The sequence below is a fragment of the Streptosporangium nanhuense genome (genome assembly GCF_059358815.1).
In genome coordinates this window covers 113,119-200,434 of the sequence record NZ_JCADBG010000019.1, presented here as the reverse complement: position 1 = coordinate 200,434, position 87,316 = coordinate 113,119, and the positions used below count along the sequence as shown (strand labels likewise).

At 72.8% G+C, this 87,316-nt stretch carries 87 protein-coding genes and 2 pseudogenes (1 of these 89 cut by a window edge); 52 read left to right on the top strand and 37 right to left on the bottom strand.

What is annotated here, in order from left to right; all coding sequences use genetic code 11:
• Positions 1-141: 141 nt before the first annotated feature.
• Positions 142-507: an iron chaperone gene (locus AC5L38_RS31925; protein WP_495246521.1), complete on the top strand. Its 366-nt coding sequence runs from the start codon at positions 142-144 to the stop codon at positions 505-507.
• Between the two features lie 129 nt (positions 508-636).
• Here the strand turns inward: AC5L38_RS31925 and AC5L38_RS31920 are convergent, their stop codons facing one another.
• The 4 genes from AC5L38_RS31920 to AC5L38_RS31905 form a co-directional block, all read right to left on the bottom strand.
• Entirely contained in the window at positions 637-1,800 is a 1,164-nt protein-coding gene (locus tag AC5L38_RS31920; protein WP_495246520.1) for a glycoside hydrolase family 68 protein, read from the bottom strand.
• A gap of 298 nt (positions 1,801-2,098) precedes the next feature.
• Positions 2,099-2,923, bottom strand: coding sequence for a carbohydrate ABC transporter permease (locus AC5L38_RS31915; protein ID WP_495246519.1), 825 nt, complete (start codon positions 2,921-2,923; stop codon positions 2,099-2,101).
• Positions 2,920-3,846: a carbohydrate ABC transporter permease gene (locus tag AC5L38_RS31910; protein ID WP_495246518.1), complete on the bottom strand. Its 927-nt coding sequence runs from the start codon at positions 3,844-3,846 to the stop codon at positions 2,920-2,922. The genes AC5L38_RS31915 and AC5L38_RS31910 overlap by 4 nt, the downstream gene beginning before the upstream one ends.
• Before the next feature lie 8 nt (positions 3,847-3,854).
• Positions 3,855-5,213, bottom strand: a complete 1,359-nt coding sequence (locus AC5L38_RS31905) for an ABC transporter substrate-binding protein (RefSeq protein ID WP_495246517.1) — start codon at positions 5,211-5,213, stop codon at positions 3,855-3,857.
• Between the two features lie 146 nt (positions 5,214-5,359).
• Between AC5L38_RS31905 and AC5L38_RS31900 the strand changes: the two genes are divergently transcribed.
• A complete protein-coding gene (locus AC5L38_RS31900; RefSeq protein ID WP_495246516.1) occupies positions 5,360-6,433 on the top strand; it encodes a LacI family DNA-binding transcriptional regulator in 1,074 nt (357 codons plus the stop codon).
• A gap of 429 nt (positions 6,434-6,862) precedes the next feature.
• Positions 6,863-7,030, top strand: coding sequence for a hypothetical protein (locus tag AC5L38_RS31895; RefSeq protein ID WP_495246515.1), 168 nt, complete (start codon positions 6,863-6,865; stop codon positions 7,028-7,030).
• Positions 7,031-7,114: 84 nt separating this feature from the next.
• Here the strand turns inward: AC5L38_RS31895 and AC5L38_RS31890 are convergent, their stop codons facing one another.
• From AC5L38_RS31890 to AC5L38_RS31865, 6 genes are all read right to left on the bottom strand, one after another.
• Entirely contained in the window at positions 7,115-8,605 is a 1,491-nt protein-coding gene (locus AC5L38_RS31890; RefSeq protein ID WP_495246514.1) for a cation:proton antiporter, read from the bottom strand.
• Positions 8,606-8,688: 83 nt separating this feature from the next.
• Positions 8,689-9,912 (bottom strand): MFS transporter, encoded by a 1,224-nt coding sequence (locus AC5L38_RS31885; protein WP_495246513.1) that lies wholly within the window; start codon positions 9,910-9,912, stop codon positions 8,689-8,691.
• A gap of 59 nt (positions 9,913-9,971) precedes the next feature.
• Positions 9,972-10,367, bottom strand: coding sequence for a hypothetical protein (locus AC5L38_RS31880; RefSeq protein WP_495246512.1), 396 nt, complete (start codon positions 10,365-10,367; stop codon positions 9,972-9,974).
• A 59-nt stretch (positions 10,368-10,426) separates the two neighbouring features.
• A complete protein-coding gene (gene hisG, locus AC5L38_RS31875; protein ID WP_495246511.1) occupies positions 10,427-11,317 on the bottom strand; it encodes an ATP phosphoribosyltransferase in 891 nt (296 codons plus the stop codon).
• A gap of 29 nt (positions 11,318-11,346) precedes the next feature.
• On the bottom strand, positions 11,347-12,051 hold the full coding sequence (locus AC5L38_RS31870) for an SDR family oxidoreductase (protein ID WP_495246510.1): 705 nt from the start codon (positions 12,049-12,051) through the stop codon (positions 11,347-11,349).
• Positions 12,038-12,718, bottom strand: coding sequence for a phosphoribosylaminoimidazolesuccinocarboxamide synthase (locus AC5L38_RS31865; RefSeq protein ID WP_495246509.1), 681 nt, complete (start codon positions 12,716-12,718; stop codon positions 12,038-12,040). Before AC5L38_RS31865 ends, AC5L38_RS31870 begins: the two co-directional genes overlap by 14 nt.
• Before the next feature lie 223 nt (positions 12,719-12,941).
• On the opposite strand from AC5L38_RS31865, the gene AC5L38_RS31860 reads away from it, so the two are divergent.
• The 19 genes from AC5L38_RS31860 to AC5L38_RS31770 all read left to right on the top strand — a co-directional run bounded on the left by AC5L38_RS31860 (position 12,942) and on the right by AC5L38_RS31770 (position 34,188).
• A complete protein-coding gene (locus AC5L38_RS31860) occupies positions 12,942-14,204 on the top strand; it encodes an aminotransferase class III-fold pyridoxal phosphate-dependent enzyme (protein ID WP_495246508.1) in 1,263 nt (420 codons plus the stop codon).
• Positions 14,197-15,228 carry a Gfo/Idh/MocA family protein gene (locus AC5L38_RS31855; RefSeq protein ID WP_495246507.1) on the top strand — a complete coding sequence of 344 codons (1,032 nt, stop codon included), beginning with the start codon at positions 14,197-14,199 and terminating at the stop codon, positions 15,226-15,228. Before AC5L38_RS31860 ends, AC5L38_RS31855 begins: the two co-directional genes overlap by 8 nt.
• A gap of 28 nt (positions 15,229-15,256) precedes the next feature.
• On the top strand, positions 15,257-17,011 hold the full coding sequence (locus tag AC5L38_RS31850) for an ABC transporter ATP-binding protein (protein WP_495246506.1): 1,755 nt from the start codon (positions 15,257-15,259) through the stop codon (positions 17,009-17,011).
• A complete protein-coding gene (locus tag AC5L38_RS31845; RefSeq protein ID WP_495246505.1) occupies positions 17,004-18,782 on the top strand; it encodes an ABC transporter ATP-binding protein in 1,779 nt (592 codons plus the stop codon). Before AC5L38_RS31850 ends, AC5L38_RS31845 begins: the two co-directional genes overlap by 8 nt.
• Positions 18,779-19,312: an NUDIX hydrolase gene (locus AC5L38_RS31840; RefSeq protein WP_495246504.1), complete on the top strand. Its 534-nt coding sequence runs from the start codon at positions 18,779-18,781 to the stop codon at positions 19,310-19,312. Before AC5L38_RS31845 ends, AC5L38_RS31840 begins: the two co-directional genes overlap by 4 nt.
• A 4-nt stretch (positions 19,313-19,316) precedes the next feature.
• Positions 19,317-20,204: an ATP phosphoribosyltransferase gene (gene hisG, locus AC5L38_RS31835; protein ID WP_495246503.1), complete on the top strand. Its 888-nt coding sequence runs from the start codon at positions 19,317-19,319 to the stop codon at positions 20,202-20,204.
• Between the two features lie 134 nt (positions 20,205-20,338).
• Complete coding sequence (locus AC5L38_RS31830) at positions 20,339-21,157, top strand: HAD family hydrolase (RefSeq protein WP_495246502.1); 819 nt, start codon at positions 20,339-20,341, stop codon at positions 21,155-21,157.
• A 53-nt stretch (positions 21,158-21,210) separates the two neighbouring features.
• A complete protein-coding gene (locus AC5L38_RS31825; protein ID WP_495246501.1) occupies positions 21,211-22,254 on the top strand; it encodes a BMP family lipoprotein in 1,044 nt (347 codons plus the stop codon).
• Positions 22,251-23,762 (top strand): ABC transporter ATP-binding protein, encoded by a 1,512-nt coding sequence (locus AC5L38_RS31820; protein ID WP_495246500.1) that lies wholly within the window; start codon positions 22,251-22,253, stop codon positions 23,760-23,762. The genes AC5L38_RS31825 and AC5L38_RS31820 overlap by 4 nt, the downstream gene beginning before the upstream one ends.
• Positions 23,759-24,895, top strand: coding sequence for an ABC transporter permease (locus tag AC5L38_RS31815; protein ID WP_495246499.1), 1,137 nt, complete (start codon positions 23,759-23,761; stop codon positions 24,893-24,895). Before AC5L38_RS31820 ends, AC5L38_RS31815 begins: the two co-directional genes overlap by 4 nt.
• On the top strand, positions 24,892-26,109 hold the full coding sequence (locus AC5L38_RS31810; protein WP_495246498.1) for an ABC transporter permease: 1,218 nt from the start codon (positions 24,892-24,894) through the stop codon (positions 26,107-26,109). Before AC5L38_RS31815 ends, AC5L38_RS31810 begins: the two co-directional genes overlap by 4 nt.
• 1 nt (position 26,110) lies before the next feature.
• Complete coding sequence (locus AC5L38_RS31805) at positions 26,111-28,309, top strand: N,N-dimethylformamidase beta subunit family domain-containing protein (RefSeq protein ID WP_495246497.1); 2,199 nt, start codon at positions 26,111-26,113, stop codon at positions 28,307-28,309.
• 1 nt (position 28,310) lies between these two features.
• Positions 28,311-29,222, top strand: coding sequence for a 6-phosphogluconolactonase (locus AC5L38_RS31800; protein WP_495246496.1), 912 nt, complete (start codon positions 28,311-28,313; stop codon positions 29,220-29,222).
• Complete coding sequence (locus tag AC5L38_RS31795) at positions 29,198-30,160, top strand: PfkB family carbohydrate kinase (RefSeq protein ID WP_495246495.1); 963 nt, start codon at positions 29,198-29,200, stop codon at positions 30,158-30,160. Before AC5L38_RS31800 ends, AC5L38_RS31795 begins: the two co-directional genes overlap by 25 nt.
• Complete coding sequence (locus tag AC5L38_RS31790; RefSeq protein WP_495246494.1) at positions 30,157-30,882, top strand: GntR family transcriptional regulator; 726 nt, start codon at positions 30,157-30,159, stop codon at positions 30,880-30,882. The genes AC5L38_RS31795 and AC5L38_RS31790 overlap by 4 nt, the downstream gene beginning before the upstream one ends.
• Positions 30,875-31,837 (top strand): nucleoside hydrolase, encoded by a 963-nt coding sequence (locus AC5L38_RS31785; protein ID WP_495246493.1) that lies wholly within the window; start codon positions 30,875-30,877, stop codon positions 31,835-31,837. Before AC5L38_RS31790 ends, AC5L38_RS31785 begins: the two co-directional genes overlap by 8 nt.
• 25 nt (positions 31,838-31,862) lie before the next feature.
• Complete coding sequence (locus tag AC5L38_RS31780) at positions 31,863-32,636, top strand: helix-turn-helix transcriptional regulator (RefSeq protein ID WP_495246492.1); 774 nt, start codon at positions 31,863-31,865, stop codon at positions 32,634-32,636.
• A 69-nt stretch (positions 32,637-32,705) separates the two neighbouring features.
• Positions 32,706-33,647 carry a 2OG-Fe(II) oxygenase family protein gene (locus tag AC5L38_RS31775; RefSeq protein ID WP_495246491.1) on the top strand — a complete coding sequence of 314 codons (942 nt, stop codon included), beginning with the start codon at positions 32,706-32,708 and terminating at the stop codon, positions 33,645-33,647.
• Between the two features lie 160 nt (positions 33,648-33,807).
• On the top strand, positions 33,808-34,188 hold the full coding sequence (locus tag AC5L38_RS31770; RefSeq protein ID WP_495246490.1) for a hypothetical protein: 381 nt from the start codon (positions 33,808-33,810) through the stop codon (positions 34,186-34,188).
• On the opposite strand, the gene AC5L38_RS31765 is transcribed toward AC5L38_RS31770, so the two are convergent.
• Complete coding sequence (locus AC5L38_RS31765; RefSeq protein WP_495246489.1) at positions 34,172-34,729, bottom strand: hypothetical protein; 558 nt, start codon at positions 34,727-34,729, stop codon at positions 34,172-34,174. The two genes, AC5L38_RS31770 and AC5L38_RS31765, sit on opposite strands and share 17 nt — an antisense overlap.
• 285 nt (positions 34,730-35,014) lie before the next feature.
• Between AC5L38_RS31765 and AC5L38_RS31760 the strand changes: the two genes are divergently transcribed.
• Together AC5L38_RS31760 and AC5L38_RS31755 are read left to right on the top strand one after the other, a co-directional pair.
• Positions 35,015-35,446: an MEKHLA domain-containing protein gene (locus AC5L38_RS31760; protein WP_495246488.1), complete on the top strand. Its 432-nt coding sequence runs from the start codon at positions 35,015-35,017 to the stop codon at positions 35,444-35,446.
• A gap of 175 nt (positions 35,447-35,621) precedes the next feature.
• A complete protein-coding gene (locus tag AC5L38_RS31755; protein WP_495246487.1) occupies positions 35,622-36,683 on the top strand; it encodes an NAD(P)-dependent alcohol dehydrogenase in 1,062 nt (353 codons plus the stop codon).
• A gap of 200 nt (positions 36,684-36,883) precedes the next feature.
• Here AC5L38_RS31755 and AC5L38_RS31750 read toward each other — a convergent pair whose 3' ends face one another.
• Positions 36,884-37,807, bottom strand: a complete 924-nt coding sequence (locus AC5L38_RS31750) for an AraC family transcriptional regulator (protein WP_495246486.1) — start codon at positions 37,805-37,807, stop codon at positions 36,884-36,886.
• Positions 37,808-37,919: 112 nt separating this feature from the next.
• Here AC5L38_RS31750 and AC5L38_RS31745 point away from each other — a divergent pair, with 112 nt between their 5' ends.
• Positions 37,920-38,471: an NADPH-dependent FMN reductase gene (locus tag AC5L38_RS31745; protein WP_495246485.1), complete on the top strand. Its 552-nt coding sequence runs from the start codon at positions 37,920-37,922 to the stop codon at positions 38,469-38,471.
• A 172-nt stretch (positions 38,472-38,643) separates the two neighbouring features.
• On the opposite strand, the gene AC5L38_RS31740 is transcribed toward AC5L38_RS31745, so the two are convergent.
• Entirely contained in the window at positions 38,644-39,111 is a 468-nt protein-coding gene (locus AC5L38_RS31740) for an alpha/beta hydrolase (protein WP_495246484.1), read from the bottom strand.
• On the opposite strand from AC5L38_RS31740, the gene AC5L38_RS31735 reads away from it, so the two are divergent.
• Positions 39,071-39,430 carry a MerR family transcriptional regulator gene (locus AC5L38_RS31735; protein ID WP_495246483.1) on the top strand — a complete coding sequence of 120 codons (360 nt, stop codon included), beginning with the start codon at positions 39,071-39,073 and terminating at the stop codon, positions 39,428-39,430. The genes AC5L38_RS31740 and AC5L38_RS31735 overlap by 41 nt on opposite strands.
• Positions 39,431-39,537: 107 nt before the next feature.
• Here the strand turns inward: AC5L38_RS31735 and rph are convergent, their stop codons facing one another.
• The 10 genes from rph to AC5L38_RS31685 all read right to left on the bottom strand — a co-directional run bounded on the left by rph (position 39,538) and on the right by AC5L38_RS31685 (position 53,140).
• Positions 39,538-42,165 carry a rifamycin-inactivating phosphotransferase gene (gene rph, locus AC5L38_RS31730; RefSeq protein WP_495246482.1) on the bottom strand — a complete coding sequence of 876 codons (2,628 nt, stop codon included), beginning with the start codon at positions 42,163-42,165 and terminating at the stop codon, positions 39,538-39,540.
• Between the two features lie 221 nt (positions 42,166-42,386).
• Positions 42,387-43,595: a cytochrome P450 gene (locus AC5L38_RS31725; protein WP_495246481.1), complete on the bottom strand. Its 1,209-nt coding sequence runs from the start codon at positions 43,593-43,595 to the stop codon at positions 42,387-42,389.
• Between the two features lie 87 nt (positions 43,596-43,682).
• The gene (locus AC5L38_RS31720; RefSeq protein WP_495246480.1) at positions 43,683-44,444 is read right to left on the bottom strand and encodes an ABC transporter permease; all 762 of its coding nucleotides are present in this window, start codon (positions 44,442-44,444) and stop codon (positions 43,683-43,685) included.
• 9 nt (positions 44,445-44,453) lie between these two features.
• Positions 44,454-45,245: an ABC transporter ATP-binding protein gene (locus AC5L38_RS31715; RefSeq protein WP_495246479.1), complete on the bottom strand. Its 792-nt coding sequence runs from the start codon at positions 45,243-45,245 to the stop codon at positions 44,454-44,456.
• Positions 45,242-45,691 carry a DUF1048 domain-containing protein gene (locus tag AC5L38_RS31710; RefSeq protein WP_495246478.1) on the bottom strand — a complete coding sequence of 150 codons (450 nt, stop codon included), beginning with the start codon at positions 45,689-45,691 and terminating at the stop codon, positions 45,242-45,244. The genes AC5L38_RS31715 and AC5L38_RS31710 overlap by 4 nt, the downstream gene beginning before the upstream one ends.
• A gap of 2 nt (positions 45,692-45,693) precedes the next feature.
• Positions 45,694-46,023 carry a PadR family transcriptional regulator gene (locus AC5L38_RS31705; RefSeq protein WP_495246477.1) on the bottom strand — a complete coding sequence of 110 codons (330 nt, stop codon included), beginning with the start codon at positions 46,021-46,023 and terminating at the stop codon, positions 45,694-45,696.
• Positions 46,024-46,650: 627 nt separating this feature from the next.
• Entirely contained in the window at positions 46,651-47,520 is an 870-nt protein-coding gene (locus tag AC5L38_RS31700) for an AraC family transcriptional regulator (protein ID WP_495246476.1), read from the bottom strand.
• A 217-nt stretch (positions 47,521-47,737) separates the two neighbouring features.
• Positions 47,738-50,662: a DUF7824 domain-containing protein gene (locus AC5L38_RS31695; protein ID WP_495246475.1), complete on the bottom strand. Its 2,925-nt coding sequence runs from the start codon at positions 50,660-50,662 to the stop codon at positions 47,738-47,740.
• A 195-nt stretch (positions 50,663-50,857) separates the two neighbouring features.
• The gene (locus AC5L38_RS31690; RefSeq protein WP_495246474.1) at positions 50,858-51,451 is read right to left on the bottom strand and encodes a TetR/AcrR family transcriptional regulator; all 594 of its coding nucleotides are present in this window, start codon (positions 51,449-51,451) and stop codon (positions 50,858-50,860) included.
• Between the two features lie 81 nt (positions 51,452-51,532).
• Positions 51,533-53,140, bottom strand: a complete 1,608-nt coding sequence (locus tag AC5L38_RS31685; protein ID WP_495246473.1) for a carboxylesterase/lipase family protein — start codon at positions 53,138-53,140, stop codon at positions 51,533-51,535.
• A gap of 347 nt (positions 53,141-53,487) precedes the next feature.
• Here AC5L38_RS31685 and AC5L38_RS31680 point away from each other — a divergent pair, with 347 nt between their 5' ends.
• Complete coding sequence (locus AC5L38_RS31680) at positions 53,488-53,928, top strand: hypothetical protein (protein WP_495246472.1); 441 nt, start codon at positions 53,488-53,490, stop codon at positions 53,926-53,928.
• A 227-nt stretch (positions 53,929-54,155) separates the two neighbouring features.
• On the opposite strand, the gene AC5L38_RS31675 is transcribed toward AC5L38_RS31680, so the two are convergent.
• From AC5L38_RS31675 to AC5L38_RS31665, 3 genes are all read right to left on the bottom strand, one after another.
• Positions 54,156-54,431: a hypothetical protein gene (locus AC5L38_RS31675; protein WP_495246471.1), complete on the bottom strand. Its 276-nt coding sequence runs from the start codon at positions 54,429-54,431 to the stop codon at positions 54,156-54,158.
• 236 nt (positions 54,432-54,667) lie between these two features.
• On the bottom strand, positions 54,668-55,672 hold the full coding sequence (locus AC5L38_RS31670; protein WP_495246470.1) for a HEAT repeat domain-containing protein: 1,005 nt from the start codon (positions 55,670-55,672) through the stop codon (positions 54,668-54,670).
• Between the two features lie 6 nt (positions 55,673-55,678).
• Entirely contained in the window at positions 55,679-56,356 is a 678-nt protein-coding gene (locus AC5L38_RS31665) for a HEAT repeat domain-containing protein (protein ID WP_495246469.1), read from the bottom strand.
• A gap of 152 nt (positions 56,357-56,508) precedes the next feature.
• Between AC5L38_RS31665 and AC5L38_RS31660 the strand changes: the two genes are divergently transcribed.
• From AC5L38_RS31660 to AC5L38_RS31630, 7 genes are all read left to right on the top strand, one after another.
• Positions 56,509-56,859: a spore germination protein GerW family protein gene (locus tag AC5L38_RS31660; protein WP_495246468.1), complete on the top strand. Its 351-nt coding sequence runs from the start codon at positions 56,509-56,511 to the stop codon at positions 56,857-56,859.
• A 167-nt stretch (positions 56,860-57,026) separates the two neighbouring features.
• The gene (locus AC5L38_RS31655; RefSeq protein WP_495246467.1) at positions 57,027-60,152 is read left to right on the top strand and encodes an AfsR/SARP family transcriptional regulator; all 3,126 of its coding nucleotides are present in this window, start codon (positions 57,027-57,029) and stop codon (positions 60,150-60,152) included.
• Between the two features lie 362 nt (positions 60,153-60,514).
• Positions 60,515-60,907, top strand: coding sequence for a GntR family transcriptional regulator (locus tag AC5L38_RS31650; RefSeq protein WP_495246466.1), 393 nt, complete (start codon positions 60,515-60,517; stop codon positions 60,905-60,907).
• Positions 60,904-61,794, top strand: coding sequence for an ABC transporter ATP-binding protein (locus AC5L38_RS31645; protein WP_495246465.1), 891 nt, complete (start codon positions 60,904-60,906; stop codon positions 61,792-61,794). The genes AC5L38_RS31650 and AC5L38_RS31645 overlap by 4 nt, the downstream gene beginning before the upstream one ends.
• Positions 61,791-62,855, top strand: a complete 1,065-nt coding sequence (locus AC5L38_RS31640) for an ABC-2 membrane transporter-related protein (RefSeq protein ID WP_495246464.1) — start codon at positions 61,791-61,793, stop codon at positions 62,853-62,855. The genes AC5L38_RS31645 and AC5L38_RS31640 overlap by 4 nt, the downstream gene beginning before the upstream one ends.
• Entirely contained in the window at positions 62,852-64,294 is a 1,443-nt protein-coding gene (locus tag AC5L38_RS31635; RefSeq protein WP_495246463.1) for a S41 family peptidase, read from the top strand. The genes AC5L38_RS31640 and AC5L38_RS31635 overlap by 4 nt, the downstream gene beginning before the upstream one ends.
• Before the next feature lie 12 nt (positions 64,295-64,306).
• Positions 64,307-65,464: an alpha/beta hydrolase family protein gene (locus AC5L38_RS31630; protein WP_495246462.1), complete on the top strand. Its 1,158-nt coding sequence runs from the start codon at positions 64,307-64,309 to the stop codon at positions 65,462-65,464.
• A gap of 17 nt (positions 65,465-65,481) precedes the next feature.
• Here the strand turns inward: AC5L38_RS31630 and AC5L38_RS31625 are convergent, their stop codons facing one another.
• Positions 65,482-66,084, bottom strand: a complete 603-nt coding sequence (locus AC5L38_RS31625; protein ID WP_495246461.1) for a response regulator — start codon at positions 66,082-66,084, stop codon at positions 65,482-65,484.
• A gap of 102 nt (positions 66,085-66,186) precedes the next feature.
• Positions 66,187-67,335: a sensor histidine kinase gene (locus AC5L38_RS31620; protein ID WP_495246460.1), complete on the bottom strand. Its 1,149-nt coding sequence runs from the start codon at positions 67,333-67,335 to the stop codon at positions 66,187-66,189.
• 259 nt (positions 67,336-67,594) lie between these two features.
• On the opposite strand from AC5L38_RS31620, the gene AC5L38_RS31615 reads away from it, so the two are divergent.
• The 3 genes from AC5L38_RS31615 (at position 67,595) to AC5L38_RS31605 (ending at position 69,288) form a co-directional block, all read left to right on the top strand.
• Positions 67,595-67,825: a hypothetical protein gene (locus AC5L38_RS31615; RefSeq protein ID WP_495246459.1), complete on the top strand. Its 231-nt coding sequence runs from the start codon at positions 67,595-67,597 to the stop codon at positions 67,823-67,825.
• 17 nt (positions 67,826-67,842) lie between these two features.
• Entirely contained in the window at positions 67,843-69,054 is a 1,212-nt protein-coding gene (locus AC5L38_RS31610) for a site-specific integrase (protein WP_495246458.1), read from the top strand.
• 69 nt (positions 69,055-69,123) lie between these two features.
• Complete coding sequence (locus AC5L38_RS31605) at positions 69,124-69,288, top strand: hypothetical protein (RefSeq protein ID WP_495246457.1); 165 nt, start codon at positions 69,124-69,126, stop codon at positions 69,286-69,288.
• A gap of 90 nt (positions 69,289-69,378) precedes the next feature.
• Here the strand turns inward: AC5L38_RS31605 and AC5L38_RS31600 are convergent, their stop codons facing one another.
• Entirely contained in the window at positions 69,379-69,978 is a 600-nt protein-coding gene (locus tag AC5L38_RS31600) for a TetR/AcrR family transcriptional regulator (RefSeq protein ID WP_495246456.1), read from the bottom strand.
• Between the two features lie 41 nt (positions 69,979-70,019).
• On the opposite strand from AC5L38_RS31600, the gene AC5L38_RS31595 reads away from it, so the two are divergent.
• Positions 70,020-71,192, top strand: a complete 1,173-nt coding sequence (locus tag AC5L38_RS31595; RefSeq protein WP_495246455.1) for a macrolide family glycosyltransferase — start codon at positions 70,020-70,022, stop codon at positions 71,190-71,192.
• A gap of 37 nt (positions 71,193-71,229) precedes the next feature.
• Here AC5L38_RS31595 and AC5L38_RS31590 read toward each other — a convergent pair whose 3' ends face one another.
• Positions 71,230-72,432, bottom strand: coding sequence for an FAD-dependent monooxygenase (locus tag AC5L38_RS31590; protein ID WP_495246454.1), 1,203 nt, complete (start codon positions 72,430-72,432; stop codon positions 71,230-71,232).
• An 11-nt stretch (positions 72,433-72,443) separates the two neighbouring features.
• On the opposite strand from AC5L38_RS31590, the gene AC5L38_RS31585 reads away from it, so the two are divergent.
• Positions 72,444-73,247: a TetR/AcrR family transcriptional regulator gene (locus AC5L38_RS31585; RefSeq protein WP_495246453.1), complete on the top strand. Its 804-nt coding sequence runs from the start codon at positions 72,444-72,446 to the stop codon at positions 73,245-73,247.
• Positions 73,248-73,281: 34 nt separating this feature from the next.
• Here the strand turns inward: AC5L38_RS31585 and AC5L38_RS31580 are convergent, their stop codons facing one another.
• Entirely contained in the window at positions 73,282-74,193 is a 912-nt protein-coding gene (locus tag AC5L38_RS31580) for a LysR family transcriptional regulator (protein ID WP_495246452.1), read from the bottom strand.
• 130 nt (positions 74,194-74,323) lie between these two features.
• Here AC5L38_RS31580 and AC5L38_RS31575 point away from each other — a divergent pair, with 130 nt between their 5' ends.
• Complete coding sequence (locus tag AC5L38_RS31575; RefSeq protein ID WP_495246451.1) at positions 74,324-75,631, top strand: aspartate aminotransferase family protein; 1,308 nt, start codon at positions 74,324-74,326, stop codon at positions 75,629-75,631.
• A gap of 97 nt (positions 75,632-75,728) precedes the next feature.
• Here AC5L38_RS31575 and AC5L38_RS31570 read toward each other — a convergent pair whose 3' ends face one another.
• Entirely contained in the window at positions 75,729-76,352 is a 624-nt protein-coding gene (locus tag AC5L38_RS31570; RefSeq protein WP_495246450.1) for a TetR/AcrR family transcriptional regulator, read from the bottom strand.
• Positions 76,353-76,400: 48 nt separating this feature from the next.
• On the opposite strand from AC5L38_RS31570, the gene AC5L38_RS31565 reads away from it, so the two are divergent.
• Entirely contained in the window at positions 76,401-77,351 is a 951-nt protein-coding gene (locus AC5L38_RS31565; RefSeq protein ID WP_495246449.1) for an NADP-dependent oxidoreductase, read from the top strand.
• Positions 77,352-77,419: 68 nt separating this feature from the next.
• Here AC5L38_RS31565 and AC5L38_RS31560 read toward each other — a convergent pair whose 3' ends face one another.
• Positions 77,420-78,343 carry an NmrA/HSCARG family protein gene (locus AC5L38_RS31560; protein ID WP_495246448.1) on the bottom strand — a complete coding sequence of 308 codons (924 nt, stop codon included), beginning with the start codon at positions 78,341-78,343 and terminating at the stop codon, positions 77,420-77,422.
• Between the two features lie 101 nt (positions 78,344-78,444).
• On the opposite strand from AC5L38_RS31560, the gene AC5L38_RS31555 reads away from it, so the two are divergent.
• Positions 78,445-79,011 carry a TetR/AcrR family transcriptional regulator gene (locus AC5L38_RS31555; RefSeq protein ID WP_495246447.1) on the top strand — a complete coding sequence of 189 codons (567 nt, stop codon included), beginning with the start codon at positions 78,445-78,447 and terminating at the stop codon, positions 79,009-79,011.
• 108 nt (positions 79,012-79,119) lie between these two features.
• On the opposite strand, the gene AC5L38_RS31550 is transcribed toward AC5L38_RS31555, so the two are convergent.
• Positions 79,120-80,112: a DUF6183 family protein gene (locus AC5L38_RS31550; protein ID WP_495246446.1), complete on the bottom strand. Its 993-nt coding sequence runs from the start codon at positions 80,110-80,112 to the stop codon at positions 79,120-79,122.
• A gap of 219 nt (positions 80,113-80,331) precedes the next feature.
• A complete protein-coding gene (locus tag AC5L38_RS31545; RefSeq protein WP_495246445.1) occupies positions 80,332-80,721 on the bottom strand; it encodes a MerR family transcriptional regulator in 390 nt (129 codons plus the stop codon).
• 114 nt (positions 80,722-80,835) lie between these two features.
• On the opposite strand from AC5L38_RS31545, the gene AC5L38_RS31540 reads away from it, so the two are divergent.
• On the top strand, positions 80,836-81,564 hold the full coding sequence (locus AC5L38_RS31540; protein ID WP_495246444.1) for an SDR family oxidoreductase: 729 nt from the start codon (positions 80,836-80,838) through the stop codon (positions 81,562-81,564).
• A 254-nt stretch (positions 81,565-81,818) separates the two neighbouring features.
• Here the strand turns inward: AC5L38_RS31540 and AC5L38_RS31535 are convergent, their stop codons facing one another.
• Complete coding sequence (locus AC5L38_RS31535; RefSeq protein WP_495246443.1) at positions 81,819-82,223, bottom strand: VOC family protein; 405 nt, start codon at positions 82,221-82,223, stop codon at positions 81,819-81,821.
• A gap of 343 nt (positions 82,224-82,566) precedes the next feature.
• On the opposite strand from AC5L38_RS31535, the gene AC5L38_RS31530 reads away from it, so the two are divergent.
• The 7 genes and pseudogenes from AC5L38_RS31530 to AC5L38_RS31500 form a co-directional block, all read left to right on the top strand.
• Positions 82,567-82,743 (top strand): hypothetical protein, encoded by a 177-nt coding sequence (locus AC5L38_RS31530; RefSeq protein ID WP_495246442.1) that lies wholly within the window; start codon positions 82,567-82,569, stop codon positions 82,741-82,743.
• Positions 82,744-82,759: 16 nt separating this feature from the next.
• Positions 82,760-82,951, top strand: a pseudogene (locus AC5L38_RS31525) (Tn3 family transposase); the annotation flags it as partial.
• Positions 82,952-83,086: 135 nt separating this feature from the next.
• The gene (locus AC5L38_RS31520) at positions 83,087-83,905 is read left to right on the top strand and encodes a helix-turn-helix transcriptional regulator (RefSeq protein ID WP_495246441.1); all 819 of its coding nucleotides are present in this window, start codon (positions 83,087-83,089) and stop codon (positions 83,903-83,905) included.
• Between the two features lie 95 nt (positions 83,906-84,000).
• Complete coding sequence (locus tag AC5L38_RS31515) at positions 84,001-85,056, top strand: aldo/keto reductase (RefSeq protein WP_495246440.1); 1,056 nt, start codon at positions 84,001-84,003, stop codon at positions 85,054-85,056.
• Positions 85,057-85,065: 9 nt separating this feature from the next.
• The gene (locus AC5L38_RS31510) at positions 85,066-85,428 is read left to right on the top strand and encodes a nuclear transport factor 2 family protein (protein ID WP_495246439.1); all 363 of its coding nucleotides are present in this window, start codon (positions 85,066-85,068) and stop codon (positions 85,426-85,428) included.
• Between the two features lie 63 nt (positions 85,429-85,491).
• Positions 85,492-86,349: a helix-turn-helix domain-containing protein gene (locus AC5L38_RS31505; RefSeq protein WP_495246438.1), complete on the top strand. Its 858-nt coding sequence runs from the start codon at positions 85,492-85,494 to the stop codon at positions 86,347-86,349.
• A gap of 116 nt (positions 86,350-86,465) precedes the next feature.
• Positions 86,466-86,783, top strand: a pseudogene (locus tag AC5L38_RS31500) (saccharopine dehydrogenase NADP-binding domain-containing protein); the annotation flags it as partial.
• On the opposite strand, the gene AC5L38_RS31495 reads toward AC5L38_RS31500, so the two are convergent.
• Entirely contained in the window at positions 86,756-87,019 is a 264-nt protein-coding gene (locus tag AC5L38_RS31495; protein ID WP_495246523.1) for a hypothetical protein, read from the bottom strand. The pseudogene AC5L38_RS31500 and the gene AC5L38_RS31495 overlap by 28 nt on opposite strands.
• A gap of 8 nt (positions 87,020-87,027) precedes the next feature.
• Between AC5L38_RS31495 and AC5L38_RS31490 the strand changes: the two genes are divergently transcribed.
• Together AC5L38_RS31490 and AC5L38_RS31485 are read left to right on the top strand one after the other, a co-directional pair.
• A complete protein-coding gene (locus AC5L38_RS31490) occupies positions 87,028-87,273 on the top strand; it encodes a hypothetical protein (protein ID WP_495246522.1) in 246 nt (81 codons plus the stop codon).
• A gap of 34 nt (positions 87,274-87,307) precedes the next feature.
• A protein-coding gene (locus AC5L38_RS31485) for a hypothetical protein (RefSeq protein ID WP_495246437.1) crosses the window boundary here: on the top strand, positions 87,308-87,316 show its beginning. The gene runs 369 nt beyond the window's last position; the window shows 9 of its 378 coding nt (coding positions 1-9); it begins with the start codon at positions 87,308-87,310; the stop codon falls past the right edge of the window.

The window sequence follows — 87,316 nt, the reverse complement described above, 5'->3', positions numbered from 1 at the left end:
GTCGGCATCGACACGGGCGAGGCGATCCGCATCGTGCAGGCGGCCCTGACCTCCGGCGCGGCGGCACCGGCCTCGTCGTGACCGCGACCCGGCCGCGAAGGTTTCGGGATGCCGGTGTCTCGTTTCACGTACGCTCGGATCATGGTGCGAAGCCGGGCGGAAGACGTGGAGGGCTACCTCGCCGAGGTGCCCGAGGAACGCAGGGAGGCTCTGGTCCGGCTGCGTGAGCTGTGCCGTACGGAGCTGCGGGGATTCGCCGAGGTGATGGCGTACGGGATGCCCGTCTACCAGCGGGACGGCGTCGGGGAGATCGGCTTCGCGAGCCAGAGGCAGTACGTCTCCTTCTACCTGATGCGCGACGATGTCCGCGAGGCCTTCGCGGAGCGGCTGGCGGGCCAGGACATGGGCAAGGGGTGCCTGCGCTTCCGCGGGCCGGAGAAGATCGACTTCGTGCTCCTCCGGGATCTGCTGCGGGCCACGGCGGCCGGACCGGGCGAGATCCGCTGACCGCCGTGGCGCGAGGTCGTCACCCGGACACGGCCGTCGGCCGGAGCCGGCGCCCCCGAGACACTCGCCCCCGCCCGGAGGAGGTGCGGGTGCCGGATACGCCGCGACGGCGCCCCCGGGGTTCCCCCGTCAGGAACCGGCCGCGATGTTCGGCGCGTCCGTCCCGGCCGGGACGACAGAGGTGGTCATGCCGTTCAGCGTGAGCCTGAGCGTCGGGGCGATGGTGCCGCCGAAGCCGGCCCGTGCCCGCGCGGCGTCCGCGTCCCGGAGGTTCACGCCCCGGTGGGAGCGGTAGTTGGCGAAGCTGACCACGTGGAGGTCCGGCAGCACGATCCAGGCGTAGGCCTGGTCGGGCGCGAGGGAGGGGTTCCGGAGCACGAGCCCGGATCCGTTCAGCGGTTCGTAGGGTCCGGTCAGGCTGGGCGCGGCGAACCCGTACAGTCCGGTGGGCGCGCGGCCGGCCGGGTGGAAGGTGTGGCTCTGGGTGCAGAAGAAGAGGTAGTACAGGGAGTCGTGGACGATGACGTGCGGCCGTTCGAGTTCGTGGTTGACGCCTTCGGCGACGAGGAGGGGCGGCAGCAGGGACCAGGCGTCGCCTCGCGGCTCGGCGAGGGCGATCGCGCCGGTGAAGGCGCCCTCCCAGGCGGTGGACGCGGCGACGAGGAGATGGTCGCGCCCGTCGGCCGGGTCGCGGAACCAGCCGGGATCGCGGAAGGCCCTGATACCGCCCGGCGCTCCGTCGGCCTCGTCGGCCGGCAGGTACATCCGGCCGTCGGAGCGCAGGACCTCTCGATGCTCGGCGTCCCGCCGCAGCACGATCCGGTCGTCGTCGGCGACCAGGACGGGGCGGGTCTCGACGACGCTCTGCCGGTAGGTGGGGCGGGCCTCGCCGCGCCGTCCGGCGGCCGTGTAGAAGACCGACACGGTGCCCCCGGGCCGGCGGACCGCCGATCCCGACCATTCGCGGCTGCCGGGCGAGGCGCCGTCGGCGAAGGCGTCGCCCAGGTCCCTCCACTCCTGGCCGTTCCTGCCGAGCAGGCGGATCCGGGCCCGGTCGTGGCGCTCCTCGGGGTGACCGAGGGCGGGCGCCGACAGGGCCATCCACAGCTCGTGGCCGCCGGCCACGCTCGTCGAGCCGTCCTCCTCCTGGATCGGCCACAGGTCCCACAGGTCGTGGCCGGGCAGGATCCGCGGCGCGTCCGCGGGGCCGATGACGGGCGCCGTGGTCACGTCGCTCTCGGCGAGCAGGTCGAGGTGCCGGCTGGTCCAGTACGCCGGTCGGCCGTCGCTCACGCGGCACCCCGCCGGCGCGGATGACCCTCGGCCCGTTCCGCGAGCGTGCCGGAGCGGCTCGCCGCTCCCCGCGCGGCGTCCGATCGTCCTCGTAGGAGCATGGGTGATCTCTTCTTTCACTCGTGGGATGTGGGCCTGCCGGGACGTGCCGGTCAGGCGAGGGCGAGGCGGCGCGTGCCGGGTTCGACGGCCCGGTGACTTCGACGTGGTCGCCGAGCTCCGCCGGGGACCGCGTACACCCGCTTCGTCCCGCCCGCCTCGACCCCGCCGTGGAGCGGCGGCGTCGCGCTCATCGCCGTCAGCCCTTCAGGGAGCCCTGGAGCAGGGCCTTGACGAAGTGACGCTGGAAGATGAGGAAGATCACGAGAGTGGGCGTCAGGATCAGCAGCGATCCGGCGCACAGCAGCGGGATGTCGGTGCCCCACTGGCCCTGGAAGGCGCCCAGGGCGCCGGACATGGTGCGCTGGGTGGGGTCGTCCACCAGGACGATGGCCAGCAGGAACTGGTTCCAGGTCCACAGGAACAGCAGGATGCCCAGGGACGAGATCGCCGGCATCGCCAGGGGGACGTGGATGCGCCGGAACAGCTGCCACACGTTGGCGCCGTCCATCCGCGCGCTCTCCGACAGCTCGGCGGGCATGTTGACGAAGTGGGCGCGCATCCAGAAGACGCTGAACGGCATGAACAGGCCGATGAGCGGCAGGATGATGGCCCAGCGCGTGTTCAGCAGCCCCATGTCGCGGATCTGGTAGTACAGCGGCGTGATGATGCCCTCGAAGGGGAGGGTGAGGCCGAGCACGAACAGCAGGAAGACGACGCGGCCGCCGATCACCCGCAGGTGGCCGATGGCGAAGCCGGCCATCGTGCCCAGCAGGATCGAGATCGGCACCACGCCCAGCACGATGAGGGCGCTCGACTTCAGCAGCTCGCCCATCCTCGCGGCCTGGAAGGCTTCGAGGAAGTTGCCCCACCGCGGGTCGTCGGGCCAGGCCAGCCCGGCCGGGTAGGTGCCCGAGGGGTGCAGGGCGGTGACGAACAGGCTGAGGAACGGCAGGAGCGTGACCGCCATCATGAGGATGAGCAGCAACCGGCCGGTCCAGGCCTCCCGTCCTGCGGTGATCATCGGTTGCCGTCCTTCGCGAACCACTGGATGGGCAGGGCGCAGGCGATCACGAGGAGCATGAGCACCACGGCCAGGGCCGAGGCCATGCCCACCTCACGCTCGGAGAAGGCCAGGTAGAAGATCTGCAGACCGGGGACCATGGTCGTGTTGCCGGGGCCGCCCTGGGTGGAGATGTAGATGATGTCGAAGCTGGCCAGGGCGGCGATGACGGTCAGGGTGACGCAGACCGCGATCTCCTGGCGCAGGCTGGGGACCGTGATGGAGACGAACTCCCGCCACGCGCCGGCGCCGTCGAGCCGGGCCGCCTCGTACAGCGCCGGGTCGATCTTGCTCATGCCCGCCAGGAGCAGCAGCGTGCACAGGCCGAGCAGGACCCACGCGCCGATCATGCCGACCGCCGGCAGGGCGGTGTCGAAGTCGCCCAGCCAGGCCCGGGTCACCTCGCCGAGGCCGACGAGGGTGAGCAGCTGGTTGACCACTCCGGTGGAGGCCAGCAGCCAGCTCCACGCGATCCCGGCGGCCACCAGCGGGATGACCTGCGGCAGGAAGAGCACGGTCCGCGCCACGAGGGCGAGCCTGGTCGCGGCGATGCGCCGGATCGTCGCGGCGATCGCCAGGCCCAGCACGACCGGGATCGCGCTGAAGAACACGATCAGCTTGAAGGCATTGACGAGCGAGTCGGACAGGTCCGGGTCGGTGAAGACCTCGCCGTAGTTGGCCAGTCCCACCCAGGTGGAGGCGCCGATGCCGTTCCACTCGTACAGCGAGTACTGGAACGTCGTGGCGATCGGGCGCAGGACGAACACCGCGTAGAAGGCGAGCGCCGGGGCGACGAACAGCCAGCCGACCAGGCCGCGCGGGTCGCGCAGCCTGGTCGCGACCGGCCGCCGGTGCGCGGATCGGGCGCCGGCGGGACGGGTCATCACCTGCCTCAGTTCCCTTCGGTCTGGTCGGCGTAGTCGGCCTGGACCTTCTTCAGCAGCTCCGGCGCGGTCTGCTCCCCGGCCACCAGCTTCTGCAGCTGCGGCGTCCAGCTCTTGGCGTAGATGGCGCCGGTGGCGTTGGCGATGAAGTCCATCGAGCCGTTGTCCTTGGCGAGGTCCGCCCCGGCCGTCAGGGTGCTCGCGGTGACCGTGTCGGACGCCACGGCCGGCATGTACGCGTCGGCCGGTCCCATCGGCCGTGATCCGCCGACCTTGACGCCGATCTCGCGGGCCTGCCTGTCGGTGGCGACCCAGTTGAGGAAGAAGGCGGCGCAGTCGGCGTTCTTGGCATTGGCGCCGATCCCGAAGGTGAGGGGCGCCGACATGGCGGCGAGCTTGCCGCCCTGCTGCGCCGGCGGCATCAGCAGGAAGCCGACGTCGCCCGGCATCTGCTTGTCGAGGTTGCCCGACTCCCAGTCGCCGTTGAACATGAACAGGCCCTGGCCGTCGATGAAGCGGCTCATCATGGTGGCGTAGTCGAGCGCGTTGGCATCCTTCGGGAAATATCCTGCCTTGACCCACTTCTCCAGGTGCTGGGTGGCCTGCAGGTTCGACGGGGTGTCGATGGTGGCGCCGGGCTTCTGGAAGATCCAGTCGTTGATGGGCCCGGTCGGGCCGTAGGAGGCCATGAGGTTCTGCAGCGGGAACGCCAGGCCGCCGGTGGCGCCGCCGTTGAACTGCAGGATGGGCGTGATGCCCGCGTCCTTGGCCTTGGCCAGGGCCTGGTCGAGCTCGGCCAGGGTGGTGGGCGGCGTGGACATCCCGATCCGGGTGGCGAGCTTCTTGTTGTAGAAGACGCCGGTCACGCTGACGTTGAGCCCCAGGGCGTACAGCGAGCCCTCGCCGCGCGGCCGCCCGCCCGGCCCCAGGCGCAGCTGCTCCAGCTGCGAGGCCGGCCACCCGTCCCAGCCGAACGCCGTCGCGTAGCCGTCCAGGTTCTTCAGCAGGTCGTCCTTGACCAGCTCGGAGACCTGGGGCAGGCGCATCAGGTCGGGCGGGTTGTCCACCAGCACCCGCGGGGCGTTCTGCGTGATGACCGCGAACTGGTCCTCACGGATGTCCCAGGTGACGTTCGGGTGCTGCTTGGTGAACTCGGTGGTCAGCGCCTTGGGCAGCGGGAAGCCGGTCTCGAAGTAGCCCTTGAGGGTGACCGGCGCCGTGCCGCAGGTGGGCGCCGCGGACACCGGCGTGCTGCTGGCCTGGGGTTGCGGGCTGTTGGCGCCCGGAGCCGCACAGGCGGCGGCCAGCGTCCCCATGGCGATCACAAGCGCGGCCCCGGACCTGCCGGAGCGGACTCGACGAGCCATGTGCATCTCCTTTGCTGCCTGGGACCATCGGCACCGGGCTGATGTCCCGACCTGTTGCTAAATCGGGTTAGCGCCCGATAGTCTCACCACGCGCTTCATACGATGTCAACCCCCCGTAACACACTCTTGACGATCGGAGATTCTGGGTGAGCCCACGACGGGTCACGCTGGCCGATGTGGCCACGGCCTCCGGCGTCTCACGCACGACCGCCTCGCTCGTGCTGTCAGGCCGAGGCCGCGAGCTGCGCATCTCCCGGGACGTCGAGCAGCGCGTCCTGCGGGCCGCCGAGGAGTTGCAGTACCGGCCCAACATCGTCTCCGTGGGGCTGCGTACGGGCACCACCCGGACGATCGGCTTCGTCTCCGACACCGTCGCCACCTCACGGCTGGCGGGTGACATGATCAAGGGGGCGCTCGAGGCCGCCCGTGAGCGCGGCTTCATGCTGTTCATCGGTGAGACCGAGGGCGAGGCCGAGCTCGAACGCCTCCTGCTGCAGGCCATGCACGACCGCCAGGTCGACGGGATCATCCTGGCCTCGATGTTCACCCGCACGATCAAGGTGCCCAAGGCCGTCACGGCCGCGCCCGCCGTCCTGCTCAACGCGCTGCCCAAGCAGCCCACCCCGCTGCCCGCCGTCCTGCCCGACGAGGTCGAGGCCGGCCGCCGCGCGGCCCGGGTCCTGCTCGACGCCGGCCACCGCGAGGGCATCTACCTGGTCGGCGTCGGCCCCGACCCGCGCGACGTGCACCCGGAGGCCTTCGCGGCGATGGAACGGCTCGTCGGCATCCGTGAGGCGCTCGGCGAGGCGGGCGTCGAGGTGGCGGGCGCTCGCACCTGCTTCGACTGGCTCCCCGAGTACGGCCTCACCGCGACGCAAGACCTCCTGCGGACCGTCCGGCCGCGTGCGCTGATCTGCTTCAACGACCGGATCGCGATGGGCGCGTACCAGGCCCTCGACGACTTCGGGCTCAAGGTGCCCGCGGATGTCTCCGTCGTCTCCTTCGACGACCACCCCATCGCCTCGTGGGTCCGGCCCAAGCTGACCACCGTGGCGCTGCCCCACTACGAACTGGGCCGCAAGGCCGTGGACGTGCTGTTCACCGAGATCGAGCGCGACCGTGAGGACACCGGGCAGGTGGGCCGGGTGCACCGGGTCCCGATGCCCGTCCGCGAGCGCGAGTCCGTCGCGTCGTCACCCGCCGGGGAACCTCCCGGCTGAACGCCGCGCCTTTCGCGCTCGACCGCGGTGCCGACCGCGGTGCCGACCTCGACGCCGGCTTCGACGCCCGTCGAGGGCGCGGGAGGGGGCGCGGCATCGGGGCGGCGAGGCGGCGAGGGGCGTCCGGACGCGCTCAGGCGAAGTAGTGCCCCTCCTTCAGGTCGGCGATCGGCCCCGGACCGGTCGGCCGCCATCCGAGCAGGTCACGAGTGATCCGAGCCGAGGCGGGGCCGTCGACTCCCCAGAAGCCGCCGAGCCGGCCGACGTACTCCTGGCCTCCTCGGCCTCCTCGGCCTCCTCGGCCTGCTCGGGGGTGAGGGAACGCCGAGGTGTGACGCGAAGACCTCGGCGACCTTCCGGATCGGGACGCCCTCGTCGCCGACCGCGTGCAGCACCGACCCGGCGACGGCGACGCGCACGACCACCCTCGTGATCGCCACGATCCGCGGGCTGCTGCTCGACCTGCTCGCCACCGGCGACCGGGACCGGGTCCACGAAGCCGCCGAGAGCTTCCTCGCCACGCTCGAACGGAGCACGGCCGAACGGAGCACGCCCGAACGAAGCGCGGACGCCGGAGGGGACATGCCGCCGCGCTGAAGGAGCAAGCCGGGGAAGCCGAGGCGCCGGCCGTCACCCGCGGCGAACCCGGCCGGCGCGTTCTCAGGAGTTCTCTGGGAGTTCTCAGGGAAGGGGGCGGGCCTTGACGCGATACGGATGCGACGACACATCCGCGGCGCTCACCTGCCCGTCCGGCTGGAACAGCCGTAGCAGCCGCAGCGCCGGCACGGTCATCACCGTGGTGAGCAACGCCATCATCACCAGGACGGTGAACGTCCCCGACGAGATCACCCCGATGCCCAGCCCCGTGCTCAACACGACGATCTCCGTGATGCCCCGCGCGTTCATGAGCACCCCCAGCCCCACGGCGAGCCGGCCCGGCATGCCGCCGACCCAGGCGATCACGGCGGCGGTGCCGAGCTTGCCGAGCACGGCGGCCACCAGCAGGATCGCCCCGCCGGCGAGCACCACCGGCTCGTCGAAGGCCAGGAACACGTTCGTCTGCAGGCCGATCGAGGCGAAGAACACCGGCAGCAGCAGGACCCGGTTGAGGGCACCCAGCCGCTGCGGCACGGCGCCGAGCACCGGCGCGTCACGGGGCAGCGCGATGCCCGCGAGCAGGGCGCCGAAGATGGCGTGGGCACCGGCGACGTCCGTCGCGGCCGACAGCACGAAGATCAGCCCGAGGACGAGGACGAGCCCGGCGGGCGTGGGCAGCGTGACCGCCGCGTACCTCGCCGCCAGGGCCCGCAGCAGCGGGCGCAGCACGAGGAGCACGGCCAGGACGATCGCGGCCGTCAGCGCGATCGTCGTCAGGACGCCCACGGCCGAGCGCGCGTGCGCGAGCGCGACGACGGCGGCCAGCGCGCACCAGGCGAGCACGTCGGCGACGCCCGCGCAGACGATCGCCAGGGTGCCCAGCCGCGTCCCCGCCAGCCCCGACTCCTGGAGGATGCGGGCCAGGACGGGGAACGCGGTGACGCTGAGCGCCGTACCGACGAACAACACGAACGCGGCACCACCGCCGGAGGGGCCCGCGAGGTCGGCGGCGAACGGCAGGGCGGCGAGCACGCCCAGCGCGAACGGGACGGCGACCATGGCCAGGGAGGCGACCCCGATGACGGTGCGCTGACGGCCGAGGGCGGCGGTGTCGAACTCGGTGCCCACGGTGAACATGAAGATCACCAAGCCGGCCTGGGCGAGCAGGTCGAGGTGCGGGTGCGCCCACTCCGGCAGGATCAGGCCGGTCACCGCCGGCGCGATCGAGCCCAGCACGGACGGCCCCAGCAGCAGCCCGGCCGCGATCTCCCCCACCACCGCGGGCTGGCCAAGGCGGCGGGCCAGGCGGCCGCCGAGGGAGGCGAGGCCGCCGATGACGGCGACGGCCAGGAACAGGCGCAGGATGGGCTGGGCGGGGCCCGTCTCGGCGCCGGGCGGCGGCGCGGGCACGGCGGGCGCCACCCCGGAGCCGGCGACCATGACGAGCAGGAGCGACCCCGCGGCCACGACGATCAGCACTCCCGCCAGCGTCAGCGCGCGGGCGGGGGCGGGCAGCAGGCGGCCTTCGGCCTCCTCGAGCGGGCTCTCGCCGCGCGCGTGCACGTCGGGTCGCACCTGTCGGTCCTCCGCGTTCTCGGCGTTCTCGGCGTTCTCGGCGTTCTCGGCGTTCTCGGCGTTCTCGGCGTGCGAGTGGTGGTTCAGGCGGCGCCCGGTGGACGCTCCACGGCGCGGCCGCCGGCCAGCAGCAGCGCGGCGACGGCGGCGACGAGCCCGCCGGCGATGACCGGCACGAGCGCCGCGAAGCCGAACGTGGCCGCGACCTCGCCGAACATCGGCGGGCCGAGCAGCGAGCCGAGGCTGCCCGCCTGGGCGACCAGGCCGCTGCCGACGTCGGCGTGGTCGAGCCGCTCCAGGATCAGCGGCAGGGCCGCGAAGACGAGGGCGGCGAGGAACCCGTTGGCGAGCGACAGCGTCCCGGCGCCGGCGAGCACGCCGGAGAGCGGGCCGCCGCCGTACACGAGCCAGGCGGCGGGCACGGCGAGCAGGCCGAACAGCGCGATGACGCCGACCCGGGTGCCGCGGCGCAGCAGCATGCCGGCGAGCAGCCCGCCGGCCGCGCTGAGCAGCGAGATCACCGAGGTGCTCGCGCCCGCGCCGGCGGCCGACTGCCCGTGCTGGTCGATGAGGAGCGTGGGCAGCAGCACGATCACCGGGATGGTCACCAGCGCGGTCAGGCAGAACGAGGCGGCCAGCACGCCGGGCCACCGCAGCGCGCGCAGCCGGGGGACGGGCCCGGCGACCGCCCGCGGACCGGCCCCCGGGCGGGGAAGCCGCAGCCACACGGCCACCGCCGTGAGGAGGGTGAGGCCGGCGAGCAGGCCGATCCAGCCGCGCCAGCCGAGGGCGTCGCCGGCTGCGCCGCCGACGAGCGTGCTGGCGAACAGGCCCACGGAGACGAACGTGGCCCAGATCGACAGGGCGGCACTGCGGTCGCGCTCGTCGGCCAGGCGCAGGACGAGCACCGGCCCGGCGATGGTGACCAGCAGGTAGCCGAAGCCCTCGACGACGCGGGCGACGAGCAGCCCGGCGAAGTCGCCGACCAGGACGCTCGCCGCGCTCGCCACGGCGATCAGGACGAGGCCGTACAGCAGCGACCCGTGCGCGCCGAAGCGGCGCATCAGGTAGCCGCCGGGCAGGCCGAAGACGGCGCCGACGCCGACGACCGCCGAGATGACCCAGCCCAGCTGTGACAGGGACAGCGACAGCTGGTCGGTCACCGCCGGCCCGACGGGGGCGAACTTGCCCAGGCTCATGGCGGCGACGACGCCGCCGAGGTAGACGACGCCGATGGTCGCCCACCGCGAGCGCCGCCCGTGCTGCGCGGGCGGCACGGTCGCGTCCGGGGCTGGCTCAGACTTCACGGTCTCTCCTTCGCACGATGTCACGGCGGCTCAATGGTCATCGTGCTCTCGCGCGCCGGTCAACCCGGCACGGCCCGGACGGCCCGGACCGCGACGAGGCGCGGACCGGCGAAGGAGAGGCGGACGAGCGCGGGCTGCCGGTGCCGCGCCGCGCGGCGGCCGTCGCGGATGTGGAGCCACAACCTGGCGGCGTCCTGGTCCAGGGCGACCGGGCCGCAGCGGGCCGACGGGTGGGCGGGGGCGGTGTAGCGGCTCAGCGGGGCGAGCAGTTCGGGCGGCAGGCCGACGAGGTCGACGTCCAGGATGTCGGCGCGTTCGTCCACGTCGACCACGAGGACGGCGTCCACCTCCAGGTGGTGGAGGACGGCGGGAGCGTCCCCGGCGAGCCGCAGGTCGAGCGTCGCCGAGCCCGGCCGCCACCCGGCGCCGTCGGCGGGCAGCAGCCGGTCGTCCACGGGACGGGCCGGCGTCGGCGGCGCCCCCGGCGTTTCCGGCGTCCTCGGTGTTCCCGGTGTCACGGCCGCGTCGCGTTCGTGGCGAGGATGCCGATTCCGGTCTCGGTGACGTTGACGGCGCCGGCCGACAGCAGGACGTCGATCGTCTCCGGCACGTCCCGGCTGGACAGCACGCCCTGCAGGACGACCATGTTCTCGTCGACCAGCTCCGCCCCCGCCCGCCACGAGCGCCCCGGCATGGCCAGGGTGACCTCCGGCAGGCGGTCGGCGGGGGCGCGGACCGTCAGCAGCACGTTCGCCGGGCCGGTCCAGGCGCCGCGCAGCAGCCTGGCGATCTTCCGGATGACGGTGCGCCTCCCCTCGTCGGCGTACGCGGCGGGGTTGGCGATGAGCTGGGCGCCGCAGGTGCGGATCGTCTCGATGATGCGCAGGTTGTTCTGCTGGAGCGAGTGCCCGGTCTCCACGACGTCGACCATCACGTCGGCCAGCTCGGGGATCTTGGCCTCGGTGGCGCCGTAGGAGACGACCACCTCGGCGCGCCGCCCGGCGTCCTGGAAGAAGCGGCGGCCGATGTTGGGGTACTCGGTGGCCATGCGGACGCCGTCGTCGAGGTCGGCCACGCTGGTCGCCGGGTGGTCGGCGGGCACGGCGAGGACGAGCCGCCACGGCCTCTCGGTGTTGCGGGAGTAGTCGAACGACTCGACCACCTCGACCTCGGCGCCGGTCTCCTCGATCCAGTCGGCGCCGGTGAGCCCCACGTCGAAGGAGCCGCTCTGGACGACGAGCGGGATCTCGCGCGGCTTGTAGAACGCGACCCGCACGGTGCCCGCGTACTCGATGGTGCCCCGGTAGGAGCGTTCGGAGGGCCGTCGCACGTCGAGACCGGCGGCCGCGAAGAGCTCCAGGGCCCGCCGTTCCAGGGATCCCGTCGGCAGGGCGAGCGAGATCATGCTTCCTCCTTCGCGTGGCGGACTGCGTGTCAGACGTGGAGCAGCCGGTCGATGCCGATGATCGGCGGCGTCGCCAGCTCGGCGGGGCGCACCTCGATCTCGCCGACGACGAGGTCGGTGGGCCAGGAGTCGACGATGGTGCCGACGCAGCGGGCGATCGAGCGCGTGCTCATCTTGTACGGGTCGTCGTCGCCGTCGAGGTTGGCGATGGCGCCGGGCGAGACGAGGCAGGCGCGCACGCCGTTGCGCCGCTCCTCCAGCAGCAGCGTCTCGACCAGCGCCTTCAGCCCGGCCTTGGTGGCGCTGTAGGCGGCGCCGCCCTCGAAGTAGCGGGTGCCGGCGTGGCTGCCCATCGCGACGAAGACGCCGCGACGGGCCCGCAGCGCCGGCAGCACCGCCTGCAGGAGGTGGAAGCCGGCGCTGAGGTTGATCGCCACCAGGCGTTCCCAGTCGGCCTCGCGCAGGTCGGCGATCGGGTCCAGGACCCGGTCGACGGCGTTGGACACGCAGACGTCCACCCGCCCCGCCTCGGCCAGGACGTCGGCGACGGCCCATCTGATCTCCGCGGGCCGGGACACGTCGCAGCGCCGTTCGCCGAGCCAGTCCGCGCCGGCGAGGGAGCGGTTCAGGGAGAAGACGCGGAACCCGCGCCCGCGCAGCTCCTCGGCGATGGCCCGGCCGCTGCCCCGGTTGGTACCGGTGATCAGTGCCACCCGGCCGTCATCTGATGACATCGAGGATGCGACTCCACTGGTTGACGATCTCGTCGGCGTCGACACCGTTGCGGAACAGGTCCTTGTCCAGCGGGGACCCGTCCTCGTGCCGCAGCCGCATGCAGTCCTGCGAGATCTCGGAGATGACGCTGAGGCCGCCCTCGGCGGTGACGCCGAAGATGAGGCACATGTCCCAGACGTCCACGGGGTGCAGCCAGGAGCGCAGCGCCTCGTTGACGGCCAGGGCGCGCTCGCGCATCTCCTCGACGGGCAGCCCGAGGACGCGCAGGTAGTCCTCGCCGATCGGCTGGTCCTCCGGGTCGACCCGGTAGTCGAACTTCACGACCGGGCGCGGCAGCCGTGCGCCGTCCTCGAACAGGCCGGGGTACTTGCGCGTGGTCGACCCGGTGGACCGGTTCTTCACGATGACCTCGAAGGGCGGGGCCGGGCAGTAGTCGGCGAGGTAGGTGTCCGGGCCGACCCGCTCGCGGAACGCGCACGCCACCCCGGCCGCCTCGATCCGGGCCGCGGCCCTTTCGTAGAAAGTCAGCCGCAGCGGCCCGGTGCGCTCCACCATTTCGTCGCGCTGGTAGGTGAAACTACGCAGGCTGGGGACTATCTGCACGAGACACTGCCCATCGGGCAGCCGCCACAGGCGCTTACTGCGCCCGACAATATCCGGCCGCACCGTTCCGGGTATTTCGGAGATCGGAATTCGCCGGCTCGATCCGTGGTCCACATCGCCTCCTTATCGGAGTTCGGCTCGTCCCACCGCTTCGACCGTTGCAGTCGTATTACAGCCTTGTAAACCTAGAAAAAAGTTCACCTTGACCCTGCTCGAAGCCCGCCGCTACGGTCTCGGAAATTAAGCGCATGATCTTATTCACGAAAATCCGGGGAGGGAGAAGATCTTGTCGCAAAATGAGCGAATAGCGCACTCGAAGATCACTCGTAAGTTCCGGTCCGAAGGACGCCAGCTCCTGTTCACACAGGGGAAGGGGGGAGAGGTTTCGGACGCGAACGGGAAGACGTACATCGACTTCGTCATGGGATACGGGCCGGTGATAATCGGCCACTCGGACGAACTCTTCAATGAAATTCTGAGCGGCTATCTCGGTAACGGCGTGATGATGCCGGGCTACACGACCTTCCACTCCGAGTACCTGGAGCGGCTGCTCGGCGAGCGGACCGGGGACCGGGGCGCGTTCTTCAAGACCGCGTCCGAGGCGGTCACCGCGACCCTGCGGCTGGCCGCGATGCGCAACGGCCGGCTGGGGGTGCTGCGCAGCGGCTACATCGGCTGGCACGACTCCCAGATCGCCAACTCCCTCAAATGGCACGAGCCGCTGCACTCGCCGCTGCGCGGGAAACTGCGCTACACCGAGGCGATGCGCGGCATCGGCGAGACCGAGCCCGCGCTGAACTGGGTCGACCTGCGGCTGGAGTCGCTGGCCGAGATCCTGGAACGGTACCGGGACCGGCTCGGCTGTTTCGTCTTCGACGCCTACCTGGCCTCGTTCACCACGCCCGAGGTGCTGCGGCGGGCCGTCGCGATGTGCCGGGACGCCGGCCTGCTGACCGTCTTCGACGAGACCAAGACCGGCGGCCGCGTCTCGCCGCTCGGCTACGACCACGACAACGCCATCGGCTCGGACCTCACCGTGATCGGCAAGGCGCTGGCCAACGGGGCGCCGCTGAGCCTGGTGGTGGGCGACGCCGAGCTGCTGGCCGACGCCGAGCGGGCCCGGCTCAGCGGCACGTTCTCCAAGGAGATGATCGCCGTGTACGCGGCGCTGGCGACACGCGACATCCTGGAAAAACCCATCGGCGACGCGCCGGACGGGTGGGCCGAGATCGGCCGGATCGGCACGCAGGTGGCGGCCACCCTCACCGCGGCGGCCGAGGACGCCGGCGTGGCGGCCCTGGTCGGCGCCCGCCCCGTCCTCGGCGGCGGGATGTTCGAGCTGGTCTACCACGACGACGCGCTGCTGGGCGACAAGGCCCGGCGTGAGGCGCTGCTCGCCGCGCTCACCGGCGCCGGCATCCTGCTCCTCGAAGGGCACCCGTCGTTCGTCAGCCTGGCCCACCGGGAGATCGACCCGGACGAGCTGCGCGACCGGGCGCGCCGCGCCTTCGAGCGGTGGAACGCGACAGTGGAGGCCGGCCGTGACTGACCGCCCGCGCCTGGCCCTGGTCGGCTGCGGCCGGCAGATGCGCGAGAACCTCCTGCCGTTCCTGCGGCGCGTGCGCGGCCACCAGATCGTGGCCTGCGTCGACCCCGACCTGTCCCTGGCCAAGGAGTTGCAGGAGGAGTCCGGGGCGGCGGTCTGCGCCGACTCGATCGACGCGCTCGACCTGGACACCGTGGACGGGGCCGTCATCGCGGTGCCGCCCGAGCCGTCGTACCGGCTGACCCGCCAGCTGGTGGAGGGCGGCGTCGACTGCTTCGTGGAGAAGCCGGCCGGGCCGTCGACGCCCGCGTTGCAGGACCTGCACCACGTCGTGGACCGCGGCGGCCGGCACGTCCAGGTGGGCTTCAACTTCCGCTACGCCGAGACGCTGCGGCGGCTGCACGAGCTGAGCCGCGACGCCCGGGCGACCTCGTGCTCGGTGACGATCGACTTCTACAGCCGTCATCCCTCGGCCCCGCAGTGGGGCGTGGACACGACGCTGGAGGCGTGGATCCGGCACAACGGGGTGCACGCCCTGGACCTGGCCCGCTGGTTCACCCCCTCCCCCGCCGTCCAGGTGGACGCGCACGTCATCCCGGGCGCGGGCGACCGCTTCCAGGTGAACGTGTTCGTCCGGCACCGCGACGGGTCCCTGTCGACGTTGCGGATGGGCAACCACGTCAGGCGGTTCCTCGTGGGCGTCATGGTGCAGGGCATGGACGGCAGCCGCTACAGCGCCCCGTCCCTGGAGCGGGTCACCCTCGACCTGGCCGACGGCCTGCCGCTGGGCCAGGAGCTGCACGGCACGAAGAACCTCGACCACGGCTGGGGCCGGAGCGGCTTCGGGCCGGAGCTGGAGGCGTTCGTGGCCTCCTGCCGGGACGGCGCCACCCGTCCGGACGACACGCCGTCGGTCGCGGACGCGCTGGCCGCCTCCGTGCTCGCCGACCAGGTGATGGAGGAGGTCGAGCGGGCCGGCAAGAACGGCCTGGGATACCTGAAGGACACGGTCCACGCCTCCGCGTAGGCCGGCCGGTGACCACGGAGGGGGGCTCATGGGCCAGACGCGACCGGCGGGCCGGGGCGGGGCACGGCCGGTCGCGTCGCCGGCCGTGCTCGGGTGGGTCGCCGCCCGGCTGCGCGCGCACCGGCCGCTGCTGCTGGTGTTCACGGTGGCGGCGGTGGCGGCGAACGTGTGCACGACGCTGGTGCCGGTCCAGATCGGCGCGGCGTTCGCCGAGGCGACCGGCGGGCGCGGCGACCTCGGCGTGCTGGCCGCCGCGGCGGTCGCCACCGCGCTGCTGGCGGCCGGCCGGTTCGCCGCCGACCTGCTGTCGCACGGCTCGATGGAGGTCGTCGCCCAGCGGGTCAAACGCGACGTGCGCGACGAGCTTTACCGCAGCCTGCTCGCCAAGCGCATGTCGTTCCACGACCAGCAGCGCGTCGGCGACATCATGGCCCGTGCCATCAACGACGCGCGGCTCGTCGACTACATGTTCAGCCCGGGCGTCGCCACCGCGTTCAACGCGCTGCTGGCCCTGGGGGTCCCGATCGTGTTCATCGCCTCGATGGACGCCCGGCTCCTGCTCGCCCCCGGCGCGCTGGTCGTGGTGTTCGCGATCGCGCTGCACCTGCACCTGCGGCGGCTGCAACCTCTGACGATGCGCATCCGGGAGACGTTCGCCGACCTGAACGAGCGCTTCTCCACCACCCTGGCCGGCATCGCCACCGTGAAGGCGGCCACCCAGGAGGAGCACGAGCGGCTCGCGTTCCGGCGGGCCGCCGCCACCTACCGGGACGCCTTCGTGCGGCGCGGCCGGGCGCAGGCCGTCTACCTGCCCGCGCTCAGCTTCGCCGTCGCGATGGCCGTCGGCGCCCTGCACTCGCTGTACCTGTACGGCCAGGGCGAGCTGGCGCTCGCGCAGGTCGTCACCTACCTGGGCTGGCTGGTGTCGCTGGCGCAGCCGGTCACCCTGTCGGAGCAGGCCGTGCCGGTCGTCCAGGAGGGAATGGCCGCCGCCGCCCGGATGCGGCAGATCATCGACGGGCCGGGCGACCTGGAGGAGACCACCGGCGTCACGACGGCCGTCGAGGGCGCGATCACCTTCGACCGGGTGACCCTGCGCCACGACGGCGAGGACATCCTGCGCGAGGTGTCCTTCCACCTGCCCGCCGGGCGCACGCTGGCCGTCGTCGGCCCCACCGGCAGCGGCAAGAGCATGCTGCTGAAACTCGTCGGCCGCATGTACGACGCCGACGAGGGGCGGGTGCTGATCGACGGCCGGGACGTGCGCGACTGGGAGCCGGGCGCGCTGCGCCGCCAGATCGGCCACGTGGACCAGGAGATCTTCCTGTTCTCCAAGAGCGTGCTGGACAACATCGCCTTCGGCGCGCCGGCCGGCAGTGCCGACGACGAGGACGTCATGCGCGTGGCCAAGCTGGCCTGCGCCGACGAGTTCGTCCAGGCGATGGAGCACGGCTACGCCACCGTCCTGAACGAGGGCGGCACGACGCTGTCCGGCGGCCAGCGCCAGCGGCTGGCCATCGCCCGGGCGCTGCTCACCGACCCGCGCGTCCTCACCCTGGACGACGCGACCAGCGCGATCGACGCGAGCACGGAGGCGACCATCACCGAGGCGATCGAGCGGGCGACCGCCGGCCGCACCACCGTGCTGGTCTCGCACCGGCCGGGCCAGATCCGGCGCGCGGACCTCATCCTGCTGCTGGACGCCGGGCGCGTCGTCGACCTCGGCGGGCACGACGAGCTGATGGCGCGCTGCGCGCTCTACCGGGAGATCTACAGTGACTGACCTGTTCGCGGGCCTGCACGCCGACTCGTACGACCGCGTGTACGGCAACCGCCGCCTCCTGGGCCGCATCCTGGCCTACCTGCGCGCCCGGCGCGGCACGATGCTGGGCTGCGCCGTCCTCGTCGTGGGGTCGGCCCTGCTGACCGCCTCGGTGCCCGTCGTCATCGCGCGGCTGATCGACGAGGTCGGCGGCGGGGCCGGGCTGGGCCTGTGGCTGTGCCTGGTCGTCGTCGTCGCGGCGGTGCTGGCGTGGGCGATGAACTGGGCGCGCCAGGCCGTCACCGCCCGGCTGGTCGGCGACATGGTCTACCGGCTGCAGTGCGAGGCCGCCGACGCCGCGCTGGACAAGGACGTCGCCTTCCACGACGACAACTCCGTCGGGCGGGTGCTCAGCCGGGTCACCGGCGACACCGAGGGCTTCGGCTCGGTGATGACGCTCACCCTGAACCTGCTCAGCCAGTCGCTGCTGGTGCTGCTGCTCGGCGGCGTGGTGTTCTGGACCGACCCGGGCCTGGGGCTGATCATCCTGGCCGCGCTGCCGTTCCTGCTGGGCACGGCGCTGGCCTTCCGCCGGATCGCCCGCACGGCGGCGGCCGCCACCCGGCGGGTGATGGCCAGGGTCAACGCCAACGTGCACGAGTCGATGATGGGCATCGCCGTCGCCAAGAACTTCGGCCGCGAGCGGACCGTCTACGACGACTTCGACGAGGTCAACCGGCTGTCGTACCGGGTGTACGTGCGCCAGGGGCTCATCTACGCGGTCATCCTGCCGGTGCTGACCCTGCTGGCGGGGCTGGCCACGGCCGTCGTGCTCTACCAGGGCGGGCGCTTCGCGGTGCTCGGCCGCCTCTCGCCCGGCGAGTGGTACTTCGCGCTGCAGGCGCTCGGCATGCTGTGGCAGCCGGTCACCCAGGCGGCGGCGTTCTGGAGCCTGTTCCAGCAGGGTCTGGCCGCCGCGGAACGGGTGTTCGCGCTGATCGACGACCGCGGGTCGGCCGTCCGGCGGGGACAGGAGCCGGTACCCCTCCTGGACGGTGAGATCGAGGCGCGCGGCCTGTGTTTCGGCTACGGCGCGGGCGTCCCCGTCTTCGACGGGCTGGACCTGAGGATCGCCGCGCGCGAGACGGTGGCGATCGTCGGGCGCACGGGGGGCGGCAAGTCCACCCTCGCCAAGATCATCGCCCGCGCGTACGACTTCCAGGGCGGCGAGCTGCTCGTCGACGGCCGCGACGTCCGCGCGCTCGACCTGACGGCCTACCGGCGGCGTGTCGGCGTCGTCCCGCAGCACCCGTTCGTGTTCGCCGGCACGCTCGCCGAGAACATCGCCTACGGCCGCGCCGGGGCCGGCCCGGACGACGTCGAGCGCGCCATCGACCGGATCGGGCGCCGGGTGTGGGCGCGCAGCATGCCGATGTCCCCGCACGACCGGCTCGCCGACGGCGGCCGGGGGGTGTCGGTCGGGCAGCGGCAGCTCATCGCCGTGGCGCGGATGTTCGTGCGCGAGCCCGACATCGTGCTCCTGGACGAGCCGACAGCCAGCGTCGACCCCCTGACCGAGCGGGGCATCCAGAACGCGCTGACGCGGCTGTTCGCCGGCCGGACCGTCCTGGTCATCGCGCACCGGCTGTCGACCATCCGGCGGGCCGACCGGATCCTCGTCCTCGACGGTGGCAGGATCGCCGAGGAGGGCCCCTTCGACGAGCTGTTGCGCCGCGACGGGCCGTTCGCCGCCCTGTACGCCACCTACTACGCCCACCAGGAGACGGCATGAACGGCCTGGCGCCGCGCCGCTGCGCGCCGCACCCGCGGGAGTTCGACACGATCCAGCGGGAGGCCTCGGCCGAGGGCGTGCGCTGCGTGGTGGGCGCCGTCCTGGTCAACCGGCGCGGCGAGGCGTTCCTGCAGCGCCGCGCCCCGCACGTCCGGCTCTTCCCCGGCTGCTGGGACATCGTCGGCGGGCACGTGGAGGCCGGTGAGACGCTGTGCGCGGCGCTGGCCCGCGAGATCGCCGAGGAGACCGGCTGGCGCCTCGACCGGGTCGGCGACCTGGTCAAGGTGTTTGACTGGGAGGGCGGCGACGGCACCCGCCGGCGCGAGATCGACGTGCTCGCCACCGTCACCGGGGACCTGGAACGGCCCCGCATCGAGCACGACAAGTTCGTCGAGGCCGGCTGGCTGGACGCGGCCCGGCTGCGCGCCCTGGCCGCCGAAGGCACCGACAGCGGCATGATCGACGTCGCCCTGCGCGCCCTCGCCATGCGCTCCCCCTGGGGGGACGCCCCGCCTACCTGGAGACGCTGATCACATGATCTCGCTCGCGCTGCCCAAGGGGTCCGCTCTGGAGCGGCCGGTTCTGGGCCTTCTCACCGCCGCCGGGCTCGGCGTGCGCCGGACCTCGGGCCGCAGCTACCGGGCGAGCATCGACTACGGCGGCCCGATCCAGGTCGTCTTCCTCAAACCGCGGGAGATCCCGCCGGCCCTGGAGAAGGGCGCCTTCGACTTCGGCGTCGCCGGCACCGACTGGATCGAGGAGACCGGCGCCAAGGTCGAGATCGTGGAGCCGGTGGCGGCGGGCCATCCGTGGCGCCTGGTGCTGGCCGTACCGTCCGGGAGTCCCGGCGGTCTGTCCCCGGGCGCCCGCGTGGCCACCGAGTTCCCCGCCATCGGCCGGCAGTACCTGCGCAGCCGGGGACTGGCGGCCGAGGTGGTGCACTCCTACGGCGCCAGCCATGCCAAGATCCCCGAGCTCGCGGACGCCGTCATCGAGGTGCTCGAACCGGGCGCGTCCCTCGCGCCGGGCCTGCGGGTCCTCGACACGGTGCGCACCTGCGCGCCGCGGCTCGTCGCCGGGCCGCACGCCTGGCGGGACGCCCGCAAGCGCGCCCGGATCCAGCGGGTGGCCCGGCTGCTGGACTCGGTGCGGGCGGGGGCGGCGCACGTGCTGCTGACGGTGCGCACGTCGGCGCGCGAGTTGCCGCGCGTCGCGCCGGCGCTGCCCCCGCGGTCGTGGCGCGTCGGCGACCCGCGCGAGGACGACCTGGTGGTGGTGCAGGGGCTGGCGGAGCGGCGCGGCGTGGCCGAGACCATCGACGGCATCCTGGCCGCGGGCGCGGCCGACGTCGTGGCGTCCCCGGTCGGCCGGGTCGCGACCCACCAGCCGGGGCCCCCGTCCCGGGAACCCCGCCGGCCGTGAGGTCGCCCGGGCCTCGACCGATCAGCCGGGACCCCGTGGCGGGAACCCCGCCGACCCTGAGGTCGTCCGGGTCGCGACCCACCAGCAAGGGCCCCGTCGCGGAAACCCCTCCGGCCCTGAGGAGCGTGCCGTCCGTGGAACGCCGAATGATCGTCTGCGACCTGGACGGCACGCTGCTCGACTCGCGCGGCGGGCTGTCCGAACGCACCCGCGCGGCCGTGCGCCGCGTCCGGGCGGCCGGCCACGTGTTCGTCGTCGCGACGGCGCGGCCCGTCCGCGACACCCGGCACATCGCCGCGGCCCTGGGTGACACAGCCGACACAGCCGACACGGCTGACACGGCCATCGCGGTCTGCGGCAACGGCTCCGTCGTCTACGACTTCGCCCGGGAGGAGGTGGTCGACCACCACCCGCTCGCCGAGGCGGACGTGGCGACGGCGCTGACGGCGCTGCGCGAGCGCTTCCCCGGCATCCGGCTGGGCGCCGAGTGCCACCTGGAGCTGTTGCTGGAGGACGCCTTCGAGCTGGCCCCCGCGCTGGCCGGCGACGCCCGGCGGGTGCCGAGGCTGGAGGAGGCCATCGACCGGCACGGCGTCGGCAAGATCATGGTCCAGCTGGAGGGGGCGGCCCGCCAGTACTACGAGAGCGTGGGCGTGCTGCTGCCCGGGTGCGAGGTCACCGTGTCGGCGGACGTGTTCTGCGAGGTGACCCGCGCCGGGGTGACGAAGGCGGCCGCCCTGGAGGCGATGGCGGGCCGGCTCGGCTTCGACCGCGCGGGCGTGATCGCCTTCGGCGACATGCCCAACGACCTGCCCATGCTGACCTGGTCGGGGACGTCGGTCGCGGTCGCCAACGCCCATCCGGCGGTGCTCGCGGCGGCCCGCGAGACGACCGCGTCCAACGACGACGACGGCGTCGCCGTATGGCTGGAGCACTTATCAGAGAAGCATTGACACTTGTCTGATGAGTGCGCATTCTGAGTGAAGTTCCGGCTTGGGAGGTGCGTATGACCCGCCTGTTCGCCCGCTTGTCGACCGTTCTCTGCGTCCTGCTCGCGCTCGCGGCCTGCGGAGGCTCGCAGGACACCGCCCGCGAGGCGGGGGTGAACGGGGCCGCCGCCGCCGGCTCCGACCTGCGGGTGGGCGTCGCCTACAGCCGGGGCGGGCGCGGCGACAAGTCCTTCAACGACTCCGCCGGGGCGGGCGTCGACCAGGCCAGGGCCAAGCTGGGCGTCGGGGTCAAGGAGCTGAGCCCGAACGCGGCGGGCTCCGACCTGGAGGAGATCCTGCGCCTCCTGGCCGAGACGGGCCACAACCCCGTCCTGGCCGTCGGGTTCTTCTACGCCCAGCCGCTCACGAAGGTCGCGCCCGCGTACCCGAAGACGCACTTCGTCATCATCGACGACGCGACGGTGAAGCTGCCCAACGTCACCAACGTGGTGTTCCGCGAGGAACAGGCCAGCTACCTGGTCGGGGCGGCGGCGGCGCTGAAGTCCGCCACCGGGCGGATCGGCTTCGTCGGGGGCGTGCAGACGCCGCCCCAGGAGAAGTTCCTGGCCGGGTACGCGGCCGGCGCCCGCGCGATCGACCCGAAGATCCGGCTGTCGAGCGTCTTCATGACGCAGCCGCCCGACTTCAGCGGGTTCTCCTCCCCCGACAAGGCGCGGGAGGCGGCCCGCGGCATGTACGACGGCGGCGCCGACGTCGTCTACCACGCGGCCGGCGCGTCGGGGCTCGGCGTCTTCCAGGCGGCCAAGGCGGCGCGCAAGTGGGCCATCGGCGTCGACGTCGACCAGCGCCGCACCGTCGGCCAGGAATTGTCGGAGGTGATCCTCACCAGCGCCACCAAGCAGATCGACGTCGCGGTGCGGAGCATCATCGAGGAGGAGGCGGCGGGCAAGGCCGTCTTCGGGGTGCGCGAGTTCGGGCTCGACGAGGACGGCGTCGGCTACGCCACCACCGGCGACGACCTCGCCGACATCCGGCCCCGGCTGGACAAGATCAGGAAGCAGATCATCGCGGGCGAGATCGACGTGCCGGTCGTGCCATGACGCGTCCCGAGGCGCCCCCCTCCGGTGTCCCCCTGGTCGAGCTGCGCCGCATCACCAAGCGCTATCCCGGCGTCACCGCCAACCGCGACATGAACCTCCTGGTACGGCCGGGACAGGTGCACGCCGTGGTGGGCGAGAACGGCGCCGGCAAGTCGACCCTCATGCGCGTCCTGTACGGCGAGGAGCGGCCCGACTCCGGCGACCTGCTGCTCGACGGCGTCCCCGTGCGGTTCCGCTCGCCCGCCGACGCCATCGCGGCCGGCATCGGCATGGTGCACCAGCACTTCCTGCTCGCCGAGAACCTGACCGTGCTGGAGAACGTGGTCCTGGGAGCCGAGACCTCGCGCCGGGGGCTGCTCGACCGCCGCGCGAGCGCCCGCGCCCTACGCGACCTCGGCGAGCGCTACGGCCTGGCCGTCGACCCCGGCGCCCGGATCGAGCACCTGGGCCTGGGCGAGCGGCAGCGGGTGGAGATCCTCAAGGCCCTGTACCGGGGCGCGCGCGTCCTGATCCTCGACGAGCCCACCACGGTGCTCGCGCCCGGCGAGGTGACGCGCCTGTTCACCAGCCTCGCCGAGCTGCGCGCGCGGGGCCTGGCCGTGCTGTTCATCTCGCACAAGCTCGACGAGGTGCTCAGCGTCTCCGACCACATCACCGTCATCCGCGCCGGCACCGCCGTGGGCGAGTTCGCCACCGGCGACGCCGACCCGGGCGTGCTCACCCGGCTCATCGCCGGCGGCGACCTGCCGCCCGTCGCGCGGGGCCGGCGTGCCGAAAGCGGCCCCGTCGTGCTGCGCCTGGACGGCCTGCGCACCGACGCCGTCCACGAGGCCGGCCTGGAGCTGTCCAGGGGCGAGATCCTGGGCATCGCCGGCGTGCAGGGCAACGGGCAGTCCGAGCTGATCGACGCGCTGGTGGGCACCCGCGAGATCACCGCCGGGACCATGCACCTCGGCGGCCGCGACGCCACCCGGCTGGGCGTGCGGCAGCGTCGCGGGCTCGGGCTGGCGTGCATCCCGGAGGACCGCCACCGCCACGCGCTGGCGCTGCCGGCCACGCTGTGGGAGAACGTCATGCTGGGCAGCGAGGACCTGCGCCGTCGCAGCCGGTGGCGCCTGGACCGCGCGGCAGCCCGGGAGAGCGCCGGGGAGATCGGCGCCCGCCTCGGCATCGGCGCCCCCTCCCCCGACTTCCCGGCCTCCGCGCTGTCCGGTGGCAACCAGCAGAAGCTCGTCGTCGGCCGGGCGCTGCGCGGCCGTCCCGAGGTGCTGCTGGCCGCCCACCCCACGCTCGGCGTGGACGTCGGCGCCCAGGCCGTCATCTGGGGCCTGCTGCGCGACGCCCGCGACGCCGGTCTGGCCGTCCTGCTGGTCAGCGCCGACCTCGACGAGGTGCTCGCCCTGAGCGACCGCGTGCAGGTCATGCTGCGCGGCCGGCTGACCCCCGCCCTGCCTGTCGGCGAGCTCACCCCGGCACGCCTGGTCCGGCTGATGACGGGGACGCGATGAACACGGCGAAGGCCCGGACCCGGGGGGTGGCCCGCGCGCTCGCCGCGCCGGCGCTCGCGCTGCTGCTGGCGCTCGTCGTGGCCACGGCGCTGCTGGCCGCGGCGGGCGCGTCGCCTGGCAGGACGTACCTGACGATGTTGGAGTTCGGCGTGCGGCCGGATTCGGTCGTCTCGGCCGTCAACCGGTCGGTCATCTACTTCCTCGCCGGTCTCGCGGTGGCCGTCACGTTCCGCATGAACCTGTTCAACATCGGCGTGGAGGGCCAGTACCGCCTCGCCGCGCTGCTGGCCGCGGCCGCCGGCGCGGGCCTGGACCTGCCGGCGCCCCTGCACGTGGCCGTCATGTGCGCGGTCGCCGTGCTCGCCGGGGCCGCGTGGGCCGCGCTGGCCGCGCTGCTCAAGGTGTGGCGCGGCGTCTCGGAGGTACTGTCGACGCTGCTGCTGAACTACGTCGCCACCGCGGTCGTGGCGTACCTGCTGGCCGAGGTGTTCGCCGCTGGCAGCACGACGGGATCGACCGCCGAGCTGCCGCCCTCGGCCCACCTGCCCGAGCTGAACGGCCTGCTGGCCCTGGCCGGGGTGACGCTCCCCGGCGGCGCGAGCCTCGGCGGGGCCGTGCTCGGCGCCGTCGTCCTGGGCGTGGCCGTGCACCTGCTGCTCACCCGGACGCTGTTCGGGCACGACCTGCGGATGAGCGGGCTGAACGCCGCGGCGACCCGCGTCCACGGCGTCGACCCGCGCCGCATGACCGTCGTGACGATGCTCGTCTCGGGCGGGATCGCCGGGCTGGCCGGGCTGCCCCACCTGCTGGGCACCGCCCACCACTTCGGCCTGGACTTCCCGGCCGGGGCGGGCTTCACCGGCATCGCGGTGGCCCTCCTCGGCCGCAACACCCCGCTCGGCATCGCGCTGGCCGCCCTGCTCTTCGGCTTCCTGGAGCGGTCGGCGCTCATCCTCGACATCGAGGGCGTGCCCAAGGAGATCGTCACGATCATGCAGGGCGTCATCGTGATCAGTGTCGTGGTCGCGCACGAGGTGGTGCGCCGTGCCGAACGCCGGCGCGCCGCACGGCTGGTGCGCGCGCGGACCGAGCCGGACACCGCGCCGGCCCCTGCACCGGGACGGGTCCCGTGAACGCGCCGGCGCGGCGGCTGCTGCTGATCGCCCTCCTCGTGCTGCTGGCGGTGGCGGGCGTCCGCGTCCTCACCGGCGAGGCGCTCACCGGCTCCGGCGTGGTCGGCGCCGCGCTCCGCCTCGCGGTGCCGATCGGGCTGGCGGGCCTGAGCGGGCTGTGGAGCGAGCGCGCGGGCGTCGCCAACCTCGGCATCGAGGGCATGATGATCATCGGTACGGTGTGCGGGGCGTGGGCGGGCCACTTCCACGGCGTCTGGGCCGGGGTGCTGGCCGGAGTCCTGGGCGGTGCCGCCGCCGGCCTGCTGCACGCCGTCGTCACCGTCACCTTCGGCGTCGACCAGGTGGTGTGCGGCATCGCCGTCAACATCCTGGCCGCGGGGGTGGCGCGCTTCCTGTGCGTCGTCGTGTTCGCGGGCCTGCCCGGCGCCGGGGCCACCCAGTCGCCACCCGTCACGGGCGAGGTCGGCACCGTCAGCGTGCCGCTGCTGGCGGGCGGCGCGGGCACCGGCGACCTGCTGGGCGACCTGGAGCGCGGCGGCGTCTTCCTCCTCGCGGACGCCGCGGGCCTGCTGCGGGGATTGCTGCACGAGGTGTCGTGGCTCACCGTGGCCGCCGTCGTGCTCGTCCCGGTCAGCGTCGTCGTCCTGTGGCACACCGCGTTCGGGCTGCGGCTGCGCTCGGCCGGGGAGCACCCGGCCGCGGCCGACTCGCTCGGCGTGCCGGTCCAGCGCATGCGCTACTGCGGCGTGCTGGTCTCCGGCGGGCTGGCCGGTCTCGCCGGCGCCTACCTCGTCACCGTCTCCTCGGGCCTCTACCAGGAGGGCCAGACCGGCGGGCGCGGCTTCATCGGGCTCGCCGCCATGATCTTCGGCAACTGGCGGCCGGTCGGCACGGCGGGCGGGGCGCTGCTGTTCGGCTACGCCGACGCCGTGCAGCTGCGCCAGGCGAGCGCCGTGCACACCCTGCTGCTGCTGGGCGCGATACTCGCGTGGACGGCGGCGATCGCCCTCGCGCGGCGGCGGCCCCGCCTGGCGGCCGGCCTGGCACTGCTCGGCGCCGCCGCCTTCGTGATCTTCGAGAGCACCGGCTCGGTGCCCACCCAGCTCATCTACGCCACGCCGTACCTGACGACGCTGCTGGTGCTGGCCACGGTCGCCCAGAGGCTGCGCATGCCCGCCTACGTCGGCCTGCCCTACCGGCGGGGAGGTGCGTGACATGGCGCACGTGCCGCGAACCCGGCTGATGGCCTACCTGGACCGCTGGTCCGCGGCGCCCGGACAGCACGTGACCGTGCACGCGAGCGGGCCCGCGGGAGCCGGGGAGGTCGAGCTGGCCGACCTGGTGGACCAGACCGTGCTCGGCCCGGCGACGCCGGTCACCGTCGAGCCGCGGCGCATCCGCACCGGCTCCCACCTGGAGGCCACCGGAGTCCCGGCGCCCGCCCGGGGCAGCGTCGCGGTGTGGCTGCGCCCGCACAGGCGCCAGAACGGGCACCAGGACGGGCGCGAAGACGCCGGTGCCCGCCGGGTCGTGGCCGAGCTGGACACCGGCGGCTGGCGGCTGCTGGTCACCCTGGACGAGGCCGGGCGCCCCGAGGCCGCCGCCGAGACCCGGTCCGGCTCCCTGCGCGTGCGGTCCGGCCCGGCCCTCCCCCTCGGCTCGTGGTCCCTGCTGGTGGCCGCCTGGGCCGCGGAGCCGTCCGGCACCCGGCTGCGCCTGGCCGTCCGGGGCGGCGCGCACGACGACGCCGTCGCGCACGGGGCGGACCTGCCGCTGTCTCCGGCGACCGCGACCCTGCGCCTCGGCGCGGGCGCGGATCACGGCGACCCGTACGCCGGGCGCCTGGCGCTGCCCCTGCTGACCGGGGCCGAGCTCGCCCCCGGTGACTGCGGCGCCCTGACGGGCCTGACCACCGGCCCGGCCCTGGCCCGGCACCTGGGCACGGGCCTCGTCGCCCTGTGGGACCCGGCCGCCGATCCGGGCGCCCCCGCCGTCCCGGACATCAGCGGCAACGGCCACCACGCCCGCGCCGTCAACCGGCCTCTCGCCGGGCTCGCCGGCCCCGGCGGAAACGGCGTTGAAGACGGCGGTGGAGACGGCACCGGAAACGGTGCCCGCACCGCCCTGCAGCTCAGTCCCGAGGACCTGGACGACGCCCGCTGGCCGCGGACGTGCGCGGTGACCGTGCCCGCCGGCACCGGCTCGACCGTGCTCGGCGTGCGAGTGCGCGCCGGCGGCGACTCCCACGTCGTCCCGCTCGTCGTGCGCCCGGAGAGCCCGGCCGGGCCCGCCGGCCCGGCGCGCCCGATCGCGGTGATCCTGCCGACGTTCACCTACCTGGCCTACGCCAACCACCGCCAGTCCAGCGAGGCCGAGTACTTCGGCGACTACTCGTCCGTGACCGACCGGCGCATCGAGCTGTCGGACACGGACGCCTACCTCAACGAGCACCGCGAGCTCGGCCTGTCCCTCTACGACCAGCGGAGCGAGGGCGGCCCCGTCTACCACTCCTCCGGGCGGCGCCCGGTGCTCAACCACACGCCCGGCTACCGGTGGTGGATGACCGGGGCGCCCCGGCACTTCGCCGCCGACCTGTTGCTGCTGCGCTGGCTGCGCGCCGAGGGCTTCGCCTTCGACGTCCTGACCGACGAGGACGTGCACGCGGGCGGGGCCGCCCTGCTGGAGCGCTACCGCGTCGTGCTGACCGGCAGCCACCCCGAGTACGTCAGCGCGCCCGAACGCGAGGCCGTCGCGTCGTACGTGTCCGGCGGCGGGCGGCTCATGTACCTGGGCGGCAACGGCTTCTACTGGGTGACCGGCGTCGACCCGCGCCACCCGCACGCGATCGAGGTGCGCCGCGGCCACACCGGCGCCTGGTGGGACAACGAGCCCGGCGAGGACGTCCTCACCTCCACCGGAGAGCCCGGCGGGTTGTGGCGCGAGCGCGGCCTGCCGCCCCAGGAGCTGCTCGGCGTCGGCTTCGCCGCCCAGGGCTGGGGCCCGGCTCCCGGCTTCACGCGCCTGCCCGACAGCTACCGCGCCGAGGCGGCCTGGGTGTTCGCCGGGGTCTGCGAGCCGGTCGTCGGCCGCCACGGGCTCGCCCTCGGCGGCGCCGCCGGGGACGAGATCGACCGCGCCGACCCCGGCCTCGGCACCCCGCCCGGCACCCTGCTGCTCGCCACGTCCGCGGGCGGGCACGGCGGCCACTACCAGAACGCGCCGGAGGAGGCCCGTCTCGGCGCGGACGCCGTCCGCGCCGACATGACGCTGCGCCTGACCCGGGCGGGCGGCGCCGTCTTCGCCGCCGGATCCATCAACTGGGTGGCCAGTCTCGCCTGCTGCGACGGCGACGTCCGGCGCGTCACGCGAAACGTCCTGTCCCGGTTCCTTTCCCCGAAACCCCCCGAGGAGTGACGTGACCGTCTTCAGGACCAGGGCGCACGCCTACCCCTATCCCCGTACCGCGGACGAACTCACCGAGGAGCACCTGAGCATGCCCGTCGCGGCGCTCACGGCGATCGCGCGGCACCCGGTGACCGTGTATCCCGACACCACCACCCTCTACCAACGGCTGGCCCGCGAGATGGCCGACGAGCTGCGCGAGAACAACCTGCGCGGCGAGCCCACCCGCTGGATCCTGCCCGTCGGCCCCAAGGCGCACTATCCGCTGCTGGCGCGCATCTGCAACCAGGAGCGCATCAGCTGGGCCGACGTGCACGCCTTCCACATGGACGAGTTCCTCGACCGGCAGGGCCGCCCCGTCGAGCCGTCGCACCCGTTCAGCTTCCGCGGCTACTGCGACCGCAACCTCTACCGGCCGCTGGACCCCGGGCTGCGCCCGCACCCGGCCAACGTCGTCTACCCGGACGTCCTCGACCCCGACGCCTTCGGCGCCCGGCTGCGCGAGGTCGGCGGGGCCGACACGTGCTTCGCGGGCTTCGGCTACCGGGGGCACCTGGCCTTCAACGAGCCGCCCGCGACCCGCTGGCACCGGTACACCGTCGAGGAGTTCGCCGCCTCCACCACCCGGGTCGTCACCCTGCTCGACGACACGCTCGTGGCCCTCTCACACCGCCTGACCGGCGGCTACACCCAGGCCATCCCGCCGATGGCCATCACGCTGGGCATGGCGGAGATCCTTTCGGCCCGGCGGCTGCACCTCATCACCGACGGCGGCGCGTGGAAGCGCTACATCGTCCGCGTGCTGCTGCTGACGACCGAGCCGGAGGTGCTGCTCCCGGTCACGCTGGCGCACCGGCACCCCGACGTGCGCGTCTCGGTGGACGCAGGCAGCATCGCCCCGTGCGCGGTGGGGCTGGGCGCATGACCGTGCTCGCGCTCGGCGCCTACACCCTGGACCTCTACATGTTCGGCGGCCGCCTGCCCGCGGCCGGCGAGAGCGTCAACGCCGCCGAGTACGCCACCGCGCACGGCGGCAAGGCGGCGAACGTGGCGGTCGCGGCGGCCCGGCTCGGCGCGCCCGCGCGTTTCGCCGGCTGCCTGGGCGACGACGCCGACGGGCGGGCGGCGCTGGCGGCGCTGCGGGCCGACGGCGTCGAGGTGGGCGACTGCGCGATCGCCAGGGGTGTGGCCACCGGGCGCAGCTTCGTCTACGTCGACGGCGAGGGACGGCAGATCGTGATGACCTGGCCGGGGGCGGCCGACCTGCTCGCCCCGGCGCGCGCGGCCGCCACGGCCGCGCGCCTGCCGGCCGGGTCGGTGCTCGTCCTGCAGGGCGAGATCCCGGTGGCGACCTCGTACGCGGCGGCGGCCGCCGTCTCCCCCGGGGTCCGCGTCCTGGTCAACCCCAGCCCGGCTCCGGCGTTCCTCGGCGCCGGTGGGGCGGACCTGCTGGGCCGGGCCGACGTGGTGGTGCTCAACGAGGAGGAGCTGAGCCTGCTGACCGGCGGCCGCGCCGCGGACTCGCCGCAGTCGCCGGAGTCGCTGCGCCCCCGTACGAGAGGGGGCGCCGTGGTCGTCACCCGGGGTGAGCGGGGAGCCGGGGTGAGCGACGATCACGGCACTATGCTGGTCGGCGCACCCCGCGTGGACGCTGTCGACACGACCGGAGCGGGCGACGCCTTCACCGGCGCGCTGGCCGCCGCCCTGCGCGCAGGCGTGAGCCTGGCGGCCGGGGTCAGCCTCGCCTGCCAGGTGGCCGCCGTCTCGGTCACGCGACGTTTCTGCGCTCCCAGCTACCCGTCCGCCGGAGAGCTCGGCCTCGCCCCTCTCCACGGTCCACCGGCGCAGGAGATATCCGCATGACACCACGACCGCACACCCTGGCCATCAGGATCCGCGACCGGCTCCGCCTGCTCATCGTCGAGCAGGGCCTGCGCCCGGGCGACAAGCTGCCGTCGGAGAACGAGCTGATGAGCCTGTTCGACGCGGGCCGCACCAGCATCCGCGAGGCGTTCAAGCTCCTGGAGCAGGAGGGCGTCATCCAGGCGCGCCACGGCGACGGCCGCTACCTCACCGCGCAGCCGAGCCTGGACCGTCCGCTGACCCGCCTCGAAGGCGTGACGGAGATGCTCGCCAGCCGCGGTTTCACCGCCGACGACACCGTCCTGGACGTCACGTCGGCCGAGCCGGACCGCCACCAGCGCGAGGTGCTGCGGCTGGCGCCCGGCGAGACGATCGTGCGCCTGGAGCGGCTGCGCCGCTACCGGGACGACGCGCTGCTCTACTCGATCGACCTGTTCCCGCGCCGGCTCGTCCCCCTGCCGATGGACGAGGTCGACTGGTCCGGGTCGCTGTTCCAGCTCCTCACCGAGCACGGCCACACGATCGCGTACGCGGTCACCCAGGTCCGTGCCGTCACCCTGGACGCGGCGCAGGCCGAGCGCGTCGGCGGCACCGAGGCCGGCGGCGCGTGGCTGCTGCTCATCCAGACCCACCACGACAGCGCGGGGCGGCCCCTGCTGTTCTCGCAGGACTACCACCGCGGCACCGACTTCTCCTTCCACCTGGTGAGGCGCCGTGACTGACTCCCTCCTGAACGGCGCGCGCCGCCGCCACGTCCTGTTCGACCACGACGGCGCGCCCGACGACCTGCTGGCGCTGCTGCTGCTGACCCACTACGAGAACGTCGATCTGCGCGGTGTGGCCGTCACCCCGGCCGACTGCCTGCCCGAGCCCGGCCTGTCGGCCACCCGCAAGATCCTCGCCCTGGTGGGCCGGGACGTGCCGACGGCGCTGGGCGTGCTGCCCGGCCGCAACCCGTTCCCGCTCGCCTGGCGGATCGACGCCCTGCGGGTGGACGCGCTGCCCGTGCTCAACCAGCCCGGCCGCACCGTGCCCGCCGAGGACACGCCACCGGCACACGAGCAGCTCGCCGCCTGGCTGGCGCAGGCGCCCGGACCGGTCACCGTGCTGGCCACCGGCCCGCTGACCAACATCGCCTGGTGCCTGGAGCACCACCCCGGGCTCGCGGCGCGCATCGAGGAGATCGTGTTCATGGGCGGCGCCCTGGACGTCGCGGGCAACGTCCACCAGCCCGGCCACGACGGCAGCGGCGAGTGGAACGTCTACTGGGACCCCGACGCCGTCAAGCGCGTGTTCGACTCCGACGTGCCGATCACCATGTTCCCGCTGGACGTGACCAACCGGGTGCCGGTGACCGCCGACTTCGTCGAGACCTTCGGCCGCACGTACGGCGAGCAGGTGAGCGACCTGGCCGGGTCGCTGCTGGCGCTCACCTTCGGCACGCTGGAGACCACCGGGCTGCCCTACTGCTGCTGGGACAGCCTCACCACGTCCTACCTCGCCGACCAGGACATCTGCACCTTCGAGACGGTGCGCTGCGACGTCGTGACCCGCAGCGCGAGCCAGGGACGAATCGTGCGAAGCGCCGGTGGGCGCGTGGTCCGCTGCGCCCGGTCGGTCGACCCGGACCGGTTCTACCGGCACTTCCTCACCACTCTCGCCCCGCGCGGGCGATGACCTCAACCACAGAAAGGATCACGCGATGAGCACGAGCACGATGGATGCGGGCGAGCGGATCGCCGCGTCGCTTCGCGGCCGCCGCCGGATCCTGTCCGTCTTCTGGCTCGCCGAGGACGAGATCTCCTTCTACGGACTGCCGCTGATGCTCCGCCGGGTACCGCACGTGGTCAGGGCGAGGGTCGGCCGAAGCGTGGCGGAGGCCGGCCAGGTGCTCGGCGGAGGGGATTTCGACGTGGTGGTGCTGCCGGTCGCGGTGGTGCCGCAGGTGCTGGCGGCCGCCGGTACGCTCCGCGGCCGGACCAGGGTGCTGGCGCTGATGCGGACCGAAGAGGCGCGCCACCTGTCCTCCCTGGCCGATCACCACGGTGTCGACGGCTGCCTGCCGTGGGACGTGGTCAACGTCGCCGGATTGTCCGACGCCTTCGCGCACCTGCTCAGCGGCGATCCGCCCGCCCCGCCGGCCGCGCTGCCGGAGGTGCCCGCCTCGCCCGCCCCGCCTGTCGTGCCGGTCGTGCCTGTCGTCCCGGCCGCGCCGCCGGCCGAGAGCGCCGGCGCCGAGCTGACCGACCGGCTGACCGAACGCGAGCACACGGCGCTGACCCTGCTGCTGCGCGGAATGAGCAACAACCAGATCGCCCGCGCCATGGGCATCTCGATCCACGGTGTCAAACGGCACGTCTCGAACCTGCTCGTGAAGTTCGACTGCTCCAACCGGACGGAGGTGGCCCTGGTCGCGCAGCGGCTGGGACTCAGCTCCGCCACCGGTGTCCCCCGCGTCAACCCGGCGGTCAGGTGAAGGGCGACCCCCTTCCCGAATTCGCATATTGCCCGCACCCCGAAGTGACCGAAGAGAAGTGGAGCGACAATGGACGTCCCCCCCATGGAACTCAGTGGTCGCGTTCCCATCGTGCGCGCCGACGAGCTCGACGCCGACATGGAGAAGGCGGCCGGGGCCATCAGGACTCAACTGACCGACTGGGGCTTCATGTCCGCCGAGGTCCCCGGCATCGGCGCGCGCGTCCGCACCATGATGGAGGAGTTCGCGTCGGCGTGCCGGTCGTCGGAGCCCCGGCTGGCCGACTACGCGCAGTCGTCGGTGCCCCAGCTGTCCGTCGGCGGCACGCACGGGTTCTTCCCGTACAACTCCGAGATCCCGCGCCTGGCCAACGGCGTACCCGACCCCAAGGAGTTCATCCACGTCAGCGGGGCGCTGCTGGCCGACCAGCCGCCCGGTGCCGGTGACGTCATGCGCGCCTTCCCGGCGTTCGGGGCGGCCGCGAGCGACGTGTTCGACACCGCGTTCCGGCTCATCTCCCTGTTCGGCGAGGTCGTCCGCGGCATGATGCCGCCCGGCACCCCCGAGCTGGACCTGTCGCGCGAGGCCACGAACCTGCGGGTGATCCGCTACCGGGACGTGGGCGACCGCGAGGTGCTGGCGCACGAGCACTCGGGCATCCAGATGCTCGGGCTGCAGCTGCCGCCCTCCGACCAGGGGCTGCAGTACGTGCTGCACGACGGCACCTGGGTGGAGCCGGTGATCGCCGGTACGGACGTGGTCCTGTGCAACATCGGCCGGATGCTGACGAGCGCCTCCAACGACCGCTTCCGGCCGTCGACGCACCGGGTGCACACCAAGCCCATGCCCGCCGGCTACGAGCGCCTGTCGTCGGTGCTGTTCGCCTACCCGCCGCACAAGGCACCCCAGTGGAAGATGATCGACGGTGAGGTGACGATGCTCGACGCGACCTGGGGCGACTTCATCGACAACCGGTTCAAGGGCCTGGGCGACCCGCAGCCGGCCTCCTGACGGACGAGGGGCCTCCCGGTTCGGCGCGGATCCTGACATCCGCCCCCGATCCGGGAGGCCCTCCCGGCACCGCGACGACCACCCGACGAGACGATCCACCACCTGGCGGACCCTCCGCGAGACGGCGACCAGCTACGCGTGCGTGTGGTGCCGGGCCGACGTGGACATCTTGCACACCGGCCCGCCAGGCCACACCCCCACCCCGGCCCGGCCGTCCTACGCGCCGCCGGACCGGCGCTGGAACGAGGCCTCCGGCGGGAATCCCCGGCGGTATCACGCTTCGGGGCACTGGAGGCCGACCCTGTGCGGGCTGGCCGCCGACGACCTCACCGACCACGGCGCGCAGTGGCGGCCCGGCCGTGCCGGCGCCTGTCCCGGGTGCTCGGCGGCCGCCGAGCACCTCACCGTCTCGCGGCGCGGACGCCTGCGCGACCCGATCGACGACGCCCTGACCGCGCGCGGGCACGAACGCCGCGTCGCCACCGCCGGGCCCACCCCGGGAGGCGGCGGCGGTGTCACCCGTGTCACGCGCAGGTCTTGAAGGTCCAGACCGGTGTCCAGTTCACCGGATCGCTCCGGTGCGCCCAGTAGTCGCCGATGACGTGCTGGACCCCGTCGCCGTCCGGGGCGCCGTAGAACCACACGGACGACTCCCCGTGGTTGTGCGTGTCCCACAGTCCGCGGAATCCCCGCAGGTCCCAGAGGTCACAACCCCAGAACTCGTAGACGTAGTAGCGGCCGCCCCAGGTCTGGATCGTGCAGAAGCCGTCCAGCTCCGGGTACCCGTCGCCGTAGCAGTAGTTGTGCACGTAGTTGTCGGCCCCCACGGCGCCGGCCGCCTCGAAGACCTTGCACTTCCCGTCGGAACGCGCCTTGACCCGCGGCCCGTCCCAGACCGGGACCCACCCGCCGTCCTGGCACGACCAGACAGGCGCGAGGAGGCCGGCCGGGGCCGCCGCCTCGGTGGCGTGGCCTCCGGCCGCCCGCGCCTGGCCCCCCGGCTGGGCCGCGCGGCCGGAATGGGCACCGGCCGGCGGGGCGGCGAGGAGCGCGAGGAGCGTCGCGATCGCCAAGATGATCAACGGTGGACCGTACCTGCGTGAACGCATGGGATTTTCCCTCCTTGGGCGTTCGTTGCCATGCCGTTCACCATCCCCTCCTGGCACGGCGCTGTCCTCACCCGCACGTCGCATCCGGCGGTACGCCGGCGGGCGTAACCCGAAAACCGGCGGGCGCCGCGCCATCGAGGCGCTCACGCGTGTCCGCGTCGACGGCGAGCGGGTGCCGGGCGCGGGCGAACGTCGCTGGTCGCTTTTGGGGTGTTTTATCCTTTAAAGCGGCAAATTGGACCCGAGAACGGCTGCTACGTGAACCCCGACTTCCTCGACCTGCTGGCGGACAGCCATCTACGCCTCGTCGGCACCCCGCTGGCCGGCCCCGGCACCACGACGCGCTGGCTGCACGAGGACGCCCCCTTCGGCGTGCTCGCCCACGACACCGCGGACGACCCCCGCTTCACCTACGCGAACGTCACCGCCCAGCGATGCTTCGAGTACGAATGGGAGGAGTTCGTCGGCCTGCCCTCCCGGCTCTCGGCGGAGCCTGACCGCCGGGAGGACCGCCGGCGGCTCCTGGACGCCGTGCGCCGGGACGGCTTCGCGACGGGCTACCGGGGGCGGCGCATCGCCAAGTCCGGCCGCCGGTTCTGGATCGAGGACGTGACGATGTGGAACCTGGTGGACGGGGACGGCACGCTCGCGGGCCAGGCGGCGACCTTCCGGCGCTGGCGGGACGCCTGACGTTCAGCGCGACGCGGCCGGAAGCACCGTCATCCCCCGCTCCGATCGAACGGCCGACGGAAAGGTAAAGCTGAGATTGCTCCCTATTTCGTCTGTTTTGTGATTGTTAGCGCTATTTTGAGGTTGCATACGAGCCTTACATCCTTCTATCCGACTGGATTAAGGAGGCGTTGCAATGCGCGCAGCGCGGATGCACGGCTACAAGCAGCCGTTGCGGATCGACGACGTCCCGGTTCCCGAACCGGGTCCGGGCGAGGTGCTCATCAAGGTCCGGGCCACCGGGATATGCCGTAGCGACTTCCAGCTCACCGACGGCTACTTCCCGCTCGAGCTCGACTTCCCCTACATTCCCGGCCACGAGGTGGCGGGCGAGGTCGCCCGGCTGGGCACGGACGTTCCCGCTTCGGCCGGCCTGTCGGAGGGGGACCTGGTGGTCGTGAATCCCGCCTGGGGTGACGGAACCTGCCGGCAGTGCCACGAGGGCAACGAGCAGCTGTGCACGGGGAGCGGTGGATGGATCGGCTTCGGGCCGCCCGGAGGCTTCGCCGAGTACGTCACGGCTCCCTGCCGCCATCTCATCCGCATCGACCCGAACACGGACATGGAGCCTCAGTACCTCGCGCCCCTGGTGGACGCCGGGCTGACCCCCTACCGGGGGATGAAGAAGATCCGCGACGCCGGAAGGCTGGGGCCGGGACGCACGGTGGTCGTCAGCGGCATCGGCGGGCTCGGGAGCTACGGCGTGCAGTACGCCCGGCTGCTCGGCGACGGGGCCACCGTGGTCGCCTTCGCGCGCGACGAGGACAAGCTCGCGGTGGCGAGGCAGAACGGCGCCGACCACACCGTCAACACCCGAGGCAGGACGCCCGACCAGGTACGGGCCGACCTCGCGGAGCTGACCGGCCGCGGCGAGATCGACGCCGCCCTTGACTGCTCGGGAGCCGCGCAGTCACTCGAGCTCAACGCCGCGCTCCTGGCGGCCGAGGGAACCCTCGTGTCGGTGGGCCTGATGGGTCAGCACGTCGAGTTCCCGGTGTTCTCGTTCGTCTCCGGCGAGAGGACCTTCTCCGGGTCCTTCTGGGGCAACTACAACGACCTCACCGAGGTCCTCGCGCTCGCCGGGCAGGGCCGGATCAAGCACACCGTCACGCCGGTCGAGCTCGACGACATCAACGACGGGCTCGACGCGCTGGCCCGGGGCGAGGTGATCGGGCGCCAGGTCGTCGTCTTCGACTGACACGTTCGGCCGGCACGTTCGGCCGGCACGTTCGGTCGGCACGTTCGGCCGGCACGCGATCGCGTGGCCCGGCGATCCGGTCGCCTCGGCTCCCCGAGGGCGGCGATCGGATCGCCGGTCGCGGGCGGCACGGCGGCCGAGGTGGCCGACAGGGCCGGGACGGCCGTCGGCTCCGGCCGTGATCCGTCAGAGGACGGGGCTCAGACCGTCGCGACCCGGCGGCGGTACCGGCCGGGCGCCACGCCGAACTCCCGCTTGAAGGCGTTGCCGAAGGCGAACTCCGATCCGTACCCCACCCGCTCGGCCACCTCCGCCACCGACGCGTCGGACTCGCGCAGCATGCGCGCCCCGCTCACCAGCCGCCACCAGGTCAGGTACGCCAGCGGCGGCTGCCCGACCAGCCCCGTGAAGCGGCGGGCGAAGCCGGCGCGCGACATGCCCGCGTGGGCGCCGAGCGACTCGACCGTCCAGCGGCGGGCCGGGTCGCGGTGGACGGCGTCGAGCGCGCGGCCGACGACGGGGTCGACCAGCGCGGCGGCCCAGCCCGACAGCGTGCAGGGCTCGTCCTGGGTGTCGAAGTAGGCCCGCAGGACGTACAGCTGCAGCATGTCGAGCAGGGACGACACGACGGTGTCGGTGCCGGGGCGCGGGGTGTCGATCTCGGCGGCCAGCAGTTCGACGGCGGCCCGCAGCTCCGGACGGCTGCCGAGCGTCGCGGGCAGGTGGATCACGCCGGGCAGCGATCCCAGGATCGGGTGGGTCCTGTCGAGGTCGAGCCGGTAGCCGCAGGACAGGATCACCGTCTCGGCCCCGGCGCCGTCGAAACCGGCCGAGGCGAACAGCTCGGAGTGCGGGCCGCAGTCGGACGCGACCAGCGGCCTCGAGGGGTCGTCGGCCAGCCCGAACGGGTCGCTGCGCGGCAGGAACACCAGGTCGCCCACGCTCAGCGGGACAGGCTCGCCGTCGGAGGGAATGAGCCAGCAGGACCCGCGCAGCACCACCTGGAAACCCGCGGACTCGGGCACCGCGCGAAACGACACGCCCCAGGGCGCCCGCCAGGAGATCCGGGAGGAGGTGGGGCGCCCGCACCGCATGAAGGCCACGACGTCGCTCAGCATGTCCATGCGCCGAGTCTATGCCCTGAGACGCTGGCGTATAAATGATGGACAGAGGCGCATTCAGTATCTCAGCGGGTCTCCCTACTGTGGTTCACGTAACCGATCGAGGGAGATTGACATGTTGAGGGTGGGCATCATCCTGGGCAGTACCCGTCCCGGCCGCAAAGGCGAGGCGGTGGCGCGCTGGGTCCGCGATCTGGCGGCCAAACGAGGCGACGCCGAGTACGAGCTCGTCGACCTGAAGGACTACGGCCTGGGCAACCTGGACGAGCCGGAACACCCCGCCACCGGCAACTACCAGCACGAGCACACCAGGCGCTGGTCGGCCAAGATCTCGTCGCTGGACGCGTTCGTGATCGTGACCCCCGAGTACAACAGCTCCTACCCCGGCGCGCTCAAGAACGCCCTCGACTTCCTGTACGCGGAATGGAACAACAAGGCGGCCGGTTTCGTCGGCTACGGCGTGGACGGCGCGCCCCGGGCCATCTCGCACCTGCGGCACGTCCTGGGCCTGCTCAGCGTGGCCAGCGTGTCGAACCAGGTCGGGCTGTCGATCCACACCGACTTCGCGGACGGCTTCAGGCCCGCCGCCGCCCACGAGGACCGGCTGAACCTCGTCCTCGACCAGGTCCTCGCCTGGGGCTCCGCCCTGCGCCCGCTCAGGGCGTGAGCCGGTCCGCGTCTGCGCGGGGCCGCTCGCCGGGGGCGCCTCGCTCAGGGGCATGAGCCGGTCCTCGCCTCCGCGGGACCTCCCGCTCGCCAGGGGCGCCTCGTTCAGGGCATGTGCCGGTCCTCGCCTCCGTGGGGCCTCCGGCTCGCCGGGGGCCGCCTCGTTCAGGGGCTCACCTGGACTCGATCCGCCCCAGGGGGGCGGCGCTCTCCGACAGGGCCCTCCGCGCCGCCGCCCAGCCGGCGTCCTCGACGCCCAGGGCGTGGCGAAGGTAGGCCCACGTGACCCGCTGGATCAGGGCGACGCGCCCGGGGTTCTCGTCCGTCGTCTCGCGGGCCTCGTAGCCGGCGATCCCGCCGAGCGAGTGTTCCGCCCCGAACAGGGTGAGCAGGCTCTTGTCACCCGGGCTCAGGAAGTAGGGGTCGGTGAGCCACTCCGGTCCCCGGACCGACAGCGGCGAGTCGTCCCTGTCCCCGGCGACCACAAGGGCCGGCGTGGCCATGTTCGCGAAGTCCGGGTTCATGAACGGGAAGTGCTCGGCCGCGAACGGCGTCAGGTCGGCTCCCCCCTTCCCCGCCGTGGCGAGCAGCGCGCCCGCCTTGATCCGCGAGTCGGTCAGGTCCTCCTTCTCCCCGGTCACCGGATCGAGGACGCGGAACCTGCTCGCCTCCGAACGCAGCCCCAGCGGCCAGCGGCACTACCCCGACAGCGCGGTCGACCGTGTCCGGCTGATCCAGCAGTTGTACTCCGCAGGGTTGCCGAGCAGGTCGATCGCGGACCTGCTGCCGTGCGTCGTGAACGGTGAGGCCACGCCGGAGCTGCTCGACGGGCTCACTGCCGAGCGGGACCGCATCGACGGCCAGATCGGCGAGCTGGTGAGCGTCCGGGACAGGCTGGACACCGTCATCGCCGCCGCCACCGCCAACTGGCGGACGGGACGGCGCTGCCGGCCCCGGTAACCGGCAGGCCGGGAGCTCCCGGTGGCGGTTCGGTCGAGGATCTCGACGTACGAGGCGCTCCCCCGCGAGTCGGCCGTTCCCGCCGCCGGGAGCTCCCCGATGGCGGTTCAGTCGAGGATCTCGACGTACCCGTCGGTTCCGTGGACGCGGATCCGCTGCCCGTCCCGGATCAGCCGGGTGGCCCGCTCCACCCCCACGACGGCCGGCAGGCCGTACTCGCGCGCGATCACCGCCCCGTGCGTCATGAGGCCGCCCACCTCCGTCACCAGCCCGGCGACGGTGACGAACAGGGGGGTCCAGCTGGGGTCGGTGAAGGCGGTGACCAGGATGTCGCCCGCCTCGAGGTCGGCACGCGCCATGTCCGTGACGACACGGGCCCGGCCCTCGACGGTCCCGGCCGAGACCGGGAGGCCGGCCAGCGCGCCGGGCGGGGCGTCGTCGCGCCGGTACCGGCCGGTGAGGGCCTCGCCGTCGGAGGTGAGGACCCGGGGCGGGGTGAGCGCCTCGTACGACCGGAACGCCTCCCGCCTCTCCAGGACGAGCTCGGCGTCCACGGCGCCGGTGCGCACGACCTCCCGCAACTCCTCGAACCGGAGGAAGAAGATGTCCTCCCTCTCGCGCAGGACGCCGGAGCGGACGAGGCGATCGGCCTCGCCCAGCAACGCCTGCTTGTAGGCGAAGTAGCGGCTGACCATGCCGTACTTGGGATACTCCCGGTATCCGGCGAAGGTGCGGACGCGGTCGATCATCCGCTTGGTCTCCTCGGCCTTCCGCTCCCCCTCGGGCAGGGCGCGCAGCCGCGTCAGAACGTCCCGCTCCTTCCGTTCCGACTCCAGGCGCCCCTGTTCGAAGCGCCGCGCGCCCGCGCCGGGCTCGAAGTTCCTGATGTTGCCGAGGACGGCGGGCACGAGCGTGGCGGGATGCTCGCTCCAGCGCGTTCTGGTGATGTCGATCTCGCCCGCGCAGCGCATGCCGTACTCGTCGAGGTAGCCCCGGATGGCGTCACGCGCCTCCCCGCCGCCGGCCAGCCCGGCCAGCTCGTCCAGGAAGCCGTCGCCCTCCCGGCCCTCGTCGGCGACGCGCCGCAGGAACGCCACGACGTCCGCGTGCGGCCGGATCGTGTCCGCGACGTCGAGGAGCACCAGCCCCATCTCCGAGGTGACGTTGTGGGGGACGGACTGGGTGAGCACGTCGGCCGCGTTCCTCTCGCCCAGCCACTCCTCGAGGTGGTCGTTGAGCCACCAGGCCGCCTCCATCCCCGCCATGATCGCCTGGTGGCTCCGCGGATCGAACAGGACGCGCCTCAGCTCCGCGATGTCGGCCAGGATGAAGTCGAGCAGCTCCGGCCCGGACAGGGTCCGGATCTCGCTCCGCAGGGTGGCGACGGACGCCTGACCGTGCCGGATCAGCTCGGTGACGACGGCCGGATCGGTCTCGATCGGGGCGGGCGGGTCACCGGCGGGCGCGGCGGCGGGAACGGTCTCGACCGGAAGGTCCGGAAGGTCCGGAAGCAGGCGGATGAAGTCTCCCCGGTCGAGGACGCTCTGCAGCGCGTCCCGGATCAGCGGGTCGGACTTGCCCAGCGTCCCGATGAGGTACGCCCGGCCCGAGGGCGTCGCCAGGACGGGGGCCACGTCGACGAACAACCGCCCGCCCGCCTCGTGCATCGGCCGCGAGGTCGTCATCTGCCAGAAGGAGAGTCCCAGCGGCTTCATCGCGTCGGTCATCATCTGCTGGTGACCGACGGAGACGTAGACGTGGTTCTCCCGGTCGTCGGTCTCGGGGACGGGGAACAGGGTGGTGATCGGCCGGCTCTGGACGATGTGGAAGTCGTCGCCGGTCAGGCACCACTCGATGTCCTGGGGCCTGCCGAAGCGCGCCTCGACGCGCCGGCCCAGCCGCACGAGGCGCACGACCTGCGCGTCCGTCAGGGCCGGTCGCGTCTGCCGCCGCGCCTCGACCGGGGCCTCCCGGGTGCCGCCTCCCGGCGACGCCTGGACGGACCGCGCCTTGGTGGCGACCGCCGTGGTGACGACCTGATCGTCGCGCACCGTGTAGACGTCCCCGGCGACCAGGCCGGAGACGAGCGCCTCGCCGAGCCCCCAGCCGGCCTCCACGGTGGCGATCTTCCGGTTCGAGGTCACGGGGTCGGCGGTGAAGAGGATCCCGGCCGCGTCCGGGAACACCATCCGCTGCACGACCACGGCCATCCGCACCCTGCGGTGGTCGAAGCCGTTGCGGCGCCGGTAGGTCACCGCCCGCTCGGTGAACAGCGAGGCCCAGCACCTCCGGACGTGCCGGACGATCTCCGGCAGGCCCGCGATGTTCAGGTACGAGTCCTGCTGGCCGGCGAAGGACGCGGTCGGCAGGTCCTCGGCCGTCGCGCTGGAACGCACCGCGTAGGAGTCGCGCTCCCCGAGCCGGGTGAGCGCCTCGCCGATCGCCGCCACGAGATCGTCGGGAACCGTGACCTCCTCGATGAGGCGGCGGACGTCGGCGCTCAGGGTGCGGATCGCCGCGTGGTCGTCCGGTTCCACGCGCGAGAGCGGGTCGAGCCGGGCGTCGATCGACGGCGCCTCGGCCACGACCCGCTGGAAGGCCTCCGTCGTGACGCAGAAGCCGTCCGGCACGCGGACGCCGTCGATTCGCGAGAGCTCGCCCAGGTGCGCCCCCTTCCCTCCGACGTCCGCGATGTTCGTCGAGTCGATCTCATCGAAACCCAGCACGTAACCCAATTCCGTTGCCCCATCGTTCGTCGGGTCGGTTCGCAACGGGCAAGTATGGGGCACTTCTCGATGTCTCATGAGGCGCGCGGATCTGGTACAAAATGAAAGTGGCGGGAAGTGGCGCTCAGCCCGGCCTCGCCCCACCGGCCCCCTGGCCGCCGTTCACGCCGGGCACTCGCCCCTCCGGCCTTTCCAGCCTTTCCGGCCTTTTCCGGCCCCCCGGCCGCCGGTCACGCGTCCCAGGTGACCGGCATGCTCTTGACCCCGTAGATGTCCGCGATCTCCGGGCGCAGGGCGACCTCCTCCGCCGGTACGGCCAGGCGCAGGCCGGGGAAGCGGTTGATCAGCGCGGGGAAGGCGACCCGCATCTCGACGCGGGCCAGCTGCTGGCCCAGGCACTGGTGGATGCCGTGCCCGAAGGCCAGGTGCCCGCCCTCCTGCCTGCGCAGGTTGAGCACGTGGGGGTCGGTGAAGCGCTCGGGGTCGCGGTTGGCGGTGTTGTAGGACAGGATGACCGTCGTACCGGCCTTGATGGTCTGGCCGCCCAGCTCGACGTCCTCCAGTGTCGTCCTCATGAGGGTCTTGACGACGGTGAGGTACCGCAGCAGTTCCTCCACCGCCTGGTCGGTGAGCGTGGGATCGGCGCGCAGCGCCGCCAGCTGCTCCGGGTTCCGCAGCAGCGCGAAGGTCCCCAGCGCCAGCATGTTCGCGGTGGTGTCGAACCCGGCCGACAGCAGCACCAGGGCCATCCCCTGCAGCTCCTCGTCGGTCAGGTCGCTGTCGAGCAGGTCGCTGAGCACGTCGTCGGTGGGGTTGGCGCGCTTGGCGGCCACCAGCTCCGCGAGGTACCGCTGGGTCGCGGTGTAGGCCGCCATCAGCTCCTCGTCGTCGACCTCCCCGCCGAGGAACTTGTCGATGTTCTCCTGGAAGGAGCCCCGGTCCTCGTACGGCACGCCCAGCAGCTCGCAGATGACGACGGCGGGGATGGGCCTGGCGAACGCGGTCACCAGGTCCGCCGACGGTCCGGCCTCCTCCATGGCGTCCAGGTGCTCGGCGGTGATCTGCTCGACGCGCTCGGTGAGCAGCCGCATCCGCCGTACGGTGAACCTGCCCACCAGCGGCTTCCGGTAGCGGCCGTGCTGTGGCTCGTCCATGAGGAGGAACTCGCCGGGCGGCGCCGGGGGGACCTCGAAGTCGCCCATGTCGATGGTCGGGTGGTGGCGCATGAGCTCCTTGCGGGAGCTGAACCGCGGGTCGGCCAGGACCGCCCTGACCAGGTCGTATCCGGTGACCAGCCAGCCCTGGTGCCCGTCGGGGAAGGGGAAGCGGCTGATCGGGCCGTGCTCGCGGGCCTCGATCAGCTCCTTGGGCGGGTCGAAGGGGCAGCCGGGCCGGCGCTCGGTCGGCATCGTCGTGACGGTGTGGAGGGATTCGGCCATGACTCTTTCCTGTTCTCGCGATATTACGTGTTTGAGATCACTCGGGGGCTACGTCGAATTCGGATGGACGGGCTCGGCCGGCGCGACCTAGGCGATCTTGCGGCGGTAGGTGGCCATGGCGAAGAAGTACGCGACGACGAGGATGCCGACGCACCAGGCCAGGGCGGCCCAGATGTCGGTGCCGACCGGCTGCTCGGTGTACAGGTCGCGGATGGCGTTGACGATGGCCGTCACCGGCTGGTGTTCGGCGAAGGCGCGCACCGGGCCGGGCATGGTGTCGGTGGGCACGAACGCCGAGCTGAGGAAGGGCAGGAAGATGAGCGGGTAGGAGAACGCGCTCGCGCCGTCCACGCTCTTCGCGCTGAGGCCGGGGATGACGGCGAGCCACGTCAGCGCCAGGGTGAACAGGACCAGGATGCCGGCGACCGCGAGCCAGGCCGCCACTCCCGCCCCGGAGCGGAAGCCCATGAGCAGGGCGACGAGCACGACGACCGCGAGGGAGATCATGTTGGCGACGAGCGAGGTCAGCACGTGCGCCCACAGCACGGACGAGCGCGCGATCGGCATGGACTGGAACCGCTCGAAGATGCCGCTGTTCATGTCCGTGAAGAGCCGGAAGGCGGTGTAGGCGATGCCCGAGGCGACCGTGATGAGCAGGATGCCGGGCAGCAGGTAGTTCACGTACGACTCCGTCCCGGTGTCGATCGCGCCGCCGAACACGTACACGAACAGCAGCAGCATGACGATCGGTGTGACGGCGGTCGTGATGATGGTGTCCGCGCTGCGCGTGATGTGGCGCAGGGAGCGTCCCAGCAGGGTCGCGGTGTCGCCGAGGAAGTGCTTGGTCATCGTCGTTCCTTACGTGTCGGCGCCGGCGGCGCGGTCGTTGCCGTTGGCGCCGACGAGCGTGAGGAAGACGTCCTCAAGGGTCGGCTGCTTCTCGACGTACTCGACCGTGGCGGGCGGGAGCAGTTGCTTGAGCTCGGTGAGGGTGCCGTTCACGATGATCCGGCCCTCGTGGAGGATCGCGATCCGGTCGGCGAGCTGTTCGGCCTCGTCCAGGTACTGCGTCGTGAGCAGCACCGTCGTGCCCTGGCCGGCGAGTTCTCTGACGGCCTGCCACACCTCGATGCGCGCCTGGGGGTCGAGGCCGGTCGTCGGCTCGTCGAGGAAGATGACCGGCGGGTCGCCGATGAGGCTCATCGCGATGTCCAGGCGGCGGCGCATGCCCCCGGAGTACGTCGAGACCTTCCGCGAGCCCGCGTCGGTGAGCGAGAAACGGGCGAGCAGGTCGTCGGCGATGGCGCCCGGATTCTTGAGGTGGCGCAACCGGGCGACCAGCACGAGGTTCTCGCGCCCGCTGAGGATCTCGTCGACCGCGGCGAACTGCCCGGTGAGGCTGATGGACTCGCGCACGTCGGCGGCCCGCGCGGCGACGTCGAAGCCGTTGACGCTCGCCGTCCCCGCGTCGGCCTTGAGCAGCGTGGACAGGATCCTCACCACCGTGGTCTTGCCCGCCCCGTTGGAGCCGAGCAGGGCGAAGATGCTGCCCCGCGCCACCTCGAAGTCCACGCCGCGCAGCACGCGCAGCTCCTTGTACGCCTTCTCCAGGCCCCGCACGTGGATCGCCTGGGCTTGCCGTGCCGTCATCGGACGGTCCCCTCTTCTTCTCCGTCGCCTTCGCCGGCCTCTCCGCCGGCCTTTACGGTCTCCTCGCCGGCGGCGCGTTCGATGGCGCTGCTCAGCCGTTCCCGCTCCCGGGTGATCCACCGTCCCACCGGGTAGTTCTGGACGAACGCCTCGACGAACTCCACGGGGTCCTCCCCCACGATCTCGCGGATCGGGGTCCCGCTCGCCGCGCTCTGTTCGAACAGGTCGGCGAGGTCGTCGTACATCGAGGCCGCCTCGGCGCCGTCCCCCGGCCCGAAGTGCATCAGGTAGCGCTCCAGCGCCTCGACCGTCGTGCGGTAGCTCTCGGGAAGCCCTTTGACGCGCGCCCTGTACCGCCGGTAGCGCTTCTTGTCCTCAAGAGACCCCGTGACCACCTCCAGGTACTGCCGATAGCGGCTCTTCGGTTCGTTCGATCCCGTGTCCACGTCTATTTCCCTCCTTCGCGGAGCTGTTCGAGCCGTTCCGTGAGGAAGCTCCAGGTCCTCCAGAACTCTTCGAGGTACTCCCGCCCCCGAGCGTTGAGGGAGTACACCTTGCGCGGCGGCCCCTTCTCGGACGGGACCTTCTCCACGTCGACGAGACCGCGCCGCTCGATCCTGACCAGCAGCGCGTAGACGGTGCCCTCGGCGATGTCGGAGAAGCCCTGGTCCCGCAGCCACGCGGTGATCTCGTAGCCGTACGCGGGCCGGCCGGACAGGATCGCCAGGACGATGCCCTCCAGCGTTCCCTTGAGCATCTCCGTCGCCTGCTTGCTCATGGAACACCCTTCAGTACTCAGTAGCGCTAACTACTGGTACATAGTAACGCTAAATAGTGATGGCGCAAGTCCCCCATCACGGAGGAGGGTTCGAACAGCGGGAACCGCGCGGCCGTCGGCGGGGCCGGCCCCGCGAGTACGTGATCGGCGGGAGCCGGGCCGCGATCGCCGGATCGTTCATGGCACCCACCATCGCCGCCCGCGCTGACACCGGGCCGTCGCCGTGCTGACACGGCCGCTGACACAGGCCGCCGGGAGGGACCGGCGGGCAGTCGTCACCGCCGGGAGGGACCGGCGGGCAGTCGTCACCGCCGGGAGGGACCGGCGGGCAGTCGTCACCGCCGGGAGTGATCATGATTCGGGTCGGCCTGGAGATCTTCCACGGCGGTGGCCGACGCGAAGAGGACGCCGGTCCGGACGGAGCCACCCGGCCGGCCTCCGGGTGCCGGCCAGGTCGATCGTCGGCGCTCCGTTCCGTACGCGTCCCGCGCGACGCCGGCGCCTGCCTCGGGTTCCTCGCGGCCCGGCCCGAGGCAGGCGCCGGACCGGTCGCCGTGGCCGGCTACCGCACGGGCGCCGCCCCGGCGATGCGCACCGCGGCGGCCCACCCCGGCCAGGTGGCCGCCGTCACACCGGTTCGACGGGCAGCCACAGCTCGCATGTCGCGGTGCTGAAGTCGTCCGCGCGCTCCAGGACCGCGACGATCGAGGGGCCCGGCCGCAGACGCCACGGGTTGGAGGGGAACCACTCGGTCGCGGTCGCGGCCCAGGTCGTCTGCAGGGCCTGCGGGTGCGGCCCCGCGGTGCGGAAGACCGCCCACATGCCCGCCGGTACCTCGATGGCGTCGAGGTCGTCGGGGACCGGCGTGTCCCGGGAGACGGCGACCCCGTGCAGGTAGGTCAGTTCGCTCCCCTCCGTGTCGTCGGGGTCGAGGTCGTCACAGACCTGCAGCAGGCCCCCCGGGTCGGCGTCGCTCATGGCCTTCAGCCGGAGGTGCTCCTCCTGCGGCAGTGCGGTGATGTGCCGCTGGATGTGCGGGTTGACGCCCTGGTGGATGAGCGGAACGCGGGCCGCGTGTCCGACCAGCCGGAACGCGGGGCGGTCGGCGAGGCGGGTGTCCATGGGGATGCTCCCTTCGACGGTCAGGCGGAACCTGAGCTGTGGTTGTGTGCGAAGGGGGCCTCCATCGCGGCGCACGTCACCGGGGCCGCAGCCGTGGACCGCGCGGAACGCACGCCCGAACGCCTCGGTCGAGCCGTATCCGTACCGGACGGCGACGCTCAGCAGATCGTCCTCCGCCCGGACGACGTCGGCGGCGGCGACGGTCATGCGGCGGCGGCGCACGTACTCCGACAGCGGCATGCCCGCCAGCGACGAGAACATCCGGCGCAGGTGGTACTCGGTCGTGCCGAGCTCCCTGGCCAGCCCGTGGACGTCGAACTCCTCGGCGAGGTGCTTCTCCACGAGATCGACAAGCCGGTTGAGCGCCGAGATCACGAGGCCTCCTTTCGATGACAACCCTGCCGGAGGAAGCCCGGCCGTACCCGACCGCTGCGATCCGATCCGATCGGGCGCACACGTGCCGCCCGGCGACCGCGCCCCCGCCCGCCCGTTCCGAGCCGGGTGAACGGTCTCAGCGTACGTTTTCGTCCCGCCACACCCCGAGCCCCGCCCTCGACGAGACCCCTCGTCGGCGGCCGGGTGTCTCGCGGCCCTACCCGGGCCGAGCCGCGTCGCCGGTGGCGTGCCGCCGGTCGAGCAGTCGTTCGTGCAGGACGCGGGCGGTGCGTACGAAGCCGCTCGTCCCCTTGCGGGCCGCCGCCTCCGCGACCGCGGGGAGCGGGTCACGTGCCCCGGCCCGGCGGGCGGCGTCGAGCGCGAAGGAGAGTGCCTGGGTGTGCCCGGAATGCGGTCGCTCGCCCGGTCCTGGCAGGTAGACGGGCAGCAGCCCGGTCATGATCTCCCACACCTGCCGATGCGCGCCCTGTTTCGCGCACTCCTCCAGCGCCGAGCGTACGGGGCCCAGCTTGAGCACGTCCCTGCGCAGGGACAGCCCGAGCTGTCGCCCGCACTCCACGGCGGGCAGGCAACCCGCGGCGGCCGCGCCCAGCAGCAGCCGCCGGCCGCGTTCGGGCTGGCCGTACACGCCCTGCTCGGCCAGCTGGACGGCGATCAGCAGCGCCGTCGCCTCTCCCACCGGCCCGTCCTGGGAGAACAGCGCGGCCACGTACTCGTGGAAGTAGCCGGACCGCTCCCAGGTGTTGAGCAGGTGCGGCAGCAGGTGCATGGCCACCACCTCCCGGTCCGAGGGGAGCGTCAGCCGCCAGGACCCCATGTACACGCCGTCGCCCTCGCCCGTCCAGGAACGCGGATCCGACAGCAGCGTGTCGACCAGCGCCGACCCCGTCGGCTCGACCTGGACGCGGGGGTGCAGGCACGGGGTGTGCTCGCCCTTCTGCCGGTCGTGCGTGTAGGCGCCGCCGGCGTGCGACCAGTCCACGCTCAGCCGCGGCCGCGGCCGGTCGGCCAGCCAGCGCGCCAGCGTGGCCCCCTCCGGCGAGGTCAGCTTCCCGGCGCGGTCGGCCACCCGCGGGTCCACCTCGCGCGGCAGCCGCAGCAGCGCCTGTCCCAGATCGGCCGGGAGAGCCTGGACGCCCGCCCGCTCGTAGCCCTCCAGGCGGGACACCAGCTCGGCGGGGTCGAGGTGGCCGGAGGTCAGGGTCGGGGTGGCCAGCAGGTACGGCGGCAGAGTCCCGGCCTTCAGCGCGGCGTGGACCTCGGCGCAGCGCGCCAGCATGGCGTAATGCGGCACCGAGACGTGACGCGGGTCCGGAAGCCGGTCCCGTGGCGTCTCTCGCTGCTCCCCGGGGTCTCTCCAGTGGCCCGACGACACGATCGACAGTTCCAGGATCTCCCCTTCGAGCGGCGGGCCCTGCGTGAAGTGCTCCAGGTTGCCCAGCGGAGTGCCGTTCTCCGTGAGGATCGCGGCGATGTTCTCCCGCAGCTCGGCGGACAGGCGGCCGGAGCCCACCTCGATCTCGATGTCGCGCTCGCCGTCGCCGTCGGCGACGCGCACGCCGATGACGTGCCTGGCGTACTCGGGAGCGCGTTCGGGCTCGGGGACGGGCGGCTCCTCACCGGGGTCGGCGGCCTCGCGCAGCAGCGCCTCCGTCCACTCCTCGAGGTGGACCCACTGGCGCCGCTCGTAGATGCGGCCCCGGCCGGGGCGCGGCCGCCTGGACGGGTCGCGGACGAAGCCGTCGAGCCACCGTTCGAAGGTGACGACGTCGCCACCGACCTGGTCGTAGGTGGCGGTCAGATCCTCCAGTGCCGGCGGGAACGGCTCGCGGGCGAGCGGCTCGAACGGCGGCAACAGCACGGGCTCGAAGTCGTCGGCCGCCGCCTCCGGCTCGGCCACCACCACGCCGTAGGCCTGCGACAGCCGCGCCGCCAGCTCGGGGGGCAGCACGCCCGCCGCCTCGCGCACGGCCTCGGCCCCGGCGGGGGTGAAGCGCCGGGCGTGCTTGACCGCCAGGCCCACCGTGCGCTCGCGCACCTCGTAGGACTCGCACAGGAACGCCGAGGCGAGCGCCGCGGCCAGGTCGTCGAGGTCGCCGAGGTCGTCAGGGGCGCTGCCCGCGTCGCGGACGGCCCGGTCGAGGAGGGTCAGCCCGGCCCGCACCAGCTTGCCCTCGGGGCGGAACAGCAGCGCCGACACCGCCTCGCCGACCTCCTCGCCGCTCAGCCCGCCCGCGCCGCGCAGCTGCCGCAGCGCCAGCTCGGCCACCGGTCCCGGCGCGGCGGGCAGCAGCCGCAGGTAGTCGCGGGTGCGCTCGCCGCTCGGCGCCGGGGCGAGCATCTCGTGCAGGCGGGCGAAGAAGCGCAGGTCGGTGGCGCTGCCGCCGCGCAGCAACCGGCGTACGCAGCCGTCGACCAGCGGCTCGGGGGCCAACCGGCCGGCCGCGACCTCGGCGCGCAGCGCCCCCAGCCAGGTGCGGCGGCCGGCGTCCCACGAGGGCGGGTCGACGTTGTCCTCGCGCAGCGCGCGGCCCACGCCCTCGGCCTCGAACAGCCGGGGCACCAGGTGCCCGGCGAGCGGGTCGTGCTCCAGGTCAGGCGGCCAGGACACCCAGGCGGTGGTGAGCGGGTCGTGGTCGGGCGGGACGGCGCCGCTGCGGCGCAGCAGCTCCAGGGCCAGCGGCACGCTGTCGTCCCTGGCCTGGGCCCGGTTGCCGCGCAGCCGCAGGGCCAGCCGTACGGCGAGGTCGGCCTGCCACTCCGGCGGACGCGCGGCGATCACGCGCAGCAGCGGCCCGGAGTCGAGCGACGGCCGCCAGCGGGTGAGGTCACGCCGGTAGAGCCAGGCCGCGACGGCCGCCGCCCCGCCGAGCACGCCCGCGCCGGCGACCCGCATGGGCTCGATCCACTCCTCGCCGCCGGTCCACAGGCCCCGGAGCCGAGCGCCTTCCTCGCCCGCCTTCCTGGCGACGGCGATGTGGCCGGGCAGCTCGCGGGCCACCTCGCGGCGCCCGGTCTCGTCCAGGGCCAGCACGGCGTCCGCGACCAGGGCCGGGTCGCCGGCGGTGACGGCCGCGCGCACGCCCGGCCAGGCCCCGCTCACGGGGGGATGTGTCGTCATGTCGCACACCGTAGAGATCGACTACGACAGAACCAGGCACACGACAGACACCTGGACGAACCGGGTGGCGAGATCGGCTACAACAGAACCGGGCCTCACCTTCCCGTCCCCGGTACCGGCCCCGCCCTCGCGGGTTCGGCACGGAACCCGAGAGGGCCGCACGGGCTCAGGCGCCCGGGTGGTTCCCGCCTCGGGTCAGGGTGCCAGGGAGCCGGCGCGGAACCGCAGGATGCCCTCGATCCCCTGGAGGAACGTCTCGCAGACCGCCGCCGGGTCGGACAGGCAGCCCGCCGCCATCGCGCCGTCCCGCAGCATGACGAAATGCCGGCCCGCGGGCTCGGGCGGCGTCTCCCCGGTTCGCGCGAGCAGGTCGACGATGGTGCGCAGGAACCACTCGCGGTGCGCGAGGACGGCCTTGTGCACGGGATGCTCGGGGTTCGGGTACTCCGCCACGGCGTTGAGGAAGGCGCATCCGCGAAAGCCTGGTGACTGAATGTCCTCGGCGATCGACCTGGCGACGGCCCGTATGATGTCGGCCGCCGGCAGGTCGCTGCCGAGGGCCTCGTCGACGCGGTCGCGGATGGCCTGGTCGGCTCCCCGCAGATACGCGACGACGAGTTCGTCCTTGCTGGGGAAGTGCCGGTACAGCGTCGCGCGGGTCACCTTCGCCTCCGCGACGATCCGGTCGATTCCCACGGAGTGGAGCCCCTCCGCGTAGAAGATCCGGGTGGCGGTTCCAAGCAGCCGTGCTCGTGCCTCGGACACCTGACCTCCAGTGTTCGTCGCCATTGCCGAGAGCCTAGCAGATAGAACGTTCGTTCTCGACATGTCCGGCGACGCGCTGCGACCCCCGCGGCGACACCGGGCGTTCTATCGCGGCACGCCCCCGGTCGAGGCGGCCGGCCCCCAGAAGGCGAGGTTGTGGTCGGCGGCGTAGTCGACCGGCCTGATCGCGTCCGGCTCCAGTGACTGGGTGTACGGGACGGGGGCGGTCCGGTCGAAGCGCTCCCAGCGGGGCAGCCCCTTGCCGTTGGGATCGCCGCTCCGGGCGAAGTTGGTCCAGTAGGCGATCATCTGGTCCGACAGCCTCCACTGGGCCGGGGTGAACGTGACCGCCTTCTCGGTGAACAGGTACGGCATGTCGCCCGCGTGGTAGGCGCCCCAGGGAAAGTCCGTCTTCAACGGCAGGAACATCGGGGCCCGGCGGTCGGCGAACCGATAGGCGTACGTCGGCGCCTTCCCGCTGAGCAGCTCGTTCTGCTCGAAGGTGGCCCTGGCCCACATGCGGTCGGTGATCACGGCGGCCCACGCCAGCCCCGGCGAGCCGTACCGGGCGACCGGATACTCCGCGCGTATTCTCGCCGCGTCCTTGCCGAACGCGGTTCGCAGCAGCTTGCCGTACCGCTCGGCGGTGACCGGCTTTCCCGCCGCGTCGTGGAACAGCCCGACGAAGATCCGGTGCTCGTCGCGGGTCGCCCCGGAGATCACCGGGACCCGGTGGAAACGGCCTGCCCGCAACCGCGCGGACGGCAGTCCGGGCAGCGTCTCGCCTCCGTAGGCGTACGTCTGGAACATGTTCATGATCTGCGGCACTTCGAGGATCTTCTCCACCGGCAGGGCCCGCAGGCAGCGGAGATCCTCGCAGCCGAGCCGCGGGGCCACGTACGTGCCCATCTTCTCGACCTCCGCCACCGTGCGCCAGGCGTAGGACGGGTAGGCGGGGACGCCCTCGCCCATGCTGCCGGCGAGCATGTCCATCATGCCCTCGCCGCTCTGCATGACGGCCCGGTCGAACAGGCCCGCGCCGCCCGGCGAGGTCAGGTGCCCGCCGATGCTCAGCGCGCCCCACGAGACGCCGAACACCGTCACGTTCGCCGGATCCCCGCCGAAGGCGGCGGCGTTGCGGCGAACCCAGCGCAGAGCCGCCTGCTGGTCCTGCAGGCCGTAGGTGCCCGATCCCCCGAGTCCCGGGTACCCGAAACCCCCGAACACCCCGAGCCGGTAGTTGATCGTGACGACCACCACGTCCCCGCGGGTGGCGATCCCGCGCACGTCGCTGAGGTCGCCGGAGCCCAGGGCCCCGTCGCCGTGGATCCACACCATCACCGGCCGGTTCCTCCCCGGCGCGCGCGGTGCCGTCACGTTGAGGAACAGGCAGTCCTCGTCGGAGCCGGTCACCTTCGCGTAGTCGCTTCCCACCTGCGGGCACACGCTGCCCGGCCTGGTGGCCTGCCTGGTCCCGGTCCAGGCCCTCACCGGCGCCGGCGAGTTCCACCGCAGCTCCCCCACCGGCGGGGCCGCGTAGGGGATCCCCTGGAAGACCCGGTGCTCTTTCGTCACCGTTCCCCGTACGGCTCCCGCGTCCGTCCTGACCACGCTCTCTCCGGTCCTGTCCGGCGCCGGTCCCGCGGGCACGCCCGTACACGCCGGCACCAGCACCGTCGCCGCCATCGCGGCACTCGTCGTGATTCGTCTCATGCCCTCCACGCTGTCAGCGGACGGGCCGCTCCAGCAGATCCATCGATCCCGAACGCCTCAGGACAAATGTCCTTGCCGAACGACCCGGGACCCGGACGCCGCCCGCCCAGGCGTTCGCACACCCTGTCGAAAACAGACACGAACTCCAGGGTTACCGACAGGAGCGTGCCCGTTCGTGGCCCGCGCCGGCGACCGTGCCGTAGATCTGGTGCGTGCGAGGAGAGCCACGCGGCCACCGGCGTCGGGGATGCGCGTGGCGCGAACGCACCTCACCGGCGTTCGGAACGGAAAGCGCACACGAGTGCGGGTCAAAGAAGAACGTCCGTAAGCGACAGAAGGGAACCGACATGCGCACCTGGTGGAAACCGTCGAAGCTCGCGGCCTCGGCCACGATGGCCGGATGCCTCGCGCTGGCCGTCACCTCCACGGCGGTCGCCGAGACGCACCCGGCTCGGGGGAAGGCCGCGCTCACCTGCGGCGCCGGCGTGTTCCTCGACGGCATCCGGGCCCTCACGATCAGCGAGAGCGGCCGCGACGAGGTGTTCCTCACGAGCAACGGCGCGAAGATCTGGCCGGTCGGCTCGGCCTACGTGTCGATGTCCCAGGGCCAGCGGGTCGAGGTCGACAAGTGCGTCCCCAACGGCGCCCAGCTCCGCCTCGTCGAGGTCGACGACCTCCTCGACCCCAACGACACCATCGGAGGCCAGACCGTCAACGGGGACGTGACCCGGGACTACGAGTTCTGCTGCGGCACCGGCGGCCGGTACCGGGTCGGTGCCGTCGCCTGATCCGCCGTTCCCGCACGGCGGCGCCCCCGGCCTTCCGCAGCAGGCCGGGGGCCCTGTCGCTCGCACGGCCTGTGCCGCCCGGGACGCGGGCAGCCCAGCACCAGATCGCGGAGCCCGGCGTGCGGGCCTCCCGGTGGATCCTCGATGTCGCGAGCTCCCGGGCCGGCTCCTCGATCGCCATCGGCACCGGCCGCGCCCGGGGCCTGCCGGGAATCGACGGACCGCGCTCAGCTGCGGCCGACGGGAGTGGTGCCGAACATCAGGGTGCGTCGCCGGACGTCGTAGAAGACGGTCCCGGCGCCGGACAGCAGATCCTGGAGATTGTCGGCGTCGTCGGGGTCAAGCGTCAGGACCTCCTCCCAGGCGCCCTGGTCCAGGACGAGTTGCAGGGTGTAGGAACCGGGCTGGCCCGGCTTACCTGCGACCCAGCTGAACTGGTAGTGGCTGAGCTGGCGAACGACGATGCTGTCGTCGGTGACGGGCTGCTTGGGCGCGGTGGCCATCGGCTTCTCCTGGGATCGCCGTTCACTGGACGGTGGCGGTCAGGCCCCGGCACGACGCCGGCGCCGATCGGCGCCGATCGGCGCGGCCCTCGCGCGGCCGGACTCCCCACCGGACAGATGCCCGCTCACCTCGCCGTCACTCCGCGTGGTGACGCCGCTCCCCTTCAAGATCTTCCCGGTATGTTTTGCCGTCCCTTGGAATCCGGCGGATCCGGCCGGCCCCCTGAGGGAACCCGTCACCGCGCGTCGCGCATCCCGAGGATGTACGTCGCGGTGAGCGCGACGCCTCGGTCCTCGTCGTGCGACAGGTCCGCGAGGGCACGTGAGGCCGTGGTCCCCGGGATGTCCGCGAGCGCCTGTGTCAGCCGCCGGCGCGCGGACGAGTCGACGGTGTCGCGGGCGAGGCGATCGACGAGCCCGGTGGCGATCCGGTCCGCCGGCGCGGGACGGCTCGCCAGCGCGCTCAGCGCGTCGGCCGCGTCGACGTCGTTCGCCCCCTCGACGACCATGTCGATGAGCGTCGGGACCGCGTCGGCCCCGCCACGCACCCCGAGCGCCAGGGCAGCGTACCTGCGGACCACGAGGTCGGGGTGCGCGAGGGCGTCCCGCAGCAGCGCGGTCGCCCCGCCGTCCGGAATCTCGGCGACGGCCTGGACGGCGCGTTCGCGCACCTCGGCCGCCGGTGAGCCGAGGCCCTCCGCCAGCAGCGCCAGCCCGTCGTCACCCGATCGCGCCAGGGCCCATCGAAGGGCCCCGGCGACGTGCGGGTCCGTCTCGCTCAGCGCCGCCTCGACCAGCGCCTCCACCGGCACCGGGACCTCCTCGCCCGAGGAGAGAGCCGCGCGCTGGCGCTTTCCCGCGCTCTTCGAGCCCAGTGCCTGGAGGAGCGCGACGACCTGGAGGACGTCCTCCCAGCCCTCTGGTTCCGCGGCGCCGATCCGGCGGAGCCGGGTGAGCAGCTCCGTCTCGGCCGCGATGCGTTCCCGCGCCTGGCGGATGAGGTCGTCGACGAGTTCCGAGGGCGCGAAGCCGGGGTCGTCCAGCGCGCGCCCGACCTCGCGCAGCGACAGTCCCAGTGACCGCAGGCTCTCGATGTGGAAGATCCGCCGGATGTCCTCGCCGGAGTACTCCCGGTAGCCGGCGACGGTACGGCCCGTCGGCCGCACCAGGCCGAGCGAGTCGTAGTGCCTGAGCATGCGGGCGCTGACCCCGGACCGCCGTGCCACGTCACCGATCAACACTGCCCATCACTCCTCCCGGCCGCTCCCGCCGAGGGCCACGACCCGCTTCGCCTCCTCGATCGCGAACTCGAATCCGGCGTCCGGGTCGCGCAGCAGCCGTTCCGTGGCGATCGCGTGCTCGCGCACGCGAGGGTCCGGAGCCGTCATCGCGTCGCGCAGAGCCGGCGAGATCACCTCACCGAGCGCGACCAGCGCCCGGCTGAGGCTCAACCGCGTCTCGCGTCCGCCACGCCCGAGCTGTGTCGACAATACTGCGGCCAGCTCCGGCTCCTCGCCTCCGGGCACGAGCACGACCGCCGCCCGCCAGGCGCTCCGCGCCACCTCGTCGTCGGCGTCGGACAGCAGCGCCCGCGTGATCGCCGGCCACGCCCGCCGATCCTTGATCTTGGACAGCGTGTGCAACGCCTGGCTTCGTGCCTGCGCGCGCTCCGAGCGGACCTCGTCGAGAAGCCTCGGGACCGTCATCGACGCCGGGTGGCGGGTGAGCGCCCACGTGAGCATGTCGCGTACGTAGAACTCGGGCTCGATCGCGCACCGTTCGACGAGCTTGCCGACGAGGCGCGGGTCGGGGGCCGTGCCGACCGCCAGCGCCGCCCGCAGCCGCACCGACGCGCGGCCGTCCTCCAGCCCCCGGAAAGCCCGGGTCACATCCGTGTCCTGTTCCGACATTTCTGACATGGTCATCGGGACCACCTCCTTGACCCCAGTGAAGGCCTTGTCACAGTGTCAAGGTCAAGCGGGATCACCGGGCGCTCTCCGCCCACCGGGTCCGGCCGGGGTGAAAGCCTCCGGGAATCCCACGACGGCCGCGGCCGTCACCGCGAAGAAGGGAAGACATGGACATCAGCGGAATGATCGACAAGGTTCGCGATTTCGCCACCGTCACCCGCGTGTTCGGCGAGCCGATCACACAGGACGGGATCACCGTCATCCCCGTGGCCCGCGTCGGCGGGGGCGGCGGGGGCGGCGACGGCAGGCAGGAGGGCGGCGAGAACCCGGGCGAGGGTTCCGGCGGCGGGTTCGGCGCGGGCGCGATCCCGGCGGGGGTCTACGTCATCAAGGACGGCCAGGTCCACTGGCAGCCCGCGATCGACTACAACAAGATCATCCTGGGCGGGCAGATCGTGGCCGTCGTCGCGCTGCTCACCCTGCGCGCGTTCGCGCGCCGGCGGGCCCGCCGGTCATGATCATCGATTCGCCGGCGTCTCCCGTCCGGCGGCGCGCCCGCGCCGGAGGCTGACCGGGACCGAGCCGGGCGGCCCGGCGCCCTCGGCACTCCGTGATCGGCGTCGTGATCGTCAGGGTGCCCGGCGGGCGGCTCGGGGCGTCGCCGTGGTTCGGCACAATGACTGGTGTGCGAGTTGAACTGCTTGGGCCGTTCGGGGTACGGAACGCCGACGGGGCCGTGGTGGAGGTTCCCGGGGCCCGGCTGCGCGCGCTGCTGGCCGCGCTCGCCCTCGAACCCGGCCGGAGCGTCTCGCGCGGGAGGCTGGTGGACTGGATCTGGGGGCGGCGGCCTCCCGCGGACGAGGTGAACGCCCTGCAGGCGCTGGTGTCCAGGCTGCGCAGGGTGTTGCCGGACGGTGTGGTCGAGGCGGATTCCGGCGGGTACCGCCTGGCCGTGTCTCCCGACGCCGTGGACGTGTGCCGGTTCGAGCACCTGGTGGGTCAGGCCCGCGCCGCCGAGACCTCGGCGCGGGCGGAGCTGCTGCGCGCGGCCCTGGCGCTGTGGCGCGGTACGGCCATGGCGGACATCGCGCTGCGAGACAGCGACCTGTTCGACGCCGCCGTCGCGCGCCTGGAGGAGCTCCGCGTCGCCGCGCTCGGGGATCGGGTGGACGCCGACATCCGCCTCGGCCGCGGCTCGGAGCTGGTCTCCGAGCTGACCGGGCTGGTCGCCGCGCATCCGCTGCGGGAGGGGTTCGTGGCGGCCCTGATGCGGGCGCTCGCCGAGGCGGGGCGCGGGACCGAGGCGCTGACCGTGTACCAGCGGACGCGGGAGCGGCTCGCCGAGGAGCTGGGCGCCGACCCGTCGGCCGAGCTCTCCGCGCTGCTGCGGGGCGAGCTGGGCGAGCGGGCGGAGAACCGCAGGACGAACCTGCGCGCCGAGCTGACGAGTTTCGTCGGCAAGGACGACGACGTCTCCACGGTCGCCGCCCTGGCCGCCGACCACCGGCTGGTCACCCTGACCGGGCCGGGCGGCTCGGGAAAGACGAGGCTGGCCACCGAGACGGCGCGGACGATGCTCGCCGGGCTGCCCGACGGGGCGTGGCTGGTCGAGCTGGCCTCGGTGCGGGCGGGCGGCGATCTGGCGCAGGCGGCCCTCACCGCCATCGGCCTTCGTGACCAGGGGTTGCTCGGCGGTGCGCGGAGCGGGGAGCCGATGGACCGGCTCGTCGCCGCGGTCCGGGAGCGCGCGGTCCTGCTGATCCTGGACAACTGCGAGCACGTGATCGAGGCGGCCGCGGCCCTCGCGGACCGGCTGCTGGGAGAGTGCCGGAGGCTGCGGATCCTGGCCACGAGCAGGGAGCCGCTCGGCATCACCGGGGAGGTGCTGTGGCAGGTCGAGCCGCTCGCGCTGCCCGCGAAGGAGGCGGATCCCTCCGTGATCGGGTCCTCACCCGCGGTGCGGCTGCTGCGCGACCGCGCGGAGCTGGTGCGCAAGGACATCGGCTCCGACGCGCGCACCCTGTCGGCCATGGCGCGGATCTGCCGGGCGCTCGACGGGATGCCGCTGGCGATCGAGCTGGCCGCGGCACGGCTGCGCACCATGTCCGTCGACCAGCTGGCACGCCGGCTCGACGACCGGTTCCGCCTGCTGACCGGCGGCAGCCGTACGGCGCTTCCCCGGCACAAGACGCTGCGCGCGGTCGTGGACTGGAGCTGGGACCTGCTGAGCGAGGCCGAACGCGGCGTGCTGCGGCGGCTGTCGGTGTTCTCCGGCGGGGCGAGCCTGGAGGCGGCCGAACGGGTGTGCGGGGACGAGGCGCTCGCCGGGGAGCGGGCAGGGGGGCAGACGCTCGACGTGCTGACCGCGTTGATCGAGAAGTCGCTGCTGCTCGCCGACGGCGAGGGCGCGCCGCGCTACCGGATGCTCAACACCATCAAGGAGTACGCGGCGCACCGGCTCGCCGAGGCCGGGGAGAGCGAGGCCGCGCGCCGGGCCCACCTCGCCTACTTCACCGAGCTGGCCGAGACGGCCGACCCGCACCTGCGCCGGGCCGGGCAACTGGAGTGGCTGTCCACGCTCGACGCCGAGAAGGACAACATCAACGTGGGCCTGCGCGGGGCGATCGCCGAGGGATGGGCGCAGGAGGCGATGCGGCTGGTCGGGGCCGCGGGCTGGTACTGGTTCCTCGTCGGGTACCGGAACGAGGGCACCGAGTTGAGCATCGCGGCGACCTCGCTGCCCGGTGAGGTGTCCGACGAGGTGCGGGCGATGGCGTGCACCGTCGTGGCGATATTCATGACCTCCGGGGTCGGCGACCAGTATCAGGCGCGGGAGTGGATCAACGAGGCGCACCGGCTCACCCGGCGCGGCGGGTACCGCAACCCGCTGCTCGGGTTCGTCGAGCCGCTGGAGCGGATGCTGCGGGAGCCGATGGGCTTCCTGCCCGCGTTCGAGCCGCTCATCGCCGACGGCGACCCGTGGGTGCGCGCGCAGGCCAGGCTCACCCGCGGCCGGTTGCGGCTCACGCTCGGCGGCGACGCGACCGACGTGGACCTCGACACCGAGATCGCCCTCGCCGAGTTCCGCACGCTGGGTGACCGGTGGGGGATCTCGATGGCGCTGACCTTCCTGGCCGACCGGCTCGCCATGCGCGGCGAGTTCGCACGCGCGTGCGAGCACCACGAGGAGGCGATCGCGGCGCTGGTCGAGGTGGGCGCGGCCGAGGACGTGGTCGGCCTGCGGGCGCGGCAGGCCCAGCTGTACTGGCTGCTCGGCGACGAGCGGTCCAGCACGTCCGCCATGGCGGAGGCGCAGCGGTACGCGGGCGGGATCACCTGGCCGGACGCGCTCGCCGAACTGGCGCTCTCGAAGGCGCAGCTGGCGCGCTGGCGCGGCGAGCCGGACGAGGCGCGCAGGCACCTGGCCTCGGCGCGGGCGGAACGCGGCGACTCCGTCCAGGCCAGGGCCCTGGACCTGTACGGCTACCTCACCGAGGATCTCGACGAGGCCCGCGCGCATCGGGCCGAGGCGTTCCGCGCGGTCCTGGCGTACGCGTACCCGCCGCTGATCGCCGAGGTGCTGATCGGGATCGCGGACCTCGCGCTGCGCCGGGGACAGTACGAGCAGGCCGCGCGGCTGCTCGCGGCGAGCGACGACGTGCGCGGCACGCCGGACCGTTCGCACCCGGACGTTCCCAGGATCGCCGCCGGCGCGAGAGACCGCCTCGGTGAGACCGCGTTCGCCGAGGAGACCCGCGCCGGCCGGCGGCGGGACTGGCGCGAGCTGGCCGCGATCACGCTCGCATCGTGAACGCCGGGCGTGCCCGCGGGTAGCCGATCGACGTGAGCCCCGCACGGGCTCGTCCGGGAAGGTGATCCGCGACCGGCCGGCCCGCGCCATGGCGCGGTCCGGCGTGCGGCGCGCGCCTCCGGAGCGGGACGCCGCCGCTTCGCCCGCCGCTTCGGCCGGGCCGGGCCGGTCGGATGGCCGTCGGGCGATGCGCCCGTCCCCTGCCCCTGGCGACCGTGGGAGACCCGCCGGCACCGGCGGCCTCTGAACATGATCTTGTCCTCGCGCGTCTCGCGCTGCCCCGAGGCCGATGCGGCGATCTTTATGATCCTTTAACATCGAGGTGTCTAAAGTACTAGCAGGCTAGATAAATGGAGAAACCAGTGATCGAGTTCCATCTGGACGGCAGATCGGGGGTCTCGCCGTACCTGCAGCTCGTCCAGCAGGTACGGCAGGCGCTGCGACTCGGCCTGCTGCGCGAGGGCGACCAGCTGCCGACCGTCAAGGAGGTCGTGGCGCAACTGGCGATCAATCCCAACACCGTTCTCAAGGCCTACCGGGAACTCGAGCACGAGGGCCTGGCGGCGGCCCGGCCGGGCGTGGGGACGTTCGTGACGAAGACGCTGACCGACGCCTCCCTGGCCGCGCACGGCCCGCTGCGCCAGGACCTGCGGCGCTGGCTGGCCAAGGCCCGCCGGGCCGGCCTCGACGACGAGAGCATCGAGGCGCTGTTCATGACCACCTTTCGGACCACCTCCCAGGAGGACATAGCGTGACTTCCGTCCTGCAGGCCCAGCGACTGGGCAAGAGGTACGGCAAACACTGGGCGCTGCGCGAGTGCAGCATCGACATCCCGGCGGGCCACGTCGTCGGACTGGTCGGCCCCAACGGAGCCGGCAAGACGACGCTGCTGAAGCTGGCCTGCGGCCAGCTGGAGCCGACGGCGGGCGACATCACCGTGCTGGGCGGGCGGCCCGGGGGCACGCCCGCCCAGCTGGCCAGGGTCGGGTTCGTCGCCCAGGACACTCCCGTCTACGCGGGACTGACCGTCGCCGAACACCTGCGGCTGGGCGCCCGGCTCAACCCCCGCTGGGACGCCGCCATGGCACGGGAGCGCGTCGCGCGGCTCGGCCTCGCCCCCGCCCAGCGGGCGGGCAGGCTGTCCGGCGGGCAGCGCGCCCAGCTCGCCCTCACCCTCGGCCTGGCCAAACGGCCCGAGCTGCTCATCCTGGACGAGCCGGTCGCCTCGCTCGACCCGCTGGCCCGCCGCGAGTTCCTGCAGGGACTGATGGAGGCCACGGTCGAGCACGAGTTCAGCGTGGTGCTCTCCTCCCACCTGGTCTCCGACCTGGAACGGGTGTGCGACTTCCTGATCGTGCTCGTCGACTCCCGCGTCCAGGTGGCCGGGGAGGTCGACACGTTGCTGGCCACCCACCACCGGCTCACCGGACCGCGCCGCGACCCCGACCGCCTCCCCGCCGACCAGCACGTGATCTCCGCACGTCACACCGACCGGCAGAGCACGTACGTGGTCCGTACCGAGGCCCCGATCCACGACCCCGCCTGGACGGTCAGCCGGCTCACCCTGGAGGACCTCGTCCTGGCCTACATGGAACAGCGCGTCGCCGAGGACCGGCGAGTCGCCCTGGAGGTGCGGCGATGATCTGGCTGACCTGGCGCCAGTTCCGCGGCTCGGCCGCGATGATGGCCGCCGTCCTCGTCGCGCTCGTCACCGCCCTGGCACTGACCGGCCCGAAACTGGCCTCCGAATACTCCGCCGGGCTCGCCGCCTGCGTGCGGGACAGCACCTGCGACCGCTTCTACGACCGTTTCTTCGACGAGTACCAGCTGCCGTTCCTGGCCGTCAGCCTCGTCGTGCTGCTCCTGCCCGCCCTCGTCGGGCTCTTCTGGGGGGCACCGTTGATCACCCGTGAGCTGGAGGCGAGCACGCACCTGCTGGTGTGGAACCAGAGCATCACCCGCGGCCGCTGGCTGGCGGTCAAGCTCACCGTCACCGGCCTGGTCGCCGTCGCCGCCGCCTGCCTGTGCGGCCTCGCGGTGACCTGGTGGTCCGCCCCCCTGGACAGGTCGGCCGCTTCGGAGCTGGCCCTGATGGCTCCCCTGGTGTTCGGCGCGCGCGGCATCGCCCCGATGGGGTACGCGGCCTTCGCCTTCGTCCTCGGGGTGACCGTGGGCATGCTGGTGCGCCGCACGCTGCCCGCCATGGCCCTCACCCTGGCCGTCTTCGCCGTGATCCAGATCGCCATGCCGCTGCTGGTCCGCCCCAACCTGATGCCCCCCGTCACCGCGACCTTCGAACTCGGCAGGGCGAACGTGGACGGCATCGGGGTGAATCGCGACGAGACCCAGCTCGTGCACATCATGCTGGAGCCGGTCGTTCCCGGTCACGCCGGTGCCTGGGTGCTGTCCAGCGACTTCGTCGACCCTGCCGGGCGCAAGATCGCCGGCAGTGGCACGGAAGGCGCCGTCAAGACCTCCACCACGTCGGGGCCCTGCGCGCCGCCGGGGGCGGGAGGCGCAGCGGGAGCGGGTATGGACGGATGCCTGGTCGAGATCAACCGGCTCGGCTACCGGCAGCAGGCCACCTACCAGCCCCTGGAGCGCTTCTGGCCCTTCCAGTGGATCGAGACCGGCATCTACGCCCTGCTCACCCTCGGCCTCGGCTGGTTCTGCTTCTGGTGGATCAGAAGGCGCCTGTCGTGACCGCGGTCAGGAACACCGCCAGGACCACCGCCGGAATCGCGGCCGCCGGGCTCGCCCTCCTGCTGGCGGCGGCCTGTACGGCGCCGGCACCGCCGCGCACCCAGGCGAGCACGGCGGGCGCGGCGGTCTGCGCGCGCCCCCAGGGCCCCCCGGGAGCGGAGAAGACCACCACGATCGACGTCGTCGAGCAGGCCTACTTCTGCATCCTGGGCACCTACTACAGCGGCGCCACCCTGGACGCCCGCTCGCTGCTGGCCGCCGGATTCGTCGCCCTGACACAGGAGCTCAACCGCAACGGCCGCGACGTGCCGGAGGCGAGCATGCCCGCCCTGACCGGCGACCGCAAGGCCGACTGGGCCGCCTTCGAGACCGCCTACCGCACGACCACCGACCAGGTCCCCGGCCTGCGCGACCAGCTGGCCGTCGTCACCCTCGAGGCCATCGTGGCCGCCCTCGACGACAACCACGCCCGCTGGGCGCACGACATCAGGCGCCCGCCCGACTACTACGACGGCGACGGCTACGGCCTGGGCCTGCAGGCGAACGTCCACGGCCCGCAGGTGACCGTGAATCCCGGCGCCGCCGTCGGCCCGCTGTTCGTCACCGCCGTGCAGGGCGGCGCCGCCCAGGCCGCCGGGATCCGCCCCGGCGACACCATCGAATCGATCAACGGATCGGCGCCGTTCATCGACGGAAAGGCCACCCCGGCGATCGCGGCCCTTTATCCGGACTACCCCGACGCGCGCCCGGTCGAGCTGCGGCTGCTGCGGCCGACCGGCGGCCGCCGCTGGAGCGTGCGGCTCCAGCCCGGCCTCTTCCAGCGGGACCTGGCCGCCCTGCGAGTGGTGAGGCCGAAGCTGCTGGACGACGACATCGCCTACGTACGGCTGGCCGGGTTCGCCCCCGACTCGGCGGACCGGGTTTTCAAGGCGGTCTCCAGGCTGCGAAAGGGCCGGACGCTGTCCGGTGTCGTGCTGGACCTGCGCGGCAACGGCGGCGGCAGCCCCGTGGAGGCGGTCCGGCTGGTGAGCGCGTTCGCCCACGGCGAGGTCACCGCCTACCAGTGCACCGTGGACGCCAGGTGCGAGGCCTCGCGGACCGACGACACCGTCGAGCTGCTCAACCTGCCGCTGGTCGTGCTCACCGACCGCGGCTGCGCCTCGGCGTGCGAGCACTTCAGCTCCGCGGTCAAGGACCTGCGCCTCGGACAGCTGGTCGGCACCAGGACCGCCGGAGCCATCTCCGGCCCGGCCGGGTCCTACCTGCTCGCTAATAACACCCTCCTGAGCTTCCCCGAAAGGCACCACCTGGGACCGAACCGCGAGGTGATCGACCGGGTCGGCGTGCCGCCCGACCACCACGTGCCCCTGACCGCCGAGGACGCGGCCGCCGGACGCGACCCCGCCCTGGCCAAGGCCCTGGCCCTGCTGCAGAAGTGAACGGACCCCTCCATGAGACAGCTCCTGGCCGTCGCCGCGGGACTGGCCGTCCTGGCCGCCTCCGCCTGCTCGGCACCCGCGCCACCCCGGGCCGACGCCGGCCCGCCGCCCACACCGACCGGCCCCGTCACCCTGCCCGCCCCCACCGGCGCCCATCCGGTCGGCACCACCGCCCTGCACCTGACCGACACCTCCCGCCCCGACCCCTGGGACCTCGACGCCGGCACCAGACAGCTCAAGGTCACCCTGTGGTACCCGACCGGGCGACGCGAGGGAACGCGCGCTCCGTACATGACGGCAAAGGAGTCGGAGCTCCTCCTGAAGGGGGTGAGGAGCACGGGCGTGCCGTACGACACGCTGAGCAGGACACGGACCAACGCGATCGAGGACGCCGAACCGGCGGGGCGACGGCTTCCACTGGTGGTGCTCTCCCCCGGCTTCACCAAGCCGATGAGCACGCTCACCTCCCTGGCCGAGGACCTGGCCAGCCGGGGGTACGTCGTGGCCGGGATCGACCACACCCACGAGAGCCACGCCACCACCCTGTCCGACGGCCGGGTCGCCGAGTGCCTCGCCTGCGACAGCGACACCGATCCGGGCTTCGGCGCGGGGGTGGTCCAGGGCCGGGCCGCCGACGTCTCCTTCGTCCTCGACCAGCTGACCTCGAAGTGGGAGGGCTCCGGCCTGATCGACCGCTCCAGGATCGCGATGGCGGGCCAGTCGATCGGCGGGGCCGCCGCCGTGGCGGCCATGGTGAAAGATCCCCGGATCCGCGCCGGGATCGACATGGACGGCACAACCTACGCCCGCATTCCCAAGACCGGGTTCTCCCGGCCGTTCATGTTCCTGGGTACGCCGCAGCACGTCCCCGGCGGCCGTGACAACTCCTGGGATCGCGACTGGAAGCTGCTGACCGGGTGGAGGCGATGGATCGTGCTGACGGGCGCGGACCACCAGTCCTTCACCGACCTGCCGCTGATGACGGGCGCCCTCGGCATCACGCCCCCCGCCGACGCCCTGCCCGCGGCGCGCTCCGCCGAGCTCACCCGCGCCTACGTGGCGGCCTTCCTCGACCGGCACCTGAGATCACGACGACAGCCCATCCTGGACGGGCCGTCGTCGCGCCACCCCGAGGTCACGTTCTGCCCCGCGACCTGCGGCCGGCCCTGAGGCCCGCGCGTCCCCGCTCACAGCCAGTCGTGCTCACGCGCGTACCGCGCCGCCTCGTGCCGGGTCCGGGTCTGGGTCTTCTGCATCGCGTTCGACAGGTAGTTGCGCACCGTGCCTTCCGCCAGGTGGAGCTGGACGGCGATGTCGGCGACCGAGTAGCCCCCGCCGGTCGCTCGCAGCACGTCGATCTCACGGTCGGTGAGCGGGCAGTCGTCGACGACGGCGAGGGCGGAGACGTCGGGGTCGATCCATCGCCTGCCCTCGTGCAGGGCCGTGATGACCGAGACGATGTGGGCCGGTTCGGCGGACTTGCTGACGAAGCCCTGGACCCCGAGCCTCAGCGCCCTGCGCAGCACCCCGGGCCTGGCATGGCGGGTCAGCATGAGGATCACCTGCTCCGGCCGCGTACGGCGGATCTCCGCGACGGCGCCGAGCCCGTCCATGCCGGGCATCTCCAGGTCGATGACGAGCACGTCGGGCCGGTGCCGCAGCGTGGCCTGGACGGCCGCCTCGCCCTCCTCCGCCTCGGCGAGCACGGTGATCTCTCCTTCGAGGGGGAGCAGCGCCGCCAGCGCCTTGCGAAGGAGGGCCTCGTCGTCGGCGAGCACCACGGTGGTCATCAGTTGTCCTTCCCCGTTCAGGAGGGCGGTACTTTCGGAGGGCGGTCCTTCAGGGAGCGGTCCTTCAGGGCCGGTACTTTCGGGGGCGCGGTTCCCGAACTCTCAGGGGGCGGTGCCCGAGCGGCCGTGCGGGAACGCCGCGGCCGTCAGGAAACGCCCGTCCTTCTGCTCCACCGTCAGCTCGCCCCCGCTGCCCGTCACGCGCTCCCTGAGCGTGGCGAGCCCCCGCAGCTCGGGAGGCGGAGCCTCCCGAGCGCCGTCGTTGACGATGGAGATACCCGACTCCGACAGGGTGATGCGCACCTGCCGGGCCTGCGCGTGCCGCAGGATGTTGGTCGTCGTCTCCCGCAGGACCTGGCCGAGCAGCTCGCCCGCGTGCGCGTCCACCTCGGCCTCCCGGTCGACGCGCACGCGGATGCCCGCGGCCTCGAAGAGGTTCTTCGCGTTCTCCAGCTCCGCGGACAGGTTGAGCCGCCGCTGCGCGTAGGCGAGCGCCTTGGTCTGGGTGATGGTGTCGCTGACCAGGGCGTGCACCTCGCGCAGCTCCTGCTCCACCCGTTCGGCGTCGCTGTGCACCAGCTTCTGGGCCAGCGCGATCTTCAGCTTCACCACGTGCAGCGTGTGGCCCTGGATGTCGTGCAGATCGCTGGCGAAACGCATGCGCTCCCGCATGACGGCCAGCTCGGCGTCACGCTCCCGCGCCTCCTCCAGCTCCGCCACCAGAGCGTAGAACCTCTTGTTGGGGAACATCAGGCCGATCAGCACCGCGGTGATGCCCGTGGGGACGATGACGTACGCGATCAGAACGGCGGAGACGGGTTCCTGTGTCACCAGCAGCCTCGCCGCGCCCACCGCGGCGACGTAGGCGGTCGCCCCCAGGGCCACCTGACCCCGGTGGCGCGGCAGCTGGGGGACGGTCAGGGAGCTCACGATCGAGATGCCGTAGAACGCCGTGTCGCTGCCTATCACCAGCGCCCCGGCGGCCCATACGGCCGCGGCGACGATCAGGCAGGGAAGCGCGACTCGGGAGACGTCGTGCGCCGCCCATCTCACGAAGGCCACCAGGCTCGCGGCCACGCCCAGCCCCAGGACGACGGCGTGCCACCAGGTCCTGGCGTCCAGCGCCACCAGCAGCGCCCCCACGGCGGCGATCATCGGGAGGAACATGACGATGTTGAGCTTGCGCATCCGCCCCTGTGTCGTCTCGGTGGACCCGTATATCGTGCGCAGTCCCTCCCGGGCGGGCCTCACCGGTCCTCGTCCGGCCGTTCCTCCCCCGGCCGCGGAGTCGTCGGAGCGCCCGCCACGACGAGGGCCGTCACCGTCGGTCACCGGCCGTTCTCCGACCGCGACTCCACGCCGTCGGGCAGGGGTCCGGCACCGGGGCGGCGGAGAAGGACGGTCGCGGTGACCGTCGGCGGAGTACGCGGGGCTTCGGGGTCCATGGGTGACTTTCCGGGAGCGAATAACGCGGTATGTCCATTATTCTCAGCGTTTCGTGGTGATACCAGTGACGCTGCGTCATACGTTCACCCAGGAAACGTCATGGCGAGGTCATGGCGAGATCGCGCCGCCCGCGGGGCGCGACGGCTGCCGGGCGCGACGGCTGCTGAGATCGACGGCGTCCTCCACACCGGTCATCCACGTCGAACACATCGCGGCGGTGGTCACGTTCACCGTCGGGGCGTTCGGGCTCCCGGATCCTCCGCTGGGAACCACGCCGATGACGACCCCCGGCTGATCATGCAGAATGCACAGATGGACAGCGCTGACATCTCGCCGCGGGCTCATACGGACGACGCCGACGGCACGACGCCGCGCCTCGCCGCCGCCGGTGTCACTGCCGGTGTCACCGCCGGGGCGGGTTCCCCCGGCGAGCCGACCTCGCCCGGGACCGCGCTCGCCCGGCGCGCTCCGGCCGGGGGCGCGGCGCCCCTGGACGACGCGGTCGTCCTGGACGGGGTGACGTTCGCCGGCGATCGGAACTCGGCCGACGAGTACGTGACCGAGGAGGCGGCGCGGCTGATCGCGGCGGCTCCCGCGGCCAACACCACCCGCGCCTACGCCCGCGTCTGGGCCGGCTACCTGTCCTGGTGCACCGCCACCGGCCGCACCCCGCTGCCGGCCACCGCCGCGACCCTCGCCAGCTTCGTCGCCGAGCTGGCCGGTCGCGGCCTGGCCCCGGCCAGCATCGACCAGGCACTGGCCTGCGTGTCGTCCGCGCACGGCAAGGCGGGCCTGGCCAAGCCGCACACCAGCGCCGCCCGCGACGCGTTGCGCGCCTACCGCCGCGACTGGAGCACCAAACCCGGCAACGCGGTGCGCAAGGCCCCGCCGATCACCGTCGACATCCTGCGCGCCCTCGTCGAGCACACCCCCGACGACACCCCCACCGGCATCCGGGACCGGGCCGCGCTGGTGCTCGGCTTCGCGCTGATGGGCCGGCGCAGCGAGCTCGCCGCCCTCGACTGCGAGCACCTCGCCTTCCCGCGCCAGGGGCTGGAGGTGTTCATCCCCGTCAGCAAGACCGACCAGGACGCCGCCGGGCAGACCGTCGCGGTCCCCTACGGCTCGCACCTGGACACCTGCCCGGTCCGCTCGGTGCAGGCCTGGCTGGCCGTGCTGCGCGAGCACGGCGTCACCACCGGGGCGCTGCTGCGGCCCGTCGACCGCTTCGGCCGCATCGGCGGCACCCCCGGCTGGGCCGGCCGCGGCGGCCTGCGCCTTTCGGGCGTCACGCTGAACACCATCGTCAAGGACGCCGCCCTGCGCGCCGGCCTGGCCGACGCCGGACGCTACAGCGCCCACGGCCTGCGCGCCGGCGGCGCCACCACCCTGGCCGACGCGAACGTGCCCACCGGCAAGATCGCCGAGCAGGGCCGCTGGAAGCCCACCTCCCCCACCGTGCACGGCTACGTCCGCGCCGTCGACCGCTGGAAGGACAACCCCATGGGCAGGGCGGGCCTCTAGCCGGCCGTACCGCCAGAACCTCTCGGCCCGGTCCTGATTGAGGCGCTGACCCGCAAGGACTACGCCTGTGTGGTGATCGGGGGCGGCATCCGCGCACACGAGCCGTTGCTCGAATTCTTCGAGAAGGTGGTCAACCTGGTCCGGCGGCACGCGCCCGGCGCCGCCATCGCCTTCGACAGCAGCCCCGAGGACTGCGCCGACGCCGCTGTGCGGTGGCTGCGCCGGAGCGTGTAGCGGCTCGTGATCGAGAGACGGCCTGGGTGAAGTCTTTCGAGGCGCATTGGTGGAGGCCTGCGAGGTGGCTTTCCGGGGTCTCGTCAAGGCCTATCGGGCCGCCAGCCGGTCCAGGTGGTAACGCAGGCTCGCCATGGCCTGGTCGGGGTCGCGCACGCCGAGCAGGATGTCGAAGGCCAGGCCCTCGATCATGGCGAGCAGTGCGATCGACTCACGTTCGGCGTCCAGCTCGGGCCGCAGCTCTCCGGCCCGCTGGGACCGGCCGATCAGCTCGGCGACCCGGTCGTGCAGCCAGAGGTATCCCTCTTTCAGGGGTTCGGCCAGGTGGGGGGCGTCCACGGCGCGGGCGGCGAACGCCTGGACGACGCGGCGCTCGGCCCGGCGGCGGGCGTCCAGCGGCAGCATCTCGGCGACCATCACCTGCAGGACGGATCGATCGGAGACGGTGGCGCCGAGGTCTCCGATTCCGGCCACGATCCGCGCGGTGACCTGCTCGCCCGTGTAGCCGATCACGTGCCGGAGCAGCTCTTCCTTGCTGCGGAAGTAGTGCTGCACGGCTCCGAGCGAGATGCCCGCCTCGACGGCGATGTCGCGCAGCGTGGCGCGGTCCAGCCCGTGGCGGCCCGCGATGCGCAGCACGGCCTCGGCGATGTGCCGGCGCCGCTCGTCGTGATCGACCTTCTTCGGCATGCTCTCCTCTTTTCCATACGCGCGTATTATAATACAGCGGTATGGCAACCGTTGCGTTCTTCGCCCCCGCCGCCTCCGGACACGTCAACCCCACGCTGGCCCTCGCCGCCGAGCTCGTGCGACGCGGCCACAGGGTCACCTACGCCACCACGACGGCGTACGCCGAGCGCGTCGCCGAGACCGGCGCCGAGATCGTCCCGGTCACCTCCAGCTGGGAGGGACGCGACGACATCAAGACGCCGCAGATGCACGGCAAGGAGTTCGCCCGCGCCATGGGCCTGCTGCTCGAAGAGACCAGGGCGATGCTCTCGCAGCTGGGCGAGAGCCCGTCCCCCGACCTCGTGGTTCACGACGGGCCGATGTGCTGGTGGGGCCGGGTCCTGGCCGGGCGGTGGCGGGTGCCCTCGGTGGAGACCTGGCCCAACCTGGTGAGCAACGCCCACTGGTCGATGGCCACCAAGTACACGACGTTCAACCCGCTGAGCCCGCGCTTCCTGCTCATGGCCGCCCGGCTGGGCCGCTTCCTGCGGGCGGAGGGGATCCGCGACATGCAGGCGTTCATGCGGGGCGATGAGGCCACGCTCAGGCTGGTGACGCTGCCGCGCGCCTTCCAGTACGCCGGCGAGACCTTCACCGACCGGTACGCCTTCGTCGGCCCGGGCATCTCCGAGCGCGCCTACCAGGGCGGCTGGGAACCCTCCGGTGATCTTCCGGTGGCGCTGGTCTCGCTGGGCACCGCCTACAACGACCGGCCCGACTTCTACCGCACCGTGCTGCGCGCGGCGGCGGACCGGCCCTGGCAGGTCGTGCTGGCCGTGGGCGAGATCGACCAGGAGGCGCTGGGGCCGGTGCCGCCCAACGTGGAGGTGCACCGGCACGTGCCGCAGCTGGCCGTGCTGCGGCACGCGCGGGTCTTCGTCACGCACGCCGGGATGGGCAGCACCATGGAGAGCCTGCACTTCCAGGTGCCCATGGTGGCGGTGCCGCAGATGGCCGAGCAGCGGGCCAACGCCGACCGCGTCGCCGAGCTGGGCCTCGGCACGGTGCTGGCGCCGGGCGAGATCACCCCCGACGCGCTGTGGGGGGCCGTGGAGGACGTGGCGGGCGACGAGCGCGTTCGCGGGCGGCTGGCGTGGATGCGACGGGAGATGACCGACGCGGGCGGGACCCCGGCGGCGGCCGACGCGGTGGAGGAGATCCTCGCCCGCCGGTGAGCCGGCCCCCGATGCGACGCGGGCCCGACGCGGGCGCTCAGCGGGAGGACCCGGCCGGCTCGTCCCAGTCGAGGTGGTGCTCGTAGATCCACCGGTTGGGGTCGCGGCCGGTGCGGGCCAGGTGCCTCATGGCGAGGGTCATGACGAGGTCGCGCGGGATGCGGGCGAGGGGGCCGAGCGTCTTCCAGGTGTCGGTGCGCCTGCCCTGCGCCACGACGCGTTCGACCCGCTCGCGGCGCAGCCGCTCGTACGCGGCGAAGGCGGAGGCGACGTCCGGGCTGTCGCGCAGGCATTTGGCCAGCACCACGGCGTCCTCGACGGCCATGGCCGCGCCCTGGCCGGCCGACGGGACGGTGGCGTGCGCCGCGTCGCCGATGATGATCATGCGGTCGCGGTGCCATCTCGGCACGGAGGGGACGTCGTAGGTGATCCAGCCGCTGGAGAGCCGATCCGTCGCCTCGATGAGGGCCACGGCCGGGCCGCGGTCACGCCGGAACACCTCGACGAGCTCGGCCCGCCACCGGCGCTCGCCGATCGACGCCACGTCGGCGGGGGTGGGCTCGGTGGCCCGCATCAGGTTCGCCGCCCACCACACCTCACCGTCCGGGTGCGCGGCGCAGGCGAAGAACGCGCGCCTGCCGAAGATCGCGTTCATCGTGCCCGGCCGGCCGCCGACCGGGACGCCCCGCGCGTAGCCGCCCACGTTGACCAGCCCGCCGTAGCGCGCGGCGGGCGCATCCGGGTCGATGATCTCGCGTACGCGCGAGCGCAGCCCGTCGGCGCCGATCAGCAGGTCCCCCTCGGCGGTGCCGCCGTCGGCGAACGTCACCAGAACGCCCTCACCGGTGGCGCGGGCGTGGGCCAGCCGCCTGCCGTACTCGATGCGCACCCCGCGCCGGGCGACCTGTTCACGGAGCGCGCGGTAGAGCTCGGCCCGCTTGACGGTGCGGCCGACCGTGCCGTCCGGCAGGACAGGCCCGTGCGGCAGCTCGCCGATCCGCCTGCCGGAGCCGCTGGTGAGCGTGATGTGCGACGTTTCGAAGCCGAGCCGGCCGACGTCGAGGTCGAGCGCGCGCAGGGCGTCCAGGGCGTTCACCGCCAGCGTGAGGAAAGCGCCCGCGTTGTCGGCCGGGCGGTCGTAGGCCTCGTAGACCACCGCCTCGATCCCGGCCCTGTGCAGGGCGAGCGCGCTCGACATCCCCGAGATGCCACCGCCGGCGACTATCGCTGTATATGCCATATACCGAGTCTATGGCATATACTCACGATGACCGCAAGCCACCGATCGAACGCCGGGGGAAGACGATGAACGGCGAGCTGCCGCCCGGGCTCCGGGCCCTGTGGGACCGGCTGGACAGGCCGGAGCCGGAACCTCGGCCCAGACCGGGCCTGAGCCCCTCCCGCATCGTCCGGGCGGCGGTGGAGGCGGCCGACGCCGAAGGTCTCGACGCCGTGTCGATGGCCAAGATCGCCGAACGCCTCGGCTTCACCCCGATGTCGTTGTACCGCCACGTCAAGGACAAGAACGAGCTGCTCCTGATGATGCTGGACGCGGTCGCGACGGTGCCGGCCGAGCTCGACGAGCCCCACGACGGCTGGCGGAGCGCCCTGGAGCGCTGGTGCCGGGCCCAGTGGGAGATGCTGCGAGCCCACGCCTGGATCGTGCACCTGCCCATCACCGGGCCGCCGATCACCCCCAACCAGCTCGCGTGGACCGACCGCGCCCTCGCCGCGCTGCACGGCACCGGGCTCACCGAGGCCGACAAGGCGGGCGTCGTGCTGCTGGTCGCCAACTACATGCACGCCACCGCGCGCCTCACCGCCGACCTGGGCGGGGCAGCCCTGCAGGAGCCCGTCGCCGCCCACAACGCGCTGCTCGGCGACCTGGTGGACGCGCGGCGCTTCCCGGCCCTGCGCGCGGCGATCGACGCGGGCGCCTACGACTACCCGCGGGACACCCCTCGGGAGGAGCGGCGACTGGACTACGCGTTCGGCCTGGCCCGGATCCTGGACGGCGTCGAAGCCCTGATCCGCACCCGCGCCCCGGCCCCCTGAGGCCCGCACGGCGTGGCGGACCTCAGGGCCGGCGCTACGCGCGCCCTCCCTCACCGGCGCGGGCGCTGTCGCGAAGCTGTGCCACCGCGCGGGCGACGAGGTCGCCGCGGCGCCGGTCCCGGCGGGCGTGGACGACAATGCGCCGCAGGAGGGCGGGGCGGACCACCGGCCTGGCGACGACTGCGCCGGGCAGCTCCGCGACGGCCAGGCGCGGCAGGACCGTGACGCCGACCCCCGCCTCCACCAGCCGCAGCGCCGCCCGGTGGTCGTCCAGGCGGGCGGCGTAGCGCGGCGTGAACCCGGCGGCCCCGCAGGCCGTCAGGATGATCTGCCCGATCGGGCTGTCGTAGATGTCGTGATCGATCCAGGGCTCGCCCGCGAGCTCCCGGAGGGCGAGCTCGCGGGCACCGGCGAGAGGGTGGTCACCGGGAAGCACGGCGACGAGCTCCTCGACGAGCAGCTCATGACGCTGGTAGCCGTCCAGATGCACCTCGGCCCCGCCTGCGGGCTCGGTCCGGATGTCGAGATCCGGCCGCCGGCGACCGCGCCCGTCGACGGGCTCGTTGAGGCTCACCTCGACCGTGAGATTCGGCTGGTGCCGGCGAACGGTCCGCACGACCTCCGGGATCCACCGCTCGGCCGCGGAGGCGAAACAGGCGATCGCCAGATACTGCGCCTGACCGCCCCGGAGGTCGGCGACGACGCGTTCGAGACGCCCGAAGTCGGCCAGCAGCGACTGGGCCTGGTCCGCCAGGTGCCGTGCGGCGTCGGTGGGACTGATGCCGCGCCCCTGCTTCTCGAAAAGGACCAGCCCGGTCTCCTTGGCCAGGGTGGCCATGTGCTGGCTGATCGTCGCGGGAGAGTAGCTGAGGTTCCGCGCCGCTTTGTTGATCGAGCCGGCTGCCAGGACCGCGCGCAGGATCGCGAGACGTTGCGGGTTGAGCATGGCACCAAAAGTAAGGCAACACCGAATGATGAGGCACATTTGTTTGCTTGTTACGAGAGGTGCCGCCCACCGAAGATGACATCGAGCACGACATCTCACGTCGTCTCGGGCACGGCGAGAGAGGTTGGCGATGGACACGACATTCTGGGACGAGGCAGACCGTCTCCTGATCCGCTACGGGGCCGGCTTCACCCCGCGCGTCATCGAACGCGCCTCCGGCGCCTACGTCTACGATCGCCAGGGCACGCCGATCCTCGACTTCACCTCGGGACAGATGAGTGCCATCCTCGGCCACGCGCACCCCGACATCGTGGCGACGGTCTCCTCGGCGGTCGCCTCCCTGGACCACCTCTTCAGCGGCATGCTCAGCACCCCCGTCCTGGAACTCGCCCGCAGGCTCACCGCGACCCTGCCCCCGGCGCTCGGCAAGATGCTGCTGCTCACCACCGGAGCCGAGGCGAACGAGGCCGCGATCAAGATGGCCAAGCTCTCCACCGGCCGCTTCGAGATCGTCTCCTTCGACCGCTCCTGGCACGGCATGACCCAGGGAGCCGCCGCCGCGACCTTCTCCGCCGGGCGGCGTGGCTACGGTCCCCAGACACCGGGAAACCTCGCGCTGCCCTCGCCGAACGCCTACCGCTCGCCGTTCCGCTCCTCCGACGGGTCACACGACTGGGAGGCCGAGCTCGCCTACGGCTTCGCCCTGGTCGACCAGCAGTCCGCCGGAAGCCTCGCCGCCTGCCTCGTCGAGCCCATCCTGTCCTCGGGCGGGATCATCGACCTGCCCCCCGGGTATCTGCGCCGCCTCAGAGAGATGTGCGACGAACGCGGCATGCTGCTCATCCTGGACGAGGCCCAGACCGGTCTCGGCCGCACCGGATCGATGTACGCGTTCGAACGCGACGGGGTCGCCCCCGACATCCTGACCCTGTCGAAGACCCTGGGGGCCGGGCTGCCCGTGGCGGCCGTCGTCACGACCGCCGAGATCGAGCGAACCTGTCACGACCGGGGCTTCCTCTTCTACACCACCCACGTCTCCGACCCCCTGGCGGCCTCCGTCGCGCTGACGGTCCTCGACGTCATCGCCCGCGAGAACCTCACCGAGCGTGCCGCGAGGCTGGGCGGCCAGCTCACCGACCGGCTGCTCGCGCTCCGCGACACCTACGAGGTCGTCGGCGACGTCCGCGGCCGCGGCCTGCTGCAGGGCGTCGAACTCGTCAAGGACAAGAAGAGCAGGACACCCGCCGACGAGCTGGGCAAGGCGATCACCTCGGCCTGTCTCGAACGGGGCCTGCACATGAACATCGTCCAGCTCCCCGGGATGGGCGGCATCTTCCGCGTGGCCCCGCCCCTCACGATCGGGGAGGACGAGCTGCACGCCGGCCTGGACATCCTCGAGGCGTCTCTGAAGGTCGTGCTCGACGCCGGCGCGGGGTGACGCGGAGCCCTCGGCCGGCGAGCGGCCGGTCCCGCCGAGGAGGGCACGACCGTGCTCGACGACCTCGGGCACTCCCGCCGGGACGCGAACGCGTCCGCTAGCCCCTGGAGAGGGGCAGCCGGACGGCCGGCGGGAGCGGCGCCGAGACGGGGTTCGCCTGGAACGACTGGATCATCAGGGCCGCGAAACGGTGTGACGCCGCCACCCTCATCTCGGGTGAGTCGGCGCGGATGCCCTCGTTGGCCATCAGCGCCAGGCTGATGTCCTCCAGCACGAAGTCCCCGCGCAGGGAGCCCGCCTCCTTCGCGCGCCGCACCAGCTCGAACAGCATGCGCAGCGTGCGGTCGCGGTCGGCGGCGAAGTCGGCCGCCTGCGGAAGGCGCGAGGTGAACGCGCGGGCGAAGCCCCGGTCGAGGGCGTGCACCTCCATGAGCCTCTCGATCACGAGACGGAAACCGCTCCACGGGTCGCTCGCCGCCAGCCCCTCCCGCACGATCACCGAGCAGGAGGCCATCTGCTCGGCGAAGGCCTCGGCCAGCAGCGCCTCCTTGGTCGGGAAGCGCCTGTAGACGGTCGCGACACCGACCTCGGCGCGCCGGGCGATCTCCCGGATCGGCACCTCCAGGCCCTCGGTGGCGAAGGCCGCGCGAGCCGCGGCGAGGATGCGTTCGCGGTTGTCGCGGGCGTCGGAGCGGAGCCTCGTTACCACTTGGGCCGTCACCGCTCTCACTTTAGCCAAACGGACGGGGTGCTCCGTTACGGTCGGCGCATGAGAGCAGTCCAGTTCACCGAGTACGGCCCGCCCGGCGTCGTGCACCTCGCCGAGGTGGAGGCGCCGCACGCCGGACCGGGCAGGATCCGCGTCGCCGTACGGGCCTCCGGGATCTCGCCCGGGGAGGTACGCATCCGCTCCGGGGAGATGCGTGACGTGGTGCCCCTGACGTTCCCGTACCGGACCGGGTTCGACGCCGCGGGCGTGGTTGACGAGGTCGGCGACGGCGTCACGGGCGTGGAGGTCGGCGACGAGGTGTTCGGCATGACCACCACGGCCGCGCGCGGTGCCAACGCCGACTTCGCGGTCCTGGCCGCCTGGGCGCCCAAACCGGCCGCGTGGAGCTGGGAGGAGGCGGGCGGCGCCGCGGGCGGCGTCGAGACGGCCACCCGGGTCCTGGACCGGCTCGCGGTCGGCACCGGGCACACCGTGCTCGTGCAGGGCGCGGCCGGCGGGGTGGGCACCGTCGCCGTCCAGCTCGCGGCCGCCCGCGGCGCCACCGTCATCGGCACGGCCGGTGAGCACAACCACGACTTCCTGCGTTCCCTCGGCGCGCGGCCGACGACGTACGGGCCGGGGCTCGCCGAACGGGTCCGCACGCTGGCACCGGCCGGGGTGGACGCGGTGTTCGACTGCGCCGGAGGGGCGCTGCCGGACCTCGTCGCCATCGCCGGCGACGCGGCGCGCGTGGTGACGATCGCCGACCTCGGCGCGGCGGCCCACGGCGTGCACATGTCGCACGGGGCGCCGGCCGACGCCACGGGCGAGGCCGTGGGAGCCTCCGCCGACCCGCTGGCGCTGCACGGTCTCGCGATCGCGGTCACGCTCGCCGGCGAGGGCCGGCTGCGGGTGCCGGTCGCGGCGGCGTTCCCGCTCGCCGAGGCCGCGGCCGCGCACGAGCTGAGCGAGAGCCGCCACGCCCGCGGCAAGATCGTGCTGGTGGGCTGAGCGGACGCCCGTGGCCCGTCACCGCGACCGGCCACGGGCGAGGCCCCGTCAGTCCCTGTCAGGCCCTGTCAGGCACTGGCCCGCATGTGCTTTCGCGCCCACTCCTCGAAGGTGGTGAGCGAGAGGCCGAGGGCCCTCGCGTACTCCGGGCGGGCCGGCTGGCCGGCCACGTTCATCCACTCGTGCGAGGCGCCCATCGCCGGCATTCCGGCGGCGACGGCCTCCTCCTCGGTCATGTCCGGGGCGGTCAGGGGGGTGCCCAGCACCCGGGAGAGGACCTCGGCGATCTCCGCCATCGACAGATATTCGCTCGCCAGCTCCAGCTCGACCCCGTCGAACCGCTCCGGCGCGAGGACGGCCGCGGCGGCCGCCTCGCCGATGTCCTCCGTCGCGACGAGGGACAGCCGCGTCTCGGGCTTCAGGACGCTCACCAGGCCGCCCTCGACGCCGCGCGGGAACAGGAACGCCATGGACGGCAGGAAGTTCGCCATGAAGAAGCCCGGCTTGAGGAGCGTCCAGTGGGGGAAGCCGGCCTCGCGGAGCCGGTCCTGGATCGCGCTCTTGGCGCCCATCGTGCGCTCCAGCGAGGCCCAGCGGCCCTCGGCCCAGCCGGGGGTCTCGGTGTGCCCGCCGGCGCCGGTGACGGAGGTGTGCACGAACTGCGGCACCCCGGCGGCCTTCGCGCCCTCGATGAGGTTGACCCCCTGGGCCACCTCCCCGTCGTAGTCGAAGCCCTCCGCGGTGATGGCGGGCATCTGCACGGAGAAGACGGCGCGGGCGCCCTTGGCGGCCCGGACCACCGAGTCGCGGTCGAGGAGATCGCCGGTGACGATCTCGGCACCGAGCGCCTCGACGGCCCTGGCCCGGTCGGTGGCCGGGTCGCGCACCAGGGCGCGGACGGGGACGCCCGCCGCGAGCAGGGCGCGGGCGGTCGCCCCGCCCTGCCTGCCGGTGGCGCCGGTGACCAGAACGGGTGCGGAATCTGCGGACATGGTGCTCCTCGGGTACTGACCCAATAAACGGCGGGGCCCGCCGTTTTCTCTGCGGTACGATACGGCGGGGCCCGCCACTTAGCAAACACGGAGATGACGCCATGCCCGAACGCCGGCGCGCGGACGCCAGGCGCAACCACGCGCGGATCCTCGCCGTGGCCGAGAAGGAGGTCGCCGCCCACGGCGGCGCGGCCTCCCTGGAACAGATCGCCCGCACCGCGGGAGTCGGCTCGGCGACCGTACGCCGGCACTTCCCCGGCCGCCGCGCGCTGCTGGAGGCGGTCTCCCACAAAAGGATCGAGGCCCTGTGCGTCCGCGCCCGGGACCTGGCCGGCGAACGCGACAGCCGCGGCGCGCTCCTGGAGTGGCTGGGCGAAGTCGTCGCCTACTCCGTCTCCGCCCGCGGGCTGGCGGCCGCGCTGGTCCACGAGGGTGCCGGGCCCGGCTCGGTGTACGAGAACAGCTGCTCGGCGATGATGGAGGAGGCGGGAGACCCCCTGCTGCGCCGCGCCGCGCGGGACGGCGTGGTGGCGGCGGGCGTCACCGTCACCGACCTGATCACGCTGGTCGTCGGCATCGTCCTCGCCACGGAGCACCACCCGGATCCGGCCGTCGCGGCGGACCGGCTGTTCCGGCTGGCCGTGGCGGGACTGAGCCCTCAGAGCTGACGTTCATGGCGCTCACCGTGCGGCGGTGGCGGCACGCGCGCTGGCCCGCCGAGGCCAGGGGTCACCCGTACCCGTTCCCGTACGCGGCCACGGGCCGGTCGCGAGGCGTCAGTCGGTGTCGTGGGAGATCAGCAGGCCGAGCACGTTCCCGCCGGGGCTGAGCGCGCCGATCGCGATCTCCCGGTCCACCCAGTACGGCTCCCGACGGGTGAGCCCGAACGCCAGCCACGTCCATCGGGCGGCGAGCTCGTTGACCCGGTGCACGGGCGCGTCGGCGGGGGCGCGCACCAGGCCCGCGATCGACCGCCACACCTTCACCCGGCCGTACGCACCGCGCGATCCCGTCCGGAAGACGGCGTCGCAGTAGGCCGCGGTGAGCAGCTCGCCCACCACGTCGCCCAGGCTTTCCCGCCGGCCCTCCAGCACGCCCACGGTCTTGAGGGCATCCGGCAGGAACGCGTTCACCCGTGACGACGTCACCTCCGGGGGATCGAGACGCCGGGGAAGCTCGACGATCGCCGCCAGCGGGGGGCTGCTCCAGTGCCGCACGGCGGAGCCGATGAGCAGCTCGTCCCGCCTCGTGCTCACGACCCTGGACTCGCCCACCGGCGCCTTCACCGGCCAGGCGTCCCGCGGCCGGGCTCCTTCCGGCTCGCCCTCCCGGCCCCGGGAAGGCCGGGCTTCCGGGACGTGCGACTCGCCCCGGTCCCGCCACGGGAAGCCGGAGGGGCGTACGAGGCGTTCTCCCCTGGAGCGCTTGAGGGGCAGTCCCGCGAGGGGGTGGCCCAGCTCCCGCAGGGCGGCCGCGCAGCGCACCGCCGCGGGCACCCGGGTCAGGTCGACGCCGCGCACCACCAGCTCCTGCGCCAGGCAGGCGACCAGCTCCGCCCACATGCCGGGCTCGGCCGGAGGGCGTTCCAGCAGCGGCAGCAACCGGTGGACCGGCCGCTTCTCGGCCAGCAGGGCGGCCAGGTCGCGGACCTGCCGGAGCCCGCGATCGCCGGTGTGGCGGTCGCGCACCAGGCCCGCCAGCGACTCCGCGTCGACCGGGACGCGCGACAGGGCCGGATCGTGCGGCTCCCCGCCTCCGACGCGGCTCACGAAAGCGTCCCCGACGACGGCCCACCGGCGGCCGAGGCACCGGGGACACCGGGAACGCCGGGAACGCCGGGAACACAGCTCGCGGGCACGGTGGTCGTTCCTTCTCTTCTCCGCACACCCTGAGGAGTAGCCGGGCGGGCTTGCGCACCGGTTGTGAGCCACTGGTGGATCTCGCCGTACGCCGTCGTCACGGTGGGAGTGCCCCGGGGGCGGTGTGGCTCAGGGAGGTGAGGGGCACACCCAGCCGGGGTGGCGAAGGCCCGCGTCCCTGGCCTGGGTCGCCGTGGTGATGAGGCGCTCAAGCCGGTCGCGGGCGTTCACCAGGCCGCCGATCCGCTCGTCGATGCGGTCCCGCTCGGCCGAGAGCCGGTCGAGCAGCGCGGAGGTCACCTCGCCGGTCTCGACGGACGGCAGCAGTTCCACGATCGTCCTGCTCGGCAGCCCCGCGGCGTACAGCCGCTGGATCAGCTGGACGCGGTCGACCGCCTCGCGCGGGTAGTGCCGCTGCCCGCCGGGGTCGCGCACCGGGGCGAGCAGCTCGTGTTCCTCGTAGTAGCGCAGGGCCCGCACGCTCACGCCCGCCCTGGCGGCCAGTTCGCCGATACGCATGGGCATCTCCCTGTGGCCTCGGTCATAATGCTTGCCTCTGACGTCAACGTCAGGTTTTAGCGTAGCCCTCGACCGACCTGGACAAGAACGACTCAGGCCCATCAGGAGGCAACCATGCAGATCGCCGATTCCGTCGCGCTCGTAACCGGCGCCAACCGTGGCCTCGGCCTGCACTTCGCGCGGCAGCTGCTGCGGCGGGGTGCGGCGAAGGTCTACGCGACCGCGCGTACGCCCGAGCTCGTCGACATTCCCGGCGTCGAGGTGCTCCGGCTCGACATCACCGACCCGGCGGCGGTCGCCGCCGCGGCCGCCGCGGCGGGCGACGTCACCCTGTTGATCAACAACGCCGGCGTCGCCACCTTCCAGCCCCTGGTCACCGGGGACCTGGAGAAGATCCGGCTGGAGATGGAGACGCACTTCTTCGGCACGCTCAACATGGTCCGGGCGTTCGCCCCCGTGCTGGCCCGCAACGGCGGCGGGGCGATCCTGAATGTCATGTCGCTGTTGTCGTGGATGTCCCACGAGGGGGCCAGCGCCTACAGCGCGGCGAAGGCGGCCGAGTGGGGCCTGACCAACGGCATCCGCCTGGAACTCGCACGTCAGGGGACCACGGTCACGGGCCTGCACGTGGGCAGCACCGACACCGACATGCTGGCGGCCTACGACGTGGAGAAGAACGACCCCGCCGACGTCGTGCGCACCGCGCTGGACGGGCTGGAGGCCGGCGAGATCGAGATCCTCGCCGACGAGGACACCGTCCAGGTCAAGGCGGCCCTGTCGGCGGATCCGAGCGTGCTGTACCCGCGGATCGCCTCGAGGGCCGATGCCGGCGGGAGTCGCTGATCGGGGGGTGTGCGGCAGGGCCGCCGGCCGGCCCGCGGTCGCCCGGGGCGGTCACCGGGAGCGCGGCGGCCCCGGGTTCCGCCGGTGTCCCGCCGGTGCCCCGCCGGTGTCCTTAACGTCCCGCGGTCTCCTCGGCGTCCCGCCGGTGTCGGCGGTGTCCTGCCGGTGTCGGCGGCGGCTCTCGGGGGGACGAGGACACGTCCCGGGCCACCCACGCCGGCAGCTTCCCGAGGCCCCTCGCGGGGAACGGGCCCTCAGACGAAATCGTCCCCGGTCATGCCGGCCGGATGGCCGGGCGGCCACTGCACGAGCTCGATCCGGTAGCCGTCGGGATCGGTCAGCCATGACGTCCGCATCCCCTCCCCCAGGTCCGCCGGAGGCTCGGCCGTGACGCCCCTGGCCGCGAGATCGGCGATCGTGACGTCGAGATCGTCCACCTGGACGACGAGATGGTTGACGGCGCCGATGTCCCTGACCGGTCTCGCGGGGTCGTGCACGAGCTCGAGGCTGATGAACGGGTCGCCGGGCAGCTGGAGCATGGTCAGGCTGCCGAACTCCGTCTCGGGGACACCGCCGCGCTCGGCGTACCCGAGGGCGGTGTAGAAGGCGAGCGAGCGTTCCAGGTCGGTGACCCTCAACCCGAGGTGCAGCATGCGCATGCCCGGCAGGGTATTGCCGCCCGGACGAAGGCGCCACTCCCCCGCCGGGGCCCTGACGGCGGGGCGAGCACGCCGCCCGCCGCGAGCGGCCGGGGCGCTGTCGCCGCACCGGCCGGAGCGGACCCGGCCGGCGTCGGCGGCTCCTTCTCGTGAGATCTCCGGGCCGTCCTACTCCGCTCTCCGCTCGGGTTCGCGCGATGAGACCCAAAGTAGCTCTCTGTGATGTCGGCGAATCAGGACGTAATTATCACAGGAGGGCGGTACCGGGCCGTAGCGGCAGTGAAGCGGATCAGCGTGTGCTCTCGAACCTTCACTGCGATCGGGGGGACAAGGAGCTCTGCCGGTGCGAAGAGAGTGGGAGCCGAAGGACCTCATCGAGTGCTGGACGCCGGATGCGGCGGAGACCGTTCTGCCGGCGAACAAGAGTGGCGCGACCCGGCTCGGGTTCGCGCTGTTGCTGAAGTTCTTCGAGTTGGAGAGGCGCCTCCCCGGCGGGAGGACGCGCCGAAGGCGGCCGTGAACCGGTCGCCCGCCACTACGATCGGATGATCAAGCATGCGACCGCGCTGCGGTTGCGCACCGCCGAGTCGCACCAGATGCCGCGCCGCTTCACCCGCGGCGGCCCCAAGCCCCCCTCCTACCAGGCGATCGAAGAGCTCGGCCGCGCCGTCGGAACGATCTTCCTCTGCGAGGATCTCGCGGATTATGTCGGCCAGCGCTCGGGGTGAGGGGGCAGATTGGTCGCTCCCGCGGTGAGCGGGCCTGTTGTCTACGGGCAGTGTGAGCGTCCGGGGTGAGGCGATGCTCATGCCTGGAATGCGGTGCCCGGTGCGAGGGGTTATAGGTTGGGCGGGGTGACCAGCATGTACACGACAGAGTTCGGCGAGTTTCTCAAGGCGCATCGGGCGCGGATCGAGCCTGGGGAGGTCGGGTTTCCGTCGGGTGCCAAGCGGCGGGTAGCGGGGTTGCGCCGGGAGGAGGTCGCGGTGCTGGCGGGGGTCAGCAGCGACTACTACGCCCGGCTGGAGCAGGGGCGGGAGCGCAATCCGTCGGCTCCGGTGCTGGAGGCGATCAGCCGCGCGATACGCCTGGATCACGATTCGCGCGAGCATCTGTACCGGCTGGCCGGCCTGAATCCGGGCCTGGCCCCGGACGCGGACCGGACCCGGGTGCATCCCGCGCTGGCCTGGCTCCTGGACTCGTTTCCGGCGTCGGCGGCCTACGTCCTCGGGCCCGCCTTTGACGTGCTGGCCACCAACGCGGTCGCGGCCGCGTTGCTATCGCCCTTCGGCGGCGAGCCGAACATGGTGCGGGTCCTGTTCACCCACCCCCAGGCCCAGGTGGTGTTCGCCACCTGGGACGAGATCGTGCCCAAGACCGTGCACGCGCTGCGGCTGCACGCCGGCCAATTCCCCGATGACCCGCAGATCAAGGCCCTGGTCGAAGAACTGCTCGGCGCCTCCGAGGCGTTCCGGTCGCTCTGGCACGACCAGGTCGTGGGCGAGCTCACCCGCACGGACAAGGTCTTCGTGCATCCCGAGGCCGGGCGGGTGGAACTGACCTATCAGATCTTCGACGTCAGCGACGCGCCCGGTCAGCAGCTCCTGGTCGGCACGCCCGAGCCGGGCAGCCGCAGTGCCGAGGCCGTGGCCGGGCTCGTCGCGGCGCGAAGCCGTTCCTAGGTGTCGTACACCCCCTCTCGCGCGGCCTTCTTCAGCGGCTCGTGAGGGACGAAGGTGGGTTGCGGAACAGCTCGTACCGCACACCAAGGAATGTCATGTCCCTCACCTCATATCGCACGCTGGGCACCTCGGGCCTGCGGGTCAGCCCGCTGGCGCTCGGCGCGATGACCTTCGACGACGGCAGCTGGGGCTCCGGCCCTGAGACGTCGTACGCGATCCTGGACCGCTACCTGGAGGCCGGCGGCAACTTCGTCGACACCGCCAACATGTACAACGGCGGCGCCTCGGAGAGCACGCTCGGCGCATACTTCGGCAAGCGCCCCGGGATCCGGGATCGGGTGGTGCTGGCCACCAAGTTCGGCGGCAGCATGGCGCCCGACGACCCGAACTCCGGCGGCGCCGGCCGCAAGGCGATCCGGGCCCAGCTCGACGCTTCGCTGCGCCGGTTGAACACCGACTACGTGGATTTGTACTGGATGCATCAGTGGGACCGGCACACCCCGATCGAGGAGACCCTGTCCACCCTCACCGACCTGGTACGGGCTGGGAAGATCCACTCGATCGGCCTGTCCAACGTGCCGGCCTGGCAGGTGGCCGAGGCCGCCACCGCCGCCCGGCTCCTGAGCTGGGAGCCGATCGCGGCGTTGCAGGTCGAGTACTCGCTGCTGGCCCGCAGCGTCGAGGGGGAGACGTTCGGCGCGGCCCGGCGGTTCGGCCTTGGCATCACTCCGTGGAGTCCGCTGGCCAGCGGAGCCTTGTCCGGCAAGTACGCGCGCACCACCACGGAGGTGGCCGGCTCGGGGCGCGCCGCGTACGCGGGTCCGCACCTGACCGAGTCCACGTTCGTCCTGCTCGACGCGCTGCAGGACATCGCCGGCGAGCTCGGCGCGACGGTGGCCGCGGTCGCGCTGGCCTGGGTCCGGCGGCGGCCCGAGGTCACCAGCACGCTGATCGGGGCCCGTACCCCCGAGCAACTGCAGGCCAACCTCGCCTCGCTCGACGTCACCCTCACCGCCGAGCAGGCGGCCCGGCTCGACGCGTTGACGGCACCTGACCTCGATTACCCGTACAACCTGATCGAGTCGATGGTCGGCTTTCAGCAGGGAGACACCACCGTCAACGGCCTGGCCGCTCAGGCGTTCGTTCGCTGAGGAGTATCGATGCTGACGAACGAACGGCTCACCGGCTGGGTCGAGCGCTACGTGCACGCCTGGCGCACCGCGGACCCCGCCGACATCGCCGCCCTGTTCACCACCAACGCCGAATACCACGAGCAGCCGTACGAGACCGACTGGATCGGGCGCGAGGCCATCGTCCAGGGCTGGCTGTCCCGCCAGCCCTGGCAGGAGGGCGGCTGGGACTTCGTCTGGTCCCCGCTCATGATCACTGGAGACACCGCGGCGATCCGCGGCACCGGCGTCTACACCGAACTCGGCAGGTTCGACAACCTGTGGGTCGTCACCCTCGCCGGCGACGGACGCTGCAGCAGCTTCCGCATGTGGAACAACGAAGCCGGAACCTGACACCGTCCAGCGCGCGGCCCAGGCCGCCGCGAGCGGATACGCGTTGCTTTCAGGAAGGACGACATGACGGGCGCCAACCCCTTGGGGGGCTTTCTGGCCTCGCGCCGGGCCGGGCTCGATCCCGCACGGACGGGGCTACCCGCCTGCCTGGCACCGCGCAGGGTGCCGGGGTTGCGCAGAGAGGAGGTCGCCGCACTGGCCGGCATCAGCACCGCGTACTACACCAAGCTGGAGCAGGGCCGCGCGGGCAGAATTCCCGCCGAGGTGGTCCGGGCCGTTGAGGACGCCCTTGAGCTGGGCGACCTCGATCGCCTGCACTTTCGCGCCCTCGTGAAGAACGCCTCCGGCCGCCCCGTGGCCCGCCCGGTCGCCCGGCCGGCCAAGGTGCGCCCGGCCCTGATCGCGATGATGAACGCGCTCGACGCCCCGGCCCTGCTGCACGGACCCCGGCTGGACGTCCTGGCCACCAACGACCTGGCGAAAGTCGTGATCGACGACTTCGACCGGCTGCCGGTCAAGGACCGCAATCTGGCCCGATGGACGTTCCTCGACCCACGCGCCAGGATCGTCCACCCCGACTGGCGGCAGATCGCCCCGCAAGTCGCCGCCGCTCTGCGCCGCCTCACCGCCGGCAGGCCCGCCGACCCGCGGTTGGAACGGCTCATCGGCGAGGTCCTGCTCGCCGCACCCGAGTTCGCCCGGTACTGGGCGGAGTACCGCCTGCATCTGCACCCCCGAGGGACAAGGAGGTTGTTTCACGAGGCCGTGGGCGAGTTGACCCTGCACCACGAGACGCTGACCCTGCCGAAAGACGATCAGAGCCTGCTCGTCTACACCGCCGAGCGCGGCTCCCCGGCGCAGGAGAAGCTGCGCCTGCTGGCCAGCTGGACCGCGTCGGTGACCGGCACCCCTGCCACCTGACTGCCACGTTCTCCAATCTCCTTGACCAGGAATGACGGCCGCCGGTCCCACCAGAAGTGATCGTGCCCGCGTCTGGTTCTAGCGTGAACCCTGTCGCCACCATACGGAGTACCCCCATGACAGAAAGTAACAATCTGCTCGTCTACGGAGCCACCGGCTACACCGGACGGCTCATCGCCGAGCACGCTCGGCACCTGGGCCTCGACCTCGTCGTCGCCGGCCGGAACCGGGAACGTGTCGCGGCCCTCGCCGGCGAGCTCGGCGTGGAAGGTCGCGCCTTCCCGCTCGGCGATCCGGCGTCGGTACGCGACGGCCTGCGCGGCGTCATGGTCCTGCTGAACGTGGCCGGTCCCTTCCGTCAGACGGCGCGCCCCCTGCTGGAGGCCTGTATCGCGACCGGCGTGCACTACCTGGACACCACCGCGGAGTACGACGTCTTCGCCGCCACGCAAGCCCGTGGCGCCGAAGCCGCGGCGGCCGGAGTGATGATCATGTCCGGCACCGGCTGGGACGTGGTGCCCAGCGACTGCGTCGCCGCATACGCCGCCGCCCGTGTCACCGAGCCCGCCCGCCTGCGCATCGCGCTCAAGCTGCTCAGCGCCACCCCCGAGGAGGCCGCCGGGCTGAACCTGTTCTCCCGCGGCTCCATCGCCAGCGCCACCGCAGGCATCGGCGACCTTGGCGACCTCGTACGCGCTGACGGGCCGCAGCAAGGTCGTCGCCGAGGCGACCGGCCGCGACGGCACCGTGGCCCGCGCCCTCATCGACACGCCGACCGGCTACCGCTTCACCCAGCTCTCCTCCGTGGAGATCGCCCGCCGCGTCCTCGCCGGCTCCTACACCCCGGGCTTCCAATCACCGGCCTGCGCCTATGGCCCCGGCCTGGCTCTCTCCATCGCCGACACGCGCATCACCGACCTGTGACCCCGCGCCGACCACACCACAGAGGAACCATCTCATGAACGAG

Bases quoted from the DNA above. Each gene is read 5' to 3' on its own strand.
- AC5L38_RS31925 (WP_495246521.1), top strand. From the start codon at position 142: ATGGTGCGAAGCCGGGCGGAAGACGTGGAGGGCTACCTCGCCGAGGTG.
- AC5L38_RS31815 (WP_495246499.1), top strand. From the start codon at position 23,759: ATGAACACGGCGAAGGCCCGGACCCGGGGGGTGGCCCGCGCGCTCGCC.
- AC5L38_RS31640 (WP_495246464.1), top strand. From the start codon at position 61,791: ATGATCTGGCTGACCTGGCGCCAGTTCCGCGGCTCGGCCGCGATGATG.
- AC5L38_RS31685 (WP_495246473.1), bottom strand. From the start codon at position 53,140: ATGAGACGAATCACGACGAGTGCCGCGATGGCGGCGACGGTGCTGGTG.
- AC5L38_RS31790 (WP_495246494.1), top strand. From the start codon at position 30,157: ATGACACCACGACCGCACACCCTGGCCATCAGGATCCGCGACCGGCTC.
- AC5L38_RS31825 (WP_495246501.1), top strand. From the start codon at position 21,211: ATGACCCGCCTGTTCGCCCGCTTGTCGACCGTTCTCTGCGTCCTGCTC.
- AC5L38_RS31575 (WP_495246451.1), top strand. From the start codon at position 74,324: ATGGACACGACATTCTGGGACGAGGCAGACCGTCTCCTGATCCGCTAC.
- AC5L38_RS31820 (WP_495246500.1), top strand. From the start codon at position 22,251: ATGACGCGTCCCGAGGCGCCCCCCTCCGGTGTCCCCCTGGTCGAGCTG.
- AC5L38_RS31515 (WP_495246440.1), top strand. From the start codon at position 84,001: ATGTCCCTCACCTCATATCGCACGCTGGGCACCTCGGGCCTGCGGGTC.
- AC5L38_RS31840 (WP_495246504.1), top strand. From the start codon at position 18,779: ATGAACGGCCTGGCGCCGCGCCGCTGCGCGCCGCACCCGCGGGAGTTC.
- AC5L38_RS31715 (WP_495246479.1), bottom strand. From the start codon at position 45,245: ATGACGGCACGGCAAGCCCAGGCGATCCACGTGCGGGGCCTGGAGAAG.
- AC5L38_RS31780 (WP_495246492.1), top strand. From the start codon at position 31,863: ATGAGCACGAGCACGATGGATGCGGGCGAGCGGATCGCCGCGTCGCTT.
- AC5L38_RS31585 (WP_495246453.1), top strand. From the start codon at position 72,444: ATGGCATATACTCACGATGACCGCAAGCCACCGATCGAACGCCGGGGG.
- AC5L38_RS31495 (WP_495246523.1), bottom strand. From the start codon at position 87,019: ATGCCTGCGGTGGCGCTGGCGATGGAGCCGCGGGAGAACAGGTTCAGC.
- AC5L38_RS31595 (WP_495246455.1), top strand. From the start codon at position 70,020: ATGGCAACCGTTGCGTTCTTCGCCCCCGCCGCCTCCGGACACGTCAAC.
- hisG (WP_495246511.1), bottom strand. From the start codon at position 11,317: ATGATCTCGCTCGCCCTGCCGACGGGATCCCTGGAACGGCGGGCCCTG.
- AC5L38_RS31630 (WP_495246462.1), top strand. From the start codon at position 64,307: ATGAGACAGCTCCTGGCCGTCGCCGCGGGACTGGCCGTCCTGGCCGCC.
- AC5L38_RS31545 (WP_495246445.1), bottom strand. From the start codon at position 80,721: ATGCGTATCGGCGAACTGGCCGCCAGGGCGGGCGTGAGCGTGCGGGCC.
- AC5L38_RS31680 (WP_495246472.1), top strand. From the start codon at position 53,488: ATGCGCACCTGGTGGAAACCGTCGAAGCTCGCGGCCTCGGCCACGATG.
- AC5L38_RS31805 (WP_495246497.1), top strand. From the start codon at position 26,111: ATGGCGCACGTGCCGCGAACCCGGCTGATGGCCTACCTGGACCGCTGG.
- AC5L38_RS31745 (WP_495246485.1), top strand. From the start codon at position 37,920: ATGTTGAGGGTGGGCATCATCCTGGGCAGTACCCGTCCCGGCCGCAAA.
- AC5L38_RS31755 (WP_495246487.1), top strand. From the start codon at position 35,622: ATGCGCGCAGCGCGGATGCACGGCTACAAGCAGCCGTTGCGGATCGAC.
- AC5L38_RS31590 (WP_495246454.1), bottom strand. From the start codon at position 72,432: ATGGCATATACAGCGATAGTCGCCGGCGGTGGCATCTCGGGGATGTCG.
- AC5L38_RS31910 (WP_495246518.1), bottom strand. From the start codon at position 3,846: ATGACCCGTCCCGCCGGCGCCCGATCCGCGCACCGGCGGCCGGTCGCG.
- AC5L38_RS31705 (WP_495246477.1), bottom strand. From the start codon at position 46,023: ATGAGCAAGCAGGCGACGGAGATGCTCAAGGGAACGCTGGAGGGCATC.
- AC5L38_RS31675 (WP_495246471.1), bottom strand. From the start codon at position 54,431: ATGGCCACCGCGCCCAAGCAGCCCGTCACCGACGACAGCATCGTCGTT.
- AC5L38_RS31720 (WP_495246480.1), bottom strand. From the start codon at position 44,444: ATGACCAAGCACTTCCTCGGCGACACCGCGACCCTGCTGGGACGCTCC.
- AC5L38_RS31625 (WP_495246461.1), bottom strand. From the start codon at position 66,084: ATGACCACCGTGGTGCTCGCCGACGACGAGGCCCTCCTTCGCAAGGCG.
- AC5L38_RS31665 (WP_495246469.1), bottom strand. From the start codon at position 56,356: ATGACCATGTCAGAAATGTCGGAACAGGACACGGATGTGACCCGGGCT.
- AC5L38_RS31565 (WP_495246449.1), top strand. From the start codon at position 76,401: ATGAGAGCAGTCCAGTTCACCGAGTACGGCCCGCCCGGCGTCGTGCAC.
- AC5L38_RS31540 (WP_495246444.1), top strand. From the start codon at position 80,836: ATGCAGATCGCCGATTCCGTCGCGCTCGTAACCGGCGCCAACCGTGGC.
- AC5L38_RS31610 (WP_495246458.1), top strand. From the start codon at position 67,843: ATGGACAGCGCTGACATCTCGCCGCGGGCTCATACGGACGACGCCGAC.
- AC5L38_RS31850 (WP_495246506.1), top strand. From the start codon at position 15,257: ATGGGCCAGACGCGACCGGCGGGCCGGGGCGGGGCACGGCCGGTCGCG.
- AC5L38_RS31600 (WP_495246456.1), bottom strand. From the start codon at position 69,978: ATGCCGAAGAAGGTCGATCACGACGAGCGGCGCCGGCACATCGCCGAG.
- AC5L38_RS31905 (WP_495246517.1), bottom strand. From the start codon at position 5,213: ATGGCTCGTCGAGTCCGCTCCGGCAGGTCCGGGGCCGCGCTTGTGATC.
- AC5L38_RS31870 (WP_495246510.1), bottom strand. From the start codon at position 12,051: ATGTCATCAGATGACGGCCGGGTGGCACTGATCACCGGTACCAACCGG.
- AC5L38_RS31555 (WP_495246447.1), top strand. From the start codon at position 78,445: ATGCCCGAACGCCGGCGCGCGGACGCCAGGCGCAACCACGCGCGGATC.
- AC5L38_RS31690 (WP_495246474.1), bottom strand. From the start codon at position 51,451: ATGGCGACGAACACTGGAGGTCAGGTGTCCGAGGCACGAGCACGGCTG.
- AC5L38_RS31580 (WP_495246452.1), bottom strand. From the start codon at position 74,193: ATGCTCAACCCGCAACGTCTCGCGATCCTGCGCGCGGTCCTGGCAGCC.
- AC5L38_RS31510 (WP_495246439.1), top strand. From the start codon at position 85,066: ATGCTGACGAACGAACGGCTCACCGGCTGGGTCGAGCGCTACGTGCAC.
- AC5L38_RS31535 (WP_495246443.1), bottom strand. From the start codon at position 82,223: ATGCGCATGCTGCACCTCGGGTTGAGGGTCACCGACCTGGAACGCTCG.
- AC5L38_RS31660 (WP_495246468.1), top strand. From the start codon at position 56,509: ATGGACATCAGCGGAATGATCGACAAGGTTCGCGATTTCGCCACCGTC.
- AC5L38_RS31560 (WP_495246448.1), bottom strand. From the start codon at position 78,343: ATGTCCGCAGATTCCGCACCCGTTCTGGTCACCGGCGCCACCGGCAGG.
- AC5L38_RS31520 (WP_495246441.1), top strand. From the start codon at position 83,087: ATGTACACGACAGAGTTCGGCGAGTTTCTCAAGGCGCATCGGGCGCGG.
- AC5L38_RS31775 (WP_495246491.1), top strand. From the start codon at position 32,706: ATGGACGTCCCCCCCATGGAACTCAGTGGTCGCGTTCCCATCGTGCGC.
- AC5L38_RS31915 (WP_495246519.1), bottom strand. From the start codon at position 2,923: ATGATCACCGCAGGACGGGAGGCCTGGACCGGCCGGTTGCTGCTCATC.
- hisG (WP_495246503.1), top strand. From the start codon at position 19,317: ATGATCTCGCTCGCGCTGCCCAAGGGGTCCGCTCTGGAGCGGCCGGTT.
- AC5L38_RS31695 (WP_495246475.1), bottom strand. From the start codon at position 50,662: ATGACGACACATCCCCCCGTGAGCGGGGCCTGGCCGGGCGTGCGCGCG.
- AC5L38_RS31505 (WP_495246438.1), top strand. From the start codon at position 85,492: ATGACGGGCGCCAACCCCTTGGGGGGCTTTCTGGCCTCGCGCCGGGCC.
- AC5L38_RS31725 (WP_495246481.1), bottom strand. From the start codon at position 43,595: ATGGCCGAATCCCTCCACACCGTCACGACGATGCCGACCGAGCGCCGG.
- AC5L38_RS31750 (WP_495246486.1), bottom strand. From the start codon at position 37,807: ATGGACATGCTGAGCGACGTCGTGGCCTTCATGCGGTGCGGGCGCCCC.